This is a genomic window from Elusimicrobiota bacterium, assembly GCA_016706425.1.
In the GTDB taxonomy this organism is placed as follows: Bacteria; Elusimicrobiota; Elusimicrobia; order FEN-1173; family FEN-1173; genus JADJJR01.
Genome location: JADJJR010000001.1, coordinates 1,094,081 through 1,209,423, shown reverse-complemented (window position 1 = coordinate 1,209,423; position 115,343 = coordinate 1,094,081). Strand labels below are relative to the sequence as shown.

81 protein-coding genes, 4 tRNA genes and 3 pseudogenes (2 of these 88 running past the window's edge) are annotated in these 115,343 nt (G+C 62.5%); 12 read left to right on the top strand and 76 right to left on the bottom strand.

What is annotated here, in order from left to right:
• The 39 genes from IPI56_04970 to IPI56_04780 all read right to left on the bottom strand — a co-directional run.
• Positions 1-8,364: the 5' portion of a hypothetical protein gene (locus IPI56_04970; GenBank protein ID MBK7545089.1), read on the bottom strand. Its footprint begins 5,427 nt before the window's first position; 8,364 of the gene's 13,791 nt are visible here — the first part of the coding sequence; it begins with the start codon at positions 8,362-8,364; the stop codon falls past the left edge of the window.
• 112 nt (positions 8,365-8,476) lie between these two features.
• Positions 8,477-9,544: a 3-isopropylmalate dehydrogenase gene (locus IPI56_04965; protein MBK7545088.1), complete on the bottom strand. Its 1,068-nt coding sequence runs from the start codon at positions 9,542-9,544 to the stop codon at positions 8,477-8,479.
• Positions 9,545-9,611: 67 nt separating this feature from the next.
• Positions 9,612-9,980 (bottom strand): PilZ domain-containing protein, encoded by a 369-nt coding sequence (locus IPI56_04960; GenBank protein MBK7545087.1) that lies wholly within the window; start codon positions 9,978-9,980, stop codon positions 9,612-9,614.
• Complete coding sequence (locus IPI56_04955; GenBank protein MBK7545086.1) at positions 9,977-10,603, bottom strand: 3-isopropylmalate dehydratase small subunit; 627 nt, start codon at positions 10,601-10,603, stop codon at positions 9,977-9,979. The genes IPI56_04960 and IPI56_04955 overlap by 4 nt, the downstream gene beginning before the upstream one ends.
• Positions 10,604-10,612: 9 nt before the next feature.
• Positions 10,613-12,010, bottom strand: a complete 1,398-nt coding sequence (gene leuC, locus IPI56_04950) for a 3-isopropylmalate dehydratase large subunit (protein MBK7545085.1) — start codon at positions 12,008-12,010, stop codon at positions 10,613-10,615.
• A 2-nt stretch (positions 12,011-12,012) separates the two neighbouring features.
• On the bottom strand, positions 12,013-13,575 hold the full coding sequence (locus tag IPI56_04945; GenBank protein MBK7545084.1) for a 2-isopropylmalate synthase: 1,563 nt from the start codon (positions 13,573-13,575) through the stop codon (positions 12,013-12,015).
• Positions 13,572-14,456, bottom strand: a complete 885-nt coding sequence (pssA, locus tag IPI56_04940) for a CDP-diacylglycerol--serine O-phosphatidyltransferase (protein MBK7545083.1) — start codon at positions 14,454-14,456, stop codon at positions 13,572-13,574. Before pssA ends, IPI56_04945 begins: the two co-directional genes overlap by 4 nt.
• The gene (locus IPI56_04935; GenBank protein MBK7545082.1) at positions 14,453-15,106 is read right to left on the bottom strand and encodes a phosphatidylserine decarboxylase family protein; all 654 of its coding nucleotides are present in this window, start codon (positions 15,104-15,106) and stop codon (positions 14,453-14,455) included. Before IPI56_04935 ends, pssA begins: the two co-directional genes overlap by 4 nt.
• Positions 15,107-15,110: 4 nt before the next feature.
• A complete protein-coding gene (gene ilvC / locus IPI56_04930) occupies positions 15,111-16,139 on the bottom strand; it encodes a ketol-acid reductoisomerase (GenBank protein MBK7545081.1) in 1,029 nt (342 codons plus the stop codon).
• Positions 16,140-16,179: 40 nt separating this feature from the next.
• Positions 16,180-18,528: a biosynthetic-type acetolactate synthase large subunit gene (ilvB, locus tag IPI56_04925; GenBank protein ID MBK7545080.1), complete on the bottom strand. Its 2,349-nt coding sequence runs from the start codon at positions 18,526-18,528 to the stop codon at positions 16,180-16,182.
• Positions 18,529-18,760: 232 nt separating this feature from the next.
• The gene (locus tag IPI56_04920; protein ID MBK7545079.1) at positions 18,761-23,998 is read right to left on the bottom strand and encodes a diguanylate cyclase; all 5,238 of its coding nucleotides are present in this window, start codon (positions 23,996-23,998) and stop codon (positions 18,761-18,763) included.
• A gap of 114 nt (positions 23,999-24,112) precedes the next feature.
• Positions 24,113-24,394 (bottom strand): hypothetical protein, encoded by a 282-nt coding sequence (locus tag IPI56_04915; protein MBK7545078.1) that lies wholly within the window; start codon positions 24,392-24,394, stop codon positions 24,113-24,115.
• Positions 24,391-25,998, bottom strand: coding sequence for a citramalate synthase (locus IPI56_04910; protein MBK7545077.1), 1,608 nt, complete (start codon positions 25,996-25,998; stop codon positions 24,391-24,393). The genes IPI56_04915 and IPI56_04910 overlap by 4 nt, the downstream gene beginning before the upstream one ends.
• 1 nt (position 25,999) lies before the next feature.
• The gene (locus IPI56_04905; protein MBK7545076.1) at positions 26,000-27,238 is read right to left on the bottom strand and encodes an aspartate kinase; all 1,239 of its coding nucleotides are present in this window, start codon (positions 27,236-27,238) and stop codon (positions 26,000-26,002) included.
• Positions 27,235-28,185: a homoserine kinase gene (locus tag IPI56_04900; protein MBK7545075.1), complete on the bottom strand. Its 951-nt coding sequence runs from the start codon at positions 28,183-28,185 to the stop codon at positions 27,235-27,237. The genes IPI56_04905 and IPI56_04900 overlap by 4 nt, the downstream gene beginning before the upstream one ends.
• A 24-nt stretch (positions 28,186-28,209) precedes the next feature.
• On the bottom strand, positions 28,210-29,595 hold the full coding sequence (thiC, locus tag IPI56_04895) for a phosphomethylpyrimidine synthase ThiC (GenBank protein ID MBK7545074.1): 1,386 nt from the start codon (positions 29,593-29,595) through the stop codon (positions 28,210-28,212).
• Between the two features lie 9 nt (positions 29,596-29,604).
• Entirely contained in the window at positions 29,605-30,282 is a 678-nt protein-coding gene (gene thiE, locus IPI56_04890) for a thiamine phosphate synthase (GenBank protein ID MBK7545073.1), read from the bottom strand.
• Positions 30,279-30,677 carry a hypothetical protein gene (locus tag IPI56_04885; GenBank protein MBK7545072.1) on the bottom strand — a complete coding sequence of 133 codons (399 nt, stop codon included), beginning with the start codon at positions 30,675-30,677 and terminating at the stop codon, positions 30,279-30,281. The genes thiE and IPI56_04885 overlap by 4 nt, the downstream gene beginning before the upstream one ends.
• A complete protein-coding gene (locus tag IPI56_04880) occupies positions 30,674-31,141 on the bottom strand; it encodes an adenylyltransferase/cytidyltransferase family protein (protein ID MBK7545071.1) in 468 nt (155 codons plus the stop codon). The genes IPI56_04885 and IPI56_04880 overlap by 4 nt, the downstream gene beginning before the upstream one ends.
• Positions 31,128-31,664, bottom strand: a complete 537-nt coding sequence (locus IPI56_04875; protein MBK7545070.1) for a D-sedoheptulose 7-phosphate isomerase — start codon at positions 31,662-31,664, stop codon at positions 31,128-31,130. The genes IPI56_04880 and IPI56_04875 overlap by 14 nt, the downstream gene beginning before the upstream one ends.
• 88 nt (positions 31,665-31,752) lie before the next feature.
• Positions 31,753-33,129 carry an acetyl-CoA carboxylase biotin carboxylase subunit gene (gene accC / locus IPI56_04870; protein MBK7545069.1) on the bottom strand — a complete coding sequence of 459 codons (1,377 nt, stop codon included), beginning with the start codon at positions 33,127-33,129 and terminating at the stop codon, positions 31,753-31,755.
• Positions 33,122-33,580, bottom strand: coding sequence for a biotin/lipoyl-binding protein (locus IPI56_04865; protein MBK7545068.1), 459 nt, complete (start codon positions 33,578-33,580; stop codon positions 33,122-33,124). The genes accC and IPI56_04865 overlap by 8 nt, the downstream gene beginning before the upstream one ends.
• Positions 33,577-34,134 (bottom strand): elongation factor P, encoded by a 558-nt coding sequence (gene efp / locus IPI56_04860; protein MBK7545067.1) that lies wholly within the window; start codon positions 34,132-34,134, stop codon positions 33,577-33,579. Before efp ends, IPI56_04865 begins: the two co-directional genes overlap by 4 nt.
• Before the next feature lie 10 nt (positions 34,135-34,144).
• A complete protein-coding gene (locus IPI56_04855; protein MBK7545066.1) occupies positions 34,145-35,212 on the bottom strand; it encodes an aminopeptidase P family protein in 1,068 nt (355 codons plus the stop codon).
• Between the two features lie 9 nt (positions 35,213-35,221).
• Entirely contained in the window at positions 35,222-36,313 is a 1,092-nt protein-coding gene (gene aroB, locus IPI56_04850; GenBank protein ID MBK7545065.1) for a 3-dehydroquinate synthase, read from the bottom strand.
• Positions 36,310-36,816, bottom strand: coding sequence for a shikimate kinase (locus IPI56_04845; GenBank protein ID MBK7545064.1), 507 nt, complete (start codon positions 36,814-36,816; stop codon positions 36,310-36,312). The genes aroB and IPI56_04845 overlap by 4 nt, the downstream gene beginning before the upstream one ends.
• Positions 36,816-37,979: a chorismate synthase gene (aroC, locus tag IPI56_04840; protein ID MBK7545063.1), complete on the bottom strand. Its 1,164-nt coding sequence runs from the start codon at positions 37,977-37,979 to the stop codon at positions 36,816-36,818. Before aroC ends, IPI56_04845 begins: the two co-directional genes overlap by 1 nt.
• Positions 37,976-38,887, bottom strand: a complete 912-nt coding sequence (locus tag IPI56_04835) for a shikimate dehydrogenase (protein MBK7545062.1) — start codon at positions 38,885-38,887, stop codon at positions 37,976-37,978. The genes aroC and IPI56_04835 overlap by 4 nt, the downstream gene beginning before the upstream one ends.
• Complete coding sequence (locus IPI56_04830) at positions 38,877-40,211, bottom strand: TldD/PmbA family protein (protein MBK7545061.1); 1,335 nt, start codon at positions 40,209-40,211, stop codon at positions 38,877-38,879. The genes IPI56_04835 and IPI56_04830 overlap by 11 nt, the downstream gene beginning before the upstream one ends.
• 4 nt (positions 40,212-40,215) lie before the next feature.
• A complete protein-coding gene (locus IPI56_04825) occupies positions 40,216-40,614 on the bottom strand; it encodes a hypothetical protein (GenBank protein MBK7545060.1) in 399 nt (132 codons plus the stop codon).
• Between the two features lie 18 nt (positions 40,615-40,632).
• Positions 40,633-40,706, bottom strand: a tRNA-Arg gene (locus tag IPI56_04820).
• 269 nt (positions 40,707-40,975) lie between these two features.
• Complete coding sequence (locus IPI56_04815) at positions 40,976-42,484, bottom strand: NapC/NirT family cytochrome c (GenBank protein MBK7545059.1); 1,509 nt, start codon at positions 42,482-42,484, stop codon at positions 40,976-40,978.
• A complete protein-coding gene (gene hybB / locus IPI56_04810; GenBank protein MBK7545058.1) occupies positions 42,462-43,676 on the bottom strand; it encodes a Ni/Fe-hydrogenase cytochrome b subunit in 1,215 nt (404 codons plus the stop codon). Before hybB ends, IPI56_04815 begins: the two co-directional genes overlap by 23 nt.
• Positions 43,676-44,569, bottom strand: a complete 894-nt coding sequence (locus IPI56_04805; GenBank protein MBK7545057.1) for a 4Fe-4S dicluster domain-containing protein — start codon at positions 44,567-44,569, stop codon at positions 43,676-43,678. The genes hybB and IPI56_04805 overlap by 1 nt, the downstream gene beginning before the upstream one ends.
• Positions 44,566-45,456 (bottom strand): hypothetical protein, encoded by an 891-nt coding sequence (locus tag IPI56_04800; protein MBK7545056.1) that lies wholly within the window; start codon positions 45,454-45,456, stop codon positions 44,566-44,568. Before IPI56_04800 ends, IPI56_04805 begins: the two co-directional genes overlap by 4 nt.
• On the bottom strand, positions 45,443-47,332 hold the full coding sequence (locus tag IPI56_04795) for a cytochrome b/b6 domain-containing protein (protein MBK7545055.1): 1,890 nt from the start codon (positions 47,330-47,332) through the stop codon (positions 45,443-45,445). The genes IPI56_04800 and IPI56_04795 overlap by 14 nt, the downstream gene beginning before the upstream one ends.
• Positions 47,333-47,348: 16 nt before the next feature.
• Complete coding sequence (locus tag IPI56_04790; protein ID MBK7545054.1) at positions 47,349-47,726, bottom strand: c-type cytochrome; 378 nt, start codon at positions 47,724-47,726, stop codon at positions 47,349-47,351.
• 16 nt (positions 47,727-47,742) lie between these two features.
• Complete coding sequence (locus tag IPI56_04785) at positions 47,743-48,093, bottom strand: cytochrome c (protein MBK7545053.1); 351 nt, start codon at positions 48,091-48,093, stop codon at positions 47,743-47,745.
• Positions 48,094-48,118: 25 nt separating this feature from the next.
• Entirely contained in the window at positions 48,119-49,282 is a 1,164-nt protein-coding gene (locus tag IPI56_04780) for a radical SAM protein (GenBank protein MBK7545052.1), read from the bottom strand.
• Between the two features lie 161 nt (positions 49,283-49,443).
• On the opposite strand from IPI56_04780, the gene IPI56_04775 reads away from it, so the two are divergent.
• Genes IPI56_04775 through IPI56_04765 form a run of 3 tightly spaced genes read left to right on the top strand, consistent with a single transcriptional unit; the run spans position 49,444 to position 52,894 of the window.
• Positions 49,444-50,661, top strand: a complete 1,218-nt coding sequence (locus IPI56_04775) for a radical SAM protein (protein ID MBK7545051.1) — start codon at positions 49,444-49,446, stop codon at positions 50,659-50,661.
• A gap of 42 nt (positions 50,662-50,703) precedes the next feature.
• Positions 50,704-51,186: a CopD family protein gene (locus IPI56_04770; protein ID MBK7545050.1), complete on the top strand. Its 483-nt coding sequence runs from the start codon at positions 50,704-50,706 to the stop codon at positions 51,184-51,186.
• A 37-nt stretch (positions 51,187-51,223) separates the two neighbouring features.
• Positions 51,224-52,894, top strand: a complete 1,671-nt coding sequence (locus tag IPI56_04765) for a putative transporter (protein ID MBK7545049.1) — start codon at positions 51,224-51,226, stop codon at positions 52,892-52,894.
• Positions 52,895-52,912: 18 nt separating this feature from the next.
• Here the strand turns inward: IPI56_04765 and IPI56_04760 are convergent, their stop codons facing one another.
• The 6 genes from IPI56_04760 to IPI56_04735 are packed head-to-tail and all read right to left on the bottom strand — an operon-like array spanning position 52,913 to position 65,148.
• A complete protein-coding gene (locus IPI56_04760) occupies positions 52,913-54,055 on the bottom strand; it encodes a hypothetical protein (protein ID MBK7545048.1) in 1,143 nt (380 codons plus the stop codon).
• Positions 54,052-56,049, bottom strand: coding sequence for a S8 family serine peptidase (locus IPI56_04755; GenBank protein MBK7545047.1), 1,998 nt, complete (start codon positions 56,047-56,049; stop codon positions 54,052-54,054). Before IPI56_04755 ends, IPI56_04760 begins: the two co-directional genes overlap by 4 nt.
• Positions 56,049-59,438 (bottom strand): hypothetical protein, encoded by a 3,390-nt coding sequence (locus IPI56_04750; GenBank protein MBK7545046.1) that lies wholly within the window; start codon positions 59,436-59,438, stop codon positions 56,049-56,051. The genes IPI56_04755 and IPI56_04750 overlap by 1 nt, the downstream gene beginning before the upstream one ends.
• 38 nt (positions 59,439-59,476) lie before the next feature.
• Positions 59,477-61,225, bottom strand: a complete 1,749-nt coding sequence (gene dauA, locus IPI56_04745; GenBank protein MBK7545045.1) for a C4-dicarboxylic acid transporter DauA — start codon at positions 61,223-61,225, stop codon at positions 59,477-59,479.
• A gap of 6 nt (positions 61,226-61,231) precedes the next feature.
• Entirely contained in the window at positions 61,232-62,377 is a 1,146-nt protein-coding gene (locus tag IPI56_04740; GenBank protein MBK7545044.1) for an aminotransferase class V-fold PLP-dependent enzyme, read from the bottom strand.
• Between the two features lie 2 nt (positions 62,378-62,379).
• Entirely contained in the window at positions 62,380-65,148 is a 2,769-nt protein-coding gene (locus tag IPI56_04735; protein MBK7545043.1) for a bifunctional acetate--CoA ligase family protein/GNAT family N-acetyltransferase, read from the bottom strand.
• Positions 65,149-65,306: 158 nt separating this feature from the next.
• Here IPI56_04735 and IPI56_04730 point away from each other — a divergent pair, with 158 nt between their 5' ends.
• On the top strand, positions 65,307-66,725 hold the full coding sequence (locus tag IPI56_04730; GenBank protein MBK7545042.1) for a hypothetical protein: 1,419 nt from the start codon (positions 65,307-65,309) through the stop codon (positions 66,723-66,725).
• On the opposite strand, the gene IPI56_04725 is transcribed toward IPI56_04730, so the two are convergent.
• From IPI56_04725 to IPI56_04655, 15 genes are all read right to left on the bottom strand, one after another.
• Complete coding sequence (locus tag IPI56_04725; protein ID MBK7545041.1) at positions 66,718-67,626, bottom strand: TerC family protein; 909 nt, start codon at positions 67,624-67,626, stop codon at positions 66,718-66,720. The genes IPI56_04730 and IPI56_04725 overlap by 8 nt on opposite strands.
• A gap of 14 nt (positions 67,627-67,640) precedes the next feature.
• Entirely contained in the window at positions 67,641-68,435 is a 795-nt protein-coding gene (locus IPI56_04720) for a 3'-5' exonuclease (protein MBK7545040.1), read from the bottom strand.
• Between the two features lie 25 nt (positions 68,436-68,460).
• Positions 68,461-69,141, bottom strand: a complete 681-nt coding sequence (locus IPI56_04715) for a metal-dependent transcriptional regulator (protein ID MBK7545039.1) — start codon at positions 69,139-69,141, stop codon at positions 68,461-68,463.
• Entirely contained in the window at positions 69,138-71,072 is a 1,935-nt protein-coding gene (feoB, locus tag IPI56_04710; protein ID MBK7545038.1) for a ferrous iron transport protein B, read from the bottom strand. The genes IPI56_04715 and feoB overlap by 4 nt, the downstream gene beginning before the upstream one ends.
• A gap of 83 nt (positions 71,073-71,155) precedes the next feature.
• A tRNA-Arg gene (locus IPI56_04705) sits at positions 71,156-71,229 on the bottom strand.
• A gap of 85 nt (positions 71,230-71,314) precedes the next feature.
• Complete coding sequence (locus tag IPI56_04700) at positions 71,315-71,854, bottom strand: flavin reductase family protein (GenBank protein ID MBK7545037.1); 540 nt, start codon at positions 71,852-71,854, stop codon at positions 71,315-71,317.
• An 89-nt stretch (positions 71,855-71,943) separates the two neighbouring features.
• A tRNA-Gly gene (locus IPI56_04695) sits at positions 71,944-72,019 on the bottom strand.
• 107 nt (positions 72,020-72,126) lie between these two features.
• The gene (locus tag IPI56_04690) at positions 72,127-72,525 is read right to left on the bottom strand and encodes a DUF59 domain-containing protein (GenBank protein ID MBK7545036.1); all 399 of its coding nucleotides are present in this window, start codon (positions 72,523-72,525) and stop codon (positions 72,127-72,129) included.
• The gene (locus IPI56_04685) at positions 72,522-72,962 is read right to left on the bottom strand and encodes an SUF system NifU family Fe-S cluster assembly protein (GenBank protein MBK7545035.1); all 441 of its coding nucleotides are present in this window, start codon (positions 72,960-72,962) and stop codon (positions 72,522-72,524) included. Before IPI56_04685 ends, IPI56_04690 begins: the two co-directional genes overlap by 4 nt.
• Entirely contained in the window at positions 72,959-74,206 is a 1,248-nt protein-coding gene (locus IPI56_04680) for a cysteine desulfurase (GenBank protein ID MBK7545034.1), read from the bottom strand. Before IPI56_04680 ends, IPI56_04685 begins: the two co-directional genes overlap by 4 nt.
• Positions 74,203-74,514: a non-heme iron oxygenase ferredoxin subunit gene (locus IPI56_04675; protein ID MBK7545033.1), complete on the bottom strand. Its 312-nt coding sequence runs from the start codon at positions 74,512-74,514 to the stop codon at positions 74,203-74,205. Before IPI56_04675 ends, IPI56_04680 begins: the two co-directional genes overlap by 4 nt.
• Entirely contained in the window at positions 74,507-75,766 is a 1,260-nt protein-coding gene (gene sufD, locus IPI56_04670) for a Fe-S cluster assembly protein SufD (GenBank protein ID MBK7545032.1), read from the bottom strand. Before sufD ends, IPI56_04675 begins: the two co-directional genes overlap by 8 nt.
• Positions 75,763-77,178 carry a Fe-S cluster assembly protein SufB gene (gene sufB, locus IPI56_04665; protein ID MBK7545031.1) on the bottom strand — a complete coding sequence of 472 codons (1,416 nt, stop codon included), beginning with the start codon at positions 77,176-77,178 and terminating at the stop codon, positions 75,763-75,765. Before sufB ends, sufD begins: the two co-directional genes overlap by 4 nt.
• A gap of 9 nt (positions 77,179-77,187) precedes the next feature.
• Positions 77,188-77,949, bottom strand: a complete 762-nt coding sequence (gene sufC, locus IPI56_04660; GenBank protein ID MBK7545030.1) for a Fe-S cluster assembly ATPase SufC — start codon at positions 77,947-77,949, stop codon at positions 77,188-77,190.
• Between the two features lie 3 nt (positions 77,950-77,952).
• Positions 77,953-78,393 (bottom strand): Rrf2 family transcriptional regulator, encoded by a 441-nt coding sequence (locus tag IPI56_04655; protein MBK7545029.1) that lies wholly within the window; start codon positions 78,391-78,393, stop codon positions 77,953-77,955.
• A gap of 523 nt (positions 78,394-78,916) precedes the next feature.
• On the opposite strand from IPI56_04655, the gene IPI56_04650 reads away from it, so the two are divergent.
• The 6 genes from IPI56_04650 (at position 78,917) to IPI56_04625 (ending at position 88,365) form a co-directional block, all read left to right on the top strand.
• Complete coding sequence (locus tag IPI56_04650) at positions 78,917-79,087, top strand: hypothetical protein (protein ID MBK7545028.1); 171 nt, start codon at positions 78,917-78,919, stop codon at positions 79,085-79,087.
• Between the two features lie 12 nt (positions 79,088-79,099).
• Positions 79,100-85,774 (top strand): DUF89 family protein, encoded by a 6,675-nt coding sequence (locus IPI56_04645; GenBank protein MBK7545027.1) that lies wholly within the window; start codon positions 79,100-79,102, stop codon positions 85,772-85,774.
• A gap of 126 nt (positions 85,775-85,900) precedes the next feature.
• Positions 85,901-87,079, top strand: coding sequence for a phosphoglycerate kinase (locus IPI56_04640; GenBank protein MBK7545026.1), 1,179 nt, complete (start codon positions 85,901-85,903; stop codon positions 87,077-87,079).
• A 29-nt stretch (positions 87,080-87,108) separates the two neighbouring features.
• Entirely contained in the window at positions 87,109-87,465 is a 357-nt protein-coding gene (secG, locus tag IPI56_04635; GenBank protein MBK7545025.1) for a preprotein translocase subunit SecG, read from the top strand.
• 15 nt (positions 87,466-87,480) lie between these two features.
• Positions 87,481-87,562: transfer RNA gene (locus IPI56_04630), tRNA-Leu, on the top strand.
• 62 nt (positions 87,563-87,624) lie between these two features.
• Positions 87,625-88,365, top strand: a complete 741-nt coding sequence (locus IPI56_04625; GenBank protein MBK7545024.1) for a glycosyltransferase family 2 protein — start codon at positions 87,625-87,627, stop codon at positions 88,363-88,365.
• Here IPI56_04625 and IPI56_04620 read toward each other — a convergent pair.
• Both IPI56_04620 and IPI56_04615 read right to left on the bottom strand, forming a co-directional pair.
• Positions 88,298-88,960, bottom strand: a complete 663-nt coding sequence (locus IPI56_04620; GenBank protein MBK7545023.1) for a ComF family protein — start codon at positions 88,958-88,960, stop codon at positions 88,298-88,300. The two genes, IPI56_04625 and IPI56_04620, sit on opposite strands and share 68 nt — an antisense overlap.
• A gap of 107 nt (positions 88,961-89,067) precedes the next feature.
• Positions 89,068-94,410, bottom strand: a complete 5,343-nt coding sequence (locus IPI56_04615; GenBank protein ID MBK7545022.1) for a hypothetical protein — start codon at positions 94,408-94,410, stop codon at positions 89,068-89,070.
• A gap of 183 nt (positions 94,411-94,593) precedes the next feature.
• On the opposite strand from IPI56_04615, the gene IPI56_04610 reads away from it, so the two are divergent.
• The gene (locus IPI56_04610; protein ID MBK7545021.1) at positions 94,594-95,673 is read left to right on the top strand and encodes an LptF/LptG family permease; all 1,080 of its coding nucleotides are present in this window, start codon (positions 94,594-94,596) and stop codon (positions 95,671-95,673) included.
• Positions 95,670-96,752 carry an LptF/LptG family permease gene (locus tag IPI56_04605; GenBank protein ID MBK7545020.1) on the top strand — a complete coding sequence of 361 codons (1,083 nt, stop codon included), beginning with the start codon at positions 95,670-95,672 and terminating at the stop codon, positions 96,750-96,752. The genes IPI56_04610 and IPI56_04605 overlap by 4 nt, the downstream gene beginning before the upstream one ends.
• A 164-nt stretch (positions 96,753-96,916) precedes the next feature.
• Here the strand turns inward: IPI56_04605 and IPI56_04600 are convergent, their stop codons facing one another.
• The 14 genes and pseudogenes from IPI56_04600 to asnB form a co-directional block, all read right to left on the bottom strand.
• Positions 96,917-98,173, bottom strand: a complete 1,257-nt coding sequence (locus IPI56_04600) for an adenosylhomocysteinase (protein ID MBK7545019.1) — start codon at positions 98,171-98,173, stop codon at positions 96,917-96,919.
• 22 nt (positions 98,174-98,195) lie between these two features.
• The gene (locus IPI56_04595) at positions 98,196-99,365 is read right to left on the bottom strand and encodes a methionine adenosyltransferase (protein MBK7545018.1); all 1,170 of its coding nucleotides are present in this window, start codon (positions 99,363-99,365) and stop codon (positions 98,196-98,198) included.
• Between the two features lie 68 nt (positions 99,366-99,433).
• On the bottom strand, positions 99,434-100,477 hold the full coding sequence (locus tag IPI56_04590; protein ID MBK7545017.1) for an NDP-sugar synthase: 1,044 nt from the start codon (positions 100,475-100,477) through the stop codon (positions 99,434-99,436).
• Positions 100,474-101,937 (bottom strand): D-glycero-beta-D-manno-heptose 1,7-bisphosphate 7-phosphatase, encoded by a 1,464-nt coding sequence (gmhB, locus tag IPI56_04585; GenBank protein ID MBK7545016.1) that lies wholly within the window; start codon positions 101,935-101,937, stop codon positions 100,474-100,476. Before gmhB ends, IPI56_04590 begins: the two co-directional genes overlap by 4 nt.
• Entirely contained in the window at positions 101,934-103,772 is a 1,839-nt protein-coding gene (locus IPI56_04580) for a polysaccharide biosynthesis protein (protein ID MBK7545015.1), read from the bottom strand. Before IPI56_04580 ends, gmhB begins: the two co-directional genes overlap by 4 nt.
• A 48-nt stretch (positions 103,773-103,820) precedes the next feature.
• Complete coding sequence (locus IPI56_04575; GenBank protein ID MBK7545014.1) at positions 103,821-105,290, bottom strand: aminotransferase class I/II-fold pyridoxal phosphate-dependent enzyme; 1,470 nt, start codon at positions 105,288-105,290, stop codon at positions 103,821-103,823.
• A complete protein-coding gene (locus IPI56_04570; protein MBK7545013.1) occupies positions 105,287-105,901 on the bottom strand; it encodes a NeuD/PglB/VioB family sugar acetyltransferase in 615 nt (204 codons plus the stop codon). Before IPI56_04570 ends, IPI56_04575 begins: the two co-directional genes overlap by 4 nt.
• Positions 105,891-107,016 (bottom strand): annotated as a pseudogene (gene neuC, locus IPI56_04565) (UDP-N-acetylglucosamine 2-epimerase (hydrolyzing)). The gene IPI56_04570 and the pseudogene neuC overlap by 11 nt, the downstream one beginning before the upstream one ends.
• Position 107,017: 1 nt before the next feature.
• Complete coding sequence (gene neuB, locus IPI56_04560) at positions 107,018-108,040, bottom strand: N-acetylneuraminate synthase (GenBank protein ID MBK7545012.1); 1,023 nt, start codon at positions 108,038-108,040, stop codon at positions 107,018-107,020.
• Positions 108,037-108,333: a hypothetical protein gene (locus IPI56_04555; protein ID MBK7545011.1), complete on the bottom strand. Its 297-nt coding sequence runs from the start codon at positions 108,331-108,333 to the stop codon at positions 108,037-108,039. Before IPI56_04555 ends, neuB begins: the two co-directional genes overlap by 4 nt.
• 1,072 nt (positions 108,334-109,405) lie before the next feature.
• Positions 109,406-109,957 carry a sugar transferase gene (locus IPI56_04550; GenBank protein ID MBK7545010.1) on the bottom strand — a complete coding sequence of 184 codons (552 nt, stop codon included), beginning with the start codon at positions 109,955-109,957 and terminating at the stop codon, positions 109,406-109,408.
• A gap of 150 nt (positions 109,958-110,107) precedes the next feature.
• Positions 110,108-110,881 (bottom strand): SDR family oxidoreductase, encoded by a 774-nt coding sequence (locus IPI56_04545; protein ID MBK7545009.1) that lies wholly within the window; start codon positions 110,879-110,881, stop codon positions 110,108-110,110.
• Positions 110,882-110,898: 17 nt separating this feature from the next.
• Positions 110,899-112,208 (bottom strand): annotated as a pseudogene (locus IPI56_04540) (aminotransferase class III-fold pyridoxal phosphate-dependent enzyme).
• A gap of 1,634 nt (positions 112,209-113,842) precedes the next feature.
• A pseudogene (asnB, locus tag IPI56_04535) lies at positions 113,843-115,343 on the bottom strand (asparagine synthase (glutamine-hydrolyzing)) (it continues 231 nt past the right edge of the window).

Genomic DNA, 115,343 nt, shown 5'->3' with positions numbered 1-115,343 from the left:
CGACAGAACGACTGGGTAAGATTGCCCTCCATGCGTGATCGTAAAGGTCTTCAAATCCGAACCGGGATTCAACCGGCGAATCGACTCCTCCAACCGAAGGAAAAATTGGCCCGTTTCGCCAGGACTCTTTCCGGAACCGGGCGCGGAGTCCCTCGCAGGTTTTGTTCTCGCAAGGGACGCGTGGTCCATGTTCAACACCGTTTCCATGAGCGACAGGGCGTTGCGGGATATCCGGTCGTAAGAAGTTTCCCCCAACAGGACAACGAAAGAATCCCCGGCCTTTTCGATTTCGGCGTTTTCCACTTTGGGAGGAGATTGGTCCCCGTGAATCGTCAAAACATGAAAAACATCGTCGATAAAACCCCGGGCGTTTTCCCGATCTTGAGGTGACAATTTCGAATTTTCGTCCACCCGGTTTTGGGCCCGGGGAACGAACTCCCGCAACCATTTCTCATGGGCTTCTTCATCTGTGGGGGACGCCGTGGTCGCGGCCCCCCCCCCGGGAATCTCGGTCGCCCCAGGGCTTGTGGGGGCCCGCGAACGAACGGCTTCGGGCGATGACGCGGAAAAGTACTGTCGAAACCGGTCCGGACTTGCCCGCCAGACCCATGCGATCGCGGCAGCGACGACCACCCCCCAAATTAAATAGGTGGAAAATTCGAGCGCAGCCGGTGACGCGGTTTCAACCGCGCTGTAGGCGGGGGTGGCGCTCAGCAAGCCCACCAGGCCGGTCAACACCGGCGCCAGTAGAACGGGGAGGACGGTGGAGGGCGTCAACCCGTTCTTTTTCCGCACGCTCACATAGGCTCCTGACCCAAAACGATTGCGCAGGTCGCTTTCCAAGAAGGGAAGGAATCCGCGGGGGCACGCCACCAGCGTTTGCATTTGGACATCCCCGTTGGCCAAGGTGTCCACCGCGATGTTGGTTTCGATGTTTGTTTCCCGCAACGCTTCCAAGAATTCCACGTCCGGCTCGGGGGCGCCCGGCCGCGCGCCGCTTCGCGGAGCGATCACTTCCACGTTGAGAAGAAGGGGATCTTCAATCGTCCGGGGAACATCGGCGATTTGCATCTGTATATCGGCCAGGGCTCTATCCAACAGGGCCGACCGGGTTTTGACCGCCAATTGAATGACGTAGGATTCCCGGCTTCCGCCGTTGGTCTGCGGTAAATAAATGAAATCGTTGACCTTAATGCGGTAACTCTTGAGGATCTTCACCACGTCCAAAAGGGCGGCGGGGCGGTCGTGGCGTCCCGTGATTTCGACGATCTCATACCCCTCGCGATACAAATCGACTTTTTCCCCATTGACCGTCGCCGTCATCCCCACCGCCGGACCCCGGCGGGCTTTCACGGTATCGATCGTGAGGTATTCGGCCACTTCGCGGGACAGACCCTCGCGCGCCGCTCCGGTCAGAAGGCCCAGGTAGGCGTAGAGTTCCATGACGTTCCCGCCGAACCCCATGCTTTTTGCCAACCGGGTCAACTGACGAATCTCGAAATCGGTGATGTCCGGGACACGACTGAAAGGGGCGTCGTTAAAGAAGGCGGCAACCGCGGTGCGCCGCCCCTGATCCGCCAGTTGTTTGAGAGTGAGCTCTCCTTTGGACAGGGTGGCCATCACCAGGGTCCGGGGGCGTTGAGAAAGGGCGAGGATCTCCTCCATCGCGGCTTCGTTCGTCCCCGGGCGCGCCGCGTCCGGGGGCAACAAAGCCAGGATGGCGCCCGGAGACAAAGGATGACCCTCGTTCAAGGGAAAACGCGCCGGCCGGCCGTCCCTCCCGAGGGAGATCTCCTCAAACCCCTGGTACTCCGCCTTCAACGCGTTGACCCGCCAGTGGGACGCGGCGTCGCCGGGGAAGAGCCCGCCGCGGGGCAAATCGATCATTCGGATCGGAACGCTTTGTCCATTGGGGGTTTCCACGTTGACATAAACAAAACCGTTTTCACGGGCCCGTCGCTGGAAGTGTTTGAGGTCGTCCCGAAGGTTTCCGGTGTATTCAAAACGGTCGATTTGCACCCAACCGCTTGGTTTGATTTCTTTGCCGAGTCCGTAAACCCACCGGGCCGCCACCCCTTCTTTCGATCGAAGGAAATCATCGGAATCAAACACTTGGACTTCAAGACGGGCGTTGGCGAAACCGTCCACCGCGGACAATACGCTGACGAATTTATGGATGCTGTAATCGGCCCCGATGTGGGTTTCGACGTTGTCTTCCAAGAATTGCCCAGCGTTTAATTTTTGCAATGCCGCGCGGACGGCTCCCGGCTGGCCGCTGGCGTTTTCATAGGCCACGTAAAAACCGAACAGATCTTTGACATCCTCTAAGGACGCCCGTTTGTTGGCCAACTTTTGCGAAATGGACCACAGCCCTTTGACCCGCCCGTGGACTTCCGCGTTGTTCACCCCCTCCGCGGCCAACAGCGTTTCAAACTCCGGAATCAACTTTTGGAACCGCTCCCGGGCTTCCTCATAAGACAACCCGGTCACCCGTTGAAAATCTTTTTTCAAGCGAAAATACCGGGCGGGCTGGGCCAGGCGGAAAACCTCATCCAATATTTGGGTGCCCGCGCCCGTTTGCCCGAACCGTTCGGCAAAACGGGCGTGCACATCGCTGATCTCCTGGGCGAGCCGGCGTATTTCCACGTCCGGGGAGCGGGTCCCGTCCCCCGTGCGCGCCTTCAATTCGGCCAATTTGCCCGCCCACAGCAGTTGGGCCACGAGATCCGGGTCCTCCGTCCCCAACCGCTGAATGATGACCCCCATTTGGTTGCGAATGGCGCCCAGGGACCGCTCGGCGGGACGATAACTCACCAAATGCGCTGCCGCCCAGGGCGCGGCCAACTCGCGGATCCACCGGAGGCTTTCCACCCGTTGGACCCCGAAGCCTTTCTTTTCAATGTATTTCCAAAACGCCTCTCCCGCGGCGGGGGATTGAATGCCGACGCCGGCGATCATCCCGGCCACCAGGACCCGCTCGTTGCCCTCAAAGCGGGCGATGTTTTGAGCCACGTCGAGGCCGTATCGGACAGCGGATTGGTGTTCGGGAAATTCCGCGCTGAAGTCGGACAAGAGGTTGGCCGCTTGGGTGAGGGAACGTTGTGTTTCCGACCATTTGTTTTCCGCCACGCCTCCCCCGGCGCGCGCGGATCGCAGGAGTTGATGCAATCTCTCCACCGCGTTGAAACCCGGGGGCCCACGGACACTCCCAGCGCCCTCCCCGCGCGTGAGCGCGATTAAATAAAGAACGCCTCTTTCGGCCCAAGTCAATGAGTAGCGCGCGTAAAGCGCATCGATCTCGGCGAGAATTTGGGCGGAGGAAGGATTGCCATCCAATCGAATTGCCCGCAGCGCACCGGCCAAGCGGTCCGTCAAGGGGGGTCCCCGAATTAAGTAGGTGTCCCGCAATTCCAGAGACGTGAGAGCCCCGGCGTCCGTCATTTCCCATAGCAGCGCTCGGTCCTGCTCAAGGGCGGCGCCGGCGCGGATCAAATCCACAAACGTGTTGGCGTCCCGCGGCAGAACTTTGCCTTGAAGAAACGCCGCGGCTTTGCCCGTGCCAAACAGCCCATCGGCCAAGGGCCCTTGGATCGGTGAAACAGCGGCGATCAATCCGTCGGCGGAAGAAACCGCCCCCACCGCCCGCCGAACCGCTTCGTAAGGGGTGGAGGGGGCGTAGGGGTCGGTGCGCGGTCCCCGGGCGTAAACGGGGGCGGCCAGTCGAATGGCGAAATGCAACGCCTCCCGGTCCGCGGGAGAAAAGGGCAGGCGTCGTTGGCGGAATGAGTTCTCCGTTTCATCCAAAAAATTGTTGAGCTCCACCAACCCCACGCGCACGGTGCCTTGAAGATCTGTTTCCCCCCCTTTTCCGGTCGCCGGGTCGGGGTTCAGCGGTTGTTTGGGCGAACGCAAGGCGTTTCCCGTGGCGGCCGCGGGAGCAACGGGCGGAACTTTGTATTTGTTACCTGGGATCAAGCTTAAGCGGTATTTTTCGGGGACCAGGAAATTCCATCCCGCGTGGGAGGCGTACGCCATCACTAAGGAAGCGAAGGGAATCCCCGCGATTTCAAAAACAGGGTGAATCGATTGGGCGGGATCTACAGAACCCACGGACAGGGCGGCCGCGTTGATCAAGAGGGAGATGAAAAGACGTGCCAAAAACTGTCCCCCATCCTGTCGCAACGCCGGGGGTCCCCGGGTGAGGCCGGGCAACCCGTGAATCAAGGTGAACAACGCGGAACCGGCCACCACCGCCAAGCCCCACCCCATCAAGGGAGACAACAGCCACGCCACGCCCGGCAAGCCGAACAGTTCCACTGCGGGAATGATAAAGGCCTGTGCGTACCGACTCCCCAACCACAAACGCACCCGGTGCTCGGAAACGCCCACGCGCTCCAGCAAACGCGCGTAGGCGCGGTACAACAGACTTCCCAATTCCTCGGGCGCCCGGGCAAACAAAACCGATTCGGCCCTTTCAGCGTCCCCCATTTGGGATTGGCGGTAAAGGACCATCATTCGGCCCGCTTTGTCGGGATCGTAAGTCAACTCAATGAAGTTGGCCCCCGCTCGAACATCGAACACCGCTTTTAAATTTTCCTGGAGGGCGCCGCGCACCAAGTCGCTTCCCAAATAAGCGGTGGCTTCCCGCGAATAGGTTTCCAGCAATTCCTCCACATGGGCCATGGTGTCGAGCATCCCCCCGGTTGAGCTCGCCAACTCTTTGAAATTCCGGCCCCTCACGCGATAGACGATCGCCCGGGGCTGGGCCATGACACGCCCTTCGGCCACGTTCAAACTTTTGCGGAACGCCTCCATCATCTGTCCCAGCGGAAGATTATGGTTGGTCGGCCCCCCGGAGGGCACGGCCGCGAAAACGGTGTCAACGCTCCGACCAAAAATCGGAGACCGGCCAGCCGACCCGTTGGTGACCGTTTCGGTCACGTGTTTCACAAAGGCCGCAATGGCCCGATTGCCTTTTTCATAATCCGATCCCTGGTATGCGTGAAAGGCGCGTTTTTGAATGAAAGAATCCACCCGCCGCAACAGGGCCCCCGGGACCCACCGGCGAAAACGGGCGGGAACCCGCCGCAGGGTGTCGTTGACCCGGCGGACGACCGCCCCCCGGTGCGTGGGGGTGTAACGGACCACGGTAAAAACCAGGAGATCCAGGTCCTCCCCGCGACGGTCCTTTACGGCCGACCAGAATTCCGAAAGCGACCGAACCGGCGTTTCCCCATCGGCGGCCAGAGCCGCCGAGCCCGCCGTTTTTTTGCCGGTGCGAAGTTCCTCGCGCAACCCACGAACGTGCTCCACCGTCACGGACCCCTTTTTCAGGACACCGGTCAATTCTTCGACATCGGCGGGAGCGTAAACCCGGTTGCGACCTCTGTTTTTCGCTTCCCCCAAGGCGTCGTTGGCGAAGCGTTGGATCCACACGGCCAAAGCGCGCGCGTTGTCGGCCAGAGCGGTCCCCGCAACGGAAATCAGCAGACTTTTCGCCACCCCGGCGGACACAACCCCCATGGACACGCTGAAAGGCCCCAACCCCAATCGTTCCACGAGGCGTTCCCGAACGCGCACCGAGGAGCCCAACGCGCGCCGCAATCCGGAGGAGGCCCTCAGACCTCGACCGGCGCGGAGCGTCACCAAGGTGAACCCGTTTCCGAACCGCACCAAACGATAGGGCCCGTCCGGGGTCCTGGCTTCGACCCAACGGCGCACGCGTTCGGCCACGTCGGCCTGAACCGCGGGGTTGTCGGGGTCGGGGTGGGTGATGTGGAAGAATTGATAGCGTCCGATGAAATGCGCGTTCAACCGCTGTCCGACCTCGACCAACCGTCGGGGCGCGTCCTTCCCCCGGGCGACCCCGCGGAATTCATCCCCGCCGGCTCCGGCGTAAATGTCCGCCCCCGCCTCTTTCATGGCGGCCGCCAAAGCGGCTCGGATTTCCCAGAAAGGGGCGGGCCCTCGGGCCGCGATGAGATCCGGGGAATTGGATTCTTGGATCGACCCCACGGCGATTTTACCGATGGACGCGTTGTTTTTTGCGCTCAAATCGAAATCCCCCGAGAACACATGGACATCGGGGTTCCCGGTTTCCATCGCCTCCCCAATGGCCACGTCGCCCGCGTCGCGCGCGCCCCAAGGGTCGCGGCCCTGGGGAAATGGCGTGGTGTCTAGCGGCGGGGAGGCCGTGGGGAGGGGCGCGCGCCGTCGGGAAGAAATCGCCGTGATTAAAAATAGGCTGTCCCACCTCTCCCGCAACCGGCGCGCCAGAGACGACGCCGGGGGAGCGGACTCGAGGTAGACCTCGGTGTCCCCCACGGTTCCGTGGTAGTCGGGGTCGGCGTCCGCCGCGGGGGCGGTCGTCGCGACCCACCGTTTCCTTTGCCCGTCCTCGGTTTGAATGGTTAAAACGGCTTCGGTCGGCGAACGGGCCCGACCCGACACTTTTTCAATCACCGGCCAGGACTGTAGGGATTCCGCGGCCGCCGCGCTCAGCGGGGCGTTGGTGGCGAAAATCGTCAAGGAAGCCAACAGGGCCGCTTTGAGAATGACAAGGCGGCGGGCGATCGGCATTTTCGCGTTCGACAGAGCCGTCAGGCGGGGCGTCGGGATATTGAGTGTTTCCCCCGCAAAAAGTTTTTCCAAAGGAGCGGGGTCGCGCGCCAGGAGATCCAGTGTTTTGCTGGACGCCGGGGGCGCGCCCGTGATTTTGGGCGTGACCACCGCGTAGGAAACGCCTTGTTGCCGCAGCAAATGGGTCAATCCCTCGGTGTGAAATCCCCCCGCGACCAACACGGCGGCCTTTCTTTTTTCGGCGCGCATCTTATCCAAGAGCCCCCGGACGAGGGCGGTGTTTCGGTTGACGGCGTCCCCGCAAAAGGCCTCAAAGGGGCGGAACAGGTCCTCCGACGGAGACACGAGATCGGTGTCCAACCCGACTTCCGCCGCGAGCGTCGCGATTTCTTTCCCCAGCTCGTGAAGCGCCGCGGCGTGGGTTTCGTGGTACCGCCAATCCATCGGGGTGTAGGCGTGACGGGCCAATCGTTCCACCAAGGCCAAATGCCGCACCGCCGTCATCACCCGGCGCTCCTCGGTGGTCAAAGCCAGGAGGTTTTGCACTTCCAATTGAAGGGCTTCGAGTTCAACGAAGAGGTCGTTGCGGTTGATGCGCTCGGCCAAGAGGATATACCGGATGTAGTTGTTGAAATGTTCGTAACCGTCCAACGCGACACCGTTGCGCAAACACATCCCCCGGAAAAACCGATGGAATTCCCCGTAGGTCACCCGCCCAAGTCGGTGGAGGGCGCTCTGGGCCACCAGCCGGTCCAATTCGGAACGCGGGAGGGCGCGCGCCAGACGGTCCAGAATCAGCGCCCGCTCCGATTCAATTTTCTTTTTGTCGAGGAGAGCTTCCCATTCCAGCGCGTCCGCCAGGAGATGCAGATTGCCGTAACGGAGGGTCGGGGTGGGGGCCACCCGCAGGAGGTACTTCACCGTGTCCCCCAAGGACGCCGCCCCGCTTTGATAGCCCGACCATCGACGGTCAAATTCCATCAACCGCGTGGGCAGGCGGCGGTCTTTGACTTTTTCGAGGACCGCGCGCGCTTTCACCGTGAAAGCCTCGAAAGACGGACGCCGTCGGGCCGACTCCTTCACCACCGCCAAATTCGACTCGTAAAGTTTGGAATCCTCAATGCCCCAGAGGAGCGGGGGTTGGGCCAAGGTGAGACCGGCGAATTCGGGACCGCCCAGGAACCCCTCGACCATGAGATGGTCGGCCACCGCGCGCAGAAGCCCGGCGTCCGGGTAGGAACGGAACGCCCCCAAAGCGAATTCCCCTTGCGCGCCCTCCAGGCCCACCAGGGACACCCCCCGGGCGTCCTGAAGGTCCGACAATAGACCCGCGATGTGCCGCTGGGCCTCGACGGAATCGTGCAGATCTTGCAGGTGAATCACCAGGGGCGCGTCGGGGCGGTTCGAGAGGTAAACGTCGCGGACGGTGCCGTGCGGGGCGACGACGTCCGCCAACCACCGGGGAAGGTCGATTTCCGAAACCCGCCGAAAAGCCGTCCCCGCCACCGCGGCGGAATCGGTTTCACTCGAGGGAGGAGCCCCCAACACCCGGGGCTGGTATGACGGAAGGTCAAAACCCGCCGGAAGAGCGGCCACGACCAGGGGAGCGGCCGTCTTCTTCGTCGCCGGAGGCTGACGCTGACGGATCGCGTCGCGACGGGCGGACCAGAAACCGGACTCGGCGGCGTGGGCTCCCGCCACGTTGGTGAGGAGGTAAACGGCGGCCACGGCGCCCGACAGGAATTTACGGGTCCGGGACCACGGGATCGGGAAAAGGTCCATCACGCCCTAAGAATACCCGGAATAGGTTAAGAACGCATTTATTTGTTGTAACCGTATTGTAACAATAAAAACCCCCCGCCCCGGAACGCGGAGCGGGGGGTGTGAACGCGAAAACTCAGACGTTGGCCGCGAGCCAATCCCCGATTTCGGTGGTGCTCATCCCCATTTTGCCGGCCGCCTGGCTCTTCATTTTTCCGGAGCTCAACAGCTTGACCACGGCCCCTTCCACCCGTTGGGCGGCGTCGGTTTCGCCAAGGACATCCAGCATCATGCCTCCCGCGCAAATGGCGGCCAAGGGATTGATCACGTTTTTGCCGGTGTATTTCGGGGCCGAACCACCGATGGGTTCGAACATGGAGACCCCTTCCGGATTGATGTTTCCCCCCGCCGCGATGCCCATTCCCCCCTGCACCATGGCGCCCAAGTCCGTGATGATGTCCCCGAACATGTTGTCGGTCACGAGGACGTCGAACCAATCGGGGTTTTTCACCATCCACATGCAGGTGGCGTCCACGTGGGCGTAATCGCGCTGGATGTCGGCGAAATCTTTTTGGCCGATTTCATGAAAGGCCCTTTCCCAGAGGTCGAAGGCGTAGGTCAGCACGTTCGTTTTTCCGACGAGCGTGAGCTTCTTGTTCTTGTTGCGCCGACGCGTGTACTGGAACGCGTAGCGCAGGCAGCGCTCCACGCCCTTGCGCGTGTTGATGGACTCTTGCACCGCGATTTCGTCCGGCGTCCCCTTCTTGAGCACCCCGCCGGCGCCCGCGTAGAGGCCTTCGGTGTTCTCGCGAACGACGACGAAATCGATGTCTTTCGGCCCCTTGTCCTTCAGAGGGGTTTCGACGTTGGGATAGAGTTTCACCGGGCGAAGGTTGATGTATTGATCGAGCTGGAAACGCAATTGCAGCAACAAGCCCTTTTCCAGGATTCCCGGCTTGACGTCCGGATGACCGATGGCGCCCAGGTAAATGGCGTCCACCTTCCGCAATTCGGCCAGGACGGAATCCGGCAAAATCTCGCCGGTCCGTTTGTAGCGCTCCCCGCCCAAATCGTAGGGAATCCAGTCAAAGGCGATGTTCAAGGATTTACCCACCGCCTTCAAAACTTTGACGCCTTCGTTGACGACTTCCGGCCCGGTGCCGTCGCCGCCCATCACCGCGATTTTGTGGATTTTCTTGGACATGGCCTTTTCCTCTCGATGCGAAATGACGCTGCGAAAATTTGCCCGGCGACCCGCCGACCCGAACGAATTACCTTTTCTTCCGCCAGCGGGCCGCGGTCAAGCTCACAAAGCGGTCCACGGATTCGCGCGCCGCCGGCGACAAATCGTCGAACCGAAGCCCGTACCGGTGAAGGCGAAACGAAAAACTCCGCCAAATCACCACCGCGCGGAACGGCACCACTTCCCCGTCTCCGACGGAGCCCCGCAACACCAACCCGTCTCCTTCGTTGAACTCACAGGTCGATTCAACGCAGGCCCCGTTCTTCGACACATCCAACAGGCGCGAAACGCCCCGGAGGGTCCGCCCTTCGGCGTCGTAAATTTCCAAAGGGATGTCGCTGGCCGCGCGTTCCGCCGCCCGCGGCCGGTGCGGGAAGTCGCCAAGGTTCCCGGTCACGAGACCCGGGCCGCCCCCCAATGCAGGTACGGAACGCGTTCCACGGTTTCTTGAATTTGATCCCGCGCCGCCAGCAGGGTGGCCGTCGAATCCCACGTGCCGTCCAAGAACAACGCCCGGAAGGAATCCCGCATCTCAAGGGCGATCGCCCGACCGCCGAAAGTGGCGCGCTTCGCCTGGAGGTCGACCGTCACCGTTTCGGCGGGTCGGGTTTCGATGAATTCCATAAGCGCCGCCACGTCGGCCGGGGCCGCCGTGACCACCGGCAGGCCGATGGCCGTGCAGTTCCCGGCGAAAATTTCCGCGAAGGATTCCCCCACGATCAAATGGATTCCCCAGCGTTTGATGCCCTGGGGCGCGTGTTCCCGGGAGGACCCGCAACCAAAGTTTTTGTTCACCGCCAGGATCGAGGCCCCCCGGTGTTCGGGCGCGTTAAAGGGGTGCGACTTGGCGTTTCCTTGGGGATCGAAACGCTCGTCTTGGAACGTGTATTGGCCGATGTCCGCAAAGGTGACGCACCGGAGGTACCGCGCGGGCATGATCCGGTCCGTGTCGATGTCGTCGCCGCGCACCGCGATCCCGCGGCCCGAGACCGATTTGATGATGGAAGTGTTTTCGCTCATGGTTGACTCCTAAAGCATTTCCCTCACATCGGTCACGCGGCCCTGAACGGCCGCGGCGGCCACCATGGCCGGGCTCATCAGGAGCGTTCGCCCGGTGGGGCTCCCCTGACGACCGATGAAATTTCTGTTGGAACTGGAGGCACAGATCTCGCGCCCCTTCAATTTGTCGGGGTTCATGGCCAGGCACATGGAACAGCCGGCGTTGCGCCACTCGAACCCCGCCGCCCGGAAGACCTCGGGCAACCCCTCGGCTTCGGCTTCGCGCTGGACTTTTTGGGACCCGGGCACCACGATCGCCCGAACCCCTTTGGCCACGCGACGCCCCTTGGCGACGCGGGCGGCCTCGCGCAGGTCCGACATGCGTCCGTTGGTGCAACTGCCGATGAACGCCACATCGATTTTGACCTCTTGCACGGGCGCGCCGGGAACGAAGGACGTGAATTTGTACGCCTCTTCCAGGCCGGCCTTGTCGGTTTTGGATTGCTCCGGACGAGGGAGGATCTCCGTCACCCCGACGGTTTGACCGGGGTTGATGCCCCAGGCGACTTGCGGCTCCAGCGCGCCGGCGTCCAAATCAAAGGCGTCGGCGAAGACGGCGTCACGGTCGGAAGCCATGGAGAGCCACCAAGACTCGGCCGCTTTGAACTCTTCGGGGCGCGGGGCGTAGGGCCGGCCGCGCAAGAACTCGACCGTGGTGCGGTCCGGATTGACATAGCCCACCCGTGCGCCGCCTTCGATGGCCATGTTGCAGATCGTCAACCGTTCCTCCATCGTCATTCGGTCGATGGTTTCCCCCGCGAATTCGTAGGCGAAGCCGATGCCGCCGTTGACGCCGAGGCGACGGATCACCGCCAGGATCACGTCCTTGGCGTAAACCCCGGGGCGAAGGGCCCCGCTCACCCGGATGCGCCGCACCTTCGGGCGCGTCAGCGCCAGGGTTTGGCTGGCCAGGATGTCTCGGATTTGTGTGGTCCCGACACCGAAGGCGATGGCGCCGAAGGCGCCGTGGCTGGAGGTGTGGCTGTCCCCGCAGGCCACGGTCAGCCCGGGTTGGGTCAACCCTTGTTCGGGCCCGACCACGTGCACAATGCCTTGCTCGCCCGAGGCGAAATTAAAAAATTTGACCCCGAAATCCCGGCAGTTTCTTTCCAGGGCGACCATCATTTCCTCGGCCAGCCCGTCGGCGTAGGGGCGGTTGGGGTTGTCCGTGGGGACGATGTGGTCCACGGTCGCGAACGTCCGCTGGGGACAGGCGACCCGCAGGCCTTTTTCGCGGATCATTTGAAAAGCTTGAGGACTCGTGACCTCGTGGATCAAATGGAGTCCGATAAACAACTGCGTTTGGCCGTTCGGCAGTTCCCGGACGGTGTGCAAATCCCAGACTTTGTCGAGCAGCGTTTTTCCCATGGTCACATTCCTTGGTTCTTGGCCACGGCCCGCCGGGGCCGTGCGGTCAAGATTTTGTTGAGGGCGTTCAGATAGGCCTTCGCGCTGGCCTCGACGATATCGGTGGACGTGCCCTTGCCCGTCACCACCAAGCCTTTGTGCTCCACGCGCACCACGACCTCGCCCTGGGCGTCGGTTCCGGAGGAAACGGACCGCAGTTGGTAGTCCTGGAGCGCGGGAACGACGCCCGCGATTTTGTCCATGGCGCGGTAGACCGCGTCCACGGGCCCGTCGCCGCAGGCCGCCTCCTGGTACACCTTGTCCTTCTTCTTCAAACGCAAGGTGGCCGTCGGGACGATGCCGGTGCCGGAGGTGGTATTGAGGTAATCCATGTGAAACACGTCCTCGGCTTTTTCCCGGCCCTCTTCCTCCACCAGGGCCAGCAGATCGTCGTCAAAAACGTATTTCTTTTTGTCCGCCAGGGTTTTGAATTTGGCGAACAGAATCTCCAATTTTTCGCCCGAGAGCGTGTGCCCCAAATGTTTCAAACGACTCACGACCCCGTTGCGGCCGGAACGCGCCGTCAGCAGAAGGGCGCTCTCCTCCACCCCCACGTCCTCGGGGTTCATGATTTCGTAGGTGGTGCGGGATTTCAGGACGCCGTCTTGGTGGATGCCCGAGGAATGGGCGAAGGCGTTGGCCCCCACCACGGCCTTGTTGGGCTGAACCACCATGCCCGTCAATTTGGACAGCAAGCGGCTCGCGCGGGCGATCTCCCGGGTGTTGACCCCGGTCGTCAAATGAAACAGGTCCTTGCGGGTGCGCAGGGCCATGACGATCTCTTCGAGCGCGGCGTTGCCGGCGCGCTCGCCGATGCCGTTGATGGTGCACTCGACTTGGCGGGCGCCGTGTTGAATGGCCGCCAAGCTGTTGGCCACGCCCAGGCCCAGATCGTTGTGGCAATGGACGCTCACGACCGCCTTGCGGATGTTGGGCACCCGGGCGATCAATCGGCCGATCTTGTCCCCCCACTCCGAGGGAATGGAGTAGCCGACGGTGTCGGGGATGTTGACCGTCCGGGCCCCGGCGTCGATCACGGCCTCGACGACCTGGCACAGGTAATCGAAATCCGTGCGGACGGCGTCCTCCGCCGAGAACTCCACGTTGTCGGTGAATTTTTTGGCGTAGCGAACCATCTCCACCGCCCGATCGAGGACCTGGGCGCGGGTCATGCGCAATTTCTGTTCGATGTGGAGATCGGAGGTGGCGATAAAAGTGTGGATGCGCGGTTTTTTGGCGTGCTTGACCGCGTTCCAACAGGCGTCGATGTCCCCCTTGATGGCGCGCGCCAACCCGCAGACCTCGGGCCCGCGAACGTCCTTGGCGACGGTTTTGACGGCCTCGAAATCCCCGGGGCTCGACACCGGGAACCCGGCCTCGATCACGTCCACGCCCAGATCCGCGAGCGCGCGGGCGGCCTGACGCTTTTCCTCGATGTTCAAGCTCGCGCCCGGGGATTGCTCCCCGTCGCGCAGGGTTGTGTCGAAGACGATCACGCGGTCCTGGGTTTTGTTTTTCATGGTCATTTCCCGTAACTGTCCAAGGGGTCGTCCTTGGCCACCCGCCCGGATTCCCCGCGCGGCGTCCGTCCGAAAAAGTAGCTCACAATCCCCCACACCACGTAGAAGGCGTAGAGGATGAAGATCACGTTCTGGGGGTACACCCAAATCATGAGCCCGGCCAGCACCGTCAAGACCAAGGCCCGCAGGCTGCGGGGACGCAACAGGTTCGAGGCCTTGAACTTTGCGTAGCGCACGTCCGACACCATGAGGAGCGACAAGAGCAACATCACGGCCGGCACCACCTCGTAGAACATCGGCACCTGATTCATCACGAAGCGGAAGCTCTTGATGGGCTTGCCCAGCTCCATCACGTCGTAAAGCAGGGCGAAAATGGCCAACATGCCGCCGGCCGCCGGGGTGGGCAACCCGAGGAAAAAGCCCGGGGTCGATTCCCCCATTTGGGCCTTCAAATTAAACCGCGCCAACCGCAACGCCCCGCAGATGACGAACAGCAGGGCGATGGCGAAACCCCAGGACTTGTTGTCCTTGAGGACCAACTGATACATCAAGAACGACGGCGCGATGGAAAAGGTCAACCAGTCGGCCAGGGAATCCAGCTCGACGCCGAAGCGGCTGGTGGTCTTGGTCAACCGGGCAACGGTGCCGTCCAGGATGTCGAGCACGTGGCCCAAAAGGATGGCGGTGGCGGCCGCGCCGAATTCGTAGGAAACCGATTTCACCAGGGAAAAGAACCCGAAGGCCATGTTCCCGATGGTGAACAGGGCCGGCAACAAATAGATGCCCCGCCGCACCGGGGGGCGCGGCGCCGTCGATGCCGGCGGCACCTTGAGCTGCGCTTCCGACCCACGATCCCACACCGCCCTGATCAAATCCCGAACGTTCATGGATGTCCTCCCCAACGGGCCACCGCCGTCACGCCGCCGACCACCCGTTGGCCGACGCCCACCAAAATCTCCACATCGGCCGGCAAATACAAGTCGACCTGCGAACCGAACCGTATCAAACCGAACCGCTCGCCGGGCGCCAGGGTTTCCTCCGGCCGCGCCCAGCAAAGGATGCGCCGGGCGATCAGGCCCGCGATCTGGCGGACCACCACGCGGCCCCGGGGCGTTTCAATTTCCAAGGCGTTGCTTTCGTTGACGAACGGCGCGCGCGGGTCACGGGCGTCCAAAAACTTTCCGGGCCGATACCGGGCCTTGATCACCCGCCCGCCCACGGGCGATCGCTGAATGTGCACGTCCATGACCGAGAGGAAAATGCGGATCACGCGCCCCGCGCCGTACCCCTCGCCGTCGATCGCGGCCACTTCCATCACGCGGCCGTCCGCGGGCGACAGTACGTCCTCGGTGCGGGGGACGTCCCGGTCGGGATCGCGGAAAAAGTACAGGGCGAACCCCGCGGCCAGGACGCCGACAACGGCCACAACCCGGGCGAACCAAACCCCACCGAGGCCGGCCAGGAGACCGACCACCAGGAACCCCCCGATGAATTTCCAGCCGTCCCCGGCGACGGGGATCCAGCGTTTCGCGCTCACGCCGCTATTCTTTCTTTTTCAGCCACGGCATCATGGCCCGCAACTTTTCGCCCACCTGCTCGATGGGGTGCGCCGCGTTGGCGCGGCGCTGGCTGTTCATGACGGTGCCGCCCATGGCCTTTTCCATCAAATACTCCCGGGCGAAAATCCCGTTCTGGACTTCCTCCAGGTTTTTTTTCATTTGCGCTTTTGTGGCCGCCGTCACCAGGCGGGGGCCGCGGCTGTATTCGCCGTATTCGGCCGTATCGGAAATGGAGTAGTTCATCCACCCGATGCCGCCCTCTTGGACGAGGTCGGTGATGAGTTTCAGCTCGTGGAGGCATTCGAAATAGGCGATTTCCGGCTGGTAACCCGCCTCGACCAGGGTTTCAAACCCCGCCTTGATGAGGTCCACCACGCCGCCGCACAACACGTTCTGTTCCCCGAACAGGTCGGTTTCCGTCTCTTCGGTGAAGGTGGTCTGAATGACCCCCGCGCGGGCCGATCCAATGGCCTTGCAGAAGGCCAGGGCGTAATCCAGGGCCTTCCCGGAAAAATCCTGCTCCACGGCCACCAAAGCGGGCGTGCCTTTGCCCTCTTCGTAGGTGCGCCGTACCAAATGGCCGGGGCCCTTGGGAGCGATCAAAACGACGTCCGCCTCTTTCGGCGGGACGATCTGGCCGAAACGGATGTTGAACCCGTGGGACCACGAAAGGACGACGCCCTTTTTGACGTGACCGGACAACTCGTTGCGCCAAACGGGCCCCTGGGCTTCATCGGGCAAAAGGAAATGGATCCAGTCGGCGTCTTTGACGGCGGCGACGTTGTCGGTCAGGAGGTTTTTCCCCTCCACCCAGCCGTGCTTCACGGCCAGGGTGAAGCCGCGGCCGCCCTTGCGGACGGAGACGACCACGTTGCAGCCCGAATCCTTCAAATTGAGGGCCTGGGCGTGGCCCTGGGAGCCGTAGCCCAACACGACGATTTTTTTGCCTTTCAATAAATCCAGGTTGGCGTCCTTGTCGTAAAACGTCTTGGCGTTCAGGGTTATCGACATACGATCTCCTTGGGTTTTGGAAAAACGGAATTATATCTCATTAGAAGAGGTCCGGGACCACGTCGGCCGGGATCTCGTGGGGCGCCACCTGTTGCGGGCGCGATTTGATCCAGTCCCCCGTCACCATCTCCTTGTAGCTCATGCCCGGGCCCACCATGGGGTAGACGAAGGCGAAGGGGTCGACGCGCACGTCCAGGAAAGCCGGCCCCTTGGCCTCCAGGAAAGCCTTCAGCACCGCGTCCACATCGACGGGTTTTTCGACCCGCTGGGCGAAGGGGAACCCCATGGCCGAGGCGGCCTTCACAAAGTCCAACGTGTGCAGGTTTTTGTCGATGGCGAAATACCGGCGGTTGAAGTACAGCGTTTGCCACTGGCGCACCATCCCGTCGCCTTCGTTGTTCAACAACAGCACCTTGATCGGCAAGTTGTACGTCGTGACGGTTTCCAACTCGCTGAAGTTCATGCGCAGGCTGCCGTCGCCGTCCACGTCGATCACCAGGGCGTCGGGGTTGGCGAATTGCGCCCCGATGGCGGCCGGAAGGCCGTAGCCCATGGTGCCCATGGACCCCGAGGTCAGCCACCGCCGGGGCACCGCGGTGCGGCCGTACTGCGCCGCCCACATCTGGTGCTGGCCCACGCCCGTGGACACGATGGCGCGCCCTTGCGTCAACGCGGCCACCTTTTCCAACACGGCGTAGGGCTGAATCTTATCGGAGGCGCGGTTGTAATCGAGCGGGTGCGCCTTCTTGGTCGCGGCCACGTGCCGCAGCCAGGCGGCGAAATCCCGGTTGAACCCGCTTTTTTTGCCCGCGTCGATCAAATCCCGCAGTCCCCGCTTGGCGTCGGCCACATGGGACCAGGTTGGCGTCTTGACCTTGCCGATTTCGGAGGGGTCGATGTCCAGGTGGGCGATGAACGTCGCCTTGGGGGCGAACTCCATCACCTTGCCGGCCACGCGGTCGTCGAAACGAGCGCCCACGGCGAAAAGGAAGTCGCAGTCCTCCACGGCGTAATTGGCGTAGGCCGTCCCGTGCATCCCCAGCATGTGCAGATTGAGGGGGTGTTCCTTGTCCAACGCGCCGATGCCCAAGAGGGTCGTCACCACGGGGATCTGGAACGTCTCGGCGAATTCGCGCAACTCGGCCGACGCGTCGGCGTTGACCACGCCGCCGCCGACATAAAGGAGCGGTCGGTGCGCTTCGCCCAAACGCTGGAAGAAGGCGCGCGCGGATTCGTCGGAGAGCCGCGCCTGGGACAGGGCCTCCGCCCGGCGGCGGTAGCCGCGCAACGGCAGGAGTCCCGCGCCCTTGAAACGCACGGGGGCGTTTTGCACGTCTTTGGGAATGTCGATCACCACCGGCCCGGGGCGCCCGGTGCGGGCGATCCAGAAAGCCGTTCGCAGGGTGGCTTCCAATTCCTCGGGGTTCTCCACCAGGAACACGTGTTTCGCGCAGGCCATCATGATGTTGAACACCGGGGCTTCCTGGAACGCGTCGGTCCCGATGGCGGGCCGGGGGACCTGCCCGGTCAAGACCACCATCGGCACGGAATCGGCCATGGCGTCGCGGATCGGTGTGACCGTGTTCGTGGCGCCGGGACCGGAGGTCACCAACGCCACGCCCACGCGCCCGGTCGACCGCGCGTAACCCGATGCCATAAACCCGGCGCCCTGTTCGTTGGCGGGCACGATGTATTTGATCTTGGCCGCGCCGGCGTGTTTTTCGTTGTACCGAAACAAGGCGTCGATCGCGGGCAGGATGGCGCCGCCCGAATACCCGAACAATGTGGTCACGCCTTCCTTCGCCAGGACGCGGGGGATCAGGTCCGCGCCGGTCATGGCCTCCCCGTCCGACGGAACCGCCGTGTCGGCGTGAAGTTCCAGGTCCGCCGACATGTCGAGACTTTTTCCCCTTTGCAGGAGAATGCGTCCCGTCCGCGACACCTCCTGGATGCCGAAGGGCGCCAAAGCTTTGAGCAGGGCGTCCACCTCTTCGCCGCGCCCCGCGTCCTCGATCACGAAGCCGCCGGGGCTGTCGTGCACCCGCGCGTGGAAGGGACGACAGGCCGCGCTCAACCCGTCCCGATCGGCGGTGTTCACCTTCAAAAGGACCAATTCGCTTTCCACGTTGTCTTCCCAGCTCAAGTCGGACACGCGGATCACGTCCACCAACTTGTTCAACTGGCTGATGATTTGCCGCACCACGCGGTCGTCGCCGTTGCACACCAGGGAAATCCGGGAGATGCCCGCGATGTGGGTGCCGCCCACCGCCAAGGAGTCGATGTTGAAGCCCCGGCTGGAGATCAACCCGGCGATCCGTGCCAGAACGCCCGGGCGGTCTTCCACCAGGCAGGACAGAAAATGCGTGTGCGTCGTTGGTTTGTGCGTCATAGCGGTACGCCCCTCAAGAAGTGATTTTAACCGACATTTTAGCCTAAAAATAAAAAAGCCGCCGGGGCTTTTGCGCCGGCGGCGGGTTTCTTCCGATCAATGTCCGCTTACAGCGCAAAGCCCTCCCGGCCCAGGACGAGGCCCTGGACCAAGACGACAACGGCAAGCGCGACATTGATTTGGTTCATCCTTTTCATTTTAGAAAAATGGGGGGGGTCCGTCAAGGCTATTTTTAACCCGGGGGTTTTTTGCTGCGGCGCTTGTCCTCGTAAAGGCGCCGGTCCGCCGCCGCCGACACGGCGGCCCAATCCCCCTCCTCGGACATGGCGTACCCGAAACTGGCCCACACCCGGGGCGGGGCGCCGCCGGGGACGTCCACGCGGATGGCGGCGACCGCCTCGCGGAGTTTTTCCATCACCTGGCGGGTGGCCTCCTCGCTCTCCCCCGTCAGGACCACGGCGAACTCGTCGCCGCCGATCCGGGCGGCGATGTCGCTCACCCGGAGCGTCTGCCGCAGGGCGCGGCCGACCGCCTTCAACACCGCGTCGCCCACGCCGTGTCCGAGGGAGTCGTTGATGGCTTTAAAATCGTTCATGTCCATGAGGATCAGCGCAAAACGTGTTCGGCGGTCGACCAGGTTTTTCGTGACCATTTCATAATACCGGCGCTGATAGACTTGCGTCATTTCATCGGTGATCGCCATCTCGTACAACCGGGCGTTGTGCAGGGCCAGGGAGCATTGGGTGGCCAGATGGGCCAGGAGATCGCGGGATCGTCCGTCCCGCACGTCGCGGACCACCACGCCTCCCTCCAGCGCGTCCCCCACCCAAAGGGGGACCAAGTAAACAGCCGTCCCGTCGTTTAAGATTTTTTCCATCGGGTCGCGGACCTGGCACCCCGCCGCCAACCCTTCGATTTCTTTGATATGGGCGGGGGCAAAACCGTTTTGCAGACGCACCGCGGGGCCGCCCTCCTCGCAAAACACCATGGCCGCCGCCGAGGCGCCGGTGAGGGACCGGGACCGGGACAAGAAAGACGCGTAAATCAGTCGGCGGTCCAGAACGCCCATCAACTCGCGGCTGGCGTCATAAAGCTGGCGCAATTCCTCCTGGGCGCGGGTCTGTCCCGAAAAGAGCCGGGCGTTTTCCAGGGCGACGGACACCTGCGAGGCGAAGGCCGCGAGGATTTTGAGGTCGTGCTTGGAGAACAAGCCCTTGAGGAGGCGGTTGTCCAGGTAAAGGCCTCCCAGAATCCGCTCTTTGGATTTGAGGGGCACGGCCATGAACGAATGGACCCCCGACGAAACGACGCTTTCGGAGACGTTGATCGCCGCGTCGATCTGGGCGTCGTCGCTGAGGAGGGTGATGCCCTTTTTCAACACCTCGACCAGGATGGCCCCCGGCACGGGGCGGGCCTCGGATTTGGCCCCTTCCGTTTGGGACACGGCCTTTTGGCGAAATCCTTCGGGGGAGTTTTCATTCAAGAAAAGGATGGCCCGCTCGGCCCCGAAAATGCGCGCGGCGTCATCGACGACGCGGTGGAACAACTGGTCCAAATCCAAGATCCCGGTCAATTGAACCGAAACCTCCACCAGGGTTTCCAGGCGCTCCGCCTCCACCAACCGGCCGTGGGAGGAGGAGGACGACCCCGTCGCCGACCGCGAGGGCCGGATGGATTCCGTGGAAGGCGCCACGGCCAGTTCCGGCAACAACCGCGCGATTCGCTCCATTTCCAGCCGATTCCCGATTTTCTCGTGGATGCGGAGGGCGTCGCGCAAAAGGTTGACGGCGCGCTCCCGGTCCCGGGGGAGCAGCGCCTCGCCGAAATCGCCGAAAATAATGGCCATCTCGTTGGGGCTCAATCGGCCCAACCCCTTCATCAGGCAACGTTCCCAGAGCGCTTCGGCCGCCCTGTGGTTGCCCAGGGCGTTCAGGAGGTTCGCCCGGGTGGACAGGCTCAAGGTGTAGAGCAGTTTGATCGAGGAAATGGTCGTCTCCCGGCGACCCGCGCGCTCCCAGCGGACGGCTTCTTTGAGGACCCGACGCTTTTCCTCGGCGTCGTGGGCGCGACGGGCCCGGGCCACCAGGGCGTCCGTCATTCGAAAGGGAAGGCCCAAGTGCCCGCCCCGTGCGATGGGGTGACGGGCCTTTAGATCCAACGCTTCCCGGTAAAAAGCCTCGGCCTGTTCCGGTCGGCCGGCGGCGAGAGCGCTTCGCCCGCAGGCGTAAAGGAGCCCGACCACCGCGGTGTGATCGCCGGCCTCGCGGCAAAGCGGCAGGACCGCCTGCGCCTGTTCGATCACCCGATCGGGGGGAATCCGCCCCAACAACTCGGCGCTGCCGCGGATGGCCAGGGCCAGGCCCGACCAATTCTTTGAAACCGTGGCCAATCGACGAATGCGTTCAATGTACGCTTCGGACTGGGCCCACTCCCCGACCTGTGCGTACAGCGACGCCAGTGTCAAATAAAGGGTGATCAACTCCCAGCGGTCCCCCAATTCCTCAAACTCGGGCTCCGCCAGGCGGGCCTGGCGGATGGCTTCGCGCGATTGCGTTGAAAGAAACAGGACAGCCGCCAGGTAACTCCGCGCCTGGGCCACGCCCCAGCGGTCCCCGGCCTGTTCCCGGTAAGCGAGGCCCTTCAAAATGTAATCGACGCCCCGGTTCATCAAACCGACGGTGGCCGCCCCGGGTCCGTGGTTGCAATAGGCCTGGGACAGGATTTCGGGAATCCGCCATCGCTCCGCGAAATTCAAATGCCGCAGGTGGATGAACAGGGCTTTGAGTTTGTCCGTGAAGTAATAGACGTGGGAAAGTTCGTCATACAAACGGCCGAGCTCCTTGACCCCCTCCCCCGCCCCGCTCCGGGCGCGGGGCGGACGCAACGTGTGCCACAGCTGAACAACGAATTCCCGGCACAAACCCAGAAAAAGGACGAACCGGGACCGGGGAATCGAATCCCCGGCCAAGCCGAGGGCTTCTTCCAAAACCCCGGCGGCGCGCCGGTGTTCCCCCTTGGAAAACAAGGCGCGACCGATTTTGGTTTTGATCCGGATCCGGTCTTTCTTGTCCTCGGACAGGGCCGCGGCTCGTTCGTAAGCGCGCAAAGCCTCCTCGTAACGGCCGATCATCCGTTCCGCCTCCCCCCGCGTTTCGAGCAGTTGGCGTTCCGTGGCGGTGCGGCGGGGGCCGGGCATCATGGACTCCAGGCCCTGTTGGGCGGTGCCGAAAAAAGCCAGGGCCTCCCGCTGGGCGTAACGGTTCAAGCTGATTTCCCCTGCCCGCAGGGAATACGCCACGGACCGCTCCGTGTCCCCGGCGCGGGTGAAATGGTGGGCCAAATCAAACATCCGCCCGTCGGGATTTCCCGCCGCTTCCAGCGCCAGGCCCACGCAGCGGTGGAGGTCCACCCGTTGCTGTTCCCCCAAATGGGCGTCGATGGCCTCCCGGATTTTGTTATGGGAAAAAACGTATTTCCCGCCGCCGGGCAGGGGCTCCACCAGACGGGCCTGGCCGGCGAGCTCCAGAGCGTGGGCCACCCGACGGGCCGCCTCCTCGGGGGGAAGTCCCAGACGCCGGGCGACGGCGGAAGACAGGACGTCGAATTCGAAAGGGTTCCCCACCACCGCCGCGATTTTGACGATGGCCTGCTCCTCTTCGGGCAACAGGTCCACCCGTCCGGCGATCTTTCCCGTCACGCCGCCGGATTGCCCCTCGTGAAGGAGCGCCGGATCGACCACGCGCCACCCTTCCTTCCCGCCCCCCTGGATGGCCCCCGACTCCACCAAAGACCGGAGGAATTCGACGGCGTACAGGGGGTTGCCCTTGGCTTGGGCCGCGACCGCTGAAGCTATTTCGGGGTTCGGCGCGCCCAGCATGGAATCAACGATGGCCGCGATTTGTCCCTCGGTCAACGGGTCCAGAACCAGACGCCGGGTTTCCGCCAGGCCGCCCAGGGCCTCCAGAAACGCCGGGACCGACTCCCCGCCCAGCCCGGCGTCGGTGCGGTGGACAAAAACCCCCAGGACGGAACGGGTGTCGGCGCTTTCCAAGAACCGACGGAGCACCAGCAGGCTGCCCTCATCGGCCCATTGCACGTCGTCGACGACCAACACCAGGGGCGAATCCCGGTCGCCCAGGGCCTGCAGAGCGTCCAGGGCCACGTTGAGGAACCGCTGTTGGCGCCGTTCCGGGGCCAGGTCGGTCGTGTCCATGGGGCCGGTCAAAAGGGCGCGGAGTTCCGGGGCCAGTCGGAGCAAATCCTCCCCCCGCTCCCCCACCGCCGATCGCAATCGCTCGACGGCCCGGGGAGAGAGCGCCTCCGGGGCGATTCCCCGGAACAATTCGGCGACCAACCCGTGGGCCGTGGCCTGGCCGTAATCGCGGCCGCGCGCCCAAAGGACGGGACCCCTGGACCACCCGAGCGCGGCCTCGCCGATCAAACGGCTCTTGCCCACGCCGGACGGCCCCGAGAGCAACGCCCAGGCGCGGCCGCCGCCGGCCGCTTTTTCGTATTGATCGCGCAGGGCGTCCAGGTCGGGCTGCCGGCCCAAAAACCGGGGCAGCCCCAATTTCCCCCCCACGTCCCCCAGCCGCAGGGGGAAGGCTCCCCCCTCGCCGCGGCGGAGTCGTTCCTCAAGGACGTCCAGGTCCTTGACCAACTGCGCGGCGCTCGCGTAGCGTTCCGCGGGGTCTTTTTTCAACAACGCGTGGAGAATGTTTTGGAGACCCTCCGGCGTTTCCTTCGGCAATTCCGGCACGACCGCGGCGTGGCTGTGGATCAATTCCCGGACCCCCTGGCCGGCGAACGGGTGGCGGCCGTTCAAAAGCTCGACGGCCAGCATGCCGAGGGAATAGAGATCGCTGCGCTCGTCCACCGCCTGGGGCAGGATGCCCAACTGCTCGGGGGACATGTAGAGGAAAGTCCCCACCGTTTGGGCGCCGACGGCGCGGCCCTGCAACCGGCTTAAACCGAAATCCAACACCTTGACGCGCGGCGCTCCGTTGGCCAGGGCCACCACCACGTTCGAGGGTTTGATGTCGCGGTGGAGGATGCCCTTGGCGTGGGCGTGGGCCAGGGCCTGGGCCACCTGCCGCAGGACGCTCACGATGTCGAGGATTTTGAGGATTTCCCGACCGACGATCAGCTTCGACAGGGCGCGCCCCGCCGCCAGTTCCATCACCAGGTAAAGGACGCCGCCGTGCACGCCGAAACGGCGCAATTGGACGATGTTTTCGTGGGACAGGCGCGACAGCAAGTCGGCCTCGTGCTCGAAGCGGACACGGGTTTCGATGTCCGCTTCGGTCCAGAGACCCTTGGTCAGTTTGATGGCGACCGGCTGGGTGGGGTCCTCTTCGTGAAAGGCCCGGTGCACCACGGAGCTGGCCCCCTCGCCCAACTTATCCAAAAGGCGATAGGGTCCGATTTTTTCCGGCAGGTGACCGTCGGGCGAATCCAGGGGTGTCGTCATTGGGCTTCCGTCTCAAGGATAGACCCCACCCCGGGGGTTTTCAAGTGATTTTTATGGAGTTATGGGAGGGTTTTTAAAGGGTTCGCCGATTTCAAGGAAAGCGGGGGAGGCGGATCACAACGCCAATCGTCCAACGGCGTCGATGGAGCTGTTCATTATTTCAATGGCGACCATGAGGATCGAAAGCAAAACCAACAGGCCCCCCAACCCCTGCAGACCCGCCCGAGCCCCCCCCCGGAATTTCTCCGGAAAAAAGTCGTGAAAGGGGAGCGCGCTCACCAGCCAGCCCGCCCCGGGCAGCAACACCCAAATCCATCGGTACGGCGAGACCGATATGAATCGGGCGGACAAAAAGCCTAAAAGGCCGACCTCGCCGCAAAACAAGGCGAAGTTCACGGTTTTTTGCGGCGGACGTCCTTCAACAGTTTGTATTCGACCGCGTCGCGAAGCGCCTGCCAGGACGCCTCAATGATGTTTTCCGAAACGCCCACGGTGCCCCATTCCTCCGCCGCGTCGCGGCTGGCAATGATCACCCGGACTTTGGAGGAGGTGCCCGCCGCTCCGTCGATGACGCGCACCTTGAAATCCACCAGGCTCATGGTCTTGAGGGCCGGGTAAAACGATTCCAGGGCGCGGCGCAGGCCGCGGTCCAAGGCGTCGATGGGCCCGTGCCCCTCGGCCACCGTGTGTTCAATGCGGCCGCCCACGGCCAACTTCAGCGTGGCCTCGGCCACCAGGGCCTTGGTCTCGCGGTCTTCCTCCACGATGACCCGAAACCCCTTGAGATCGAAGAAGGGCGAGAAGGGACGCACGATGCGCGCCACCAAAAGGTAAAACGACGCTTCCGCGCCTTCGTAATGGTAGCCCTGGTTTTCCAAGGCTTTGACCTGGTGAATCACCTTGTCAACGGCCTCGGGATGCTTTTCGAGGTCGATGTCGAATTCCCGCGCTTTCAAAATCATGTTGGAACGCCCCGCCAGTTCGGAAATCAAGACCCGTCGCTTGTTGCCGACCGCGGCCGGCGTCATGTGCTCGTAGGTGGCGTCGTGGCGGGTGATGGCCGACACGTGCACGCCGCCTTTGTGCGCGAAGGCCGAAACCCCCACGTAAGGTTGGTGGTCGTGGGGCACCTGGTTGGCGACCTCCGCGATGTAGCGGGAGGCCTCGGTCAAAAACCGCAACTGCCCGTCCGTGACGCAGGCGAGTCCCAATTTCAGCATGACGCCGGGGATGACGGACATCAAATTCGCGTTGCCGCAGCGTTCCCCGAGTCCGTTGGCGGTGCCCTGGACCAGCGTCACCCCGTGGCGAACAGCCTCCAGGGAATTGGCCACCGCCGCGTCGGAATCGTTGTGGCAATGGATGCCCAGGGAGGCCTTGGGAAAATGACGACGAACGTCCTGGACGATGTCCGCGATGTGGTGCGGCAAGGCCCCGCCGTTGGTGTCGCACAAGGTCAAATTGTCGGCCCCCGCTTCCAAGGCGGCCCGCAGGGTCGAGAGAGCGTACTCGGCGTTCGCGCGGTAGCCGTCGAAAAAGTGCTCGGCGTCGTAGACGACTTCTTTGCCTTTGGATTTGAGGAACCGCACCGAGTCGCCGATCATCTTGAGGTTTTCGTCGAGCGTCGCCCGCAGGGCGTGTGTCACGTGCAAATCCCAGGATTTCCCGAAAATGCACGCCACGGGCGTGCCCACGCGCACCAGGGCGGCCAGGTTCGGGTCCTTGGCGGCGGGCGTGTCCTTGCGGCGCGTGCTGCCGAAGGCCGACAGCTTCGCGTTCTTAAGTTTTAGGCTTTTGGCTCGGCGGAAGAATTCCTCGTCCTTGGGGTTCGAGCCCGGCCAACCGCCCTCGATGTAGCGCACGCCCAAACGGTCCAAGACGGAGGCGATTTTCAGTTTGTCGTCGACCGAAAGGGAGACGCCCTCCCCTTGGGTGCCGTCGCGCAGGGTGGTGTCGTAGAGTCGAACGACGGGGGCGGAGAACGCCGGCTTTTTTCTCATCCTATCGTTTGGCCGCTGGACGCGGCTTCTCCAGGCCGAAGGCCTTGTGCGCCAGGCGGACCGCGTTCGGACCGTCGGCTTCCTTGACAATGCAGGCGACCTTGATCTCCGAGGTGGAGATCATATCGATGTTGACGCCGGCGTCCGCCAGGGTCTTGAAGAGCTTCGCCGCCACGCCGGGGTGCCCGCGCATGCCGATGCCCACGATGGAGACCTTGGCGACCTTGTCGTCCAAAACCACCTCGTCGGCCTTTAAATCGCGCGACACGTCGTCCAACACCGACATGGCCTTTTTGGTTTCCCCGCGCGCAACGGTAAAAGAGATGTCGTTGCGTCCCGATTGGGGCGCGGACTGAATGATCATGTCGACGTTGATGCCTTCGTCGGCCAGGGGGCCGAAGATCTTGGCGGCCACGCCGGGCCGGTCCGCGATGTTGCGCAAAGTGATTTTCGCCTGCTTGGGGTCGTAGGCGACCCCGGACACCACCACGTCTTCCATGCGCGGCACCTCCGCCGTGATCAATGTGCCCGCGTCGTCCGTGAAGGACGAGCGGACGTGAATGTCGACATTATATTTCTTCCCCACCTCGATCGAGCGGGGCTGCATCACCTGCGCGCCGGCCCCGGCGAGCTCGAGCATTTCCTCGAAAGAAATGCGGTCGATCTTTTGCGCTTCGGGCGCGATGCGGGGGTCGGTCGTGTAGACGCCCTTGACGTCGGTGTAAATCTCGCACACATCGGCCTTCAAGGCCGCGGCCAGGGCCACCGCCGTCAAGTCGGAACCGCCCCGCCCCAGCGTCGCGATGTCTTCGTTGGGGTTGAGGCCTTGGAAACCCGCCACGATCACCACGCGGCCTTTTTTCAATTGATCAAAAATTTTCTTGGGCCGGATGTCCACGATGCGCGCGCGGGTGTGGTCCGCGTCGGCGAAAATACCGGCCTGGGGCCCCGTGAGCGACACGGCCTGGACGCCCTGGTGATTGATGGCCATCGACAGAAGCGCGATCGACACCTGCTCCCCCGTGGACAACAACATATCCATTTCCCGGCCGGAGGGGCGCTCCGTGATTTTCTCCGCCATCTCGATCAAGTCGTCCGTCATGTCGCCCGGGGCCGAAACCACCACGACCACGCGGTGCCCCGCCCGCCGCTTGGCGATGACGCGGTGGGCGACGTTCTTGATGCGGTCGGCGTCCGCGACCGAACTGCCGCCGAATTTCATGACAACGATTTGACTCATGCGATTGACGCCTTTCTCAACGAGGAGACGACAGCCCCCCGGGTATCGATGCTCAATATTTTGGCCGTCGCCCGCACGCGGGCGCGGCCGAACGCGCGTTCCATTGCCCGCCCCACCGCCGCTCCGCGCGACGCCGGCGCCAACGCCAAGATCGTGGGCCCGGCTCCGGAGAGCGCCGCCCCGTGGGCGCCCGCCGCGGTCGCCGATTTTAAAACCCCCGCGAACCCCGGGATCAGCGCCTTCCTGTAGGGTTGGTGCAACCGGTCGTCCATGGCGACGGCCAGCAAATCGCGACGTCCGGACAACAACGCACTGGCCAGCAGGGCCGCCCGCCCCGTGTTGAACACGGCGTCGGCCCGACGGACCCGGACGGGCAACACGGCCCGGGCTTTTTCGGTTTTCAAAGCGAAATCCGGCGTCACGACCACGGCGACGAGCCCCCGAAAAATCCGGGGATCCGTCCGGGCGACGCAGCGGACGTTTTTCCCAACGATGACCGCCGAGCAAAAACCTCCCAAAAGGGCGGGAGCGACGTTGTCCGGGTGCCCCTCAAAAGCGGCCGCCTCGTCCAGCAAAGCGTCCGAGGACAAGGGACGGCCCAACACGGCGTTGGCGGCCACGAGGCCTCCGACAATGGCCGCCGAGGAGGATCCCAATCCCCCCGCAACCGGCAGGGCGCTTTTCAACGTGAAGCGCAACGCGGGCAACGCGCGCCGGCGCATCGCGAACACCCGGCGGAAAGCCCGGTAAGCCAAATTGGTCCCATTCGTGGGAACGCCAACGGAGCCCCCGGTGTCGATCCCCAGCGGGGTTGGAAAATCCCCCCCCCGCACCGTCCATTCGTCGTGGAGCGACAGGGCGATTCCCAACGCGTCGAACCCCGGACCCATATTGGCGGAAGACGCCGGGACCCGGACCGTGACCGAAAAAAACAGCTTCGAAGTCATTATTCTACCAAAACGGGCCGTTGATTACGCCCCGATCCCCTGGGGAACCTCGGCCGCCGCGTCCAACTTCGGCGCGACGACGCCCGCCTTTACGTGGTCCGTGTGCTCTTGAACGATCTTGTGCAGGTCCTGGGTGATGCGCATGGAGCAGAATTTCGGGCCGCACATGGAGCAAAAACGCGCGTCCTTAAACCCCTCTTCGGGCAGCGTCGAATCGTGTTTCGCCTGGGCGGCTTCCGGGTCCAAGGAAAGACGGAATTGATCCTTCCAGCGGAACTCGAAGCGAGCGCGGGACAGTTCATCGTCGCGGTCGCGGGCGCCGGGGCGGCCCCGGGCGATGTCGGCCGCGTGGGCGGCGATTTTGTAGGCGATGCAGCCCTGACGGACGTCCTCGGCGTTGGGCAGTGAAAGATGTTCGGCCGGCGTGACGTAGCACAGGAGCGACGCGCCGGACCACCCCATGATGGCGGCGCCGATGGCCGAGGTGATGTGGTCGTAGCCGGGGGCGATGTCCGTCACGAGAGGCCCCAGGGTGTAGAAGGGCGCTTCGTGGCACCACTTCTGCTGGATTTCAGCGTTCATTTTAATGAGGTGCATGGGGACATGCCCCGGCCCTTCGATCATGACCTGAACGTCGTGGGCCCAGGCCTTGAGCGTCAAATCGCCCAGCGCTTTCAGTTCGCCGAATTGCGCCTCGTCGTTGGCGTCGTGCAGGCACCCGGGCCGCAGGCCGTCGCCGAGGGAGAAGCTGACGTCGTGTTGCTTAAATATTTCACACAGTTCCCCGAACCGGGTGTACAAAAAGTTTTCTTGATTGTGCGCCAGCATCCACTGCGCCATAATGGACCCGCCCCGGGAGACGATGCCGGTGATGCGGCTTTTCGTCAAGGGGATGTGGTCCTTGAGAAGTCCGGCGTGGATCGTCATGTAATCGACGCCCTGGCGGGCCTGTTTCTCCACTTCGTCCAAAAAGAGCTCGGCCGTCATGTCCTCCGGTTTGCCGCAGCGGGCCAACACGCCGTAAATCGGCACGGTGCCCACGGGAACGGTGCTGTGTTTGATGATCGCTTCGCGGGTGGGGTCCAGATCTTTGCCCGTGGACAAGTCCATCAACGTGTCGGCGTGGTATTTGACCGCCATGTCCACCTTGTTCAATTCGCATTGAATGTCGGAGGTCGTGGCCGAATTGCCGAGGTTGGCGTTCAACTTGCAGTTGAAGTTGATGCCGATGATCATGGGGTCCAATCGGTGTTTCAAATGGTTCACGTTCGCCGGAACGATGGCGCGCCCCCGGGCCACTTCCTGCCGGACAAATTCCGGTTCGACGCGCTCTTTTTGCGCGACGATTTTCATCTCCGGGGTGATTTCCCCGGCTTTCGCGCGGTGCATTTGGGTGACGTTTTGACTCATGGGGCCTCCTCAGTTGGGCGCAACGGCGAGGCGTTGGGCCTTGGCCTTTGAAATTTTGTCTTTCAACGCGCGGGCGGCGGCCGCGGGGTCGGTCGCCTCCCCCACGGCGCGGACGACGGCGACGCGGTCCGCCCCGGCGGCGACGGCGCGGTCCACGTTTCCGAGATCAATACCGCCGATCGCCACGAAGGGAATCCGAACCAACCGTTTGTATTCCTTAATCAGTTCCAAACCGACGGGCGCGTAATCGGGCTTGGTGGGTGTGGCGAAAATCGGCCCGCAGCTGATGTAATCCGCCCCGTCGCCGACCGCCGCCAGGGCCTGCGCGGTCGAATGGGTGGAGCACCCGATGAGCTTGCGGTGCCCCAGGAGCGCGCGGGCGTGGCGCACGGGCAAATCCTCTTGGCCGACGTGAACGCCGTCGACGTCCGCCGCGAGGGCCACGTCCACGCGGTCGTTCAAAACAAACAGGGCGCCGGTCCGGTCGCAAATCGCCTGCAACTCCTTGGCCAAGCGCAAAAGCTCGCGGGTCGAAATCTTTTTGTCGCGCAACTGCACGATGTCGACCCCGCCCGCGCAGGCCCGGGCCACTTGGTCGGCGTAACTTGTTCCCTCCCAGGGCGGGGTGGTGACGAAATACAAAGAGACATCGGACAAATCGAAAAGACGCTTGCGTGGGTCGGTCATGACCGTTTCAGAACCTCTTTTTCGAGCATGTACATCTCAAACCGGATTGGCTTAAAACCGCCCGAGGCACGGGGCGACAACACCTTGCCGTACTCTTCCAACACCCGCAGGGCTTCTTCGACGCGGCGAAAGTTTGCGGCCACCAAACCAGACGGGGTCCGCCGGCGCGTCTCTTTCATTCGCCTCCCCAGATCGGCGGCGCTGTCGCGGCTGGCCACCAGCGCTGGGTACGCCCGCCGGGTGATCCGATCCAACCGGTGCCGCGCCAACCGCAGGCGGGCAAAAAGGGCCGGCGCGTTCCAAACGAATCGCGCGGTGTCTTCCAAAACGCGCAGACCCTCCCGCGCGCGGTTCAAATTGGCGTCCAACAGGCGGCGCGCGCCCCGGACGTTCATCGATGGAGCCGGGTGATTTTCTCGATGATCCCCGTGGTCGACCGCCCCTTGAACAGGGGAATGCGAACGACTTTCTTCACGAACTCCCGGCCCACGATGGCGTCCGCGGTCCAATCCCCGCCTTTCACCAGCACGTCGGGGCGCAGGCGGCGGATTAAGTTCCGGGGCGTGTCCTCGGTGAACCACGTCACGAAATCGACGGGTTTGAGCGCGGCCATCAAGGCGGCGCGGTCGTTCAACGGAAGAATGGGGCGTCGGGGTCCCTTGAGGCGCCGGACGGAGGCGTCGGCGTTCAGGCCGACCACCAGGAGGTCCCCCTGACGGCGCGCCCACTCCAACACTTTCAAATGCCCGGCGTGGACCAAATCGAAGCAGCCGTTCGTGAAAACGACGGTTTTTCCCCGTCGCAACCGCCCGAGCCGCCGCGCGAGGGTGGCGGCGCCGAGAACCCTACTTGTAGCCACTCGCCTTCCCCGTGGAAGGAAAAAGCTCGTCCTCCACAATCGCGCACAAAGCGTGCAAGATGGCCAAATGACCTTCTTGGATGCGGGCCGTGCGGTCGGAAGGCACATCGAGGCAGACGTCGGCGAGTTCCTTGAGCTTTCCCCCGCCCTTGCCGGTCCAGGCGATAATCGTCGCCCCGGCCTTCTTGGCCTCACGGACGCCCTCCAAAACATTGCGGGAATTGCCCGAGGTGGAAATGGCCACGACGACGTCGCCCTTGGCGACCAGCCCTTGGAGCTGCCGCGAAAAAATATCGTCGTAGGAATAATCGTTGGCGATGGCCGTGACCGCGGAGGGATTGGTGGTCAGGGCCACGGCCGGCAGGCCCCGCCGGTCTTTTTCAAATCGACCGGAGAGTTCCGCCGTCAAGTGTTGGGCGTCGGCGGCCGAACCGCCGTTGCCGAAGGCCAGCAGCTTTTTCCCTTTACGGAGGGCGAGGACCAACAGACCCGCCGCGCGGGCGATGGCCGGCGATTCTTTCATCAGAAAACGCAGGGTGTCGCTCGACTCGCGGAGGCTCGCCGCGATGCGGTCTTCGATGGAGGGGCGGGGCGCGCCGGACCGTTTCACGTCAGTGGACCGGCTGGAGCGCCAGGTGTTTTTCGATGAAGTCGGTTTTGACGTCGCCTCGAAGGAACGCCTCGTTGGCCATGACGTCGCGGTGGAAGGGAATGGTGGTCTTGACGCCTTCGACCACGAATTCGTCCAGGGCGCGCGCCATCCGGCGGATGACCGATTCCCGCCCGCCGCCGGGCCCCACGCGGCCCGCCACGATGAGCTTGGCCATGAGGCTGTCGTAATACGACGGAATGGTGTAGCCGGGATAGACGTGGGTGTCCACGCGCACGCCGGGGCCGCCGGGCAGGATCAGGTTGGTGATTTTGCCGGGGGAAGGCATGAAATTGCGCTCCGGGTCTTCGGCGTTGATGCGGCATTCGAGCGCGTGGTGCTTGATCTGCACGTCCTCGGCGTCGAAGGGGATCTTTTCCCCCGCGGCGGTGCGGATCTGCTCCTTGATGAGGTCGATGCCGGTGACCATTTCGGTCACGGGGTGTTCGACTTGGATGCGCGTGTTCATTTCAATGAAAAAGAAGTCGTCCGTTTTTTCGTCGTACAGAAACTCCACGGTGCCGACCGTCTGGTATTTCACGGCCTTGGCCGCCAGACGGGCGGCCTTGCCCATTTTCTTGCGGATCGTGTCGGAAATCGACGAGGAGGGCGATTCCTCGATCAATTTTTGGTGGCGGCGTTGGACGGAACAATCGCGCTCGGGGAAACTGATCACTTTCCCGTGGGCGTCGCCCAGGATCTGCACTTCGATGTGGCGGGGCGCGTTGAGGTAGCGCTCCATGTACACGTCGCCGTTGCCGAAGGCGGCTTTCGCCTCGTTCTGGGCGGCCAGGATGGCGTCCTTCAAGAAATGCGCGTCCTGCACGACGCGCATGCCCTTTCCGCCGCCGCCGGCCTTCGCCTTGACCAACAAAGGAAAACCGATCTTGCGGGCCGTCTTCATCAATTCCTTGTCGTTGATGTCGACGCACCCCTTGGTGCCGGGAATGATCGGCACGCCGTAGTCGCCCATGATTTTGCGGGCTTCGGCCTTGTCGCCCATTTTGCGGATGGCGTCCTTGGAAGGCCCGATGAACGTGATGTGGCAACTTTCGCAAACTTCGGCGAAATGGGTGTTCTCGGACAGGAACCCGTAACCGGGGTGGATGGCGTCGGCCCCGGTGATCTCGGCGGCGGAAATGATCGCCGGGATGTTGAGATAGCTTTCGGCCGCCGGCGCGGCCCCGATGCAAACGGACTCGTCGGCGTGACGCACGTGCATCGAACTTCGATCGATGTCGGAGTGAACCGCGACGGTTTTGATCCCCAGTTCGCGGCAGGCGCGGATGACACGCACGGCGATTTCGCCGCGGTTGGCAATCAGAATTTTTTTAAACATGGGGTGGCCCTTCCGTGGGTTCGATTTCAAACAACGGCTGGCCGTATTCCACCGGCTTGCCGCTCTCCACCAGGATCTTCACGATCCGGCCCGACACCGTGGCGATGACGTCCTTGGGCACCTGCATGGCCTCCACGATGGCGAGCCGCGCGCCGGGGGTCACGGAACCGCCCTCAATCACCAGGGGCGGTCGATCCTTGGCGGCGCGTTGGAACGTGCCCACCATGGGGGATTTGACAACGTGGGTCCTGGGCGCGACCGGGGCCTCCGGCGCGGGCGCCGGTTCGGCGACGGGGGGCGGCGGGGGCGGGGCGGTGGCGCGCTTGAACGCGATGCGCCGGTCCCCCTTTTCCCACACCACTTCCGTCAATCCGGACTCCTGGGCGAAAGACAACAACTCGTCGAGGCTCGGGGCGGTGGTTTCACCGTTCACGCGGGTCTTGGTCGTCATACGCGTTCGAGGTACTCGCTCGTGCGCGTGTCCACGCGGATGGTTTCGCCCTCTTTGATAAAGAGGGGTACCATGATCTCGATGTTGTTTTCGAGGGTCGCGGGCTTGACCATGTTCGACACGGAATCGCCTTTGATGCCGGGCACCGTGCTCACCACCTTGAGCGGAACGTTGGCCGGCAGGTCGACCCCCAAAAACTCGTCTTCCAGGTAGAGCGCCTGGACGTCCATATTCTCGGTCAAAAAGCGGGCGGATTCGCCCAGTTTGGACCGGGGCACCGAAATTTGATCGAAACTGCCGGGATCCATGAAGACGAGATTGTCGCCTTCGGCGTAAAGGTACTGCATCGGGCGCCGCGCCAGCGACAATTCAACGAAGCGCTCGCCGGACTTGAACGTGCGTTCGATGGTCGAACCGGTCCGGACGTTGCGGATTTTGACGCGGAGCATCGCCCCGCCTTTGCCCGGCTTGTGATGCTGGAACCAAACCACCTGATAAGCCTGGCCCTCGTGTTCGAAGACCGTGCCGTTCCCCATTTGCGATGTGTCGATCATGCGCTTCCCCTCAAACCTTGGTTAAAATTTCGTTTCCGCCCGGGACCACCCGCAGGGTGTCCTCGATCCGCACGCCGAAGCGCCCCGGCAGATAGACGCCGGGCTCCACCGTCAGGACCATGTTGTTTTTGTAAACGTCGGGGCTCTTGGGACGGTTCCAGGGAGGTTCGTGAATGTCGATGCCCACCCCGTGCCCCGTGCTGTGGATGAAGTACCGCCCGTAACCCGCTCGGGCGATGGTGCCCCGCGTGGCGGCGTCGACCCGGCCCCCGGTGGAACCGGGGAAAACCGCGGCGATACCGGCGCGCTGGGCGGCGGCCACGATGTCGTAAACCTTCTTGTACGACGGTGGGATTTTACCGTAATAGAACGAACGGGTCAAGTCGGACCGGTAGGCCCCCACCCGGCAACCCACATCGAACAAAACGGCCGTGCGGCGGGTCACCCGCGCCTCCCCGGGGATGTGGTGGGGCAGGGCGGTGTTCGGCCCCACGGCGGCGATGAGGTCGAACCCCATTCCCCCCGCCCCGCGGCGGTAAAATTGGTCCGCGATGGCCTTGGCCAGCTGCGTTTCCGTTTGGCCGACCCGCACCCGTTCCCGCACGTGGTCGAGCCCCGCCGCCGTGATGCGCCCCGCCCGCCGCATCAAGGCGACCTCCGCTTCGTCCTTCACCGCCCGCAACTCCTCCAGGGGGTTGGCCGCGGGGCGAAGGCCCTTTTGACGGAGGACGTCGCCCAAACGGTAGATCAACTGCTCCGCGTCAAACCCCACCCGTTTGAAAGCGTGTTTTTTCATCAATGATTCGATCTCCACCGACAGCCGTTTGCCGACCACCAGACGGCACCCCGAGGTGTTTTCCCGGGCCTGCCCGGACAACAACGCCGATAGGAAAAGCCACAGGCCTTTTTTCGTCGCCAGGCCGAAGTACCCTTCGGAATGGAACCCAGTCAAGTAATAGAGATCCGAAACCCCGTTAAAAAAATAGGCGTCCAGTTTTTGCCGCTCCAAAACGTCCGCCAGCCGTTCGCGGCGCTCCAAAAACACCTTCGGGTCCATTTTTTCCACCAAGAATCGCATGATTGCTCCTTACAAACCGACCGCCGACAACACCCCGTTCAAGATCCGGGGGTCGACGCCGGACACCACCCGGGCGTTGCCCCATCCCACGGGAACCACGAAACGAAACCGACCGGCCAGGGTCTTTTTATCCCTCGCCATGGCCTCCAGGATTTGGGACCGGGGCAACGGGCGACGCGCCCGAACCGGCAGGCCCCAGCGCTTAAAAATACCGTCGACCCGGTCGATCCCCGCCGTCGGGAATTTTCCCAGGGCGGCGCCCAGCCGGGCGGCCGCGCACATGCCGACCGCAATGGCCTCCCCGTGGGTGTAGGCGCGGTACCCCGTGACGGTTTCGATGGCGTGGCCGAAGGTGTGGCCGAGGTTCAAAATTTCGCGCAGGCCGCGGGTTTCGCGCTCATCCCGGGACACCACCCGAGCCTTGATGGCCGCCGAACGGGCGATGATTCCCGACAGAAGCCGAAGGTCTTTTTTCAGCGCGACCAAGGAAACCCTGCCCAGAAGAGCCAGCAGGGCCTTGTCCGCGATGAGCCCGTATTTGATGATCTCGGCCATTCCAGTCCGCCATTGGCGGTCGGGCAGGGTGCGCAAGGTCCCGGGGTCCATCCACACCAACGCGGGTTGCCAGAAGGCCCCGACCAGGTTCTTCCCTTCGGGAAGGTCGACCCCGGTTTTTCCTCCGATGGCGGAGTCCACCATCGCCAAAAGCGTCGTGGGGACCTGAACCACCGGAACGCCCCGCAAATAAGTGGCCGCAAAAAATCCGGCCATATCCCCGACGACACCCCCCCCCAAGGCCACCACGGGGCAGCGGCGGTCAAGACCGGCCGCCAGGGCCCGGGGGTAAAGGGTTTGAACCACGGACAATTGCTTGTGACGTTCACCGTCCGGCACCAAGGCCGTGGCCGTTTCGAACCCCGCTTTCTTGAGGCCCCGAAGAAGCGGCGCGCCGTGGGCCCGGGCGATGGGGGCCGAACTCACCACGAGAGCCCGGCGGCCCGTCACCAACCGCGCCAGGGCGGGCCCCAGTTTCTCCAAAGACGCCCCCACCACCAGGCGGTGGGACCGGCCGTTGGACAAGGAAACGGGAATGGTTTTCACGCGGCGGGGAGAAGCGCGAGAATTTGGTCGGCCACCTCGGCCGGGGTTTTTCCATCGGTGGCCACGCGGTGGGAGCAACGGGCGTAGACGGCCGAGCGTTCCGCGAGCAATTCTTGAATTCGGCGAAGGGGTTCGTCCCCCTGGAGAAGGGGGCGGGTGGCGGGTTCGGACCGCAGTCGCTCCAAGACGGTTTCGGGCGACGCCGTCAGGCAAAACACAACGCCCGACTTTTCCAATTCGGTCATGTTGGTGGGCCGCAGAGGGACTCCGCCGCCGGTGGCGATCACCGCGTCGGGAATGACCGAAACCAGGCCGATCGTTTGGGCCTCTAAGTCGCGGAAAGCGGCTTCCCCGGCCTTGGTGAAGATTTGCGCGATGGACAGGCCGGTTTGTTTTTCGATCATGTCGTCGGTGTCAAAAAAAGGCCGCCGCAACCGCTGGGAGAGGATTTTCCCCACGGCGGATTTGCCCGTCGCCATGAATCCGGTGAGGACGATGCTCATCAATAGGAACGGAGGTGGGCGTTGAACCGCGCCAGATTGTCGGCCATTTCGCGCAGGGAGTCGCCGCCGAATTTCTCCTGGGCGGCCTGGGCCAACACGACGGCGGTGACGGCTTCGCCGATCACGGCGGCGCTGGCCACCGGGCAGACGTCGGAGCGGACGATGTCGGCGGTCATTTCCTCTTTGGTGCCGATGTTCACGGATTTGAGCGGCTTGCGCAGGGACGCCAAGGGCTTGAGCGCCGCGCGCAGGACAATGGGGTCGCCGTTCGTCATGCCGCCTTCGATGCCGCCGGCGTTGTTGGTGTTGCGGAAAAACCCTTTCCCGGCCTTGTGAAAGATCTCGTCGTGGATCGCCGACCCTTTGAGCTTGGCCAGTTCGAAACCCCGGCCCACCTCGACGCCCTTGTGCGCTTGGATGGACAAAAGAGCCTGGGCCAATTGGCCCTCGATGCGGCGGTCCCAGTGGGTGTGGCTGCCGAGGCCGACGGGACAGCCCGTGGCGATCACGGTGTACACGCCCCCCAGGGTGTCGCCGTTGGCTTTGGCGTCCTTGATGGCCTCAACCATTTTATCCTCGGCCGTCTTGTCGGGGCAGCGGAGTTGGGATTTCTCGGCCAGGGCGTGGGCGTCCTCGATGGACATCGCCGGCTCGGCGATGCCGATGCCACCGATTTCCACCACCCAGGAGTAAATCCGAACGCCCAATTCTTCCAACAAACGACGACAGACCGCCCCCGCCGCGGTGCGGGCGGCGGTTTCGCGCGCGGACGCGCGCTCCAAAATGTCCCGGGTGTCCTGGCGGTCGTACTTCAGGACGCCGACCAAGTCCGCGTGACCCGGCCGGGGCCGCACGGTTCGGTGCTTGTCGGAGCGGTCCTCCGCCCGGACGGACATGATTTTTTCCCAGTTTTCCCAGTCCTTGTTTTCAATTTGAAGGGTGATGGGCGAGCCCAGGGTTTCCCCCCAGCGCACGCCGGACAGTATGCGGGCGGTGTCTTTTTCAATGTACTGGAGGCGCTCGCCGCGGCCGAAACTGTATTGGCGGCGGGAGAGCTCCTGATTGATGAAATCTTCGGTGATTTTCAGTCCGGCGGGAACGCCTTCAATGACGGCGGTCAGGCTGGGGCCGTGGGACTCCCCCGCGGTGAGGTAACGGATCACAGTGTCTCCTTCTTTGCGTTTTGAGCGGCCTCGCGCATCACGCGCCGAAGCTCCAAAGGGTCGTATTTTAGCTTTTTTGGCTCTTCCCCAAACCACAGATCAAAAGCCAAGGCGCCCTGGTTCACCAGCATGCCGAGCCCGCCCACGGCCAAACAGCCCTTGGCCCGGGCGGCTTTAAGCAACTCCGTTTCTCGGTGGTAGACCATGTCATACACCGCCTGGTCGGCCCGCAGGTTCGCGGGGTCCAGCGGGGGTGGGTCCCCCGGGTTTTGCCCCGCCCGGGTCGCGTTGATGACGACATCCGCCGAGCGAAAGGCCAAGTCGGTTTCGGAGCGGGCCACCCGCAGGTTCAACCGACGGACGGCGCCGAACCCGAGGGGAAACCCGCCGACCATTTCCTCGGCCCGCCGGGAATGACGGTTCCACACCGTGACGGATTTGGGGAAAGGTCGATTTTTTAAAAAAAAGGAGCCCACGACGGCACGAGCCGCTCCCCCCGCGCCAAGGATCAGAATGTTCCGTTCGCCGAAATCGATGCCGTGGCTTTCGGCGTCCGACCGGAACCCTTCGACGTCCGTGTTCGTCACGACCCAAAGCGATTTTCGATGGGCGGTGTTCACCGCGCCGACAAAACCCCACTCAACGCCGGAAGGGCCCGACCCGATTTCCTGGGCTCTCTCTTTAAAAGGGTTGGTGATGTTAAACCCGTCCAAAAAGTCTTTTTGAGCGAGAAAACTTCCCCATTCCGATTCGGGAATGTCGATTTTCCGATAGGCGGCCTTTAAACCAAAGCGCGCAATGGCGGCGTTGTGCATGGCGGGGGAGAGGGAATAGGGTATGCCGCAACCCACCACGCCGTACCGCGCGTGCCCCTCGGGGACGTCTATGAAAAGTGATTTAAGATCCACCGAGCGTCAATCCTTTCACGAGGAAGGTGGGCGCGCCGAAGGAGCCCAACCAGGCCAAATCGTCCGCCACGGCGACCACGCCGCCCAAAACGTCCTTGAGATTTCCGGCCAGGGTCACGCCCCGCACGCCCCGCCGCACGCGCCCCCCCTCCAACCAGGCCCCGGCGGCGCCAACGGAGAAATCCCCGCTGGCCGGGTCGGCGGTGTGCATGCCGATCACGTCCCACACCCAAAAGGCCCGTCCGGCCAATTCCAAAAGGTCGGCGCGCGGCAGGGCGCCGGCTTCCATGTGAAAATTCGTGGGCCCCGGGGTGGGGGTGCCCCCGGCCCGCGTCGCGTTTCCGGTGCTGACGGTGCGGCCCCGACAAGCCGTTTCGGTGGAATGCAAAAAGGCGCGCAGGCGGCCGTCCACGATGACCGGGGTTCGCTGGGTGGGATGGCCTTCGTCGTCCCAACCGGCGGTGGCCAGGCCGCCGGGGCGACGGCCATCGTCCACCACCGTCACGAGCGGGGCGGCCACCGATTTTCCCATCGATCGGTTCACGTAGGATCGCCCGCGCTGAACGGCTTCGGCGGACACCGCCTGGGCCAGCAGGGCCAAAAATTCGACGCCGACGCGCGGCGCGAACACCACCGGCCAGCGGCCGGAGGTCAGAGGTCGCCCACCCAGCGCGGCCCCCAACCGTTCCAGCAAATCGTCGATCACGGGGTCCAAACGGAGCCCCGCCCAAGACCGGGCCGAGGCCCCGCCCCACACGGACTCGGAGTCGCCCCGGGACTCCCCCAAGACTTCGGCGCCGAAAGACACTTCGGTCCCGGCGTCCGCCACCGCGATCCCGCGGCTGTTGACGACCGCGCGTTCCCCACGGGTTTCCTCGAACGTCAATCGAAGGGCTTTTCGGACCCGGGCGTCCCGTCGGCGCAAATCGTTCTCGATCCGGCCCAGGGCGGCCCAATGGTCCCGGGACGGGGCTTGAAACAGGGTCCGATCTTCCGGATCGGGGGTGTAGGACGTGGGCGAGGGTTGGGGCAAAACACGGGCGCCATCGGCGGGCATGGCGCGGGCCGCCGTCACGGCGCGCTCCCACAGACGGCGGACGCCCCGGGGGGTCGTGTCCACGCCGCTCGCCACCCCCTGACGGCCCCGCCCCAGGGCGCGCACCGTCGCCCGAACGGTCGTCCCCCGGAGGCATTCTTTGGGTTTGCCTTCGGCCCAGGACAGGGCGCGGGACTCCTCTTTCTCCAACAGGACTTCCGCCCCCCAACCGGCGGGCGTCGGCAGACCGCCCAGCAGGGCTTCGGCTCGGTTTTTCAAATTCCCCATGGGGTCAGCGGGTTTGTCCGGCGCGTTTGGCCGCCAAGCGGGCCTGGCGCAAAAGGAAATCCGCGTGGGGGTTGGACGGATCGATGGTGAGGTAGGTGGTGGCCACGTCGACGGCGTCTTTGAACCGTCGCTCGTGGTACGCCCGGTAACCCTCCCGCAGAGCGGCCGTCGGCTTGGCGGTGGACACCGGTTGCAGGTTCAGGAAACCGGAATACAGGAGCACCGCTCCAAAAGTGAAGAAAATCACGCCGCGCGCGCGCCGGAAATTCAGGAGATGGGCGTCGTTGAAAAAGAAATGGCGACCGACGGCGTGGAGTCGCAACACCACGGCGGGACGGTAAAGGTAACCCAGGCCCAAAAAAGCCAGGGCAAGTCCCCCTATGATTTTAACGATTGCTTCCATAACACCACCTCCCGAATGCGGGCCCGGGCGGATTCGAACCGCCGACCCCCTGCTTAGAAGGCAGGTGCTCTATCCAACTGAGCTACGGGCCCTGAAATCCAAACCCCTTCGCCCTTGCTCTATCTGGTTTCCGGCCTAACGGCCGCTCCCACGCGGCATTTCCGCTAACGCGGTCAGCCTCCAACCATTTCCTCGGCCCCTCGCCTCGGTCACAACTGAGCCACGGGCCCTGAACGCAGATTTTAGCCAAAATCGAAGGGTTGAGGATGTCTTTCGGGGGAACCTGCAAAAAACCCCCCGACGAGATCCACAGCGACGGGCGGGGTTTTGCCCAACGACGGCCCACAGACCGCCGCGGCGATCAATAAAGTTCGGCGCCCCCCTGGTGGCAGGCGGCGCAATTTCCGTCGGTTTCCATACCCCCAATGTCGACCGGGTGACGGAACGTCAGTCCTTTGACCGAAACCATGCCGGATTTGGGTTCGTTGCCCTGGGCCATGATCATGTGGCAGGAGGAGCAATCCTTGGTGATGGTTTTCCCCTCCGACGTGGCCAGGGACGAGCCGTGACAACGGAAACACCCGACGGACAAAGAGTGGCCGATGTTTTCGGGGTATTTGCGCCAGGTGACCTTCATTTCGGGGAAAAAGTTGTTGCGGTATATTTCACCCACGGCCGCGACGGCCTTTTCGATATCCGCGGCCCGGTCCTTCGCGAGAGCCGGGAAATTCTCCGCGTAGAACTTCCGCAGCCCCGTCGCGATGGCTTCCTGTGCGACGCGCCGGTCGACGTATTCCTGGTCGAGGGCCTTGACGGCCTCCCGCTTGATGAAAGGCAGGTCGGTCGCGATCAACCCTTGGGCCATGGCCCGGTTGACTTCTACGGCCGGCGGTCGGTAGTTGTGGCTGGGGCGGTTGTGGCAGTCAATGCAGTCCATGGTCCGGACCTCGGCCCCGGCCCGCTCGGCGTCCGTCAACGGATTTTCGGTCGCCCGGTATTCGTGAATTTTCCCATCCGACCCCGTCACGCGCACCCAGGCGATGTCCTGCCGGGCGTGGTCGCGGGCAATGTATTCCACTTTGTTTTCGATCATCATGTGCCAATGAATGCCGTGCCCCCCGCCGGGTCCCCGCGTGCCGCCAACGTCCACCAAAAGGGTGATCGGGTACGGGGTGTTCTCTTCGTCCGCCAGAAAATGCGGGTTGACGTGTTTTCTTTCGCCGAAAAACTTTTCCGGCCAATGGCATTGCAAGCAGGTCTCCCGCGCCGGGCGAAGATTTTTGATGGGCGTCTCAATGGGCCGGCTGTATTTGTTAAAAGCTGTCGAATAAACTTGATAGGCCCCGGACATTTTTGATTTCACAAACCAACCCGCGCCGGGGCCGATGTGGCAGGCCACGCACCCCACCCGCGCGTGGGCGGACCGCAGATAGGCCGTGTGTTCGGGTTCCATCACCTTGTGGCAAAGTGTGCCGCAAAACTTCGTCGATTCGGAAATGTGGTAAGCCTGATAGGTCCCCAGGCTCGAAGCGACCAGAAAGATCGCCGTGCCCGTGACGAAAACGAAAGCGGCGCGGCGGTGTTTGGGATCGCGCAGGTCCAAGTTGAGCACGGGCGGCAGGCTGGCCCCGCGCCCCTGAGCCCGGCGGCGGCGCTCCCAAAAACCGCCCAGGGCGATCATGACGAGCCCCAGGACCAGGAAACCCGGCAGAATCATGTAGGTCAGTATGCCGAGGTACATCGTGCCGGGATGGACGAAGGCGTCCACCAGAACCAACAGCGCGATGATCACGAAGGTGGCGACCGCGAGGAACGCCCCACCGACCGAAATCCAATTGTAAAAGTGGTCAGGAAACCGTTTTTCCGCCATGGACCTCTCCCAATTTTTCTTCCACCGGGAACACCGGCAGAAATTTCACCGCCAGACCGAAAAGGACGACGACCAACGTGAACAACGAAATGGAAACGGCCAATTCCATCCAATGGGGCGTGTAGCCGGGGCCCGTGTAAGGCACCATGGACAGCCAACTGACCGTCAAACGGTTGAGCACCACCCCCGCCAGGGCCGGAAGGCAGGACAACACCAAACGGCGCGGACGTTCCCGAACGGAGTGCCGCGACAACAGAACCGCCGGCAGGAACACCCCGGCTCCCACTTCCAAAAAGAAGACCGCGCCGAGCCAGGCGGGATCCAACAACCGGCCCCAGGCGCCCCGGGCGGACACGTCCACCACCCGGACAACACCGTACAAAAACAAAATCCACGAGGCCGCGCGCGCCAAATCGGCCAGCAACCAGCGGTCCAGCGTTTTCCCAAAAAGGCGCGCGGAATAAAACGACGCCACCACCGTCACGCAAAGCCCCACGGCCACAGACGAAATCAAAAAGAAAACGGGCAGGAGGGTGGAATACCAAAGCGGATGGATTTTTTGAGGGACGATCAGGAACATCGACCCCATGGACGATTGGTGCAGCGTGGACAGGATCACCCCGACAATCACGATGGGAATGGCCGCCCGGTGCAGAAATTCCACCGCCTTTGTGAGGCCCAGCCTCTCCAACACGGCGGGGCTGAATTCGACAGCGAGGACCGTCAAATATAGCGTGACGCACCAGGCCACTTCAAACATGATGGAATGGTGCTGCCACATGGCGAGGGGGTGCCAGAGGTTGTAGGGGCGCCCCACCTCGATGAACAACGTCATGGCCACGAAACTGTAGCCCAGGAAGGCCAACAGCACCACCGGTCGCAGGATGGGCTCGAACCGTCGAATGTGGAAAATATGGACGGTGGCCGCCATCACGAAACCGCCGCCGGACAACGCCACCCCCGCCTGCAAAAAGCCCACCCAGACCCCCCAGGGGTATGTGTCCGACATGTTCGTCATGGCCCCCATGCCCCCCGAGAAACGCAGGACCATCACCCCGGCGGTCACGACCCATAGCGCCGCGAGGGCCCCCAAGGCGCCGCGCCCCGCCCAGCCGGGGGTGCGATGGAGCCCCGCGGTCACGGTCCACCAAGCCAACACCCCGGTGACGACCGCCAAAAAAAGCCACCCCATCACGACTTGTCCTCCGGCGTCCCGTGGGGATTCTTGCGCGAGAGGCTGAACGCCAGAACGCCGAACAGGGAGGCCAGCACGGCCACGATGCCCGGAATCCAACTGACGACGTCCCAGGTTAAGGTGGGCAAGGGCCGCTTCGGCAAATGTTGCTTGAAACCCAGTTTTTCAAAAGGCACGTCGGAAATGTACATCCAGGACGTGCCGCCCACCTCCTCTTCTCCGTAAACGTGGTCGACATAGACGTCCGGACGGGACCGCAGCCGGGACTTTGCTTCGAACAAAAGATCGTCACGACGGCCGAACTTCAGGGCCCCGGTGGGGCAGGCCTCGACGCACCCCGGCGGCAAACCCTTGAAGAGCCGTTGTTGGGCGCAAAACTGGCATTTGCCGATGACGGGAGTCAGGCCGTTGTTCCATTCGAACCGGGGGACTTCAAAGGGGCAGGCGATCATGCAATAGCGACAGCCGATGCATCGGCTTTCCCGGTAAATCACCGGGCCCTGGTCGGTTTGGTCCAGGGCGGCCACGGGGCAGACGGAAACGCAGGCCGGCTCGAGACAGTGCATGCATTGCCGTTTCACCTGTCGGGTCGGGGCGTCGCCGCCGCCCTCCCGATTGACCACCGTCCATTGGAGGAACGAGGGTTCGAGCCGCGTGGACAAATGCTCCATGTCCATCAATTCCTGGGGCGCGTTCAAATCGTTGGCCCGTTGACAACCGCGCATGCAGGCCCGGCAACCGATGCAACGGGTGATGTCCACCAACACCGCGGCGGCGCCGGCTTTCGACGGGGCCCCCGACGCCCGCGCCAGGGAGCGCGGCAACACCGTGGCCGCCAAAGCCCCCAGGGCCCCCTTGAACAGACCGCGCCGCGTGACGCCGTCGCTCATTTTTTCGGCCGCGCCCGAAGAGCCACCCACCCGGCCAACCAGCCGAGGGCCAGCCCCGCCAAAAGACCCAGGAGAGCGACCAACCACGCGCTGTTCCGCGCCCGATCAAGGCGCCATTCCAATTCCTTCACTTTCTCGTTCAAATCAAACACGCTGGTGACGCCCGCCACGGCCATGTGCTTTTGGGTTTCGCTCACCCGCTCGCGCAACTCCGACAGCTGTGCGCTTTTGTGGACCGTCTCTTCGTGGCATCGGGAACAGACCTGCGCTCCGACGGAGAGGTTGTGGCCCGGGGCCCCGGTGCCCATGATGGCATCGGGACCTTGGGCGGAGGCCGGAAAGTGGCAGGTGTTGCATTGGAGACCCGCCCGGTGATGGGTGGCGTGGGCGAAATCTTTTAGCTTGGTGGCGTGACAGGAGCCGCACAACGCGTCGCCACCGCCCGCCCGCAGGCCCTGGCCGTGCGCTTTATGACAGTCGAAACAACGGATGTTCTTCTGCGCGTGCTTGCTCAGTTTCCATTCCGTGTGGGAGGATTTGTGGCAGGACCGGCACATGTCCGATGCAACGGGGATGGGCATTTTGTCCCCGGGGTGCGCCTCCGCCATGGCCCCGTGGCAGGATTCGCAGGTCACGCCCTCGTGGGCGAATTTTTTCCCCGCGGTCCACCCGGTGGTGTGGCACTTGAGGCATTCGGGCTTGGAACCGTTCTCTTTCCAGGATTTCTGAAAGGTCTCCGACGTGTAGGCGCGGGCGTGGATCGACGGTTTCCAATCCTGGAATTCCTGGGGGTGGCACTCGGCGCAGGTCGAGGGTCCCGCGAACTGGGCCCGCGCCGCAACCGCCCCGCCCAGCGCCAGCAACGCCCAATAATTATTTCTTCCCATGGGGATTCTCCGTCCTGTTCTTTGATCGTCGCAAACGCCCGGTCAACCACGCCCAATTCAAGGGGTAGATCGACGGATCGAACACCGTCCAATAGGCGTGCCAAACCAAAATGGACAGGCAAGCCAAAATCGCCTCGAAATAGTGGACCATCGTGGCCAATTCCGGCACCCAGAGCGGCAGATGTTTCAACGTCCAGTCGTTAAACACCAGCAGGGCGCCCGTCGCGACCATGACCAGGGATCCCCAAAGAAGGGCCCAGTATTCGGCCCGCTCGATGTAGCTGGGGTAACGCAGCGACGGCCGTGCCTTGCGCAAACCGAGGTTGAATAAGACCAGATGAATGGGCTCGATCAAATCCCGCAGGCGCGGCAGCATGTTGACCCGCAACAGGAACCGCCCCCGACGTGTGCCCAGCATATAGACCGCGTGCCAAACACCGGTGAGGGTGAAGACCAAAGCCGTCCACCGGTGAAGGGCCTTTCGGGCGGGTTCACCGCCGAACCACTGGAACGACCTTGCCCACCAGGCCTCGGGGAACTCGAGAGCAAACCCACTGTAGGCCAGGACCGTGAACGTCAACGCGAGGACGCCGTGTTGCCAACGCTCGGACCGATTCAAACGGAGGGCGGTCAATTCCCGCCCGTGGAGCGGCGGCGGGCCGTCGAGGGCTTTGCGGACGTAATCCAAAAGGTTGTGGATCAACATGCCGCCGATGGTCAGGGGAATGATGATGAGGTAAAACCACCGGAAGAACAGGATCCACAGATTCGGCCGGTCTTTGGCGCTGGCGTGGATGCGCCCCGACATCAGCTTGGTTTGGGCCCCTTCGTGGCACCGGCCGCAGGTGTTCGACAAATTGTTGGGGTGGATGGCGGAGCGGGTGTCGGTGTGGGGCAGGACGTCGTGCCAGCCATGGCAGGAGGCGCAGTTGGCCACCCGCATGTCCCCCCGTTTGGAGGCAAGGCCGTGGTAGGTGTCCATGAAGCTCTTTAAGCGGCCGGCGGGCAACCCGAACTTCGCCGCCAGGCGCTCCGACTCGTGGCAACCCGAACAGGTTTTGGTCACCGCCCCGCGGAAAACCATCGACGCCGGGTCGGTGGCCGACCGGATCGTGTGCTCCCCGTGGCAGTCGGTGCACACCGGGGACTCTTTGATGCCGTGGGCGCTGGCGCTGCCGTGAATGCTTTCTTTGTAGACCGCGAGGACGTTCTGGTGACAGCCGCCGCAAGTCGCGGCGATGTGGGTCCGATTCACCCGGCTGGCGGGATTGGCCGAACCGTGGAGATCGTGTGTGCCATGGCAGTCGGAACAAACGGCGGCGTTTATTTTCCCCGCGGCGAAGGCCAGGCCGTGGACCGTGTGGTCGTAGGAGTCGACGGGTCGGCGCTCGGTCAGCCGCTGGTTGGCCGGGGCGTCGGTCTTTCCGTGGCAGGCGGCGCAGGTGTCATGGATGTTTTTGCGGTTGACGGGCGAGGCCGGGTTCCGTGAGTTCAACAAGGTGTGGCTGTGGCCGTGGCAATCCTTGCAGGAGGCGGCTTCCGCTTTGCCCCGGGCCACGGCCCGGCCGTGGTCGGATTGAAGATAAATCTGGGTTTCCAAACGGTGGCATTTGGCGCAGGAGACGGGGGCCAGTTTTTCCGGGTGGGGGATCTCGGCGGCGTCGGTGTGGCAAGACACGCATAGGTTTCCCCCGTGGATCGACTTCGCGTAGGCGGCCATGTCCACCACCGGCGCGCCCATGTCGGACGACCCGTGACAGGCGAGGCAGGTTTCGTTGTCGTCGGCCCGCAGGGCGGGGGTGCAAATGACAGCCCCCGCCACCGCCGCCCCGACCCACGGGAGGGTCCACAGGGAACGGCGGCGCGGGGGGGGCATCGTGAAGGACCGGCGTCTATTGTCGCGTCGTGACGGGCGCTTCCACGGCGGGAGCTTCCGCGGCGGGGGCAGCCAGTGACCGCATGTACGTGATCAGGGGGGCCACTTCGGCGTCGGCGATTTTGCCTTTGTAGGCGGGCATGGCGGTTCCCACCCCGTCGATTGTCGCCTTGATCAATTCCTCGTCGGTCTTCTTCAGGGTGGCCTCGTCGTTCACGGCAAAAAGGCCGATGTCCATTTTCTTGGCCTTGGCCATGACCGGGTTGCCTTCGCCCTTCTTCCCGTGGCACATGGCGCATTTCGTGCCGTACAGTTTGGCGGCGTCCTCGGCGAAGGCCGACCCGGCCGCCCCCATTAACCCCAACACCAAAACAACGCGGACAATATTTTTCATTTTCGATCTCCTCGGGTTATTTCTTCGGGGCCAAACCACGGATGTACGCCACCAGGGCTTTGGCGTCCTCGTCCTTGATCTTTCCTTTGAACGCCGGCATCGGCTTGGCGCCGCTGGGGCCCGGCTTGCCCTCGCCCTCCAAGGTTATTTTCACAAGGGCGTCGTCGGTCTTGGCCAGGCTGGCCTCGTCCAACAAGTTCAGGGCGTCGGCCCCGAATTTCTTGGACATGCCCGGGTTGCCCTTGCCCTCTTTGCCGTGGCACATGGCGCATTTGGTGCCGTACAGTTTCGCCGCGTCCTCGGCGAAGGCCGCGCCGGCGCCCGCCAACAAGCCCAAAACCACGAACCCCGCTAGTGCCTTTTTCATTGATTTCCTCCTCGAAGAATAAATTTCAAAAAGCGTCGCAGGCGCTCTGGGCGGTGTAGCCCTCGGGAACGTACACGCAATGGGGCTCCTCCGCCTGTTCGTCGCCGTGGGCGTAATAGGCCCGGGCGCGGCACCCGCCGCAGACAAATTTAAACGAGCACGCGCCGCATTTTCCCTCGAGTTTCGAGGGGTCCCGCAGTCCCTCGAACACCGGGGACGTCTCCCAAACGGTCTTGAACGGGGTCTCCCGGATGTTCCCCACGTTGATCGGCAGGTACCCGCAGGGGAACACATCGCCCTTGTGGGAAATAAAGCACACACCCTGTCCGGCCAGACACCCCTTCGTCGACTGGTGAAGCGCTTGGGTGGGGAGACCGGCGGGAGCGCCCTTGGCCTCCTGGCGGTGATGGCTGGGGGGCAGTCCACCGATTTCCTTGGAGCGTTGCCGGACGATGCGGAAATAATGGGGCGCGCAGGTGGCTTTCAATTCCATTTTACGCTCGATGTCCCGTTCGTAGAACCAATTGAGCCACTTTTCGTAATCGGCCGAGGGCAACATGTCGGACTCCGCGATTTGAACCCCGCAACCCACCGGCACCAGCATGAAGAGGTGCAAAGCGTCGGCGCCCCGGGCGAGGCACATCTCGTACAAGCGCGGCAACTCGTGGGCGTTGTAGCGGGTGACGGTCATATTGATCTGGAGGGACACCCCCTCGCGCTTCAAGTGGTCGAACCCCGCAAGGGACTTTTCGAAGGCCCCGGGGCCGCGGAAGCGGTTGTGGGTCTCGGGCGTAGCCCCGTCGAGTGAAATGCTCACCCGCGCGACCCCCGCCTCTTTGATCGCTTTGGCTTTTTCGGCCGTCACAAGGGTCCCGTTCGTCGCCAGCGCCACCCGCAGGCCGTTGTCCCGGGCGTGGGCCGCCAATTCCAGGATGTCGGGCCGGAAAAGGGGTTCCCCGCCGGACAACACCAAAATGGGTTTGTAATTGGCGGCGATGTCGGAAATCATCTCCTTCGCGGCGGCGGTGGACAGGTCGGTCTCGGACACTTCGTCCAGAACATCCAGCCGCCGGCAGTGGACGCAACGGAGGTTGCATCCCGCGGTGGTTTCCCAAAAAATCAACCGCGGCGGCAGGGGGGTCCCGGCCGGGCGTTGGACAGCGTGTGGATGCGTGTTCGCGTTGGTCATATCTGAACTATATTAATATAACTAAGGGAAATCCCCCACCATGATTTGCGTCATGTTTCCTTCTGCCCCCCCCATTATAGGCCCCAAACGCATCCCATGTGTCACAAAATTGCAAAATTTCGCCAAAATAACGTTTCCCTCGATTAAGTTAAAATAGGGGCATGACGGTTTTCACCGACATCGAATCCATCACCTGGGGCGAAACGGCCGGCAGCACGTCCCTAATCCTTTCTCCCCGGGCGACCCTTGGCTTTGACAAGGCCGGACGCCCCACCGGCCTTTACGAAAACGGATTTTACACCGCCCGCGGACTGGACGGGCGTTGCCTGGAAAAAAAATGGATTTGGGACCCGGGCCGTCCGGACGCCCGGCGGCACATTCGCGCCCTGGACGCGGGCGAACGGGAAAACCTCCGGGCGCGACTCAAAACCCTGCTCGAGAAAGCCCAAGCGTCCCTGCGCTCCGGCACGCCCGTTCGCCGCTACGACCGCGGCCGGGAAATTCCCGCCGACCCGGCCCAAATGGCTCAAAAGATCGACGCCTTGACGGCTTTTTTGAACGGGGAATGGGAGGCGGACCCCCGCCGCTTCGCCGAAGTCTGGAACCCCATCGGCATCCTTCCCCCCGACCAATACCTGTCCCTGGTGATCCAGGTGGTCGAAGGGTGCGCCTGGAATCAATGCACGTTCTGCGACTTTTACGCCGCCCGCCCCTTTCGCGTCCGCGCGCGGGAGGAGATCGACCGCCACACGGACGCCGCCGTCCGCTACTTCGGCGACGGATTGGAGGGGCGATGCGCCATTTTCCTGGGCGACGCCAACGCGCTCCAGGCTCCCCCCACGCTGTTGATCCCTCTGGCGGAAAGTCTCGCCCGACGGTTCCCCCGCCTGGCCCAACCCCAAACGGATGGCGTCGGGGGGCTCTACGCCTTCGCCGAAACCGCCCGCACCTCCGCCTGGGCCACGGAGGAACTTCGGGCCCTGGCCGCGGCGGGCTTCCGCCGGGCCTATCTGGGCATCGAAACCGGGGACGACGCCCTGCGCCGGCTTTTGCGAAAACCCGGTTCGGCGACCGACGCCCTGCGCGCCATGGAAAAAATCAAATCGGCGGGCATCGCGTTGGGCCTCATCGTTCTTTTGGGTGCCGGGGGACGGGATCACGCCCAAGCCCACGCCCGCGCCACCGCCGACCTGCTGATCCGCGCTCCGTTGGGCCCCGGGGATTTCGTCTATTTTTCCCCCCTGGTGGAGGCCGCCGCCCCGGCCTTCCCGACGATGTCCGAAGAGGAAAAGGCCGAACAGCGGCGATGGATTGAAGGGCGCGTCCCCCCCCGCGGGGAACGGCGCGCCCTTTACGACATCCGCGAATTCCTTTACTGATTTCATATAATTGAGTCATCCCGGCAATCCAAAGGATCTTCCATGGATGTTTTCTTTCATTTTTTGCACGTCGTTTCCTTCACGGTGTGGGTCGGCGGGCAATTGTTCCTGGGCCTGGTGTTGGGCCCCACGATTCGACAATTCCTCGGGCCCCGCGAGCGCATGCCTCTCTCGATGGCCATCGCCCTGCGTTTTAAGCGTGTGGGCCACGGGGCCCTGGGCGTGCTGGTCCTGACGGGGCTTTGGCGCGTGCGTTACCTTTTTCATACCGGCCTGGGTTCCTTTGTTGACACCACCTACGGACGGGTTTTCCTGCTTAAAATGGCCCTGTTTGTGGCGATGGTCGCCCTGGGTGTTGTGCACGACAAGGTGCACGGCCCGGCGCTTGTCGCCCTGGCCGAGCGCCCCGACAGCCCCGAATACCGCGCCGCCGCCCGCCGGATGATGGTCTGGGCGCGCTTCAACCTTCTTGTGGCGCTCGCCGTGGTGTTTTGCGGCGTGGCGCTTCGCCACCTCTCGTTCTGACCGACCACCCCCTTATCCGAATCAAAGGAGTCGCGCCATGGATTTTCTTTCCCCCTTGATCAACCCCGACGCCGTTCCCCACGCGGTGTTCGTCATCGCCCTGGTGGCGGGCCTGGGGCTCGCCCTGGGTCATCTCAAAGTTCGCGGCGTCAGCCTCGGCATCGCGGGGGTCCTGTTCGTTGGCCTCGCCTTCGGCCATTTCGGAATCACCCTGAATGATCACGTGCTCGAATTCGTCCGGGAGTTTGGGCTGATCCTGTTCGTTTACGCCATCGGGATCCAGGTGGGGCCCGGCTTTTTCGCTTCGTTCCGCAAGGAGGGACTGCCGCTCAACCTCATGGCCGGGACGGTCGTGTTGCTGGGCGTGTGCATCGCGGTCTTGGCGCATTTTTGGGGCGGCCTCGATCTGCCCGCCGCGGTGGGCGTCCTGACGGGCGCGACCACGAACACCCCCAGCCTCGGCGCCGCCCAACAGGCCCTGCGGGATGTGGTCGGTCCCGACTCCGACCTTCTGAAGTTGCCCGGCCTGGGCTACGCCGTCGCGTACCCCTTCGGGGTGATCGGCATCATTCTGACCATGCTGACCCTGCGCGGCGTCTTCAAAATTCAAATCGACAAAGAGCTCGACGCCTTTTTGCGGGAAAAGCGCAAGGACGCGCCCGTGCTCCACACCGTGCACCTGGAGGTCACCAACCCCAATTTGGCGGGCATCCCCATCGGCCGCATGCCCGGATCGCCGGAAAAATCCGTCGTCATTTCCCGCCTCCTGCACGACGGCAAGATCGTGGTCGCCCAACCCCACATGACCCTCGCCGTGGGGGACGTCTTGCTGGCCGTGGGCCCAAGGGAGAAACTGGAGGAATTGCGGATCATCGTCGGCCGGGAATCGGACCTGAACCTCAAGACCATGGACACCTCCATCACCTCCAAGCGCGTGATCGTGACGAAGAAATCCGTCCTGGGAATGACCGTTGGGGAACTCGCGTTTCCCGAACGGCTCGGCGTTCAAATCACGCGCCTTTCCCGGATGGAAATGGAATTCGCGGGGCACCCGGACCTGAGGCTCAAGTTCGGCGACGCGGTTCTGCTCGTGGGCGCTCCCGAAGCCATTCAATTGGCCACGAAGGAGTTGGGCAACTCGGCCAAACAAATGAACGACCCCCACATCGTGCCCCTCCTGGTCGGCATCGCGCTGGGGGTGTTTGTGGGCATCCTGCCGCTAAAAATTCCCGGGTTGCCGGCCCCCGTCCGTCTGGGGTTGGCGGGCGGCCCGTTGGTGGTTTCGATTTTGCTGGCGCGGGTGGGCCAATGGGGGTCCCTCGTCTGGCACATGCCGATCTCCGCCAACTTCATGGTCCGCGAACTGGGTATTTCCCTCTTTTTGGCCTGCGTGGGGTTGAAGTCCGGCGGTCAATTCGTCGAGACCGTGATGTCGGGAGACGGGCTTTCGTGGATATTTTGGGGCGCGGCGATCACCGCGGTGCCGATTTTGGTCGTGGGATTTATCGCGCGGGGAATCTATAAAATGAATTTCACCGCGCTCTGCGGACTTCTGGCCGGCGCGATGACGGACCCGCCCGCCCTGGCCTTCGCCAACACCACCATGGGGTCCGAGGCGCCCGCCCTTTCCTACGCGAGCGTGTACCCTTTGACCATGCTGTTGCGGGTGCTCTCCACCCAAACAATTATCTTGTTATTGATGCGCTGACCAAAAAAAACGGCCGGTTCAATAGTCGAAATTTTTGAGGGAGGGGCGGACGCGCTCACCGGTTTTGGGCGCGGGGGCCGTCTCCGGGGCCGCCGGCGCCTTTTTTACGACGGGCGGGCCTTTCTTTAAAGGCTTCTTATTTAACCCTTTAATAGACGGGACCTTCTTGGGCGCCGGTGGGCGGGGTTCCCCCAACCGATCGCCGGGGGCCCGGGACGTCCAACGATTTCCCTCGCCGCCCCCGCGCCAGACCAGGGCCAACCGGTGCCAGGCCCTGTCGCCGCCCGCCTGATCCGCCAGGGCGTAATCCAGCCGCGCCGCCTTGAACTGAAACCCCATCCCGAAAGAAATTTTTTCCAGGAACGACGATTCCTCCAGCCCCCCGCCCGTCTTCACGCCACCGCTCTCCGCCAACAAAGATCCGCCCCGCAGGACCAGGGGCCCCGTCCGGTATTCCACCCCCGCGGTCCATCGATTCTTTTTTTCGGGCAGGTCGAACCGGGCCTGCCCGACCAACGCCCACGCCCCGGTGGTCCAGGCGGCGTCGCAGCGAACCGAGGAGGGCAAGGGATCTCCATCGCGCTCGAATTTTAGTTCCGTGCCGAGGTTTTGGGCCGAAACCCCCAGGGACGCCCGGGGCAGGCGGTAAAGGAGGCCGACGTCCCCCGCCCAGGCCCAATCGGAAGAAACCCCCGCCAGCGTGGACCGAACCCCGCGGCCCGCCAGACCCCAAAACACGTTCGGAACCAAACCACCGCCCAAGCCCGCGGCGAAGGAAAAATCCCCCGCGTCGGTGGAGCCGCCCACCGGCTGCCCCAGGGCGTCGGTGCCGTTCCCCCCGTCCGCAAACAACCCCGTCACCGACAGGCCGGCCACCGGTCCTCGACCGGGCCATCGGCGCGCGACCGCGGCGTGGCCGTAGGACACCCCCTCGTCAAGGGGTCCGTAATTCGCGATCGCCTCACCCGCCACCGGCAGGAGGGCCAAACCCGCCGGATTGTGCCCCATGGCTTCGGCTCCGGTCAGGAGCGCCTGGGACCCGCCCAGGGCCTGGGACCGGACGGACGGATCGAGGGTCAAAAACGCGGCGCCCGGGCGCTCCGCGCGAACGCTCGAAACCCCCACCAACAGGGCGGCCAGGGGGGCGCTCCAGCGCGTCAATGGATCACCGTGAAGCGGGCCCGGACGCGGTGCGTCACCCCGTCCGCCTCCCCGACGGCGACGAGCCGGTAAACGCCGGAGGCCTTCTCCTCGGTCCAGAGGTAATCGTGGTGCGCCGACCCGCTCACAAACCCGGTGGGTTCCCCGCTGAGCCGCGCGCGGTGGACCAACCCGCCCGCGCTGTCGTAAATGGAAATTTCCAAGCGGTCCATGGCGGGCATCCAAATCCGCAGGGTGGGATCTTGTCCGGCCCGCGCGGGGTTGGGGAACGGGGTCGCCGACGCGCTCGCCCCCGCCGGGACGGTCTCCGGCGTCCGGGCCGAGGCGGCCGCCGTCGGGGATTCGTGGTTCTTGAAATCGTAGGCCGCCACCGTGTAGCCGTACAGGGTGTCCGGCGGCAAGCCGGTGTCGTCGTGGGAGGTCGCCGTGACCGTGGCCACGAAAACGCCGTCCCGCCAAAGACGGTAGCCGGCCACCCCGTGGTCGTCGGTGGAGGCCGTCCAGCGCACCCGCAGGCGGTCCGCCGCGAGGGGAACGGCCCGAACGTTGCCGGGGGTCGACGGCGAGGAGACATCGACGAGGACCGCCGCCAGGGCCTCGGCGTTGACCCGTCCGTGGCCATAGAAGATATCAAAGCCGGCGGCGCCCAGGTCGTCGGCGGTCGAGGTCAGGGCGCTTTTGACCTGCGTGACGGTGTACGTTGGCCAATAGGACAACACCAGGGCCGCCAGACCGGCCACGTGCGGCGAGGCCATGCTGGTGCCGGATTCTTCGATATAGCCCCCCCCCAGGGAGGTCGAGCGGACATCCACACCCGGAGCGGTCAACGCCAATTTGGTTCCGAAATTGGAAAAGGACGCGCGCACGTCATTGACGTCCGTCGCCCCCACGGCGATAACGCCCGGCAGGGACGCGGGGGTAAAATTCGCCACGTTGATGGGGTTGCCAAATAAATCGCCGTTGCCCGCCGCGGCCACAAACACCACCCCGTGGGAAATCGCGTAGGCCACCGCGGAAGCAAGCGTGGATTCCGAGCCTTCCCCGCCCCAACTGGCGTTGATGACGTCGGCGCCGTTGTCGACCGCGTAAAGGATCGCGTTGGCCAGGGCCTGAAAAGTCCCGTCACCAAAAAAATCCAACCCCTTGAGCGCCATGATTTGCGCGTCGTAGGCCACCCCCGCCCCGCCTTGGCCGTTGTCCGCGGTGGAGGCCACCGTGCCCGCCACGTGGGTGCCGTGCCCGTTGTCGTCCGTGGGGTTCGCGTTGTCGTAGGCGAAGTTCCAGCCCGTGACATCGTCGATGAACCCGTTGGCGTCGTCGTCCAAACCGTTGGCGGGAATTTCCGCCGGGTTGGTCCAAAGGTTGGCCGACAGGTCGGGGTGGGTCAACTCGACGCCGGAGTCGATCACCCCCACCACGACATCGGCGCCGGTGGTGTGGTCCCAGGCGGAAGTGGCGCGTATGACGCGCAGGCCCCAGTACAAGGAGAGGGCGGGATCGCTCGGGGTGTAGCACGCCCGGGCCCGGCGGTGGGGTTCGACGGACTCCACGGCGGGGTCCGCGCGGTAAGCGGCCATCAGCGCCGACAGGTCGGCCCCGGGGGCGAAGCGAAGGACCGCCGTGCGCTCCAGGGCGTCCCGGAACTCGACGGCGCGGCCGCGCAACTCCGCCGACACCCGCGCCCCCCGCCGAAGGGCCCGGACCCCGCCCATCGGTCGGGGTTCGGAGATCAGGAAACGGCGCGCCTCCAAAAGGCCGCGCGCTCCGTGCAATGTCGAAAGGGAGGCGGAGGGTGTGACCATCGCGGCGCGCGGGCCGCGGCGCACCCCCGCCGGCAGGCCGATGTCCGCGGGGTTTTTGAAACGAACGAGGATTTCCCCCTCCACAATCGGCGAAAAGGGCCGATCGCGCTCGGCCCCGTGGGCGAGGAAAGGCGACAACGACAAAAGGAGGAGGGCGATCCCGCCGACACGCGCGCGATCGCGGGGGGCCATCAAAGCGTCGGGTCGGCGCCCAGGTAGCCTTCCAGGGACTTGAGGGCGCCGGGGGACTCCGCCCATTGGATCTCTTGCTTGAGCCGGGCCATCCGCTCGTGAAGACCAAGGGCCAAGACCCGCTCCGGCGGCAGTCCCGCCAGCGCGTTTTCCAAGGCGGTCCGATGGCGCACCAACAGGTTCTTCTCTTTCTTTTGCTGGGTGTCCAAGCGGGTTCGATACCAGTCCGAGGCGAGCATCGCCTCCAAGGTGAACAATCGGCGGACATCGGGGTGGTTCACGTCTTTCCCTTCCCAATGCCCCTTGGCCATGATGTGAAGGAGCGCCGCCAGGGGCGGCGCGGCCCAGCGAACGCTGCCATCCTCAAAATACCCCTCGGCCACCCGCTTGTGGGCCGCGGCGACGGCTTCGATCCCGTCGGCAAAAACGTCCGGGTCCTGGGTTTCGGGCCGAAGAATCGCCTCGGAGAAAACGATGTCCGGGTTGTTGAAAATCCGTCCAAGAAACTCCCGGGCGAAACGTCGGGTGACACGGTAACCCAGCCGCGACGCGGGGATAAGGCGGCCTCGGTGATCAAAATCGACCAACTTCTCGAGCCGGCCGGTGCGGATCATCTCGTCGGGCGCGCGCTCCTCCGGGGTCAAGCGGGCCCAGATTTCCGGCACCAACAAGCTGATGTCATGGTCGACCCGAACGTGGGGCCCGATGTATCCCGCCGCGGTCGAAAAGCCCGGGGCCCCGGTGAGGACAAAAGCCACGAGGGCGTTGTTCAGATCCACGATCGGCGGCAGGGCGTTGAAGGGCCCTTTGGTCAAAGCCCCTTCCGAGCCGAAGCCGGTGGTGGAGGGCGATTTCCCCGTAAGACTGCTGATGAAATCCATGAACAACTCGGGCAATTCCTGATAATGGATCGGGTTGTAAACGCACAGGGGAGGCGCCCCGATTTTGGCGTCGGGTGGGTTGTTGCGGCGCGCGGGGAGCACGGCGTTCACCGGCCACACCAAGGGCCGGCCCAACAAAACGCGGCGGAAAAGGCGGGAGCCCATGCGCGCAACGTGAGTCCCGCGCGCGTTGACCAAATCCGGCCTGTCCTGAAGATAACGCGGGTTTTTCGATGGTTTCCCATCGACAAGGCGCGGGTGGGCGGACGAAACGAGGAACGTCGGTTTCATATCGATCAAGAAATCCCGCCACACCGCGCGGACGGAGTCGGTGAATTGATCAAACACCGGCGCGTCGTCCACCAGGTCACGGACTTGCGGGCGCGTCAAAGGCTCCCAGTTGGATAAAAACACGTTTTTCCCGGCGATGTCGGCCTCGGCCTGTTTGTCGTAGCCGGGGATCACCGCGTCGTCGGGGCGCTGGAACAGGCGGCGCTCGCAATTGGCGAGCAGCTTGACGCTCGGGCCCGGCAGACCGCTTTCGACGCCGTCCAAGTCCGCGCGGGGGACCACCACGCTGGCGGTGATATCGTCCTCCATCTGGACCTTGTCGGCGGTGTCGAAATCCTGCCGCACCCGGTAGATCCTCCGGGACCCGTCTTTTTCGTATCCCACCCGAATGTAGCTGGAGCGCAACCGATGGCCCTCCACCTTCAATTCGTGCCCGGGGGCCCCGTTGACCATGTCGACGGAAAAGTGGGGGCGCCAATCGTTCCCCCATTCCGGGCGATAGAAGCGCTTTAAAATCAACACCAAATCCAAAATATGGCGGGGGATCGACGCCAACCAGGCGTTGAACTCCGTCGTGTATTCCGGCGCGGGGGTCAAAAGCTTGATGACCGACCCCAGGGATCGCGCCGCGCTGAGGATCGGTCGCGAGGGCCGCGTCATCACGCGGGGGTTGATGAAACGGTCGCCGTAGTTGCGCGCGATGATCGCCGCCACGGCGTCGAGATCCTTTTGAAGATCCGCCACGAAGACGGGGCCCTGCACCATGGCGTCCTCAATGGATTTGGAAATTTCAGATTTCCCCCCGCCACTGACCGTGCTCGGCTTGTGGCACAAGACGCCTTCGGCGGAGATCCCGGCCAAATGCCATCCTTGCCCGCCCACCTGGCGGCTAAGACCCACTTTGTACCCGTTGGGCAAAATGTGGATGTTGCGGGGCGACAATCGAATGTTCTGAAACTTCCCGTTCCACATCCAGGAAACCGTTTTCGAGTGCAAGTCGAAAAGGGCATCCTCGGGAACGTACCAAACCTCGGGATACTCCCGGTCGACGGCGTACCCCTCCGGTTTCACGTCCATCAAGGCGTCGTACATGGCCGTCATCTCGGAAAAGGTCAATCCGTTCTGGGGCACGATGCGCGGCTCTTGCTGGAACCGGCCGCCCAGGTCGTAACTCGCGAAGGCGACCGCGCCGCCGGCGTGCTCTTCCTCGGCCCAACCGAAGAGGTTGGCCGAAAAACTGATTTGGGTTTTGACTTCCTTTTTGCAATAGCCGAAGTAGTTGTCGGCGATGATCGTGAACATGACGCCCCGAGCGTCCCGGGCCGTGATTTTAAAGGCCTGCCCGTCGTTGTACAACTCGTTGGGGTCGGTCCAGAACATCCGGTCCCGCTTTTGGCGATCGGTCGCCTCCGCAACGGGGGGCAAGCCCAGGGCCTTTTTGGTCAGGTTGATCAAATGGGGCGCCAAAAGAACCCCGCCGGTGTGCCCCGTCCACCCATCGGTGTCGAGGGCGGAGTCGTTTTCGGGCAAGTGGGGATCTCCCCCGTTGCCGAAAATGGATTCCACGAAATCCAAATTGCCGACCATCCCCCCGGGGGCGAAAAAACGAATTTCCGTGGTCTTTGCCGAACGGCGTTCGGGAATCGCCGGGCACACCAAAGGGCGCATCAAAAGGCTCACCCAGACCCGGGCCGGGTCGAACCGGCTCGCCGTGTAGGGCAACACCATCATGTCGTCCGGCGGCGCCAGCGCGGCGCGCAACAACGATTGAAACACCGCCTTGGGAACCGCCCGCTTATCGCCGGGAATCGGGAAACCGCCCTCCGCCACATGAAAAACACCTTCGGTGGTACGGCGGTCGTGCTTGGGATTGTGGAGAATGCCCTGCTTGACCCGGTAGGTGCTCACGATGGGGGAGAGAAAACTGTCCTGGTCCGGCGGCAACGAGACGGCCCGCGCCAAACCCGGCAGATCCAAAACGAACGTGTCGGAAGGAAGCGTGGGGACATCGCCCGGAACATCCGCCAAATAGGCGTTGAGAAAGGCCTGCAACCGGTCGTCCACGGGCGCGTGCCGTTGGGACAAGAGGCGGCTCTTTTCTTGATAGTTGCGAAGCAAGGGACGCGCCACGTCGACCAAGGGTTCGACGCCTTCGGGGACAGGCACCCCCAGGGCGGCCAATTTCAAAGCGATGTAGGTGGAGAGGTTATCGGACATGATCGTGATCCATTAATTTATTTTTTTTATTCGCTTCCTCATTTTATCAAACGCGGCGGATCCCGTCGACCCACCCGACTCAGAGCCTCGTCGATGGTGCCCACGGACTGGACGGCGGAGTCCCCTTCCAAAAGGCCGGCCCGCTTCAACAACCGCAAGGGTTGGGGACCCGCCCCGACGAGGACCACCGACCGCCCCCCTTGGCGCAGGTCCGACAACACCGCCTCGAGGGCCACCAAGGCCGTGGCGTCGAGGTGCGGCACCTCGGTCAGGATGAGCACGACGCAGCGCATCTGTTGATGGATCGCCCGCAGGGCCCCGAGGGCGTTCTCGACGGCACCGAAGAACAGCGGCCCGGCGATTTCATACACGAAGACGTCCCGGGGCCAGGCGTGGCCCGTGGCGGAGGGGCCGTGGGACAAAGACCGTCCCCGGGTGTGGCGGGCCATGCGGCGCAGGAACAACAACGCAGCGAGCACGATCCCGGCGGAGACACCGATCACCATATCGAACAAAACGGTCAGGAGAAAACAGGCGGCGAGCACCAAGAGATCCCCCCGCGGGGCCACCCGTCCGAGGTGCCGCACCCGACGAATTTCGGACATGTGATAGGCCACCACCAGCAACAAGGCCGCCATCGCCGCCATGGGCAGTCGGGAAATCCACGGGGCGAAGAGGAGCACCACCCCCAGGACGGTGAGCGCGTGAGTCATGGCCGCCAGGGGGGAGCGGGCCCCCGCGCGAATCCCCGCCGCCGTGCGCGCGAAGGCCCCCGTGGCCGGCAGGCCCCCGAAAAAGGCCGCCGCGATGTTTCCCTGCCCGAGGGCCAGCAACTCGGCGTCGGGGTCGTGGCGCGTGCGCGTCATGCCGTCGGCGACGACGGCGGACAACAGGGACTCAATGGCCCCCAGGAGCGCGATGGCCAGCGCGGCGGGCAACAGGCTTTCGATGTAGGCGAAGCTTAAGACCGGCGCCGCGCCGGACGGGCCCGCCCAGGCCCAGGGCCAAACGAAGGGCGGCGCTCCGGCGGGGATACCGCCTGTGGCGGCGAAGCGTGTCGCCACGGTGGCCGCCCGGAACGAAGGGAAGAGGGATTCCAACGCCGCCACGCCGAAGGTGACGATCGCCAGGGCCCCCAAGAGCGCCGGCACGCGGCGAACGAATTTCGGCCAAACCCAAAAAAGGAAAAGCGTGACGGCCCCGATGGCGCATTCCGTCCCGGACACGGTGGCCCGCGCCGCCCACAGGGCCCCCAGACGAGGGACGAAGTGGTCCGGCAAGGCGCCGGGTTGGAGGCCAAAGAAATCTTTTATTTGAAGGGTGGCGATGACGAGGGCGATGCCCGAGGTGAAACCCGTCGTCACGGGGTGGGGCACAAACTGGATCACCTGGCCCATGCGGGCGAGGCCCATCAAAATCAACAAGACGCCCGCCATGGCCCCGGCCAGCGCCAGGCCCGCCAACCCGTGGCGGGAGGCGATGGGCGCCAAAATGACGACGAACGCGGCGGTGGGCCCCGTGACCTGATACCGCGACCCGCCAAAAAGCGGCGTCAGAAACCCGGCGACGATGGCCGTGTACAAACCGTGCTGGGGCGCCACCCCGCTGGCCACCGCCAGCGCCATGGACAGGGGCACGGCCACCAGACCCACCGTGAGTCCCGCCAACAAATCCCCCGTCAGATCCCGGCGGGTGTAGCCTTCGGCCCAGCGTTCCCGCAGGGCTTGGAACGGTCGTAAACGGAGAACGCGAATCAACTTCCGGGCGGGATCGACAAGGCGCTTCATGGGGGCTCAGAGGTCCCGCAGAACCCGCAGGGCCCGGTCGATGTCGGCGCCCGTCAAAAAAGGGCCGAAGGAAAAACGGAAAGTGCCGTCCGGCAACGTCCCGAGCCAGCGGTGCGCCCAGGGGGCGCAATGCAAACCCGCGCGCACCATCAACCGCCCCTTGGCCCACAGGCGGTCGGCGGTCCGGGCCGGCGCTTCGCCGCCGAACCGGAACGACGCCACCGCCACACGTTCGGCGGCGGCCGATGGACCGAACAGGCGCAGCCCGGGCACGCGCGCCGCCCCGGCCAAAAACGCCTCCATGAGACCGCGCTCGCGGCGTTGCACCGCGGCGGGGCCGCCCCGTCCCCGGAGGAACCGCACGCCCTCCAGCAGCCCCAACAGTCCGGGGGCGTTGTGGCTGCCCGTTTCCAAGCGGTCGGGGTAAAACGGGGGTTGAAATTCTTTTTCCGAGAGGCTGCCCGTGCCGCCGTGGCGAAGAGGCGTCAAATCAAGACCCGGGGTCACGATCAACGCGCCGGTGCCGAGGGGCCCCAAAAGGGCTTTGTGCCCGGGAAAGGCCAGGAGGTCGATTTTCATGGCCCGCACGTCGATCGGCACCGCCCCGGCGGACTGCGCGGCGTCCACGAGGAACGGGAGGCCCTTCCGCCGGGCGAAGGCGCCGAGGGCGGCCAGGGGTTGAAGCCCCCCCGTCACGTTGGAGGCGTGGACCGCGGCCACAAGGCGCGTTCGCGGGCGGAGGCATTTTCCAAGCCGGTCCGGGATCGCGCGCCCGTCCCCATCCACGGCCATCACATCGATGGCGATGCCGAGCTTCTCTTTAAGGGCGTGCAGGGGTCGAAGGACGGAATTGTGCTCGAAGGGGGTGACCAGGGCGCGGTCCCCCCGCTTCCAAGGCAAGCCGAAAATCGCCAGATTGAGGGCGTCCGAACAATTGAGGGTGAAGATCACCCGTCGGGGATCGGGGGCGTTGAAGAGGCCCGCCAACGCGGCGCGACAGTCTTGAAGAATTTCTCCCGAAGCCACGGCCCGGGGGTAGGCGCCCCGCCCCGCGCTGGCCCCCACGGACCGTTGGTAGGCCGCCAAACTCCCGACCACGGCGGGGGGCTTGGGCCAGGAGGTGGCGGCGTTGTCGAAATACAGTTCTTTCAAATTTACGCGACCGGCAAATTCAATTGCACACGGACCGTGCCGTCGGTGCACACGGTGTGGCGGAACCCCAGGCGCTCCGAAACCCGCAACATCTCCAGGTTTTCCTGGCGGATTTCCGCCCACAGATGGGTAATCTTTTCCGCCCGGGCGATTTCGACCATGTGCCGCAGGAAAGCGGTGCCGAGCCCCTTGTTTTGGTAGGGGTCGGCCACCAACATCGTCCATTGGGCCGAAGCGGTGCCCGGCCGGCGCGACAGACGCCCCACCGCCCAGATCCGCCCCGGAGCGCCGCCGACGGCGGGCTGTTCGGCGACCAACACCAATTCCCGGTCGTAATCGACAAAACAAACGCGGCGCAACCGTTCATGGGCGGTGCGGGCCCCCAAATCAAAGGGACGCAAATACCGTGACACGACGCTCCGCTCCGAAAGGTGGCTGTGGTACTCCACCAACAAAGGCTCGTCCTCCGGCCGAACCGGCCGGATCAAAAGGCGCGTCCCGTCCTTGGCCGTGATCTCCTTGTCGAAATCCGTCGGGTAGGGCCGGATGGCCGGGCGCACGCGGCTTTTTTCCTCCTCGGGCGTATAGAGGGCCACCCGCGCGTCCATGGCGACGACCCCTTCGGGAGAAACCAAAAGCGGGTTGATGTCGATTTCTTTAACGGCCGATTGCTCCACGGTGAGCCAGCTGAAGCGGATGAACGCGCGCTCCAGCGCGGCGAGATCCCCGGCTTTTTGGCCGCGCACGCCCTGCAGGGCCTTCCAAATTTTGGTCCGGGACATGAGGCGCAGGGCCAAGGTGCTCGTGAGCGGGGGCAACCCCAGGGCCTTGTCTTTGAACACCTCGACCAGTTTGCCGCCCGTGCCGAAGAGCAAAACAGGGCCGAATTGAGGATCGGGGCTGGCGCCGAGGATGACCTCGTGTCCCTCCCACCGGATCATGCGTTGCACGGTGACGCCGTCAAAGTGACCGGGGCCCTTGATCGATTCCAGGTTGCGGCGAATCGTGTCGAAGGCCGTGCGCGCGGCGTCCGCCGATTGAAGATTCAACATCACCCCGCCCACGTCGGATTTGTGGGTGATCGTTTTGGAATGCAATTTCAAGACCACGGGGTAACCGAGGGCGTCGGCCTGACGGGCCGCCTCCTCGGGCGAATGGGCCAGACGCGTCTCGACCGTCGGGATCCCGTAGGCCGCGAGCAATTGCTTGGATTCGTCCTCCGTCAGGATGCTTCGTCCGGCGGCGCGGGCGCCGTCGATGAGCGCCTTGGCGCGGGCGTAATCGACGCCGGATTCGTGGGCGCCCGCCGACAGGGTCGGGGTTTCGTAGAGGGCCTGCAAGTGAGCGCTGTAGGCCCACATGGTGCAGAAAATCTTGGCCGCGGTGTCGGGGTAATTGAACACCGGGATCCCCGCCTTGGTGAGCACCTGCCGCCCCGCCTCGACGGTTTCGCCGCCCATCCAACTGGCGAGCACGGGTTTGCCCGCCAGCGCGCCGGCCTTGAGCGCCAACTGCTGGGCCGAACCGGTGGCGTCCGTCATGTCCTGGGGGGTCAAAATCAAAAGCAAGCCGTCGGAATTCGTGTCTTTGATCGCCGTTTCCATGGCGCGGCCGTAGCGGCCGGCGTCGGCGTCTCCCAGCACGTCCACGGGGTTGCCGTGGCTCCAGGGGCCGGGGAGAAACCCATTCAACTCCTTCATGGTTTCGGCGCTGAGCTCCGCGAGCTGCCCGCCGTTTTCGATCAACGCGTCGGCCGCGAGGACGCCGGGCCCGCCGGCGTTGGTGACGATGGTCAGGCGGTTCCCCTTGGGACGGGGTTGGCGGGCCAGGGTCCCGGCCATCTGGAAGAGATCCGAAATCGCGTCCACCCGGATAACGCCGCAGCGCTCGAAAGCCGCGTCCAGCACGTCGTCGCGACCCACCAGGGACCCCGTGTGGCTCACCGCGGCCTTGGCGGCCGCGTCGGTCCGTCCCGCCTTGATGACGATGATGGGTTTGGTGAGGGACACTTCACGGGCCGCCGACATGAAAGCCCGGGCGTCGCCGACGGACTCCATGTAAATGACGATGCTTTCGGTTTTGGGATCGTTGCCCAGATAATCGATCAAGTCGCCCCAGCCGATGTCCAACATTGACCCCAGGGAGGCGAAGGCCGAGAACCCGATGTTCTCCCGAAACGACCAATCCAACACGGCGGTGCACAGGGCCCCCGATTGGCTCAAAAATCCGACGTTGCCGGCGGCGGAAATCCCCTTGGCGAAGGTGGCGTTGAAACCCGACGGCGGGCACATGAGCCCCAGGCAGTTCGGGCCCAGAATGCGCATTTTGCCCCGGGCGATGTCCTGGATGCGTTTCTCCAGGGCCGCGCCTTCCGCGCCGAATTCCTTGAACCCGGCCGAAATGACGATGGCCCCGGGCACGCCCAAGGACACACATTCGGCGATGACCTCCGGAACCTTCGGCGCCGGGGTGGCGATGACGGCGAGGTCGACGGCCTCGGGCACGTCCGACACCCGGGGGTAGGCCTTGATGCCGAGGACGCTTGAGCGCTTCGGGTTGACGGGGTAGACGGTGCCGCCGAAAGAGGAAGAGATCATGTTCCACAAAAGGGTCCGACCGACGGTGCCGGCGTGCTCGGTGGCCCCGACCACGGCCACGGATTTGGGGCGGAAGAAGACGTCCAGCGACCCGCGGTCGCCCCGGAAGACGTCGTGGGCGGGATCGGCCTGACCGGCCAGGGAATGGGACAAATCGGAAGAAGACGATGACATGGGAACCCTCTTTTCGTGGAAGGATGGGGGTATTTTATCAAATCCCCGGCGCTTTTTCCCCGAAGGAAAACCGCCGCGCGCGGGGGTTGCAAAGCCCCCCCGCCGGGGTTAGGATTAAGAGGCCCCCCGGTCGGTCGTTCGGGAGGCCCGGAGGTTCCGTGGTCGAGACAGGATCCTCATCCAACGCCTTTTGGCGCGCCCCCCTGGCGCGGACGAAGCGTCTTGCCCAAATGCTCCCCTTGAGGAGACGGTCCGACAAACCGCGGACCCTTTTTCGCCCCGGGGCCATTCGGGGGCACGCGTTCCTGGGCGCGGTCACCTCGTTGCTCACCGTGGCGGTTTTCGTCCCCCCCACGGCGCACTACCTAGAGACCCAACGGCGGCTCGAGCGTCCGGCCTTACGTCGGTCTTCCGCCGCGCTCCGCTTCGCCGAAGCGGGTCTCCGCCGCGGACTGAAGAAACTCGGCGAATCCGAAATCCTTTGGCAGAAAGCCCGGGTCGGCACGGAAATCCCCAATTACAACGACGACATGACGTTCACGGACGAGCGGGGCGGCACCTACCGGGTGCGGTTTGTCCCCGGGCCGTCAGCGACGGACGTCACCATCGTGGCCACCGGCTACGATGAGGAAACCGGCGAAACCCGGAGCGTGCGGGCGGCCTACACCCGCGATGGCATCCGCACCGCCCTCGCCACCGAGGGGACCCTGGCGCTGGGGCCTTCGGTGCACGTGCACTGGGGACCGATCGTTTCGCGCGGGGACTTGCTGTTGGGAAACACGGACGGGTTTCCACGAAAATTCGTGGCGAAAAACATCCTCCGCTGGGACGAAAAAGAGATCCCCACCACCGACCGATATGCCAACGACCGGACCTTGGGCCGCGCCCCCGTTCTGGACATGGAGTATTACCGCCACCGGGCGAAGTTAAGCCGCGTGCCCATGTCCCCCGATGAGGGCGGTCGCCTGGAATGGAGCGGAGAGGGCCCCTGGCCCGCCCTCTCGGACCCCCCCGAGTCCGGGTATTTCCGCGCGTCCAAAAACAGCCTGCACGGCATTCGCTTTCGCGCTTCTCCGGACGGCCGCGCCTATTCCCTGTCCGATCCGACCGCCGTGATTTTCGTTGAAAACGACACCCCCAACCCCGTCGACACTTGGTTGTGGCCCAACGGGGCCAACCTGGAGCTCGAGGCGTTGATCCTGGTGGGCGAGGGCAACAACCTCAATCTCACCACCCAGCGGGGTTCGTTCCGGGCGGTGTTGCCGGCCAAGGCGGCCGATGAGTACGGCCCAGGCGCCCGCCGCCCTTGGCAAACGTTCGCTCCCCTCCTCACGGAGCCGGGGCGCTGTTGCCAACGCATTGCGGACGCCGGGATACGGGGTCTGGTGTGGGTGGACGGGGACATTGTTAAAAAAGACGCGGGACCGATTTCCATCTTGGGAACCGTGCGTGTGGGAGGGACCTTGCAGGCGCGGGACTTGACGATTTATTACGACGACGCCGTTGCGTTGAGCGGCAAAACCGACGGCAAATCGCTCTACCGCGCCGACTGGAAGGAAACGACCGACCTCAAATGACCGGCGCGGCTTTTCGCGGGGGCCAGTACACCGAGGCGGTGATGGACAGGATCAACACCCCCACCACCACGCCGAGGGAGAGCCCGGTCGAGATGTGAACGTAATGCGACGCGAGCATCTTCACGCCCACGAACGCCAGGATCAAGGCCACGCCGAATTTTAAGTAGGCGAACAGCTGGACCAGGCCGCTCACCAAAAAGTAGAGCGCCCGCAAACCCAATATGGCGAACACGTTGGACGTGTAAACCAAGAAGGTGTCCTGGGTAATGGAAAAAATGGCGGGGATCGAATCCAACGCGAACACCAAATCGCTGAACTCCACCACCAACACGGCCAGGAAAAGAGGCGTGGCGTGGAGCGCGCCATTAACCCTGGCAAAGAAACGGTCCCCCCGCAAACCCGTCATGGGCAACCACTTCTTGACCCGCCGAAACAGGGGATTTTCCTCGGGTTTAAACTCTTTTTCCCCCCCGAACGCCATCTGGTAAGCCGTGTACAACAGGAACCCGCCGAACACGTAAAGGACCCAGTGGAACCGCTGAATGAGGGCGGCCCCGATAAAGATAAGGATGAACCGCATGACGAGAGCGCCCAAAATGCCCCATTTCAGCACCCGGGGCTGGTGCTCCGGAGCGACGGAAAAATAGGAAAAGATCATAATGAACACGAACATGTTGTCGACCGAGAGGGATTTCTCGATCAAATAGCCGGTGAGGAACTGCATGGCCTTCTCGGGGCTGAGAAAAAAATAGATCCCGACCCCAAACAACAAGGACACCGCCACCCACACCAGGCTCCAGAGGGCCGCCTCCCTCATTCCCACCGCGTGGGATTTTTTTTGCCCCACGGCCAGGTCGATGTAAAGCATCACCGCGACGATGACGTTGAACAGCACCCACATGACCAACTGGTGGCTCACGACGCGGGCCCGGGCTTGATGGGAAGAAATCCGCGTCGCGCCTGGCGGCAGATTTCAACGAACTCCCCGGTGAAGTCCGCCTTTTGAATGATCCAGTCGAGATAATCCGGGTCTTCTTTAAGGACCTGGGCGAGGGCTTGGTAGCGGTGTTTGCCGAAATTAAAGTAGGCCTCCCCGTCCCGCCAAACCAGTTTCCCGTCACGATCGACGTGGGAGGGCTCCGGCGCGGTGCAAAAAGCGTGGAGGCCGTCCATGTCCTTGGGCAAATCGGCGTAGCGCTTCAGTTGCGCCTCGAGGACTTCCATGGTCGCCCGGGTGTCGGCCGCGGCGGAATGGGCGTTGATCAACTCCTTCCCGCAATAAAACCGGTAGGCCGTCCGCAGGTCGCGCCGCTCCCGTTCCCGGAAAATGATGCTGGCGTCGGCGATGCGTCGCCCCTCCATGGAGAAATGCAACCCGGCCCGGCCAAACTCCTTGGTCAACATGGGGATGTCCAACCGGTTGAGGGCGAACCCGCCCAAATCCGAATCGCCGATGAAATCGAAGAGGCGCTGGGCCCATTGGCCGAACTTCGGCTGGCCGCGCAGCATCTCATCGGTGATGCCGTGGATGGCGCGGGATTCCGCCGGGATTTTGAGGCCGGGGTCGAACCGCTGGCAGAGTTCCTCGGCGCGTCCGTCGGGATGGATTTTGATCATCCCAATCTCAATGATCCGATCCAACTCCAAAAGGAGTCCGGTGGTTTCCAGATCGAAGAAAACGATGGGCCGCGAGAGAGATAGAAACGACATAAAGGAAGGTGATTTTACGAATTTTTCACGTGCGGCGGACGAAAATCCGCTCGGCCACGGCCTCCTCCAGGGCCAACTGCGTCTCCCCCAGGTCCAACACGAAGGCGGGGTAAGTTTGGTGCAACTTGAGGTCCGCCCCGGGGACCAATCCCAACGCCATCAAACGGTGAAGCTCCGGATGGTCTTTAAGCCGCAAATACGCCACGCGGCCCGATTCGCCCGCTTTCATGCGCGCTAAGGGCTCCACGATCGGTGACAATTGATCGGCGTGGCGCCGGCAGCAGTCCCCCGCGGGGATCGCCAACCCGTGCGGGCATTCGGCGGGGTGCCCCAACAAGGTGCAAATGGATTCGCTCACTTCGGCCGAGAGGATGTGTTCAAAAACGCAGGCGTTCGGGTCGATCACCGATCGGTCCAAATGGAGAACATCCGTCAGCAGCCGTTCCGCCAAGCGGTGTCGGCGGATGACGGCCGCCGCCGTGGCTTCCCCCTGGGCCGTCAGATGCGCGCGTCCCCCCTCTTCGGTCACGAACTTTTCCTTGACCAGCCGGTCCCAGGCGGAGGGGTTACCGGCCGCGGTTAAGGCTTCCCGCACGGCGGCGGCCGCCGTCACACCGGATTCGCGTTTGTGCCAAACCAGCCCGAGGGATTCCTCGAGGTCTTCGCGTTCGGCCGTGGGGAGCGGGTATTTGATGGATTCGGTCATAGCACCAGTCCTGGGAAGAGTATCAGCACTTGATTGAGCCCGCCCGCGATCAGCAAGGCAATGCCCAAAACCGCGCCGGTGATGGCCAAAGCGCCCTTCCACCCGCGCTCTTTAAACATCATCAACCATTGGGCCACGCACGGCATGAACAGCGTGATCAGCACCAAACTGACGGTGACCTGCCTTAGATCCAGGGCGCCGTCCTGTTGCAGGCGGTAGAGGCCGGCCGCGCCGTAGTCCCGCCGGAGGAAGCCGATTAAAAACGCCTCCGTGGCCTGGGCGGGCAATCCCAGGAAGCCCTGCACCACCGGGGAAAAGGTTTTTTCCAGGGCCTTCAACGCGCCCCACCGGTCCAAGAAAAAGAGGGCGGCCGTGCCGTAGATGAAAAGCGGCACCACTTCCTTCAAATACCACCAAAGGCGCAGACGCATTTTCATGGCGATGTTGCGCAAAAGGGGGCGCCGAATGGGCGGAATTTCCATGAGGAAGGTGGACCGCGCCCCGGGGAGGACCCGCGAAGCGCCCCAGCCGGCCAGGAGCGTGGTGCCGACGATCACCGCCAGCCACAGGACCAAAACTTTTGGGGAAAGCCCGGCCGCCATCCCCAAAATAACGGCGAGCTGGGCGGAGCAGGGCACCGTGAGCGCCAACAACAACGTCACGATGATCCGTTCCTTGCGCGTATCGAGGATGCGGGTGGTCATGGTCGCCATGGTGTCGCAGCCCAAACCCAAAATCATGGGCAAGACCGCGCGGCCGTTCAAGCCCATCAACCGGAACACACGGTCCAACAACACCGAAAGCCGCGGCAAATAACCGGAATCCTCCAACAGGCCGAAGGCGATAAAGAACGTCGCGACGATGGGCAATATGAGGGCAAAAGCGTAGGACAACGCCATGCTGACAACGCCGTAGGGGCCCACCAGGAAGTCCCGCGCGGCGGCCCAGGGGATCCAACGGTCGGCCATGCGGGTCACGGAGGGGACAACCCATTTGCCGAAAAAAGTGTTCTCGAGGAAATCGACCGCGGTCCCGGCGCCAAAAACACCGACAAACAGGTACACGGCGTACAGCACGGCCGCGCCGATCAAATACCCCGGCCAGGGACGCAGGGCCCACCGCCCGAGGGTTTGGGACAACCCCGGCCGCAAACGCCCCCCCTGGGAAACCGCCTCGGCCACCAATTCCCGCGCGCGGGCCTCCCGCCCCTCAAACAGGATCTGCCGGGGCGTGCGGGCCGTGTAGCGCGCCCTTTCCCGCTCGGCGGTCGCGTAAACGGACTGGTCGGACAAGCCCACCGCCAGGGCCACCCCGGCGGTCAGTGCCGTGTCGTCCCCCGCCAAAAGCGCAATAGCCACGGGGCGACCGCGCGTGTCCTGGAAGGAATCCTCAAGGGCCTGGAGGGATCGTTGTATTTCCGAAGACAGGACCGGCACGGCGACGCTGCGGCCCGCCAAAGGGATCACTTTTTTCAGGGCCGGGACCCCATCGCCCGTGGTGGCCACGGTCGAAATCACTGGCACGCCCAACCGCCGCGACAGCACGTCCGCGTCCACCGCAATGCCCCGGTCCATGGCCTCATCCATCAGGTTTAACACCACGACCAGGGGGATTCCCTGCTCGGCCAATTCCAAGGTCAGCACCAGGCCGCGGCGGAGGTTCTTGGCGTCCAACACGTTGACCACCACGTCCGGCCGCTCCCGCCACAGAAAGTCGCGGGTCACCCGCTCGTCTTCCGATGAAGGCAGAAGGCCGTTCACCCCCGGCGTGTCCACCACCCGCCATTTTTCCCCGCCCAGCCAAGACCCGCCTGTGGACACGTCCACGGTGGTCCCGGGGTAATTGGAGACGGCGGCGTAACGCCCCGTCAACCGGTTAAACAGAACCGATTTGCCGACGTTGGGGTTCCCGACCAGGGCGAGGGTTTTCATGATTGAAATCTTATTTCAATTATAACAAGACGCCCCTCAAAAAACAACTCCCCGACGGCATTGCCGTCGGGGAGCAAGAAATCCGACCCCAGTAGGACTTGAACCTACAGCCTTCTGCTCCGTAGGCAGACGCTCTATCCAATTGAGCTATGGGGTCAAAACGGGGACAACCACCCATCCATCAAAAACAGGAAACGAATTTTACCAAATCTTGGGGTTAATTGACCAATCCAAAGACAACATCAGGCCGGAAAAGACCGTCTCTCCCCCGCCAAAGCGAAGGTTCCCCCGCCCAAATGGTGGAGCGTTCGCACCGAATCCGCCCAACGACTGTCGACAAAAAAAGATGGGTCGGCCCCGGCGCCGACGACCTCGCCCAGAACCAAGGACACGCCCGGCAATTCCACGGTCTTCACCCGGCGGCACTCCAAATACCCCAGGGCCTCCGTCAAATGAGGGACGGGGACCGCCACGCCGGGCTCCCAAGCGGCTCCCGCGCCTCTCATTTTCTCCCCGGTCCGGCCGGAGCGCGCCCCCCAGGCCCGCACGGCGGGCAGCAAGCGTTCGTCGGGGACGTTCAGGACAAAGACGCCCGTTTCCTCGATCAACGCCCGGGTAAAATTGTCAGCGTCCAAGGCGAGCGCGACGGTCGGCGGGGCGTCGTTCACGGGAACGTTCCACTGAACGGGCGCCGCGTTGACACGCCCGGCCCGGGCCGTCGTGACAACCACCAGAGGTCCGTGGTTGATCAACCTCAAACTCTTTTCCAGCGGCACCGGCATCGGCTTCAATTTGAAAAACCCCCCACGACTCGACCCAACAAAAAGCCCACGGTTTTCACCGTGGGCTTTGGGAAACCAACCGAATCAAATGGAGCGGGCGATCGGGTTCGAACCGACGACCTTCTCGTTGGCAACGAGACGTTCTACCAACTGAACTACGCCCGCGCTCGCGAACGCGCCCCCGCCGGGGGTGCGTCCGGCATCCGACACGCTGTGTTCATCGGATCTCTAGCGATTATACAAATCTTTGCCCGAACCGACAAACGCCGAAATCACGCCGGTTTTTTTTCGTTGGAAGGGCTCTTCCCCACCGGCGCGTCGTCGTCTTCGTCGTCCAATTCAAACAGGCCCATTTTCAACTTTGCCTCATCGGACGCCATGGTGCGCGGGTCCCAGGGCGGGATCCAAGCCAAATCGACGTTCACGTCGGAAACCCCGGGCATGGCGCCCACGTCCGCGTGGACCTTGCTGAGCAGGGCGGGACCGTAGGGGCAGGCCGGTGTCGTCAACGTCATTCGTATGTTGACGCGCTGGCCTTTCTTTCCGTCCGGTTTCACGGTCACGTCGTAAATCAATCCCAAATCCAAGATGCTGAGATGGATTTCCGGGTCCATTATGGTTTTTAAAACCGCGCGAACGCTGTCGGGGGTGGGGGCGACGGGGGCTGTCATTTTGTTTTTCCTTTCCATTCTTCCAATCCCTGCAAAAGGGTGTTCCAGGCCAACAGGGCGCATTTGACCCGCACGGGATACTTCTGCACGCCTTCCAAGGCCGACAACTCTTCCAGGTCCTCGGGCAGGTCCTCGGCGGCGCCGTTTTCCAACATCATTTTCTTAAACGCCTTGGCCAACGCCTCCGACTCGCCCAGGGCCTTGCCTTTGAGCGCCTCGGTCATCATCGAAGCCGAGGACTGCGAAATGGAACAGCCGTTGCCCGTCATTTTGATGTCGGCGATTTTTGCGTCTTTGACGGTAAACATCAACTCCAGGCTGTCGCCGCACAGGGGGTTGACGCCCTGCACCTTGACGTCCGGCGCTTCCAGGGCGCCCTGGTTCCGGGGATGGCGGAAATGATCCAGGATGACTTCGCGGTAAAGATCGTCGGTCATCGAACGCTGGGAACGAACAGGCGCTCCACCTGACCGAGGGAGGCGACAAGAGCGTCCACCTCGGCGCGGGTGTTGTAAAGGTAAAAACTGGCGCGGGCGGTGCCGGCCACGCCGAACTTTTTCATGAGGACCTGGCAACAATGGTGCCCCGCCCGCACGGCCACGCCCTCCCGGTCCAAAATGGTTCCGATGTCGTGGGGGTGCACCCCCGGCAATTCAAAACTCACGACGCCGCCCCGTTGCGCGACATCGGCGGGCCCGTGCAAGACGATTTTCGGAAAGCGGTCTTTGAGCGTGCCCAAGGCGTAGCCGGTGATGTCTTGCTCGTGGGCGCGGATGTTGTCCATGCCAACCTGGTTCAAATAGTCGATGGCCGCGCCGAAGGCGATGGCCCCCGTGATGTTGGGCGTCCCGGCTTCGAACTTGTAGGGGAGTTCGTTCCACGTCGCGCGGTCGGGCCAGACCTGGCTGATCATGTCCCCCCCGCCCAAAAACGGTTCCATGGTTTCCAATAAAGCGCGCGGCGCCCACAAAACCCCCAACCCCGTGGGCCCCAGCATCTTGTGGGCCGAAAAGGCGAAGAAATCCGCCCCCAGGGTCTTCACGTCGACGGCCAAGTGCGGCGCCGACTGGGCGCCGTCCACCAACACCTTGGCCCCGACGGCGTGCGCCCGCCGCGCCAGCTCCGTCACCGGGTTGATGGTCCCCAACACGTTGGACATCTGGGTGACGGCCAGCAGTTTGGTGCGGGGCGTCAATAGGCCGTCGAGGCGCGAAAGGTCCAGAAAACCGTCCCATCCCGTCACGGGGATGAACCGCAACACGGCGCCCGTGGCCTGGGCGGCCATCTGCCACGGGATCAAATTGGAATGGTGCTCCATCTCGGTGAGGAGGATCTCATCGCCCGGCTTAAGATTTTTTCGGGCCCAGGAGTAGGCCACGAGGTTGATGGACTCGGTGGCGTTCCGCGTAAAAATCACCGTCGCGGGGTCGGGCGCGCCGATAAAGGCGGCGACTTTGTCCCGGGACTGTTCCATCAAAGACGTCGCCTCCTGCGACAGGGTGTGCACCCCGCGATGGACGTTGGCGTTGGTGCGCTCGTAGTAGGCCGTCATGGACATGATGACCGACATCGGTTTCTGCGTGGTGGCGGCGTTATCCAAATACACCAGGGGCTTGCCGTGGATTTTACGGGACAAAATGGGGAAGTCCAAGCGCAATCGATCGGGGTTGAGGGCGGTCACGGGAGCTCCACTTGAATGTGCGTTCCATCCACCCGCACGCGGTAGGCCTTGACGGGCACGACCGCGGGCATGGTCAGAGCGGCCCCCGTGCGGACATTAAAACGCGCTCCGTGGCGGGGGCATTCCACTTCGTCGCCCTTCAAAGCGCCTTCCCCGAGGGGGCCGTCGTCGTGCGTGCACACATCGTCGATGGCGTAAAAGGCGCCGTCCACGTGGCTCACGGCGAGGCGTTTCCCCTTCAAGCGAAACACCCGCAGCGTCCCCGGCGGCACTTGGTCGACGCTGGCGATGGTTTGAAAATTACCCACCGGCTTCCAGCTTCGCGTCCAAAATGGCCCGCAAACGGTCGGACATCCCCGGGACGGGAATGCGCTGCAGCACGTCCTCGAAAAAACCCTCCACGATGACCCGCTCCGCCTCTTCGCGGGAGAGTCCCCGGCTCATCAAATAAAAACGTTGGTCGTCATCGAGGCTGCCCACGGCGGCCCCGTGACCGCATTTCACGTCGTCCGCCAAAATCTCCAACATGGGGATCGCGTTGGCCCGGGCCCCTTTGGACAGCAAAATGTTTTTCGAGGCCTGGTAAGCCACCGCCTTCTGCGCCTCGGGGGCGATTTTGACCATCCCGGTGTAAACCGACCGCGCGTTGTCGCGCAGCGCCGCCTTGAAGAGCAAATCGCTCGTCGTCGCGGGGGCGCGGTGGTTTTGAAGGGTGTGGTGGGTCAATCGCTGTTCCCCGTCGCCGAACACCAGCCCGTACAAGCGCGCGTCGGCGCCCGGCGCCGCGAGATCCGAGCCGAAATCCGCCCGACTGGTGTCCCCCCCCGTGGCCACCACCAAGGTGGTCAAGGAGGCGTCGCGGTCCAACCGGGCGTTCTGCTTAAGGAAATGCCACCACCCCTTGGGCCAGCGTTGCAGTTGAATGTAATGCAGTCGGGCCCCCGCCCCGAGTACCAATTCCACAACGCCGCAGGACAGATTTTCGCCCTCGGCGGGGGCGGCCGTGAAGTCCTCAATGTAGGTGGCCTGGGCGCCCTCTTCCAACACCACCAACGTGCGCGGAAAAACGGACCGCCCCGCCGCGGCCCCGGCGCCGTGCCCGCCCAGGAAGGGCATAGCCACCGTCACGCCTTTGGGCACGAAAAGGAAAACGCCGGACTCGAAGAACGCGGTGTTCATGGCCGCGAATTTGCCGGACTCCGGGGGGACGATCGTCCCTAGATGGGGCGCGACTTTCTCGGGGAACCGGGCCAGGGCCTCCGCCAAGGGACAGAAGACGACCCCCTGCGCGGCCGTCGCGGGGTCCAGGCGAACCTGGAAAGCCGCCCCCAGGGAAAGCACTTCGCCCGCCCTCTCGGCCGAACGGTCCGACTCAATGAACCGGTCGGGCGCCAAATTCGCCGTCGTTCCCTTCTGGAAATGTTGGGGATCCCAGAAAGTGAGATCCGTTCGACGCCAGGCTTCGTCCTCGGTTTTGGGCCAGGGCAAAGCGTCAAAAAGCGTCCGCGCCGACTCCCGAAGGGCGGCCGGGGAGACCCCCGGGGGATTCGCCGTCGTCATCCCACCGACCCTTCCATTTCCATTTCAATCAAGCGATTGAGCTCCACCGCGTATTCCATCGGCAATTCCTTCACGAACGGCTCAAAAAAGCCGTTGACGATCATCAGGGTCGCCTCCGCTTCGGAGAGCCCCCGCGATTGGAGATAAAACAACTGGTCCTCGCCGATTTTCGACACCGTGGCCTCGTGGCCCATGGAGGTGTTTTCTTCGTCGATCTCCATGGTGGGGTAGGTGTCGGAGCGGGAGGCCGCGTCCATGATCAGCGCGTCGCAACGCACGTTGGACTTGCACCCTTCGGCGCCCTTGTGGACTTTGATCAGCCCCCGGTAGCTGGACCGGCCGCCGTCTTTGGAAATTGACTTGGAGGTGACCACCGAGGTGGTGTGGGGCGCCGCGTGGACGATTTTCGCCCCGGCGTCCTGGTGTTGGTCTTTTCCCGAAAAAGCCACGGAAAGGATTTCCCCCCGGGCGCCCTCCCCCACCAGATAAACGGCGGGGTATTTCATGGTCAACTTCGATCCCAAATTTCCGTCGATCCACTCCACCGTGGCGTTGGCGTGGGCGACCGCGCGCTTCGTCACCAGGTTGTAAACGTTCTTGGACCAGTTTTGAATGGTGGTGTAACGGATCTTGGCCCCGGGCAGGGCGATCAATTCCACCACCGCCGAATGCAGCGAATCGGAGGAATAGGTCGGGGCGGTGCACCCCTCGATGTAATGGACGAAGGACCCTTCGTCCGCGATGATGAGGGTTCGCTCGAACTGCCCCATGTTCTCGGAATTGATGCGGAAATACGCCTGGAGCGGAATGGGCACGTTGACGCCCTTGGGAACGTAAATGAAAGAGCCGCCCGACCACACGGCCGAATTTAAGGCGGAGAATTTGTTGTCGGCCGGGGGGATGATCGTGCCGAAATATTTTTTGACGATCTCCGGATGCAACTTGAGACCGTCGTCCATGCTGAGGAACAACACCCCCAGTTTTTCCAAATCCTTCCGGATGGAGTGGTAGACCACCTCGGATTCGTATTGCGCGGTGACGCCCGCCAGGAACTTCCGTTCGGCCTCGGGGATCCCCAAACGATCAAAGGTGTTCTTGATTCCCTCGGGCACTTCCTCCCAGGTCCGGCCCTGTTTGTCCGTGGGCTTCATGTAATAATGGATGTTGTCGAATTGAATGCCGGCCAGGGCCTTGGAGTCGCCCCAGGTGGGCATGGGTTTGCGGTGAAAAGTGTCCAGGGCGGCGAGGCGAAATTCCCTCATCCAGGCGGGTTCCTTCTTCATTTCGGAAATGCGCTCGACGATGTCCCGCGTCAATCCCCGCCCCGACTGAAAGGTGTAATTGTCGGTCGAGTCGTGGAACCCATATTGATAGTCCTTGCCCAGCCCTTTGAGATCGGTTTTCGAGGACATGGTCCCCTCCTAGGATCCCACCCCGACGGTCGGAGAAGTGATCCATTCGTACCCTTTTTTTTCAAGATCCAAGGCCAGATCCGGGCCACCGGAACGAACGATACGCCCCCCCGCCAGAACGTGCACGAAACCGGGCTTCACGTAATCCAAAAGCCGTTGATAGTGCGTGATCAACACCGTGGCGCGGTCGGGGGCGGCCAAACGATTGATCCCTTCGGACACGACCCGCAGGGCGTCAATGTCCAACCCCGAATCCGTTTCGTCCAAAAACGCCACGGACGGCTTCAAGAGAGCCATCTGGAGGATTTCCAGACGCTTCTTTTCCCCGCCGGAGAAACCGTCGTTGAGGTAACGGTTGGCGAAGGCGGTGTCCATTTGCAGCGCCTTCATGTTGTCCTTCAGTTCCTTGCGAAACTCCTTGAGCGGGGTGTCCGCGCCCCGGCGGTTCTTGAGAATGCTTCGAAGAAAATTCACCACGCTCACCCCCGGCACGGCGACCGGGTACTGGAAAGCCAGGAACAGGCCTTTCACCGCCCGTTCGTTGGGCGCCCAGGCGCTGATGTCTTCGCCCCTGTAAAGGATGCGGCCGGACTCGATCTTGTATTTGGGGTGTCCCATGACCGCGTACGAAAGGGTGCTTTTGCCGGACCCGTTGGGCCCCATGATGGCGTGGGTTTCCCCGGCGTTAACGGACAAGGTGAGCCCGTTGAGGATTTTCTTCCCCTCCACGGTGACATGCAAATCTTGAATTTGAAAAAGCGGCGACGTCATGGTTTAGACCCCCAATCCGATGGGCCGCGGTTTCTGACCGATGCGGTCGATGGCTTCGACCACCCGCGATTCCCCTTGGAGAAGCTGTTCAAGGCTGACTTGCTCTAAGAAACCGTAAATGTAACGCGTCAAAAGTCCCCAAATGGGGCGTATCCCGCAATCCCCGGAATGGACACAGGCCGCGGAATCCCCGGTGAACCGACTGCACAAATTGCTTCCCAAATCCACCTGACCCAGGGCCGACAAGACCACCGCCACCGACACCTCGCCAATGGGTTTGGCCATGATGTAGCCGCCGTTGACGCCCCGCAAGCTTTTGACCAGACCGGCCCGGCGCAGGTTCACCAAAATCTTTTCCACATAAACGGGGGTGAGTTTTTCCCGACGGGCGATCTCCCGAACCGCCAAGGGAGAGGGCTTCTTGTGGGCCGCCAGCTGAACCATACAGCGAAGGCCATATTCTTGCATCGCGGTCACGCGCATCGGCTTCTCCTGGGCTAATTCTTACCCCTTTATACTATTTTACCTAATATATGAAATTTTAGTCAAGTTTTAGTGTGAATTTGGGTTTTCCCATTCCCACAAAGGCGATTGGACCGCGCTTTTTAAAAAAACCTGTCGGAAATTTTCGACACCGGGCTTCCCGATCGCCTTTGACGGACCGGGTCCGCGATTCGTTTATCGAGGCCGAAACGCCCCAGGCCGGTCGAGCCGACCAAAAGAGTGCACCAACGAGGTCCTCTCGGGCCCCCAAAATAATGTGCCAATTAAGGTGGACAGCGGCACAGATGTCCGGTTAATTGTCGACGGGAAACCTGGCCCTGGCCGTCCTTCCGTTCACTCCAGATTCAAGCGGGAATAACGGCCTAAATGCTTTTTCTCAACGGGAATGCATGGAATAGGTGGTTTACAATATCGTTACAGGCTCTTAAGGCTATAAATAACGTTGTTAAGCTATATTCTTGCTATGAATTCTTTCCCTTTCCAAAGGTTCATTGCCGGCGGGGTGGCTCTGGTGTTCCTGGCCACGAACAGCTTGCTCGCTTATTCCCCGGAAACGAGTCTTTGGGCCGAACGCCGTAAAACCGCCCGGAGACAGGAACCACCCCAGCTGGCGTCGCTCCCCCTGGGCCCCTAGTCGGGGCCCTCCTTGACGCCCCCCTTACCGGCCCCCAAAAACCCAGCCCCCGCGCTGTTCCAGAACGTCGTTCCGTCGGTCCCGAAGGGATTTGTTAAGGAACACGCGGGGCTTCTTTCCGCCCTTTCCCCGGCCCACGGCACGATCCGCAAGGTTTCCTTCAGCCCTCAACACGCTTCGATCCCTCCCGTCATCGTCCACATCCAAGACGTGCACATGAACGCGGAGGCCCAGTGGAACATCCGGGAAGCGGTGAGTTCGTTGATTCGATCGGGCCGGGTGAATCTCGTCGCGTTGGAGGGGGCGTCGGTGGAGATTCCGCTTCAGCCTTTCGTGGACTTCCCGAACCGGCGGGCGGTGGAGTTGACGGCGGACTATTTATTGAAGGAGAACAAGATTTCCGGCCCCATCCACGCGGCGCTGACGGCCCAGGGAAAACTGCCCCGGGTTCTCGGGATCGAAGACCCTCTCCTCTACCAAGCGAACATCCAGGCCTACCGGGATTCCGCCCTGAAGCTGGAGCAATCCCGGCAATGGGTGAAAGAGCGGAAGTCCGGCATCGCGGCGGAGAAGAAAAAGGTGTTCTCCGCGGCCCTGCACGCCTTGGACGAAAAGGTCGAGTCTTACCGAGAAGGGAAAACGTCCCTGGGCGATTACGTTCTTTTGTTTCCATCCCCACCTCGCCAGACAACGCGCCCACAGATTTCGCTTTTCCAAAAGGCGCTCAATCTCGAACGAACGCTGAACTTCCGCCAAGTGGAAACGGAGCGGGCACGCCTGATCGAGGGGCTGACCAAGAAACTCACCCAACAGGAAACCGACACTCTCCTGGCCCAGAGCCTGGCTTACCGATCCGGCCAAGTGCGCTACGCGGATTTCTACGCCGGGTTGGAGGCTCTGTGCCGAAGAAAAGGCATCGACCTGACGTCCTACCCCGCCATGAACGAGTACGTCAAATACGTCCTCTTGGCGGACGGGATCGACGTCGAGACACTGATGGCGGATCTGGCGGAAGCGGAGAAGGCCGCCTACGCCACCCTCGCAAAAAGCGGCTCGGAGCGGGACCTGATCGCCAAATCCCGGCGAGTCTGGCTGACGGGGAAACTGGTGGACTTCGCCTTAACGCCGGTGGAGTGGCGGGAATACATAAGCGCGAAGAAGGAGGCGGCTGCATCGGCCGAACCTTCCCCCACGCTCGCTTCTTTTGAGTCTTTCTACCATGAAGCCGACGCCCGGGACGCGGCGATGGCGAAAAGCGTGATTGCCGCCGTTTCCCAGGCCGCCGGGTCCCCGTCCCCCGCCACAGTCCTCGTCACGGGCGGTTACCACGCCGAGGGCATCGCCAAGGCGCTGACGGCGGGTGGGTTCACCGTCATCTCCTACGTCCCCAAAAAAGAAAAGGTGGACACCGACCGGGGATCGGCCTACCTGTCCGTTTTTACCCAGGAGAAAACTCCCCTCGATCGGTTGTTCCAGGGCCAACAACTGTACCTGGCCAACGAACCCATCAAGCCCGCCGACGTCCAATTGGCCCTGCCGGGACTCATCGCCGTCGCTGACAACGCCGAAACCTTCGGTTCGGTCAGAAAATCCTTTCTCTCCCTTGTTCCTCCCGCCCTGACAGCGCGATTTAAGAAAATCGTCGAAAAATCATCCGAGCGGGTCACCCGGCTCAGGGTCCTTTTTAAAGATGGATGGGTTTACACCGTGGAAGATACCCCGGGGACCTCTTCGGAGGATCACCGGTTCACGATGGAAATCGAGAAAAATTCATTAAATCCCTTTCGCCGCTTCGGGGAGCGATTGTTTGATCTTCCCGCGACCCTCGCGGCGGCCCTGCAGGAAGAAAGGGACGTATTAAAAAAATTGGTTTTTTCCGGCCGGGCGACCAGCCGGTGGATGACCAAGGTCTTCGAATTCGTCGGCGGACGGCGGGGCGGGGTGGAAGGCGCCCGCCAAGCCGGCGCCCACTACAAGGCCCACGCGCCCGCTTACGAGTGGTCCCTGGGGTTCGCCATGGCCGTCGCCAATGTCGGCGCGGTCCTCTTCCTGGCCGGGACCGCCTGGGTCGTGGTCCCCCTCCTCTTGACCGCGCTTTTCCTGCCCTCCCACGTCCTCCCCGCCCGGTGGCTCAAGACCGAGGTCAAGGTGGGCTGGGCCAAGGCCGGACTCTTGGGCCTGTTCTATTTCGCGCTCGTCGCCGCCGCCCCGCTCTTGGCGTTGGACTTCGGTTGGACCCAGGGGTTTCTCCAGGCCGCCGGCTGGGGACTGACCCTCGCGCTCCACCGCCGGTTCGATCCAGGGGTTGACCAAACCCATCGCCGTGACTTCTTTGGACGTCCAATCAAGAGCGATAAAAACATCGTGGGGCTCCCCTTTTCCGATCAACCCACAATTGTTTTGGGCAAAGGGGGCATTCACGCGGAATTCGGCCCGACCCGCCTCCCCCCTGACGCCGGCCCGACCCGAACCGCGCGCGGCCCCCCCGCGCCGGAAGTGGCCGCCGAAACCTCCCCTTTGGTTTCAAAGGACTATGTCCCAGGAATATACAGGGAAAAGGACCTCGTTGAAAAATTTCCGGATGCAATATTACAGATCCAACGATGGGGTCGCGAAGCCGTTATCGATCGGCAATTGGCACTTTTGGTTTTGAATGGGGAGCTGGATAAAAGTCGAGAGGAGGAACTGAAGCAAAAAGCGCGTGATTTGTTGGCGGAAGCGGAGGGGGCGGAGGGGTTCAACCCGACGACAATGGAGAGAAACGTCCTGGTTTGCGAAATCGTAAGGAAAGTCGTCGCAGGCAAAACAAGCGCCAACCCTTTTTCCGTCAGAAACTTAAAAACAAACAATATTGCCGCCGCCCTTCAGGAAAATGGCCTTACCCTTCGCCGGAGACTCTTGCGTTTGCTCCATAGTTTCGAGGCCTTGAAGTACATGACCGACGAGGAAATGTACAACCAAGAAGAAGAAACAATTTCTAAAAATCTCCTGGAAAGAGTGCGATCGTTTGACGACAGAGTCCTCGCCATTGATGCGTTTGACAGTTATATGCAAAGGGTTGTCCGATCTCAAAAACCAATCACCGTGCCGGTTTTCTTTGACGACAACGGAGAAGCCGTTTTCGCTTTGAGATTTATCCTCGACCAGATGCTGCTGAATCCACATGTCCGTTTTGTCCTCGTGGCCCGAAACGGCCAATTTCGTGAAGACGCATCGGTGAACGACCTGCATCGAATCTTGAAATTGCCTGTTTTTCGAAAAGACGTTCAATCGGTTGGAAGCCGCCTCCGGGTGATGGCGGGTTGCGCCGGGGACGGAATCGATGCAAGAAAATTCTCGCCGGAACTGGTCCAGACGCTTTTGTCGGCGGACGTCGTCCTTTCGATCGGGCAGATGAACTTTGAAAATTTGAACACATTTAAAAAAGACGTGTATTTCCTTTTTGTACCACATGCCTTGGCGAATGCCGTGGTTTCGGGTGTCCCTACAGGAAAAGGGATTTTCGCTTTCTTGCCGGCGGGAACGCGGTCGTTTTCGGGCTACACGGATAGCACTTTCCGCCGTTTTCAATACGGCGAGGGTGTGACGATCCCGGTGGCTGGGAAAACCCTCATTGAAGCCGCCCGCGGGTTCCCGGAGAATCGGATAAACAAAAAATTCGTAATCGTTGACAATTCCGAAAAGGGGGAAAACCAAGGCGGTCCCCCCTCATCCAATTCCGGCCGGGCGACGAGCCGGTGGATGACCCAGTTCTTCGAGCGGCTCGGTTTTCGTTGGGGCGGCGAGAAGTCGGCCGAGCGCTGGGGCGCCCACTACAAGGCCCACGCGCCCGCTTACGAGTGGTCCCTGGGGTTCGCCATGGCCGTCGCCAATGTCGGCGCGGTCCTCTTCCTGGCCGGGACCGCCTGGGTCGTGGTCCCCCTCCTCTTGACCGCGCTTTTCCTGCCCTCCCACGTCCTCCCCGCCCGGTGGCTCAAGACCGAGGTCAAGGTGGGCTGGGCCAAGGCCGGACTCTTGGGCCTGTTCTATTTCGCGCTCGTCGCCGCCGCCCCGCTCTTGGCGTTGGACTTTGGTTGGACCCAGGGGTTCCTCCAGGCCGTCGGCTGGAGGTTGACCCTCACCCTTCACCACCGGTTCGATCCAGGGGTTGACCAAACCCATCGCCGTGACTTCTTTGGACGTCCAATCAAGAGCGATAAAAACATCGTGGGGCTGCCCTTTTCCGATCAACCAACAATTGTTTTGGGCAAAAGGGGCATTCGCCTGGAATTCGACTCGACCCGCCTCCCCCCTGACGCCGGCCCGACCCGAACCGCGCGCGGCCCCCCCGCGCCGGAAGTGGCCGCCGAAACCTCCCCCTTGGTTGCAAAGGACTATGTCCCAGGAATATACAGGGAAAAGGACCTCGTTGAAAAATTTCCAGAAGAAATATCAAAAAACCAACGCTGGAGTCGTGGAGCCGTTATCGACCGGCAATTGGCACTTTTGGTTTTGAATGGGGAGCTGGATAAAAGTCGAGAGGAGGAACTGAAGCAAAAAGCGCGTGATTTGTTGGCGGAAGCGGAGGGGGCGGAGGGATTCAACCCAACGACAATGGAGCGAACTGTATTGGCATGCACTATCGTAAAGAAAGTCGTTAAAGGAAAAGATGGTTTCAATCCTTTTTCCATCCGAAACGAAAACATCAACAACGTCGCCGCCGCCCTACAGGAAAATGGTCTTACTCTTCGCCAGAGATTCTTGCGTTTGCTCCATAGTTTCGAGGCTTTAAAGCAAATACCGAATGTGGTGCTGTATAACACTGAAAACCTAGTAATAGCGGACACGCTTCGGGAAAAAGTGCGATCGTTTGACGACAGAGTCCTCGCCATTGATGCGTTTGACAGTTATATACAAAGGGTTGTCCGATCTCAAAAACCAATCACCGTGCCGGTTTTCTTTGACGACAACGGAGAAGCCGTTTTCGCTTTGAGATTTATCCTCGACCAGATGCTGCTGAATCCACATGTCCGTTTTGTCCTCGTGGCCCGAAACGGCCAATTTCGTGAAGACGCATCGGTGAACGACCTGCATCGAATCTTGAAATTGCCTGTTTTTCGAAAAGACGTTCAATCGGTTGGAAGCCGCCTCCGGGTGATGGCGGGTTGCGCCGGGGACGGAATCGATGCAAGAAAATTCTCGCCGGAACTGGTCCAGACGCTTTTGTCGGCGGACGTCGTCCTTTCAATCGGGCAGATGAACTTTGAAGGTTTGAACACGTTTAAAAAAGACGTTTATTTCCTTTTTGTTCCAAACGCCTTGGGGAATACTGTGGTTTCGGGTGTCCCTACAGGAAAAGGGATTTTCGCTTTCTTGCCGGCGGGAACGCGGTCGTTTTCGGGCTACACGGATAGCACTTTCCGCCGTTTTCAATACGGCGAGGGTGTGACGATCCCGGTGGCTGGGAAAACCCTCATTGAAGCCGCCCGCGGGTTCCCGGAGAATCGGATAAACAAAAAATTCGTAATCGTTGACAATTCCGAAAAGGGAAATTACCAAGGCGGTTCCCCCTCATCCAATCCCGTTGGTCGGGCGACCAGCCTGTGGATGACCCAGTTCTTCGAGCGGCTCGGTTTTCGTTGGGGCGGCGAGAAGTCGGCCGAGCGCTGGGGCGCCCACTACAAGGCCCACGCGCCCGCTTACGAGTGGTCCCTGGGGTTCGCCATGGCCGTCGCCAATGTCGGCGCGGTCCTCTTCCTGGCCGGGACCGCCTGGGTCGTGGTCCCCCTCCTCTTGACCGCGCTTTTCCTGCCCTCCCACGTCCTCCCCGCCCGGTGGCTCAAGACCGAGGTCAAGGTGGGCTGGGCCAAGGCCGGACTCTTGGGCCTGTTCTATTTCGCGCTCGTCGCCGCCGCCCCGCTCTTGGCGTTGGACTTCGGTTGGACCCAGGGGTTCCTCCAGGCCGCCGGCTGGGGACTGACCCTCGCGCTCCACCACCGGTTCGATCCGAAAGTTGACAAGTCACCTCCGTCTCGCGAGGCCCCTGCGATTACGAAAAACAACGCGGAAGCGTTGCTTTTGAAACAAACCCTGACAACGGAACAACGGCGCTTTGCCGCTCAGGTCACGGCGATTGTCGGAGCGAAGCCCACCCGTTTGGGGTTGGAGGATTATATGCACCGGGCCGCCCAAGCCGCGGTGCAGGCGGCGGTCAGCGGCCGAACCGAGGGGACCCCGGTTCCCTCGGTGGAGAACATCCAGGGGACCCCCGTTCTTTTCGTGGACGCGCGAAGCGTGGCGACGAAACAAAAAAGGACCGCCTTGGCGGCTTTCCTGAAGGGCAAACCCCACGCTGTTATTTTCACAAACGCCGACGATTTGATGATCGCGGGGGTGGACGTCCGGGTGCGGCGCGAAGCGTTTTCTGCTCTCGACACACTCGAAGGGGATCACCCCTCGGGGGTTGTGGAGGTGGCGCTCGCTCCTCTCGGGCCCGAACTGAGAGACCTCGCCGGGGGGCGTGGCCTCCAATTGTTCCAGACCGCCGCGCTCAAACTAAATTCCCTGGGAGCCGATGAAACCGTAATTGAAGCGGCGAAGGAAGCCTGGTTATTGTCCGAGCTTTTCACCCTTTTGGCCCCGGTTCTCGCCCCCGAAAGTTGGGATGACATTCTAAAAGTCCTCACCGCCATCGCTCAAAGCGCCTGATTTTCGGGTTTTAAATCACAATCACAAAAAAGGGGGGGCCTTCAGGGGCACGCGCACAAACCCTTGGCAGGCCCCCGGCCTCTTTGGTATGATCAAAGCCTCCCTAAAATTAAGAAGGAGAAAGTCGTGAAAACCATAACGGATTTGAATGTCAAAGGCCGCCGCGTCATCGTCCGCGTGGACTACAACGTTCCCATGGAAAAAGGGGCCGTCACGGACGACACCCGCGTGCGGGCGTCCCTCCCCACCCTCACCCATTTGATCGCCCAAGGCGCCCGGGTGGTTCTGATCTCCCACCTCGGCCGACCCAAGGGCGCGGCCAACCCGAAATACAGCCTGGCCCCGGTGGCCCAGCACCTCAGCCAACTTATCAAGAAACCCGTGGCCTTCGCGCCCGATTGCATCGGCGCCGCGGCGGAAAACGCCGTCGCCGCCCTCAAAGACGGCGATGTGCTTTTGCTGGAAAACCTGCGCTTTCACGCCGAAGAGGAAAAGAACGACCCCGCCTTCGTTGAAAAACTCGCGAAGCTGGGGGATCTCTTCGTGCAGGACGCCTTCGGGGCGGTCCACCGCGCCCACGCCAGCACCTCGGGTTTGGCCAAGCGCCTGCCCAACGCGGCGGGTTTCCTGCTGATCAAGGAACTGGATTTCCTCGGCCAAGTCAAAGAGAACCCCGCGAAACCTTTTGTCGCCGTGGTCGGCGGGGCCAAGGTGTCGGACAAAATCGAAGTGTTGGACAAACTCATCGAAAAAGTCGACACCCTCGTCATCGGCGGCGCCATGGCCTACACCTTTTTAAACGCCCAGGGCATCCCCACGGGAAAATCCCTCGTGGAACCCGACAAAGTGGGGGTGGCCAAGGATCTCCTAAAGAAAGCTTCCAGCCGGGGCGTGCGGGTCATTCTCCCCTCGGACCACGTGGCCGTCAAGTCCCTGGAGGACACCGCTTCCGCCCACAACACGGCCGACAGCGCCATTCAAGCCGACGAGCTGGGCGTTGACATCGGCCCCAAAACCGTACAAAACCTGGCGGCGCCGATCGCGGGAGCCAAGACGATCTTCTGGAACGGCCCCATGGGCATCTTCGAGGTGGACCGCTACGCCAACGGCACCCGCTCCGTCGCCCGGGCCGCCGCCGACGCCGCGCAAAAAGGGGCCACCGTCGTGGTCGGCGGCGGGGACAGCGTGGCCGCCGTTCAATCCACGGGGCTCGCCGACAAGATTTCACATATTTCCACCGGCGGGGGGGCTTCCCTCGAATTTCTGGAGGGCAAAGAACTGCCCGGCGTAACGGCTTTGAACTGAATGAATTCGATCTCATTTAAGGGGACCCCATGATTTTTAGCCTCCTGTTGTCGATCCACGTGGTGATTAGCTTACTGGTCATTTTGGCCGTCCTGATCCAGTCGGGCAAGGGCGCCGGTTTCGCCGGCGTTTTCGGCGGGGGCAGCGGCGACGCCCTGTTTTCGGCGCCATCCGGCTCCATGTTCATTCGCAAAGTCACAACCGGCCTCGCCGTGGCGTTTTTCGTTTCGTCCCTGCTTCTGACCATCATGGGGGCGCGGCGCGGCGGTCACACCGTGACCCAACATCTTTCCTTCCCGTCGGCGCCGGTGGCCGAAGCCAATCCGGCGGCTCCCGATCTCCCGGCGCCGGCCGACAGCCAAGGGGCCCCGGCCGCCAAAAATTAAATTTGTGCCCAGCGTGCGCGGGTGGCGAAACTGGCAGACGCGTACGTTTGAGGGGCGTATGGGGAAACCCATGGGGGTTCAAGTCCCCCCCCGCGCACACTGGGCATCCTTTCCAACCACAATGAACAGGGGACTTAAACACCGGGGCGTGCCCTTCGGATGACACACGTTCTCCCCCGCCACACCGTCATTTCAGACGGCCGATCGCCCGACATCCCCCTGGTGACGTTTCTGGTCCCGGTCTACAACGAAAAACGCACCCTCGGAACCGTTCTCGAAGCCCTCTCCCATTTCCCCGAATCCCGCGAAATCATCGTCATCGACGACGGATCCACCGACGGCACGCGCGATTTCCTAATCAAGAACCCCGCGCCCAACCAGGTGGTGCTCTTCCACGAAAAAAACGTGGGCAAGGGCGCCGCCCTGCGCACGGCGCTTCCCCACGCCCGGGGTCTCTACATCGCCGTCCAGGACGCCGACCTCGAATACGATCCCAAGCAATACGTGGAGATGTTGAAGATCGCCCGCACCACCCGGCGCGCGGCGGTCTTTGGGTCCCGGTTTCTTCGGCCCAACCCCACGGCCCATTGGCGGTTTCTCTGGGGCAACAAATTCATGACCCGCTGGATTAATTTTTTATGCGGAACGCGTCTCACCGACGCTTACACGTGCTACAAGCTGATGGAACGGTCGGCGGTGACGGCGTTGGGGTTGGTGTCCACGGGCTTCGAGATCGAAGCGGAAATCTGCGTCCGGCTAGCGCGAAAAAACATTCCCATTATGGAAAACCCGATCGTCTACCGTCCCCGAACGGTCAAGGAAGGAAAAAAAATCAAACTGAAAGACGCGGCGCGGGGCGCCTGGACGGCCTTCCGCCTGCGCTTTTCAAACGAGCCTTAAAGGCGTCGCGCGCTAGGGTGATGGCGTCCACCCGCCGAACCCCGGCCGCCCGCAGGGCCCGGGCGCAGGACTCCAAGGTCGCTCCCGTCGTGCACACGTCGTCCACCAGAATCACCCACCGTCCCTTCAAAAGCGTCTCCGCCGACCGGCGCGCCTCAAAAACCCCCGCCACGTTTCGTCGACGCGCTTCCCGGCGCAGTCCGGCCTGCGGGCGCGTCCACCGTCGTCTTCGCAGGGCGTCCAGCACGGGGGTTCCCGTTTCGGCCGACACCCCGCGCGCCAGAAGTTCCGCTTGGTTGAAACCGCGCGCGTGTTTACGCACGAAGTGCAACGGCACGGGGACCAGGGCGTCGGCCCCCCGCAATTCCGGCCGCCCCGCCAACGCGGACAGGAGGCGCGCCAGCGGCGGCCCCAGGGCCTCGCGCCGCGCGTATTTCAGCGCCCGCACGGCGCTCTTTAAGCTTCCCGCGTAAAGACCCAGACTGCGGCAAAATCGAAAATCCCGGCGGCGCTTTCGACAATCCCAACAACGCGCTCCGCCGTCCGGCAAAGCCAGCCCGCACACCCGACAAGACAGGCCCTGCCACCGGGGCATCGCGGCCTCGCAGGACCCGCACAAAGACGCCGCCCCCGGCGGAACGACCGCTTCGCACACCCCGCAACGGGTCGGCCAAAGCGCTTCCCGCAGAATCGCGAACCCGTTTAGAATTGGATCACCAGTTGGGAATTCATTTCCAAGGACATCGACCCGTCGTCGGAGCGCGCCCTGTTGGTCACCACGCTCAATTTCCCGCCAAAGGAGAAACGGAAATTCCGGGCGATCTCCCACTCCCCCGTGGTTTCCCCGGCGTAGGTGTCGGTGTTGTCCCGCTCAAAGTTCAGGCTCGAGGATTTCCGCTCAAAAGACACTTTGGCGTCGAGGGTCAACCGGTTCACGTTGGAAAACACTTTTTTCGTGAAGGGAAACCGGAACCCGCCCGGGTAGGCGCGGTCGTAGCGGCCCGTCACCGCGCCGGTCAGGGTGTCCAGGTCCTGCAGCAGGCGCCCGGTGCCGTCCCGTGAAAAATCCGATCGGTAGGTCGCGCTCGGGGTCAACCGCCAATGCCCGATCCGGGTGCCGACCTGGGCCGAATGGTTGAGCGTGCGCGCGTCGGATTTGGGGATCCCTGTCCGCAAATCCAGCGTGTGCGCGGCGGTCCGGTTCCAGCTCAGGAACCAATCGTACCGGCCCAAATGCGTAAAGCGCAAATCGACCCCCTGAGCGCGGGAATCGCCCTCTTCCTCAAAAAAAGTTTCGGTGTAACGACGGTTGAGGCGCGTGTTGACTTGGGCCCCCGAAACCCACTTGCGCAACGGAAAAGGTTTTTCCAGGTCCCGGATCGAGGCGATCATGTCCAACCACCCGATGGTGTGGACGTCCCGGAGCGTGAGCGTCGACTCCGTGTGCTCGTTGGTGTCGGTGATGGTGTTCGACACGGACAGGGTGTTGAGCGGGCCCAGGGCCTTGGGAAATTTGACCCAGTCCAACGGGGACCAATTCCCCGCCACCCGCAGGGTGTTACGGGCCGTGAGCTGTCGCCGCAACACCCCCGCGTCGTTGAAATCCAACCGCGGCAGGAGGCTCATCATGGCTCGGCCGCCCCGACGGGTGATTTTGTCCAGTCGGAACGGTTGAACCCTTTGCCAGTCCGTGAACCGTTGAAGCACGTTGTCGTGGGTGTCCGACGCGTCGATTTTGAAACTGGTGTCGATGTTGAGCGAGCGCACCACCCCCCATTTGGGCAACAGATCCCGCGGGGCCAGATTCCAATAGAGATCCCCGGTGGATTGGCGCTCCAGGATTTTGAAACCCACCACCGAAGGAGAGGACACCGTGGGCAAGTTGGTGGTTTCCGTCCCGGACAGGGTGTAGGACAGGCGCGGCTCCAACCAACGGAACACCCGCCAACTGAGCGACACCCCGTGGTTTTGGCTCAGGGATTTGTCGTAGGCGACGGTCGGGGTGAAGGCGGGGGCGAAGGCCAATTCCGCTTCCGTGAACCGCCGTTGCTCGACCACTTTTTTGCGTCCGAAATTGGGCGTGAAGGAAAACCCGGTCCAAGGCTGAAACGACATCCGCCCGGTCCATTCATCGCTGAACTCCAGCGTGCGGGCGTTGGCGAAAATGGCGTTTTCCTGGGCGACGGTGGAGGTCGAGGCGGCCAACTGCTCGGCTTTGCGCTCGGGGAAAAACGACAGGAAATAATTGGTGCGGATGTATTTGACGAAGATATTTTCCGGCAACGGGCGGAAGGAAAACTTTTTCCCCGGCAGGAGGTCGAGGCGACCGGGCACGGCGTAATCCAACGATCCGTTGTAGACGTTCCGGTCGCGTCGCTCCTGGCGGTCGGTCAACTCCTCCAGCGTGTTCTCGGCGCCGTAGGCGAGGGACGGCCAGGCCGAGAACAGCAATTGGCCGTCCGCCCGGGCGCGGACCGTCTCCGCGCGCCCCTCGGTCAACACCGACTCCAATTGGGATTGACCCGTCCGCAGGGTCGCCGGAGTGAGGGTCAAACTTTTGGAATAGGTGCCGCTCAACGGAAGGTTTCGTTGCCAGCGATTGAGGTTAAAAAAGGCCGTGGTTTCCTCCTTGTCCTGGTTGACGACCGGCGAGGTGAGGGTTTGGAAATTGCGATCCACGCTGCGGAACACCCCGCCGAAGTTGGCCCAATTCCCCCAGGCGCCGTCCAGGGCGAACCGACGGGCGTTGCCGACTTTGTTGCGCGCGCCGGACACGTGGATTTCGTTGATCCACAGGACCCCCGTCACCGGCGCCGCCGAGTTGTTCCGCACCCCGATTTTGAATTGACCGATGCTGTTGAGGTTCGGGGCGCCCACCACCGTGGCCACCCGCCCGTCCACCACCGAACGGAGGGTGTCCGGGGTCCCGTCGTTGTTCAAATCGATGAGCCGCACGGTGGCCAGGCTCCAAAAATCGTCGGCCGGGGACGTTGGGAAGGGAATTTCGAAATAGTCGGTTTCGGTCCCGAGGTGGAAAAAGAGTTCCATGTCCGTGGAGGATCCGGGCGGCGCTTGGTAGAAAAACCGCAGATCGTTGTGGGAAGAGAAATTCCGAGGAACGCCGTAGACGGTGCGGGTGGTCGCGGTGGAGCCCACCGGCAACGTGAACCGGAGCTCCAGGGCCTGTTCGCGGGTGCGGTTTTCCACTTGGTCCCCGTAGAGGTCGCCGAAGAGCCCGTTGTTGAGCAAAGTTTCGTAATCCGGGTTGTCGAGGTTGTTCACGGCCCCGACGCTCATGGTCGCCCCTCCGCTCACGGTGGGCGTCTCCCACGCGTTGCCGACAAAGGCGATCTTCCCCACCCGCACGGTGCCGGTGGCCACGATCCCCGTGTAGGGGGTTTGCGCGCGAAAAGTCAAACGTACCTGCCGGATGGCTTTAAAGGCGTCCTGTTCCGCCGGGAGGATGCCCAGCGGCATCCGGATGAACCGCCATCCGTCAAAGGCCAAATGGTTGACGGGATCGTCCAGCCCGTTGCGGTTGGTGATGGAGGTGCCGGGCGGCAGCGCGGACAACCGCAACAGGGGAACCCCCGCCCGCGCGGGCGCGTCACCGGGGCGCAACACGCCGTCGCCGTCCAAATCCTCGGTGTCAACGCGCCCGTTGTCCTCCCCGATCTGCTCGTTTTCGCTGAGGGCGTTGTAGAGCCAGCCGATGTCCTCGCCCTCGTTCAAGGTCCCGTCGGAGTTCAGGTCCTCCGATTCCGGACGGTTCCCCGGGAGCGCGTCCCCGTCAGTGTCCTCGGCGAAGGCCCCGGCGTCGATTTCCAAATCCGCGGGTTGAGCCCCCGCCCCAGCGCCCTGAACCCAAAACTCGATGTACACTTTCTTGGAAAAATCACGGCCGGCCTTGGAAATGGCCTGCACGAGCGAACTTTCCTCCGGGTCCGTCCCGCCGCCGCCGGGTTCTTGCCCTAGGTTGTAATCCACCCGCAAAACGCGCAGTTGCTCGTCCTCGCTCACATCGGCGCTGACCCCGACGACGTTGCGCAACGGCTCGTCCTCGTCCCGAACGAGGACGAAGGAGCTGGGCCGGGTCGGCGGGGCGTAACCGGCTGGGTTGACCCCATAAATCCAAGCGTCGTCCTGCAAGGACACCGCGTCCTCCTGGGCGATCCCTTCCATGGAATCGATCAGGGCCTTCCCGAACAGGTTGGGGTTTTCCCGGGACTGGGCCACCTCGGCCGTGAGGTTCAGCTTCGCGGGGGTCAAAGGCAGTCGCAGGTCGCTGACTTTTCCGTCGGCCTCCAAAACCATGAGGCTCGAGGGGGCGGATCGGATGTCCGGGATGATTTGGGTTTTGGGGGCGAAGGTGTAAAGGAAAGTCGACCCGGCCTGGAACCGTCCCGGGACGATCCCCAGATCGAACCGGGTGCCCACCAGGGTCTGCCCCAGTTGGCCGCCGAAGGGCGCGTAGTCGTAGGTGACCTCGATTTGGCTGTTTTCGTCCAGCTGGTCGTCGTTAAAGAATTGCAAAAGACCGATATCGTAGGCGATGAAGTAATCGACATCGCTTTTGAGCGTCCGCCCGTTTATCGACACCCGTTCGCTGCCGAACACGATGTTGGGCCGCAGTTGGTAATCGCGCAACCGGTAACGGTATTCCGTCAAAAAACTGAATTTTGGCGTCGGCGAAGGCCCGTAAAGTTGCGGGTCGGCCACCGCCGAGGTCAAAGCGATGTTGAACACCCCCTGGTCAAAGTCCACGTCCAGGGTGTTGGGGTACTCCAGCACTTCCCCGCTGGGGGTCCCGCTCTCCGTGGAGGTGCTCATTTGGATCAACAGGTCCCGCTGGTTGAGGTCGATGGTTCGAAGAATAAAGTTGCCCCGACCGTTGTCCCGGACGATTTTTATGTTCCCGAGTTGGTAGAAGGTTTTCAGCTCCCGCCGATAACCGATTTCGGCGGGGTCGAGCGATAGGGGCTGATCGCTTTGGGTTTTAACGATCTTGGGCCCCACCGCTCCCAGATTGGACAACAGGGACCCGTCGTCGTTGAAACGATAATCGATGGCGTAGACGGCGTTGTCGTCCGTCCGACGCTTGAATTGCAGGACGCCGCGCGCGTAATCCACGACGTAATCGTCACCCGGCTTCAACCGGTCGAACCGTCCGTCCACGTATTGAACCGCCGGCGCGCCGAAGTCCACCGCGGTGAGTGTCGTGACCGTCACATCGTTCGTGGCCAGGCGGTCGTCCCGGTAAACAATTTCGGTCCCGATGCGGATGGCGCGGGTGGTGAAGGCCACGTCGTAGTATTGCTTTTTCACAAAATCCACATCGCGGATGATGCGCCGCTCGAAGCGCGTCGCCCCGTTGAACCGCTTGGTTTCCGTCGTGCCTTTGGTGCGGCTCCCGATGGCCAACAACTGGGCGTTTTTGTACTTGAGGCGGGTTCGCACGCCGAAGAGCTGCTTGGAGTAGGACACGAATTCCGTGGCGGGAAGGGAAAGAGTGATGTCCCCGAAAGCCGCCTCCTGAACGAACTCCTCCGGGTCGCCGGTGTAGACGACGGAAATATCCCTTTTGTCGTCTTTCGTGTCGTCGAAGTCGACGTTGACGGTAATTTTTCGCCCCACCTGCCCCTTGATGCGCACCTGGAGTTCCTGTTTCATTTCCACGTCGGACTGGCTCTGCGGAACACCCAACTCCTCGGCCCGCTTCGCGCTTTTCCGGCGGGTCTGTTGCAATTTGAGGGCGATCAGTTTGCGGCCGGAAATCGACAGGCCGGATTCGTAGGGCAGGTCCACCGTGAACCCGGGGGCGTTTTCCGGTGCGGGGAGGGGTTGGGCGGTTTTCGTGCTCGTGTGAACAATGGGGGGCGCGGTCCGCGCGGCGGATTCCCAGAGCCGGTCCCAGGCGGCGGGGTTGAAATCGAACAGCCCCCCCTCGATCGGGGGCGCGGGCGCGCCCCCCAAGGACTCTTCAATGGACAAATCGGAAAAACGCGGCTCGAACGCGCCCGCCCCGGCCGCCCCCCAACACAGCAAAACAGCGCCCCACCTCGTGGCGAGATTTCGGATGTGAGCGTGAGGGGAACGCATGGTGTCCTTTAATTTCCTTTAAGCAACGGTTTGGCCACGGCCATTAAGCATAAGTTAAGCCGGAATGGATTTCAATTGAAAAATCAGCCGGAATCCGACGGGGGGCCGTCGAAATTATATAATCGCGTCATGACTTTGGCCCGTTATTTGTTGCGCCAATTTTTACCCCCGTTCGCCTTCGGCCTTTCTTTGTTTTCCGGCGTCCTCCTCTTGGACAAAATCTTCGATTTGATCGATTTGCTGGTGAACAAAGGCGTTGGATTGAGTTTGTCCCTTCAAATCTTTTTTTTGTTCCTTCCCACCATCATGAGCCTGAGCGTCCCCATGTCGATCCTGCTGGCCTGTCTGTTGACCTTCGGCCGCCTATCCGAAGACAACGAAATCCTGGCCCTGCGGGCCAGCGGCTTGTCGTTCCGACAAATCCTTTGGCCCCCGCTCGCCTTCGCCCTGTTGCTGGGACTGTTGTTGATCCCCTTTAACACGCGCCTCACCCCCGCCGCCATGGGGCGATTTCGAACCCTCTACCACAAAATCGCCAGCACGGACCCCCTGGTGCAAATGGAGCCCCGCCGGTTTTTCGCGGTCCAAAACATCCGCCTTTACGCCGAAGAGGTGGCCAAAGACCACCGCGTTTTAAGAAATGTTTGGCTCTACCGCGTTTTCCCCGACGCCACCGAGCGCATCCACGCGGGGAGCGGGCGGGTGGACACCGGCCCGGACCGCCTGACGCTGCGCTTGACCGATGGGCAAATGGAGCGCGTCTCGGCCGACAAACCCGATGAATTTTTGCACTTGGAATTTCGGGAATACGACCTGGGGGTTCCCCTGCGGCCCGAGGCCCTGCCCCGCGACCGCGGTTGGCGCGAATACACGGGAACCGAACTGCGTCGGGAAATCATCGCGCGGCGCGCGCGGGGCCAACCCGCAGGCGAAATCCAGTCCGAGTTCCACCTCCGGTTCGCCTTGGCCTTCGCGCCCATCGCCCTGGCGTTGATCGGGATCCCGCTGGGCATGACGTTGGAGCGCGGCGGACGGGGCGTCGGCTTCGGCGCGGCCATCGTTGTCATTTTTGTCTACTACCTGTTGCTCGTGATGGGGATGAATTTGGCCGAGCGGAACACCCTCCCGGCGGCGCCCGCGTTGTGGATCGCCAACGGCGTCACGGCGCTGTTGGGGTTGGGCTTGTACCGTCAGCGGGTGGCCCAATGACCCGCCTGGGACGCTACGTGTTGAAATCGTTTTTGAAACCCCTCCTCTTCAGTTACGGGGCCATGACCCTATTGGTTTTGATGGCGGAGCTGATGGAACGGTTGGACAAAATCATCGCGGGCAAGGCCGATCTCGGCGTGATCGCGCGCTACCTGTTGGCCCTTTGGCCGGTGCGGAGTCTGGAACTTTTACCGGTGGCCGCCCTCCTCGCCATTCTGCTTTCGCTCGGCCAACTGTCCCGCCGCATGGAAATCACGGCCGCCATGTCGGGAGGTGTCCACCCTTGGAAGTTGACGGCCCCCCTTTTGAGCATGGGGGTGGTGTTAAGTCTTTTCTCCCTGGGCCTCTCCGAAGGGCTCACCCCCTGGGCCAACCGCCAAGTGAAAAAACTTTGGAACACGGACATACGTCGCCTGACCCACCGCAAACCCACGCGCTTTTACAACATCACCGTGGCGGGCCCGGGGGTGTTTTACGCGATCGGGACCCTGGACCTGGAAAAGGGCCGGATGGAAAACGTCGTGATAGACCTGGTCCGGGACGGCCGACCGGACCGGCAAATTCAAGCCCGGACCGCGCGGTGGGAGGAATCGGGTTGGACCCTTCGAAACGGTTTTGAACGCGTTTACCGTCCCGATGGGCGCGGCATCGAACGGGTCCGCGGGTTCCAAAAATCCCGCCTGGACCGGAACGATCCACCCGCGAACCTCGTTCCGCAGGAACCCGACCCCGACGACATGAGCCAGTTCACCCTGCGTCATCAAATCCAGCGTTTGAAATCCCTGGGGATCGCCACGCAAAAATTCGAGGTGGAACTGTACATGAAAACCGCCTTGCCCTGGTCCAACCTCGTGATCGTCTTCTTGGGCATTCCCTTCGCTTTCAACAAGCGCGGCGGCAAGGTGCGCGCCGTGGCGGTGGCCCTGGCCGTGGCCTTCGCTTATTTCGGTCTGCTCCAGGTTGGCCGGGCGCTCGGTCAAAAACCCTGGTGCCCGCCCCTCCTGGGCGCCTGGACCGCCAACTTCGTATTCCTCACCATCGGCGGCCGCCTCTTCTGGCGGATGCGTTCCCTCGCTTAACAAAAAGCTTCTATTTTGGAGTGGGGAGAAGGGGGTGGAACCCCCTTTTCAGAGAGGGTATGGGACCGATATCCGCTCCAGCCCCACGGGGAAACCGGATGCCCCCTAAAAAAACAACCCCCGGAACAGACGCCCCGGGGGTTGATCCATCCAAGAATCGGTCGTCAGGTTCCTTCCTGCCAGCTCTCCAGGTATTTCTTCTGTTCGGGGGTCAACACGTCGATCCCCACCTTCATGGCGGCCAATTTCAACCGGGCGATCTCGCGATCAATATCCACCGGCACGCTGTAAACTTTATCGGTGAGCGACCGCGCGTTTTTCACCATAAACTCCGAGCAAAGGGCCTGGTTGGCGAAGGACATGTCCATAACGCTCGCCGGGTGACCCTCGGCGGCGGCCAAATTGATCAGGCGGCCATCCCCCAGGATGTGAATCCGACGGCCCCCGGGCAACAGGTATTCGTCCACGAAGGGGCGCACTTCCCGTTTGGTTTTGGCCATTTTCGCCAGAGCGGGAATGTCGATTTCCACATTGAAGTGGCCGGAATTGCAGAGGATGGCGCCGTCTTTCATCTTTCGGAAATGTTCCGCGCGCAAAACCCCGATGTCCCCGGTCACGGTGATGAAGATGTCTCCCTCGACCGCGGCTTGGATCATGGGTTTCACCACAAACCCGTCCATGACGGCCTCAAGGGCGCGGAACGGATCGATTTCCGTCACCACCACGTGAGCGCCCATGCCGCGCGCGCGGCTCGCCACACCCCGGCCGCACCATCCGTAGCCCGCCACCACCACGGTTTTTCCGGCGAACAAAACGTTGGTGGCCCGAATCACTCCGTCGAGCGTGGATTGGCCGGTTCCGTATCGGTTGTCGAACATGTGCTTGGTGAGCGCGTCGTTCACGGCGATGATGGGGTACCGCAACACCCCTTCCTTTTCCATGGCGCGCAAACGAACCACCCCGGTGGTCGTTTCCTCCGTCCCCCCGATCACATCGGCCAATTGGTCCGGGCGTTCCTTGTGCAACACCCCCACCACGTCGGCGCCATCGTCCATGGTGATCTGCGGGCGGTGGTCCAGGGCGGCGAATATGTGTTTGTAATAGGTTTTGTTGTCTTCCCCCTTGATGCCGTAGGTCCGAATGCCGTGATTTTTCACCAACGCCGCGGCCACCTCGTCCTGGGTCGACAGGGGGTTGGAGGCGCACAACACCACGTCCGCCCCGCCCTCTTTCAAGGTGATCGCCAGGTTGGCGGTCTCCGTCGTGACGTGGAGGCAACAGGCCATGCGGATGTTTTTAAAGGGTTTCTGCTTTTTAAACCGCTCCCGGATCAACCGCAGGACGGGCATTTCCCGTTCCGCCCAGACGATGCGGGCCTCCCCGGCTTTGGCGAGGCGTAAATCTTTGACGTCGTGTTTCATGGGGGTCTCCGTGAAAAAAAAATTAAGCGCGCAAGCGCTTTTTGAGTTCGGTCGCCTTGTTGGTCTTTTCCCAATAAAAGTCCGGGTCCGGCCGGCCGAAATGGCCGTACGAAGCGGTTTTGCGGTAGAAAGGGCGACGCAACTTGAGGTAGTCGATGATGCCCTTGGGCGTTAACGGGAAGACGTCCCGGACGGCCCCGGCGATTTGTTCCGTGGGCAACAAGCCCGTGTTGTGGGTGTCCACCATCACGCTGACCGGTTCCGCCACACCGATCGCGTAGGCCAACTGCACGGTGCATTGACGGGCCAAGCCCGCCGCCACCACGTTTTTCGCCACGTGGCGCGCCATGTAACAGGCCGAACGGTCCACTTTCGTGGGGTCCTTGCCGCTGAAGGCGCCGCCGCCGTGGGGCGCCCAACCGCCGTAGGTGTCCACGATAATTTTCCGGCCGGTCACGCCGGTGTCCCCCTCGGGGCCGCCCACCACGAATTTCCCGGTGGGGTTCACATAAAATTTCGTGTTTTTGTCCAACATCTTTTTGGGCAACACGGGGAGGATGATTTTGTTGATGATGTCTTCCCGGGACCGGTTGGTGATCTTTTTCCCGGTCTTGTCCAAAATGGATTCGTCGTGCTGGCTGGAGAGCACCACCGCGTCGATCCGGCGCGGCTCGCCGTCTTCGTATTCCACGGTCACCTGGGATTTCCCGTCGGGGCCGAGGTAGGGCAATGTTTTTTTCTTGCGCACATCGGCCAAACGCCGGGTGAGGGCGTGGGCCAGGCTGATGGGGGTGGGCATCAAATCCTCGGTTTCGTCGCAGGCGAATCCCACCATCAAACCCTGGTCGCCGGCGCCGCCGGTGTCCACGCCCTGGGCGATGTCCGGGCTCTGGCGGCCGATGGCGTTCAAAATGCCGCAGCTCGAGGCATCAAAACCGAAGCGCTTGTCGGTGTAGCCGATGTCGGCGATGACCGAGCGCACGAGGGAGGGCACGTCCACCCAGGTGTGGGTGGTGATCTCGCCGCCCACCACCACCAGGCCGGTGGTGACGAACGATTCGCAGGCGACGCGGCCCTTCGGATCGTCCTTGAGGATCGCGTCCAACACCGCGTCGGAAATTTGGTCGCAGACTTTGTCCGGATGGCCTTCGGTCACGGACTCCGAGGTAAAAACGTACTTGTCACGACGCATGAAGAACTCCTTGGGTCTTTGATTCGGAAGGCGGAATTATACCAGTTTTCGGCCGGTCGCCGATCGGTTCAGGAAAACCCGAACAGGCCGGGCTCGTCGGGCGAATCCGCGCCGGGGGCCACGCGGCCGTCCGGCGCCAACGCCGCGCCCGCGCCCACGATGGACCGCTCCACGACCGAGCGGGCGCCCACCCGGGCGCCCTCCAGCAACACGCAATCCGATAAGCGGGCCCCCGCGCCGACCCGCGCGTTGGCCCCGATGGTGACGTGTCCGTCGAAACGAACCCCCGGGGCCACCCGGGCCCCCGCCCCCACCAAAACCGTGCCGCGGGACTCGACCCGGGAGGAGATCACGGCCCCCCGGTCGGCCCACATCCAATCCCGCCGCCGCGCCGCCCCCCCGACCCTCCGGACGGACAGCAAATACCGGTGGGTGGCCACATAACTCGAAAGAGTGCCGATGTCCGACCAATACCCCCGGTGGACCCACCCCGCCACGCGCCGCCCCCCCGCCAAAAGACCCGGGAACACCTCGCGCTCCACGGACACCGCGCGCCCCGCGGGGATGGCGTCGAAGACGCCGGGCTCAAGCAGGTAACACCCGGCGTTGATGGTTCGCGACGGGAACACCGGACCCGCGGGTTTTTCAAGGAAACGAACCACCGACCCGTCGGCCCGGGTCTCCACGAGGCCATAGGCCGAAGGGTCGGGAACTTCCACCAACGCCAACGTGGCCTCGGCCCGGGTTTTCTTGTGGTGCGCCCGCATTGCGTCCAAATCAAAATCGCTGAAAATATCCCCGTTGAACACAAAGCACCGTTCAGTGAGATGGGGGCGGGCCAGCCGCATGGCGCCGCCCGTTCCGAGCGGTTCTTTTTCCACGCTGTAAATGAACCGAACGCCCCAGGCGCGGCCGTCCCCCAATTTTCGACGAAAATGCGCGGACTGATGCCCTAAAGCCAAGATCACTTCGCGCACGCCGAACCGCTTGAGCAAATCGATTTGATAGGCGAGAAAGGGGCGGTTCAGAATGGGCAGGAGCGGCTTGGGCCGCTCCAGGGTCAAGGGACGCAACCGCGTCCCGAGCCCCCCCAGGAGGAGGAGCGCCCTCAAAGGACGGCGCCCCGCGCCAACACATGCCGGGCGGCGTCGGCCAAATTTTTAAACCGCCGCACACCGGCCGGAAGACGCTTTTCTTCCAACCCGCCGTGGCCGGTGCGAACGAACAACGGAGAGACCCCGGCGCGCCGGGCGGCGACGACGTCGGCGGCTTTATCGCCGACCATGAAGGAAGAGGCCAAATCCAACCCCAACTCCCGTCCGGCCCGCAACAACATCCCCGGTTCGGGTTTCCGGCATTCACACCCATCGGCGGGACCGTGGGGGCAAACATAAATCCCGTCCAGCGCCACGCCCCGCCGTCGGAGATCAGCGGATACCCGGCGGTGCAAGGCGTCGACATCGGCTTTTTTATAATACCCCCGGGCCACGCCCGATTGGTTGGTCACCACCACCAGGCGGTAGCCCCCGCGTTGCAAAGCGCGCAACGCCGAAATCACCCCGGGGATCCAGACCCAATCCCGATGTTTGTGGAGGTACTCTTTTTCAACGTTCAACGTGCCGTCGCGGTCTAAAAACACCGCGGGCCGTCCCCGTCCCGCCGCCCGGGCGATGTGCCGGTGGGTGCGCGCGAGACCCTCCGCCAACCCGATTCCAGCGCGCCATCCCAAGACCCGCCGGGCTTTTCGAACGTCCATCCAGCTTTGAAACAGCTCGCCGGGGCGCGCCGGTTTGTGAAGGATTTGGGGACGGCCGCCGTGGACCTCCGCCAGGGTGAGGGCCAATTGATTGACCGAAACGGCCCGTCCCGCGCCGATGTTGACCGACTCGCCTCCGGCCCGCCGCAACGCCGCCACCGAAGCCCGCGCCACGTCTTCCACGAAAACGTAATCGCGTTTCTGCTTCCCGTCGCCGTAAACCCAAAGCGGTTTGCCCGCCAGAAGGCGTTGACAAAAAATCGCCACGACGCCGGCCTCCCCGTGGGGATCCTGGCGGGGCCCGTAGACATTGCCGTAGCGCAACACCGTGTAATCCACCCCGTGAAGGGCGCGGTAGGCGCGCAAATAGTATTCGCTCGCCAATTTTGACACGCCGTAGGGGGACAGCGGCGCCGGAACCGCCGCTTCACGCGCGGGACGGGGGCATTCGCCGTAATAGGTGCCGCCCGAGGCTGAAAAAATCATTTTCTTGACGCCGTGCGCGCGCGCCAATTCCAAAACATAAATCAGCCCCAGGACGTTGATCCGCGCGTCGTTCAACGGATCGGCCACGCTCCGGCGAACGTCGATTTGGGCGGCGTGGTGGTTGACCACATCGAACCGACCGCGCCGGAACACCCCCCGCAGGGCGGGCGCCCCGATATCGGCTTTTACAAAACGGGCATTGGGATTCAGGTTCTCCCTCTTACCCGTGGAAAGGTCGTCGACCACCGTCACGGCGTGTCCCGCGGCCACGTAGGCGTCGACCACGTGGGACCCGATGAACCCCGCGCCGCCGGTGACAAGTATTTTCACGCCGCGCCCTCGGAAACGCCGATCAAAGGCGCGTGCCGCGCGGGCGCGTATTCGGGGATCCAACGCCGCAATCCGCGGCGCACGTCCTCATCTTCCAAGCATCCCGCGAATTCCACCCAGCGACGAATGTCCTCCCAGTCGGCCGGCGAAATCGCGCGCGCCCGGGCCACCCGCACCTTGGGGTGCGGGGTGGGAAGGGTGTGTTCCTGGTCCGCCAAAAGTTCTTCCTTCAATTTTTCCCCGGGCCGCAGTCCCGTGATTTCAATTTTGATCTCTTCCTCGGTCAGTCCCGACAGGCGTATCATGTCCTTGGCCAGATCAAGGATGCGGACGGGCTCGCCCATGTCCAACACGAAAATCTCCCCCCCGCGCCCCATCAAGCCCGCCTGCAACACCAGCTGCGCCGCCTCGGGGATCAACATGAAATAACGGGTGATGTCGGGGTGGGTGACCGTCAAGGGCCCGCCGCGGGCGATTTGCTCCCGGAATTTGGGGATGACGCTTCCGGTGCTGCCCAAGACGTTGCCAAAACGCACCGTGACGAAGCGCGTGCCGTCAGGGGTCTGCAACGCCTGACAAACGATTTCAGCCAACCGTTTGGTGGCCCCCATGACGTTCGTGGGATTGACCGCCTTGTCGGAGGAGATCAACACAAACTTCGACACGCCGTGGGTCTGGGCCGCCCGCGCCAAACAGAGCGTGCCACCCACGTTGTTCTTGACGGCTTCCCAACAGTTGTCGTTTTCCATCAACGGGACGTGCTTGTAGGCGGCGGCGTGAAAAACGACCTCGGGACGGTGCCGGGAAAAAATCTCCTCCACGCGCTCCGGATCCCGTACATCGGCGGTGAGCGGGACGATTTTGACGTTCGGGTGCTTTTCCCGGAACTCTTGCTCCACCTGGTAGAGGGCGAACTCGCTGGCGTCCAGCAAAAGGAGCAAGGACGGCCCGAACCGCGCGATCTGGCGACAGAGCTCCGACCCGATGGAACCGCCGGCGCCCGTGACGAGCACCGGACGTCCGGTCAACAAATCATGAAGTCCGGCGTCGTCCAATTTCACCCGACCCCGGCCCAGCAAATCGTCCAACTGGACGGGACGCACGCGCGAAATCGCCACGCGCCCCATCATGATGTCCTCCATGGCCGGAACGGTGAACACGGAGAGCCCGGCCGCCGCCGCGGTTTCCACCACATGCCGTCGCCGGGCCGGCGAGGCCGACGGCAAAGCGATGATCACCTGCCTCACACCCCGTTCCTCGGCGTGGCGGGTCAGGTCGGCGATGGATCCCAACACCGGCACGCCGGACAACATGTGCCCTTTCTTCATGGGGTCGTCGTCCAAAAGGCCCACCACGCGCCAATCCCCGCCCCGGGCGAGTTCCCGCAGGAGGAGCGACGCCGCGTGACCGGCGCCCAACACCAACACCGGCGTGGCCGCGAGTTTGCGAAGGGAAATCAAATGCCCGTCTTTCCAGGAGCGGTAGGAAAAGCGACTTCCGCCCATGGCGAAGACCAGGAGCAACGGGTGCATCACGAAAACCGACCGGGGGATTTGATTCAAACGGTGATAAAGAAACATCGCCATGGCCGAGGCGAGGGTCGCCACGATCCCCGCGGCAAAAATGCGCCGCAGGTCGGGAAGGCTGGCGAATCGCCAAAGGCTTCGGTACAGCCCGTAGCGCCAAAACACGATCGCGTGGACGGTCAGCACGATCCCCAGGGACCATTTCAGGCTTTGGATGTTGTCGGGGGGAATTGAAAAATTGAAACGCAGGAGGAACGCCATCGTCCAGGCCGCCCCGGCCCAGGCCACGTCGTGTAGGAAAACCAACATTTTCTTCAATTTCAAGAGGAGGGTCCTTGGCGGAGTGGTGAACGCCGTTTATTTCAACGTCTTACCGATGACGTCGCAAATTCTATCTATTTGCCCGTCCGTTGTGTTCGACCCGGACGGAAGACACACCCCCACCTCAAAAACCCGATCACTGAAACTGTCGTTCTCCCCATGGGGGTAGTACGCCCGATCCCGGTATAGGGGCTGTCGATGCATCGGTTTCCAGACACGCCGGGCCTCGATCTTTTCCCGAGAAAGGACGTCGATCAACTCGGCCGGGGTCCGCTTGGTCCCCCGGGGGTCCAGGGTCATGACGCTCAGCCACCGCGTGCCGACGCCGAAATCCGCCTCGGGCATCCACCCCACACCGGGGCACCCGTCCAAAAACCGACGATACCGGTCAAAAATCGCCCGGCGCGCCCGCACCCGGTCGCCCAACACGCGCAATTGGCCCCGCCCGATCCCCGCCAACACGTTGCTCATTCGGTAATTGAAACCCACGGTGGTGTGTTCGTACCAGGGGGCGGTGTCACGGGCCTGGGTGGCTAAAAAGCGCGCGCGCCGGACCAAGCCCTCGTCCCGGGACACCAACATGCCCCCCCCCGACGTGGTGATGATCTTGTTCCCGTTGAAAGAGTAGATTCCGATCCGGCCCAGGGTTCCGCTGGCTCGCCCTTTGTACGTCGCCCCCAGGGACTCGGCGGCGTCCTCCACCACCGGCACACCATGTCGGTCGCAGAGGGCCAGCAAGGGCTCCATGTCCGCGCTTTGCCCGTAGAGGTTCACCACCAACACCGCCTTGGGAACCCGCCCCCGCTTGGCGTGGTCCCGCAGGGCCCGCTCCAAGGCCGCCGGGGACATGTTCCAACTTCCCGGTTCCGAATCGATGAACACCGGGGTCGCCCCCTGGTAAAGGATCGGGTTCGCGCTGGCCACGAACGTCAATGAAGAACAGAACACGATGTCCCCGGGCTTGACGTCCAACAACACCAACGCCAAGTGGATGGCGGCGGTGCCGGAACTGACGGCGGCGGCGTGCCCGGCGCCCACGTGTTCCGACAGTTCTTTTTCAAAGGCGTCGACGTTCGGCCCGAGGGGCGCGATCCAATTCGTGTCGAAGGCCTGGTTGACGAAATCCAACTCTTGTTCCCCCATATGAGGCGTCGATAGGAGAATGGGCTTATCGAGATCGCGCAACTGCACCAATCCCACCGGAACGCCGCTCGCGTCGATCAGCGGGATTTGATTGATCCCGGCGGCCTGCATCGCGGCCAACCACCGGGCCTCGGAATCGGTTTCGCCGGCCGTGATCGGCTTTTGGTCCGGCCAAGTCAGGGGCGCGTCGAGCGGCGCGCCTTTGAGGAGGGCCCGGCGCAAATCGCCGTCCGTGATGGTTCTCTGGAGGTGGCCGTCCGCGTCCACCAACAAAAGAATCCCCTGGGCCCCGACGTCCATGCGCGACAGGAGTTCCCGCGCCGAGAGGCCTTTGTGGACCAACAGGGCGTCGATGGACTTCATCGGGGAACCTTCGGTCGGGCGGGGACCCCCACCACGGTGACGCCGGTCGCCACCGGTTTCGTGACCACCGCGCCGGCGCCAACGACAGCCCCCGCGCCCACCGACAGTCCGGGGAGGATCACCGCCCCGGCCCCCACCAAAACGCCGTCCCCCAGAACCACGCCACCGCCCAACGTGGCGTTCGGCGCGATGTGACAGCAGGCCCCCACCCGCGCATCGTGGTCCACCACCGCGCCGTGATTGATAATACTGCAAACGCCAATTATCGCTTCGGGGCCGATGACCGCCTGGGCCGCCACAAAAACCCCGCCGCCCAGCACCGCGCTGGAACCCACCGCCGCCCGGGGATCGACCACGGAACGCCAATGGATTTTTTGGAGGGCTGGGTCGCCGAGGATTCGCGCGCGGGCGGCGTTGTCCCCAATGGCCAGGTGCCCCGTGGAGGGCAGTCCCTCCAAAGCCCAGGGTTCAACGACAACCCCCAACAGGGACTCCCCGGGCCGAGCGGGCGCCTGGTCAAAGATTCGCGGACGTACCCCCGTCGCCAGCAAGGACGCCAGGACCACCTTGGCGTGTCCGCCGGCGCCGAGCAAAAACAAGTCAGTAGGCATTTTGCTTCCTCAAATTTTCCGGTCCAAGTGAAATCCGCCGCAAAAGGTCGACAACGCGCTCCCCCGTTCGCCCGTCCCCGTACAGGTTTTGCGCGGGGGGCCGGGGGCCGCTCAACGCCGCGCACACCGCCGTCGCGATGGCGTCCTTTTCGACCGGCACGTCCCGCACGTTAACATTCCGCTCCCGGTCCTTTTGTCGGTCGCCGACGTTCACCACGGGCAAACCAAAGGAAGCGGCCTCTATGATACCACTGCTGGAGTTCCCCACCAGGACATCGGCGATGGCCATCCATCGATGAAAAACCTCCCGCCCCAAATGCACTCGGCCCTGGAAGCGCGCGCCGGCCCGCGCGAACACAGCGCGGATGGCCTCGGACCCGGCGTCGGCGTTGGGCATCAACAGGAGGGCCTGAAGGGACGGGACGTCTTCGAGCGCGGCCAACAGCGTTTGCGCCTGGGCGCCGGCGGCAAGAGCGTCTTGAACCACCGGATGGAAAACGACCAGGGCGATCGGGCGTTGGGGATCGAAACCCGCCTCTTTGGCCAAGTCGACACGCGACGTGGGGCCGGGATCAATCCCATCCAACCCGGGCGCCCCCGTCACAAAAACCGTTTCGGGACGCTCGCCCATGCGGACCAACCGCTCCCGCGACTTTTCGGTGGCGACAAAATGATAATGGGCCAGTTTGGAAATCGCGTGGCGGATGGGTTCGTCCACGGTCCCCGAAAGTTCACCGCCGTGCAAATGGACGATGGGGACGTTGAGGTGAAGCGCCGCCAGCGCCCCGGCCAACATTTCGCCCCGGTCGCCCAAGAGCAGAAGCGCGTCGGGACGCTCCGTTCGCCAGGCGTCCACAACACCGTTCAACGTGGTGGCGATGGCCTTCGCCATGGCCGCCCCGTCGTGGCCGGCGAAAGACACGGGAATCCGCGCGACCAGGGGCAGCCCGCTGTCCTCCACCTCGCGAACGGTGTTCCCGTAATGGGCATCAAGGTGCATGCCGGTGACCAGGATCCCCAGGCCCAAATCCGTCGATTGGCGAATTTTTTCCCAAAGTCGAACGCATCAAGCCGAAATCGGCCCGGGTGCCGGTCAAATAGTGAACGCGTCGCATGTCAGATCAAATCATCGGGACGCACGACGTCGCCCGCCTTCCCGTCCCGTTTAAGGCAACGCCCCAGCGTAGACTCCAACGCCGCCGGCGCCAACCCGGTGCCCGGCCGCCGGATCGACAAATGCTCGCGCGCGAGAGGCCGCCCCGACGAGACGTCCACCGCCAACACCAAACTGCGGCGCGCGGCTCGACGCATGACCAATTCGGCCTCCGTGGGTTTTTTTTCGGGGGCCCCCAGAACCACATCCACCTCGCGGATTCGGCGGACCCATTCGAACAGCTCCGTTGGTTCAAGGGACGCCGCGTGATCGGGCCCCGGCTGAGAGCGGTCCAGAGTGAAATGTTTTTCGATGACCACGGCCCCCAACGCGCGCGCCAAGGGCGCGACGAGAATCCCCGGCGTGTGGTCCGAATAGCCCACCGGGCGGCGGAACGCTTCGGCGAGGGTCCGCATCGCCCGCAAATTGACATCCGCCAGGGGGGCCGGATAACTCGACGTGCAGTGGAGCAAGACCAAGGCGTCGCCGGATAGGCCTCCACCGAACGCCTCCACCAGGGCGTCCACGGCCACGCGCACTTCCTCCAAATCGCTCATCCCGGTGGACAGGATCACAGGCAACCGTTTGGCGGCCACGTGGCGAAGAAAAGGCAGGTTGGTGATTTCCCCCGAGGGGATTTTCATGCGTCGGCACCCGAGGGACACCAGGAAATCCGCGGCCTCCTCATCGAAGGGCGTTGAAAGGAATTCGATCCCTTTCGCGGCGCAGCGATCGGCCAATCGACGGTGGTCCTCGGCGGACAACTCCAGCGCCCGAAGCATGGAAAATTGGTCGGCCGTTCCGGTGCGTTCCTTTTGATAGGCGGCGGTCGCGGCCCCACGTGTCACCAACCGCTCGGCGGAAAAGGTTTGAAACTTGACGGCGTCCACCCCGGCCGCGGCCGCGATGCCCACCAAACGCAAGGCATTCTCCAGGGAACCGTTGTGGTTCACGCCCGCTTCCGCGATGAGGAAGCACGGCGTCACAGACCGCTTCTCCCTCTCGCCAGTTTTTCGATCTGAGCCACCACCGCCTCGGTGGCATTTCCCGGAGCGGCGTAGCCCCCCGGGATTTCGAGGGGAGAGGCCAAAGCCGATTCCAGGGCCCGCTCCAGCTTGTGCAAATCACTCACGCCACGAGACAACCCCACTTTTGAAAACGGGGTGTCTTGCGAAAAAACAGACGCATCCACACTGACCACCGGTTTCCCAATCAACCGCGCCTCCAAACCAACTGTCGAGGTCATTATCACAACAGCATCCACCGCATGCAACAACACATGGAGGGGTCTGACGACGGGGAAATTTCCACCCTTTCCGACGTCTGGAACTTGGACCTGTTTTCATTGGGGTGTGGCCGAACAATCAACCGCCAATGACGGCGTCGGGAAATCACCCCGCGCAGTTCCTCCTCTATGCGCCGCGGGAGTGTGGGTCCCCCCTCCGGCCGGTGAAAGGGTTGCGGGAAGGCTCGACCTGGGACGCCCACAAAACGACGCGCTCTCCTTCCCAGCCTTTTTGCGCCGCAACCCTTGAGCGGCCTTCCGGATCACCGGAGAAACCAAGGAATCAAAAGCGGGGTTTCCCGTCACCACAATTTCATCGCGCGATCTCCCCCGAGCGACAAACCATTTTTTTGTCGATTCTGAAATCACGCAGACGCGCGTCCCGTACCCCGGCAAGGAGAGGCGTTCCAAGGACCTGCATTGAAAAAAATCGGTAATGCAAAGAGAGGGGATCCCCCGCTCCTGGGACACGCGTATCGCGGCCTCCTCCGCACGTGGCGATGTGGTCGCAACAACGACGTCGGGCCGCACATCGTCAAAAAAACGACGAAGGGGGCCCAAAGGGAGAAACGCTTGTCGACCGGACTCTCCATATTGCTGCGCGGCCGCTTCCCTTCCCATCCTTTGCTCCAAATCTTGATACGAAAGGCCAAGGTACGCCACACTCTCTTCTTCCGGGACATCCCCGTTAAAGGGCAACTCACGCATCAGCGTTTTTCCCCAGACCCGGGCTTCTTCGTCCTCGGGACGGATGATGGAGGCGAAACCTCGACTTCGCTCGCCATGGCGATGAAACACGGGGCCCGCGGTGGTCAATCCGAGAGTGACACAGCGGTGTGTCCTTTGTTCCCTCAATCGGGAGACAACGGGGAGAATCATATTCACATGTCCGCCCCCGTACGCAACGAAAAGAATCGTGGCCGGTTTACTCACCCGCGCCCTCCTCAACGCCGGACCCGCGAACCCACCCGAACGGCATCGGAAGCGAATCCAATACAGCGCGGGAAAATCACCCGAAAAACATTCGCTTGAAAAATTAACGGGACGGGGGCGATCACCACAACCATCAACAACTGCCTTTCAAGACGGTTCGCAAGGTCATCCAGAGAATTTTGATGTCAAACCAAAAGGAGGCCCTGTCAATGTATTCCAAATCCAAAGAACGCCTTTTGTCATCGCTTGCGGATGACCGCAGAACGGCTTGGGCCAAGCCCGTAATTCCCGGGCGAACGGACATCCGCTTGAGCCAATCGCCTTCCGAGTAAAGGGCTTTTTGTGCCGGGACATCGGGGCGCGGGCCGACAACACTCATTTCACCCCAAAAAACATTAAGAAGCTGAGGCAATTCGTCGAGACTCGTTTTTCGGAGGAAATGCCCGACCGACGTCACCCGTTTGTCCCCGGGGACAGTGTAATAAGGACCCAGTTGGTCCGCATTGATCACCATACTTCTAAATTTGAGAATTTGAAAAAGTTTTCCCCTTCGTCCCACCCGAGGTTGCCGGTAAAAGACGGGGCCCTCTGATTCGAAACGGACCGCGAGAGCCAATAAAACAAAGAGAGGGGACAAGCAAACAATGGCCAACAGTGAGAAGAGGACATCAAACAGTCTTTTCATGACCACCCCATCACAGGAGCTGGACTTTGTCTCATTTCCGGGAATAGGCCGCTTCGGTAAAGGAGAAAACGGCAACCGACTGAAAATCCGGACCCCGCGCACACCCGCCCCCGCCGATGGGACCCAACCGTGGGAAGTTCGTTCTTCACCTCAGAGGGTAAACCCATCGTCAACGACAATGTTTTGACCATTTATGTATCGGGCCGAATCGGAAAGGAGAAAAATCAATGACCCGACAACATCGGCGGCGTCCAGCAGCCCTTTGTTTAAACAATGCGCTTTGTATCGATCCACGAAAAGCGTGGGTTGTCCATCGAGGACTCCGCCCGGACTGAGGGTGTTGATTCTTATTTTCATTCCTCGGCAATAACGAGCCATATACCGCGTCAAATGAATCACGGCGGATTTAATCGCAGCGTATTCCACGGGCATGGTCATTTCCGTTCCGTGGTATATTTCGAACCGGGGGGCTGTTTCACCATAGATCGACGCCATGTTGACAATGGCTCCTCCCCCATTGTTTTTAAAGTAACCGATCGCCTGCTGAGCGACGAGGAAGTATCCCCCCAAATGCCGCGAGACATTGTCACAAAAGTCCGAATAGGTGACCCTGTCGAAAGGACGTCCATAACGCCGATTCCTGGGATAGGCGTTATTCACCACACCGTGAATTCGTCCCCACCGGGTGGCCGTCTTTTCGAGCAAAGAACAAATCGAAGGCTTGTTGGTTATGTCAACGGCAATAAAATCAACCCGCCCCTGAGGAAAATCGGTTTGAATTTCCTTTAACACGCGGGCGCCAAGCGATCGATCGACATCGGCAATAACACCCACCCCACCGTTCGCCACAATTCCACGAACAAACGACTTCCCAAGCCGCCCCGCACCACCCGTCACGACCACCACTTTACCTTTCAACGGCAATGTCCGTGGAGTCAGGCTCAAGCGAGCCTCCGAAACCCGGAGTGGCAAACCGGCCCTCTTAAGGCCCCCTCCGGGTTCCCTGTCGCAAGAGCCTTTGCGAGGCGGGAGAACACATCATGGACCGCTTCCAAATAACGTCCCATCTGTTCTTCACCGTGGGCCAGAGACGCGTAAAACGAGGTGCTGGCTAAAAAACCGCGGTCCAGCATCTCCTGGGTGAAAAGCGTTTTTAGAACCAATGCCTTTTCATGCAAAAAGGAAAAATGACTCAACGGCAAAATGCCGGTAATTTCTATGTCAATTTTGAACACCTTCGCTGCCGCTCGCCACCCCTCCTGCACTCTTTTTCCAACGGCGCTTAAATGCACGGGGACAGACATTTTCTCCATTTTCTCCAACGTGGCCAAGGCGGCCGCGGGGCCAATGCGATCGGTCCAATACGTGCTGCTAATAAATGTTTCTTGCGCCGACTCCATCACGTCGCGCTTGCCAATCACAGCGCCCAGGGGGTATCCATTGCTTAACGCCTTCCCAAACACAGCCAGATCGGGTTCGATTCCAAAGTGCAAATGAGCGCCCCCCAAATTCAGCCGCCAACCCGCGGTTATTTCATCCACCACCAAAACAGCCCCTTGGGCTCTGGTTTCTTGACGAATGGCGGAAAGGAAGTCCGGGGAGGGGGCCATATTTCGAACCGGCTCAATGACGACCGCGGCCACCTCGCCCGTGTATGTTTTCATCAACCGAACGAAATCCATCGTGTCGTTGTACTTAAACGGATGGGATGTCCCTCTTAAAGCGCGGGGAACCCCGCGGGGGGAAAGCCCCGGCAACAGATGCCCATCCAAAGCGGTGTTTTCCCCCAAATTCGCCGCGAGATACCAATCGTGCCATCCATGGTAACCGCAAAAGAGGACCACATCACGCCGGGTTCGGGCCCGCGCCAGGCGAACCGCCACGGCCATAGCCTCGCCCCCGCTCCGTGTGAAACGCGCCATGGACGCCCACGGGTGCAAGGCGCACAACCGTTGCGCCAGAGCGACCTCCTCCGGGCGCGTTCAAAAGGACATGTTTCCGGCGTCCACAATTTCCCTTCACGACCCTGTTCACGTCATCGTCCGCGTATCCCAAAACACACGTGCCAACTCCCATTGTGGTCATGTCAAGGAAAGAATTTCCATCCAGATCCCAAATCTCACATCCCTTGGCTCGACTGTAATAGGCGGGCCAAAGATCCGGAAGAAACATCTCCGGCCTTTTGGACAACAATTGCGTCCCACCGAATGAGTCCCTTCGCCGTGCGATACAAATCTTGTGATTTTCCCATGCAACGGCCCCCTCTTTTGGCTCAACCGCGTTCGGCGTCCGCCAACACGCGCAAGACGCCGATGTCTTCAGACAAACTGTGCGGGAAACCGCTTTTCCCTGAACAGCCTCGACGAACGCCATCAATTCTTCAACGTACATTTTTTCGGTGATATGAGGGTTGTAATCTTCATGGGCGGGCTCCACTTGATACGGCCGGACGGACCACCGACAAGAACTCGCGTCGCTGGTAGACACGAATGTTCGGTTCGTCCCATTTCCAAACGACCTGCCCCTGCTCCAGATTGAGGGTCAGGTCCGCACGGCGTAACGGGACACGACATCCACCATCAACGACCCGAAAACCCCGTTGGAATTGAAGGGCGATCGTGTACGCATCATCGATGTCCGCACCGACGTCCATTGTTGCCCCACGCAGTCCCGCGCCGCGACCGGAGGCCCACGGAAAACATCCGTCAGCCAAGTCAGTTCAAAGGAACGATTTCTCTCGCCCCGCCCGTCTCCCTTTTTGAAACATAGTAGTCCTTGACGTTTTCCCAAGGGTGCCAATCGGGCAGGTATTGTCCGGAATGGTAGGAAAAAATTTGTAAACCCCCGAATTCCTCATCGCGCACGATTTTTTAATGGCGCGCACGGCCGGGTGAAAACGCAGTGTGCAGGACGGGGCCACAAGCACTTTCGCCGCGAGGGCTTTTTTTTTTTTCCAAAGACTCCAAGCCTCAAATAACACTTGCCTCGACAAAACTCGGCACGCCGGCCGCCACCGCCCGCCGGACGATCTCAAGATGAGCATCCGGCGGAACGGAAACAACGACAGCGTCGTATTCCGGATCGATCGAATCGCACCGATCGAGGATTTTAATCCCGTGTTTTTCCTTGGCTTCTCTCGACGGTCCGCGCGCAAGTCAAATCCCGTGATATCGACATGGCCCAAAGACTTCAGGCAACGGATCCGGCGCTTTCCCATGGACCCCAACCCCATCACAAGAAACCTCATCGCTTTTTCTCCTGATGTTTCAATATGGTTTCAACGCAAAGAAAATCACACAAATCGTCAATTTCATAGTTTTGGTGCCGTTGATTAGATAAAAAACGTCTTTCTCCGAGGATAAAAGGTTTTTCGCGCAACAAAACGCTTCGTTCGAACAATATACGCCACACCAAAAGGAAAATACGCCGGCGCGTTGTCCTGGCGCCGTGAAGTGGCTTTTAGGCCCCGGACAAGAGGGCTGGAGTTTTCCCCCGGATCCGTTTAAGCAGTGAAGGGTGCTCCTGAACTTCACCAACGCTGATGATCGCATCGTATTTCTTGATATTATCGACAAGTTTTTCGATCATCCTATCAATATCTCCTCTCCCTCAATGGCGAGGTGGGTTCCAACAAGACAATGTAATCGTATATTTTCCCAAGATGTCGCTTGCAATATTCAAGAGCATGGGCGACCGCCTCAAACGTCGGGGGAATCGTCACTCGCCAACCGAGCCGGTCGCAGGAAAGGAACGGACGCCCCTGGCTTTTTTGCTGACCCGCGCTATCTCTTCGCTGTCGGTTGTCACCATGACACTATCAATGTGTTTGGAGCGAAGGCCCGCCTCGACAGACCAGACGATGAGCGGTTTCCCACCCAAAAGCCCGGCGATCAAGGCGCGCAATTCCCGGGTGCGGTTGGCGCGCCCCGCGCGGTGGTCGTCGATCAACGCGCGCACAATCTCGGGCCGAAACAATCCCCGTTCGTGGGTTCGGGGGGAAAACAACACGGCCTCCAAGAAGGGGCCCAATCGATCGCGGAACCATTCCCCCACCGGCACGGTGAACATGGTCTTTTTCCGATCGGTCAATCCATCGCCGATCAAGGGGCGAACGGCCTTCTTGTAAATGTATTTGGTTTCCCCGTGGGCCAGTTTCAACGAGCCCGGCATGCGGAAAGCCAATTCCATCATGCGGTAGTCCAGAAACGGTGTGCGGGCCTCGATGGACACAGCCATGCCCATGCGATCCGGCTTCACCAAATTGTTGCCCGGAAGCAAGAAACGGGCGTCGATGTAAAGCGCCTGATTGATCCGGTCCATCCCGGCGGACTCTTCAAACAAGGGCGCCAGAATCGCGGAACTTTCGACCCCGCGCAACCGGTCGGCCAGCGCGGGCGCGTACAGCGTCCCCTTGTTCACGTCCGAGAACAAAGAGATGTTTTCGTAGTAGGCACGACGGAACACCTGTTCTGGCGCCGCGTCCGCCCCGCGGCCGGTGAAGAAAGTTTTGTACTTGTCGTACCCGGCGAACAACTCGTCGGCGCCGTCCCCGGTGAGAACGACCTTGACCTCCTCGGCGGCCAGTTGCGACACGCGGTAGGTGGGCAAAAAGAGATGTCCCCGTGGGGCTGGTCGTTGTGCCAGGTGACGAGGGGCCAGAGGTCCAACATGTTCGCGTCCACCTTGCGCAAAACGTGCCGCGCCCCGAACCGCTGGGCTGCCTCCACGGCGAAGGGCGATTCGTCGAACCGCTCTTCGTGGAACCCGATGGAATAGGCGCGAACGGGTTCTTTCAAATGGCGGCGCATGACGCCGACCACGGTGCTCGAATCCACGCCGCCCGACAAAAAGCCCCGAAAGGCACGTCCGACCGCAGACGCAGGCGGACGGCGTCGTCCAAAACATCGTTGAATTCGGCGATCCACCGCCCTCGCTCCGATCCAGCGGGCGTTGGGAGGACAAGTCCCACCAGCGGGTCATTTCCCGGTTTTTCCCTGATACACGCAGCCGGTGGCCCGGCGGCAGATGGACCACGCCCTCGAACATCGTGAGCGGGGGGCACGTAGTTGTAGGTTAAAAAATGATGGAGCGCTTCCTCGTTGAGTCGCCGTGGCACACCCGCCCGCAACAAGGCTTTGATTTCCGAGGCGAAAAGAAGACGCGACCCCTCGTCGTACAAATAGAGAGGTTTAACGCCGATGCGGTCGCGCACCAGATGGAGGTCGCCCGAACGGCCGTCCCACAGCGCGATGGCGAACATCCCGTTGAGATGCCGCACCATACCAATGCCGTCGCGCTCGTAGAGCCGGAGGAGGACTTCCGTATCGCTGTGGGTGGCGCAGGGGTGACCCGATCGGGCCAAACCCCTGGCCAATTCGACGTGGTT

Excerpts from the sequence above, each read along its gene's own strand:
- IPI56_04955 (MBK7545086.1), bottom strand. The coding sequence starts at position 10,603 with ATGAGCGAAAACACTTCCATCATCAAATCGGTCTCGGGCCGCGGGATC.
- IPI56_04920 (MBK7545079.1), bottom strand. The coding sequence starts at position 23,998 with ATGACGACACCCCTGGATTCGCCCGACGGTCACCTGCCGGAAAAAATC.
- IPI56_04755 (MBK7545047.1), bottom strand. The coding sequence starts at position 56,049 with ATGGCCCCCCGCGATCGCGCGCGTGTCGGCGGGATCGCCCTCCTCCTT.
- IPI56_04650 (MBK7545028.1), top strand. The coding sequence starts at position 78,917 with ATGAATTCTTTCCCTTTCCAAAGGTTCATTGCCGGCGGGGTGGCTCTG.
- IPI56_04785 (MBK7545053.1), bottom strand. The coding sequence starts at position 48,093 with ATGAAAAAGGCACTAGCGGGGTTCGTGGTTTTGGGCTTGTTGGCGGGC.
- IPI56_04825 (MBK7545060.1), bottom strand. The coding sequence starts at position 40,614 with ATGGAAGCAATCGTTAAAATCATAGGGGGACTTGCCCTGGCTTTTTTG.
- IPI56_04830 (MBK7545061.1), bottom strand. The coding sequence starts at position 40,211 with ATGGGGAATTTGAAAAACCGAGCCGAAGCCCTGCTGGGCGGTCTGCCG.
- IPI56_04875 (MBK7545070.1), bottom strand. The coding sequence starts at position 31,664 with ATGAAAGAATCGCCGGCCATCGCCCGCGCGGCGGGTCTGTTGGTCCTC.
- dauA (MBK7545045.1), bottom strand. The coding sequence starts at position 61,225 with ATGAAGCGCCTTGTCGATCCCGCCCGGAAGTTGATTCGCGTTCTCCGT.
- IPI56_04735 (MBK7545043.1), bottom strand. The coding sequence starts at position 65,148 with ATGTCATCGTCTTCTTCCGATTTGTCCCATTCCCTGGCCGGTCAGGCC.
- IPI56_04720 (MBK7545040.1), bottom strand. The coding sequence starts at position 68,435 with ATGTCGTTTCTATCTCTCTCGCGGCCCATCGTTTTCTTCGATCTGGAA.
- IPI56_04815 (MBK7545059.1), bottom strand. The coding sequence starts at position 42,484 with ATGGCGGAAAAACGGTTTCCTGACCACTTTTACAATTGGATTTCGGTC.
- sufC (MBK7545030.1), bottom strand. The coding sequence starts at position 77,949 with ATGACGTCGCCGCTTTTTCAAATTCAAGATTTGCATGTCACCGTGGAG.
- IPI56_04700 (MBK7545037.1), bottom strand. The coding sequence starts at position 71,854 with ATGCCGGTGCCGCTGGAAAAGAGTTTGAGGTTGATCAACCACGGACCT.
- IPI56_04570 (MBK7545013.1), bottom strand. The coding sequence starts at position 105,901 with ATGCCTACTGACTTGTTTTTGCTCGGCGCCGGCGGACACGCCAAGGTG.
- IPI56_04715 (MBK7545039.1), bottom strand. The coding sequence starts at position 69,141 with ATGACCGAATCCATCAAATACCCGCTCCCCACGGCCGAACGCGAAGAC.
- IPI56_04600 (MBK7545019.1), bottom strand. The coding sequence starts at position 98,173 with ATGAAACACGACGTCAAAGATTTACGCCTCGCCAAAGCCGGGGAGGCC.
- IPI56_04775 (MBK7545051.1), top strand. The coding sequence starts at position 49,444 with ATGACGGTTTTCACCGACATCGAATCCATCACCTGGGGCGAAACGGCC.
- accC (MBK7545069.1), bottom strand. The coding sequence starts at position 33,129 with ATGTTTAAAAAAATTCTGATTGCCAACCGCGGCGAAATCGCCGTGCGT.
- IPI56_04690 (MBK7545036.1), bottom strand. The coding sequence starts at position 72,525 with ATGACAGCCCCCGTCGCCCCCACCCCCGACAGCGTTCGCGCGGTTTTA.
- IPI56_04780 (MBK7545052.1), bottom strand. The coding sequence starts at position 49,282 with ATGACCAACGCGAACACGCATCCACACGCTGTCCAACGCCCGGCCGGG.
- IPI56_04795 (MBK7545055.1), bottom strand. The coding sequence starts at position 47,332 with ATGCCCCCCCCGCGCCGCCGTTCCCTGTGGACCCTCCCGTGGGTCGGG.
- IPI56_04945 (MBK7545084.1), bottom strand. The coding sequence starts at position 13,575 with ATGACCATGAAAAACAAAACCCAGGACCGCGTGATCGTCTTCGACACA.
- hybB (MBK7545058.1), bottom strand. The coding sequence starts at position 43,676 with ATGGGGTGGCTTTTTTTGGCGGTCGTCACCGGGGTGTTGGCTTGGTGG.
- IPI56_04765 (MBK7545049.1), top strand. The coding sequence starts at position 51,224 with ATGGATTTTCTTTCCCCCTTGATCAACCCCGACGCCGTTCCCCACGCG.
- IPI56_04580 (MBK7545015.1), bottom strand. The coding sequence starts at position 103,772 with ATGTTGGTTTTCCTACACGACGTGGCCTGGGCCGGGGCGGCCTGGACG.
- IPI56_04725 (MBK7545041.1), bottom strand. The coding sequence starts at position 67,626 with ATGTGGGTGCTGTTCAACGTCATCGTCGCGGTGATGCTTTACATCGAC.
- sufB (MBK7545031.1), bottom strand. The coding sequence starts at position 77,178 with ATGTCCTCGAAAACCGATCTCAAAGGGCTGGGCAAGGACTATCAATAT.
- ilvC (MBK7545081.1), bottom strand. The coding sequence starts at position 16,139 with ATGTCGATAACCCTGAACGCCAAGACGTTTTACGACAAGGACGCCAAC.
- pssA (MBK7545083.1), bottom strand. The coding sequence starts at position 14,456 with ATGAACGTTCGGGATTTGATCAGGGCGGTGTGGGATCGTGGGTCGGAA.
- IPI56_04790 (MBK7545054.1), bottom strand. The coding sequence starts at position 47,726 with ATGAAAAATATTGTCCGCGTTGTTTTGGTGTTGGGGTTAATGGGGGCG.
- leuC (MBK7545085.1), bottom strand. The coding sequence starts at position 12,010 with ATGGGAAAAACGCTGCTCGACAAAGTCTGGGATTTGCACACCGTCCGG.
- IPI56_04625 (MBK7545024.1), top strand. The coding sequence starts at position 87,625 with ATGACACACGTTCTCCCCCGCCACACCGTCATTTCAGACGGCCGATCG.
- ilvB (MBK7545080.1), bottom strand. The coding sequence starts at position 18,528 with ATGACGCACAAACCAACGACGCACACGCATTTTCTGTCCTGCCTGGTG.
- IPI56_04620 (MBK7545023.1), bottom strand. The coding sequence starts at position 88,960 with ATGCCCCGGTGGCAGGGCCTGTCTTGTCGGGTGTGCGGGCTGGCTTTG.
- IPI56_04855 (MBK7545066.1), bottom strand. The coding sequence starts at position 35,212 with ATGCGATTCTTGGTGGAAAAAATGGACCCGAAGGTGTTTTTGGAGCGC.
- IPI56_04800 (MBK7545056.1), bottom strand. The coding sequence starts at position 45,456 with ATGGGAAGAAATAATTATTGGGCGTTGCTGGCGCTGGGCGGGGCGGTT.
- IPI56_04550 (MBK7545010.1), bottom strand. The coding sequence starts at position 109,957 with ATGAAAAGACTGTTTGATGTCCTCTTCTCACTGTTGGCCATTGTTTGC.
- IPI56_04655 (MBK7545029.1), bottom strand. The coding sequence starts at position 78,393 with ATGGTTCAGCTGGCGGCCCACAAGAAGCCCTCTCCCTTGGCGGTTCGG.
- IPI56_04595 (MBK7545018.1), bottom strand. The coding sequence starts at position 99,365 with ATGCGTCGTGACAAGTACGTTTTTACCTCGGAGTCCGTGACCGAAGGC.
- IPI56_04605 (MBK7545020.1), top strand. The coding sequence starts at position 95,670 with ATGACCCGCCTGGGACGCTACGTGTTGAAATCGTTTTTGAAACCCCTC.
- IPI56_04770 (MBK7545050.1), top strand. The coding sequence starts at position 50,704 with ATGGATGTTTTCTTTCATTTTTTGCACGTCGTTTCCTTCACGGTGTGG.
- sufD (MBK7545032.1), bottom strand. The coding sequence starts at position 75,766 with ATGACGACGGCGAATCCCCCGGGGGTCTCCCCGGCCGCCCTTCGGGAG.
- feoB (MBK7545038.1), bottom strand. The coding sequence starts at position 71,072 with ATGAAAACCCTCGCCCTGGTCGGGAACCCCAACGTCGGCAAATCGGTT.
- IPI56_04805 (MBK7545057.1), bottom strand. The coding sequence starts at position 44,569 with ATGAGCGACGGCGTCACGCGGCGCGGTCTGTTCAAGGGGGCCCTGGGG.
- IPI56_04845 (MBK7545064.1), bottom strand. The coding sequence starts at position 36,816 with ATGAGCATCGTCCTCACCGGATTCATGGCGACGGGCAAATCCGCCGTG.
- thiE (MBK7545073.1), bottom strand. The coding sequence starts at position 30,282 with ATGACCGACCCACGCAAGCGTCTTTTCGATTTGTCCGATGTCTCTTTG.
- IPI56_04685 (MBK7545035.1), bottom strand. The coding sequence starts at position 72,962 with ATGACCGACGATCTTTACCGCGAAGTCATCCTGGATCATTTCCGCCAT.
- IPI56_04900 (MBK7545075.1), bottom strand. The coding sequence starts at position 28,185 with ATGACTTCGAAGCTGTTTTTTTCGGTCACGGTCCGGGTCCCGGCGTCT.
- efp (MBK7545067.1), bottom strand. The coding sequence starts at position 34,134 with ATGATCGACACATCGCAAATGGGGAACGGCACGGTCTTCGAACACGAG.
- IPI56_04905 (MBK7545076.1), bottom strand. The coding sequence starts at position 27,238 with ATGAGTCAAATCGTTGTCATGAAATTCGGCGGCAGTTCGGTCGCGGAC.
- IPI56_04750 (MBK7545046.1), bottom strand. The coding sequence starts at position 59,438 with ATGTCCGATAACCTCTCCACCTACATCGCTTTGAAATTGGCCGCCCTG.
- IPI56_04885 (MBK7545072.1), bottom strand. The coding sequence starts at position 30,677 with ATGAACGTCCGGGGCGCGCGCCGCCTGTTGGACGCCAATTTGAACCGC.
- IPI56_04575 (MBK7545014.1), bottom strand. The coding sequence starts at position 105,290 with ATGAAGTCCATCGACGCCCTGTTGGTCCACAAAGGCCTCTCGGCGCGG.
- IPI56_04610 (MBK7545021.1), top strand. The coding sequence starts at position 94,594 with ATGACTTTGGCCCGTTATTTGTTGCGCCAATTTTTACCCCCGTTCGCC.
- IPI56_04910 (MBK7545077.1), bottom strand. The coding sequence starts at position 25,998 with ATGAGAAAAAAGCCGGCGTTCTCCGCCCCCGTCGTTCGACTCTACGAC.
- secG (MBK7545025.1), top strand. The coding sequence starts at position 87,109 with ATGATTTTTAGCCTCCTGTTGTCGATCCACGTGGTGATTAGCTTACTG.
- IPI56_04865 (MBK7545068.1), bottom strand. The coding sequence starts at position 33,580 with ATGACGACCAAGACCCGCGTGAACGGTGAAACCACCGCCCCGAGCCTC.
- thiC (MBK7545074.1), bottom strand. The coding sequence starts at position 29,595 with ATGAGTCAAAACGTCACCCAAATGCACCGCGCGAAAGCCGGGGAAATC.
- IPI56_04965 (MBK7545088.1), bottom strand. The coding sequence starts at position 9,544 with ATGTCCAAGAAAATCCACAAAATCGCGGTGATGGGCGGCGACGGCACC.